This is a genomic window from Croceivirga sp. JEA036 (assembly GCF_011882165.1).
Taxonomy (GTDB): domain Bacteria; phylum Bacteroidota; class Bacteroidia; order Flavobacteriales; family Flavobacteriaceae; genus Croceivirga.
The window spans coordinates 749,729-865,071 of record NZ_JAATON010000001.1; the positions used below are offsets into that span (position 1 = coordinate 749,729).

Sequence of the window (115,343 nt, forward strand, 5' to 3'; positions counted from 1 at the left end):
TCCGTAATGTTACTGGGAACATCTAAAGTGCCTAGCAATTGCAATAGCGTGGTTTTACCAGCTCCAGAAGCACCAACAATAGAAACAATCTCTTGCTTTTGTATGTGCAAGTCAACTCCTTTTAAAACTTCTAAATCGCCGTATCTTTTCTTTAAATTATTTGCTTTGATCATCTAAAACAGAATTATTGTAAATGTAAGCATCTTGGTATTAACAAGACTATAAATGTTAAAGATGAAGGCATTTATAAGATTTATATATTTAATGTTTAGACTGATTTTATAATTAGTATTTTTGTTTAATAAAATTTTGTAATGGATAAACAAAATATTGAGAATACAGAAATTGCCATTTTAGCGAATGGATGTTTTTGGTGTACAGAAGCGGTTTTTCAGCGCTTAAAGGGAGTTAAGCATGTGGTATCGGGTTATACTGGGGGGCATATAAAAAATCCTCCATATAGAGAAGTTTGTACCGGTATAACAGGGCATGCAGAGGCTATAAAAGTTACTTTTAATCCAGATATAATAACCTATTCTGAACTGTTGGAAGTTTTTTTTGCTACGCATGACCCAACTACATTAAACCGACAAGGGAATGATGTAGGCACACAATATAGGAGTGAGATATTTTATACCAATATGGCACAAAAAGCCATTGCAGAAGCATTTATAAAGGAATTGGATGCTGCTAAAATATTCGAAAACCCCATTGTTACAGCTATATCACCAGAAGCTCCTTTTTATCTAGCAGAAGAAGACCACCACAATTATTACAATGAAAATGGAATGCAACCATATTGTAGGGTTATAATCGACCCAAAAATCAAAAAGCTATATTCGCACTTTGCGGAGCAATTAAAAGAAGAATATAAATAATATGGCACCATATCAGAATTTAGAAGAATATAACATTAGCGTTACCAATGAAGTTAAAGAGCGTTATGCTAAAATTATTGATGAAATAGGAGAGGACGTAGCTAGAGAAGGTTTAGTGAAAACTCCAGAACGTGCTGCTAAAGCAATGCTTTTTTTAACACAAGGTTATAAGCAAGATGCAGAAAAAATCTTGAAAGGGGCAATGTTTAAAGAGGATTATGATGACATGGTGATTATTAAAGACATAGAGTTATATTCTTTGTGTGAGCACCATATGCTGCCTTTTTTTGGAAAAGCCCACGTAGCTTATATACCAAATGGACACATTGTTGGATTAAGTAAAATACCACGCGTAGTAGATGTATTTGCCAGAAGATTACAAGTACAAGAACGACTTACACATGATATTTTAGAATGCTTGAATAATACGCTAAAACCAAAAGGCGTAGCGGTAGTTATAGAGGCTAGCCACATGTGTATGATGATGCGTGGCGTACAAAAACAAAATTCGGTGACCACCACTTCTGGATTTAGAGGACAATTTGAAAAAATTGAAACTAGAAACGAATTTTTAAAACTGATTAGTGCCGATTTGTCTTAAAGTTTTTGGCTTGATAATTGTTACTTTTTAAGTAAATTACAAACATGACAAAGAAGAAAGACAAAAAAATAAAATATCTTATTCTAGGACTCTTATTAGATTTAGTGGGGATGTCTTCCCTTTTATTTCCTGGCTTAGGAGATATGTTAGATTTGATATGGGCACCAGTTGCAGGTTGGTTAATGACCCGTATGTACCAAGGCAAAATGGGTAAAGCTGCAGGGGTGGTAACCTTTATAGAAGAGTTAGTTCCTGGTTTAGATGTAATACCCACCTTTACCATAATGTGGTTGTACACCTATGTATTTTCTGGTAAAAAAGTTGGTAAAATAATAGACGTTTAAAATTAAAAAAGGCCGCTTTTAGCGGCCTTTTTCTTTTTATTGGGTAATGTTGAATTGAAAATTCGCCTCAAATTCACTTTCTCCTCCAGAACCTTCAAAAGTACCATCGTTTGGCTTAATAGGTTCGTGCTTTAAGTATACCGTTAAACTCGCTGCTCCTGCAGTTAGTGTTTCTAAGGTAAATGCTAAACCTACAGGATTATTATTACCATCTACATCTGTTACCACAACTGAATTTAAAGAACCTGTGGTTTCAAAGATTAATTGGTGTTCTTCATCTTCTTCCATAATTTCTTCCGTAATGTCTTCTGGGTCTTCCTCAGATTCATTTAGTAATTCTATACTACCTACATAGGTAATACCACCGGCTAAGTCTGGTGCGCTCACCTCCGGAGCATTAGGCCCATCACCATCTAAATCAACATAGGTAAATTCTACAACATCACCCCCACCTTGTGGTGTTAGTATAATATTCATTGTAGTAATGGTTTCTTCTTCGTTGATAACCTCTGGCATATCTGCATCATCGTCATCAGAACAAGAAAATAGAACTGCAGTGGTTGCTAAGATTGATAAAAATTTAATTGCTTTCATAATAGTAGTTATTAATAATTGAGTTTTAATTGTAAAATAAAATTTCGTCCTAAGTCATCGGCAAAATAACGTTGCCTATTTAAGTAGTCTCTATAAGAAGTGTCAAGTACATTATTCACCATTAAAGAGGTAGTAAGCTGCGTTTTTTCACTTAAAGAAAATTGTATTTTGGTGCTAAAATTAAGTAGGTGGTATGCATTTGGAGCGTTGTTAATTTCAACTTCTACTTGTTGGTCTTCTCTTGGCGAATACACAAATAGATTTTCTGGAGTTTCGTTTTGTCTGAAGACATAATTGCTGCTTAGTGCTACCTCTAATTGATTTAATTTAGCATTTTTATAGGTGATGGAATTTGTAGTCCTTGCTGATGGAATATTAACTACAGGTCCATTTTGTTCTAAGTCTTTAGCCTTTACTATGGAGAACATGTGATTGGTCTTAAAATAATTAGACCAATTGGCATAGGCACTAACGTCCAAGCCCAATAAACGTAAATTAGTTTGTCTGTAAGACCAAACAGGGAAAGCGCCACGCGTAGTAAATTCTACACCAGATGGCTCTAGTAAAATAAAATCTTGAATGTAATTGTAGTAGGGTTCCAAAGCATATCCCCAAAAATTGTAGTCCCGTTCTTTAGCGATAGCTATCTTGTGCGAAGTTTCACTATTAATTCGCAAATCTCCTAATTCTATTCTAGAAGCAGAATGGTGCAAGCCTTCACTAAATAATTCAGATGGGTTAGGAGCGCGTTGCGCCATAGCGTAATTTACTTTAAAACTATCAAAATTAGAAGGAGAAAATTTAGCGCCTACGGTGGCAGAAATATTATGGAAATCAAAAGTAGGATTTGTCAATAATTGGTTTCCAAAATCTTCTACTACCCAATCACCAAATTCTTGGTCATAACCCAACTGTTCCCAACGTGTAGTGATATAAAATTTTTGAGCGTTTATATGAGAAAAGTCATAGCGTAAACCAGCGTCTAGCGTCCATTTTTCATTGACTTTATAGGTTAAGATATTATAAAATCCTGCATCGTACTTGTCATAGTCCGGGATAAGACGACGCACCTGCGTGCTAGGGTCTGGAAAGTTTTCTTGGTATCTGCCCATTAATCCTGTTTGCAGCTCAAACTTACCCCAATCTACCCACTCCATTTGTAAGCCAGTAGTATGTGTAGTCAATTCTAAATCTACAGAAGCTCTATTTGCATTTTCGCCTCGTCTTACATCAAATTCTTGGCGGTTATTTTGCTGAAAATCATACTGAAAGTTAAGTTTTCCTAGGTTTTTAAAGCGTCTATAGTATTCTAATTTAGATAGATGATGATTTACTTTTTGCTTAGGGTTATTGATGTCATGAGTAAAATCATTTATAACTAAAGGAACATCGTTATTGATAGCTAAAATTAAGTCCCCAACACTGCCAATATGAGATGCCCTAAGAATTCCAATCTCTGTATCAAAGTATGCGTACTTGGCGTTAAAACCTTGTTTATAACCGTGTCTGCCCATATTGATTGAAAATCCCGCTTCTTGTACACCTGTATTGCTTAGTATATAATTTGGTGCTTCTTGGTCTCCCAATTTTTTTAAGGAAGCATTGGCACTAATATGCCAATGATTATCAAAAACCTTGGTTAATTTGGTAGTTATATTACCCCCACGGCCATTAGATATACCATTTATTATGGTTTTACCATAAAGCGTATCTCTATTAAAAAAAGTATTCTGGTCCATAACAATTACACCTCCTAAGGCATCACCTCCGTATTGTAAAGCAGAAGCTCCTTTTATAACGCGTATATTGCCAATACTGTTGGGGTCTACGTTAGGAGCATGTTCATCTCCCCATTCCATATCTTGCATACGGACACCATCATTTAAAATAAGTACGCGGCTTCCGTTTAATCCGTGGATAGATGGTTTTACTATTGAAGCTCCAGTGTTTAATGTTGTTATTCCGCTTACGTTCTTTAAAATATCACCCAAATTACCGGCGCTGTTTTCATCCAATGTTGCGGCAGTAATAGAGGCTTCTTGGCTCGAATTGGTTTTATCGTGCACGGCATCACCAATTACTTTTACCTCTTTTAGCGCTTCAAAATGATGTTCTAAGCTAAAATTTTGGGTAGTATCTTCAGTAATTTCTAGTTCTTCAATACGTGTATTACAAGAAATATGAGACACTTCTACCTCAATTTTACCAGGACACAAATTTTGTAATTGGTAATATCCGTTTTCGTCCGTAACCGCATATTGATTTGTACCGACAACCACTACAGTAGCTCCTTCTAAAATGGAATTGTCATGAAAATCTTTTACAGTACCCTTTAAGGTAACGTTACACTGTTGACCTAAGCCAATGGTTGCTATTCCTAAAAGGAATACCAAGAACACAAGTGTTCTCATCTAAAATAATGTTGAATTAAAATTAAAGTAAATTCTGCCTAAACTAAGCTTTTAGGGGGTGGGCGAGAGGTATGCTTATAAAAGTAAAAACAACTAAATACTTTTGCCGGTTTAATTGACAAAGAAGTGAATGTAATTGAAACCGCCAACGTTTCAATTTCTAAAGAAGAAGGTACAAAGAAAACTTCCTGTTGGTCGCTTAAGGCAACCTCACATAACAAACAGTTTTCTATTTTCGTATCCTCATTATCGGTATGTGAAAACACATGAAAAGACGATACCTTAAAAGTAAATAAGGTAAACAACAGAACATAGGTGAAAATCTGTTTTGCTTTCATCGATTCACAAAACTAAGTTATTAATTAGATTTTTTGTTGTTAATAAACTCACAATTTAAGGAATCAAAAAACCTAGTCGCATTTTTTTAAGCATTCGTTTTTCAAAAGCCCAAAAAAAGCGAAATTGACCGAACAACCAGCCAATGGCTACTAAAAGAAGTTGATAAATAGGAAAAATTATTAAAATACGAACTGGCCAATACAACCATCCACTACTTGTTTCATAGTTCAATCCTATAAGGTTTACTAGTGGGGCAGCTAATCTAGCAGAAAGACTACCAGTAATTGCAAACACAATAAAAATGGCAATCATTTCCCATCTATATTGTGTGATCCATTTGTTTTTTAACTTTTCAAAGCACCACAAAAAGAATTTTAGGAGTACTGTACAGAGGATTATAGTTACAATTAAGGTGATAGGCCATTCCCATATTGTGTTATTAGTGTTTGTAAGATGTATAAACTTTCTAGCAAAGTAGTAAGCTGTGGCCAAGGTGAGTAGAAAACCTAATATTGGAAATACTAATTGCCAACTTTTAATAATATCCCAACGTTTTTTAATTCTTTCCATAACTATGTAAAGCCTGCAAAGGTAAACATTATATGCGTGGCACAAAGGGACCTAAACGTTGGTTATACTTGCGTTGAAAGAATATAAAATAGTTATAAAGTTTGTAGTTTACATCATACCCATAGTCTATGTTTGGGTCATAATTAATTTGAAGTTCGTATAGATTAGGATTGTAAACAGAAGGATTCATCACTCTTTGATTCCAATTTATCACATAAATCTGATTTCTATTTTCTAAAAAGCTTTGCGAGTAATACCCTTCTGGTCTCGCGATACTATTAAGCCAAGTATAGAAACCTGGCTCTATGATAATGATTTCGTACTCAGATTCTTCGTCAGATATAGCTACTTCTTGTTCTTCTGTGGACTCCAAAATTTGTTTTTCTTCATTGGAGATTACCATCTGTTCTTTGGTGGCTCCACAACTAAATAGGATTAAAGAAAGGAATACTAAAACACTCTTTTTCATAATTATAAGATACAAAAAAAGTCGCTTGAAATTTTCAAACGACTTGTTAATCTATCTATTTTGATAATTTATTTTCCAAATAAACCGCCTAAAAGACCGCCAATTCCTCCTTTTTTCTGATTACCACCTCCAAGAACCATTCCTGCAAGGTCATCAATAATACTACCATCGCCATCAGAATCCAAGAAAGACTCTATTAGAGACTGTTGTTGATTAGCAGCAGCATTGCCACCCATTAAGCCTCCTAATAATCCATTAAGACCTTCTGGAGAGCTAATATTTTGTTGGCGTTGTTGTTTACCTAAGTAGCCCATTAAAATTGGAGCAGCTATTTTTAGAATTTGCCCAACAGAACCGCTATCCATTCCTGTTTTGCTACTTAAAGCATTTTCTACTTGAGACTGTTTACCACCTAATACGTGACCTAAGATACCTGCGCCATCATCCATTACAGATTGGTCTACACCACCACCAAATAAACCGGTAAGGTTTTCTAAGATACCGCCATCATGTTTAGCGTTTAAGGCATTCATCAATCCTTGTGCGCCTTCAGGACTAGCCGTGTTTTTTTTCATGGCACCCATTAAAAGTGGCATAGCCATAGACAATACTTCTGCAGTTTTATTGGAGGATTGTCCTGTTTGGCCTGCAACTCCACTTACCAATTGTTGCCCAATTGGGCTATTGATTAAATCTAATAATCCTGACATTATAATTTTAATTAGTGTTTAATAATATGTTGTAATTTACAAAAACCAGACCAAAATTTTAACTAAGCTTTAAAAGAATCGATGATTTTATCTGCCAATTCTAAGGCAATACGTTCTTGAGCCTCTAAAGTAGATGCTCCCAAATGTGGAGATAAAGAAATGCTACTATGCATTAAAATGCGTATTTCTGGTGTTGGTTCCGACTCAAAAACATCTAATCCGGCAAATGCTACTGTTCCATTCTCTAAAGCATCTACAAGAGCCACCTCATCCAATGTACCACCCCTTGATACATTTATAATACCAACTCCTTTTTTTACTAAGCCTAGCTCCCTTTTACCAATAATATATTCTTGGCTTTTAGGAACATGTATACTGATGTAATCAGACGTTTGTAAGAGCTCTTCTAAGGTAATTCCATCCAAATCAAAGGTTAATCGTTGACCATCATAAAAAGATAATTCTATTGATTTTTCTTTAATCTTTCTATCGTAAAAGGCAACGCGCATACCCAAGCCTAATGCCTTTTTTGCCACTGCCGTCCCTGTATGTCCTAGACCAATAATTCCTAAGGTTTTGCCTTTTAATTCCGAGCCTTTGGCGTAGTCTTTTTTTAATGCCAAAAATCTTGAATCTCCTTCTAAAGGCATATTTCTGTTAGCATCGTACAAAAAACGGGCTCCAGAAAGCAAATGAGCAAATACCAACTCGGCAACTGCGTTGGCAGAAGCTTTCGGCGTATTGATCACCTTAATTCCTTTACTTTCTGCAAATGCAACATCAACTTTATCTAGACCTACACCCAATCTGCCAATAAGCTTTAAATTAGGGCATTTTTGTAAAACCTCCTTACTTAATTCGGTATTGCTACGCACTAAAATTCCTTCTACCTTGTGCTCATTAATGTAATTTACGATTTGCTCAGGAGCTACATGAACCACATTAACGGTAAAACCAGCAGCTTCTAATTTTTCTTTGCCTTTTTGTGCAAGACCGTCATTTGCTAAAAGTATCATAGTACCTATTACGCTTTTCGTTCCAATTCGCTCATAATATCTACCAAAACCCCTACACTTTCTAGTGGTAATGCATTGTACATAGAGGCACGGTAACCACCTACAGAACGGTGCCCGTTTAAGCCACTAATTCCCGCATCTTTACACATGGTATCAAAAGTTTCCTTTAAAGTATCATCCGTTAAATTAAAGGTAGCATTCATTATAGAACGGTCTTCTTTATTTGCAATACCGTGGAATAGTGGGTTTAAATCTATTTCTGAGTAAATTAGATTAGCTTTTTTCTCATTTACTTCTTCAATAGCGGCTATACCGCCTAAATCTTTAAGCCATTGCAAGGTGAGCATAGATACATATACTGCAAAAACAGGTGGTGTATTAAACATACTATCTTTTGCTATATGTACTTGATAGTTAAGCATGGATGGAATTTTACGCGAAACTTTACCTAGAATTTCGTCTTTAATCACCACTAAAGTAGTGCCCGCTGGACCCATATTTTTTTGTGCTCCCGCATAAATCAAATCGAACTTAGAAAAATCTAGTTGTCTGGAAAAAATATCAGAACTCATATCACAAACCAGTGGAACGTTCACCTCAGGGAAATCTTTTATTTGAGTTCCATAAATAGTATTATTGGAGGTGACATGTAAAAAATCTAAGTCCCCAGGAACAGTGTAGTTTTTTGGGATGTGATTAAAATTCTGTTCTTGGCTACTGGCTACCTCAACTACTTCCCCAAACAATCTAGCTTCTTTAATGGACTTTAAGCTCCATGTACCTGTATTTATGTAGCCTGCTTTGGTTTCTAAAAGATTGTACGCAACGTGCAGAAACTGCATACTTGCACCACCTTGTAAAAATAAGGCGGAATACCCTTTGTCTTGTAAGCCTAAAAGTTCCAAAGCTAACGCCCTAGCATTTTCTATAATGGATACAAACTCTTTACTTCTATGAGATATTTCTATAAGTGAAAGGCCTATGCCGTCTAGCTCAATTACAGCTTCTGAGGCTTTTTGCATTACCTGCTGTGGTAAAATACAAGGACCAGCACTAAAATTGTGTTTTTTCATTGCGATGGATTTAATGGATAAAGGTCTTAATTTTTTGTGGATTGCTCAATCTATTTTTAGAGTGATACTAAAAAAGATACAGTATCTACACCATCAGCATAATCACTCAATGCCGGCTTTTGTGTTTGCCCAAAGTCTATTGTGTTTTCATACCCCGATTTTGCTACCACACATTGAAGTTGTTCTTCATCTGCCTTTAACTTTTCTTGCAGTTCTAGTTTGTTGTCATAATACTCATAAAACAAACAACCTATAGGGGAGGCATAACCTTTTTCTTCTTTCAATAAAATAAAGTTATTGTCTAAGATGTTGTAATTAGACATTAAATAGACTGCCTTGTTATAATCGTAATTATTTGCGTATTTGTGATTATTTATGATAGCTGCGTGAGCAAATATACCCTTGAAAAAGTGGTCAAAATTGTAATCCCTTGGAATAAAAATTTTAGAAACGCTTCTGCACCCTAGCCCGAAATACCAGAAAATATCATTCCCTAACAATGCCAAATCTTCCGCAGTTTCTGTTCCATCAATTATAGCTACAGAATTTCTGTTTTTTCTAATGATACTCGGAAATTTGCTAAAATAGTAATCAAAATAACGCCCAGTATTGTTACTGCCTGTAGCAATAACAGCATCAAAATCTTGTAATTTCTTATCCGTAAACTCAATTTTATCAACTAAAACTGAATCTATTTCTTGCAAATAGCTGGCTACCAGAGGTAATAAAATTTTATCATTGCTAGAAAGCTTCACTAAAACCCTGTGGCCAGACAACAAAACGCTTAAAAAATCATGAAAGCCAACTAAAGGGATGTTACCTGCCATGATAATGGCTATTTTTTTAGAAGGTTTGCTACCTATCTCTGGATATGTACTTAACCATTGAGTAAGTTTTTCTTCTGTAAGTTCTGCCCCCCAAGCCTTTAAGCTTCTTAAGCAGTTTTCTTGCGTAAACCAACCGTTATGAGCCTCTGCATTAAGTAATGCATCTGCTATTTTTTGGTCCCAATCTGTGTATTCTGATTCGGTTTTATTACAAAAATCGGTAAATAAGTTACCTAGTTTAACAAAAGCTTTTAAATGCGGTATATGTTCTGCCATTATATTTGTAGACTAAATTAGTAGGAATTACCTTTGTGCAAAAGTACGGATTGAAAAAGCAAAAATAATGGCAATAATCATAACAGACGAATGTATTAATTGTGGGGCATGCGAACCAGAATGTCCTAACACAGCAATATATGAAGGTGCAGATGAGTGGAGATATAGTGATGGTACATCCTTGTCTGGTGATGTAGTTTTACCAGACGGCAAAGCAGTCAATGCAGACGAAGTACAAGAACCTATAAGCGACGAAATCTATTACATTGCGCCTGATAAATGTACCGAATGTATGGGATTCCATGAAGAACCTCAATGCGCTGCAGTTTGCCCAGTAGACTGTTGTGTACCAGATGAGGATAGAGAGGAATCTGAAGAAGAATTGTTGGCTAAACAGGCTTTTATGCACCCAGAAGGATAACCTTTTACAGGAACTTATATGAAAATGAAAAGCGGACTTTTATAAGTCCGCTTTTTTGTTTGGTGTAAATTATTTTCACTTAAAACTTAAAACTTAAAACTTAAAACTTAAAACTTAAAACTTACGCCACCATTTATTGTTGTACCGTTAAAACCAAACTGGTTCACCTCCCAAGGGTATCTAAATCTGCCACCTAAGTCGGTAACCACATCCCCATTAGTTTCAATCTCATCAGGGTATATATTCAGAAGATTGTTGGCTGCTACATAAAGATGTATTTTGTCATTGATATCAAAACCAAGGTTAAGGTCTGTAATTACTTTACCAGCAAACGTTTGGTCATTTTCTGGATTTGTTGCGTGTTGCCATGTTACTTCACCAAAATAGGTATTATTTAAACCAAATTGCCATTTTTCTAGTTCGTAATTAAGCCCAAGAAGAATTTTAGAACGTGGTCTAGCAGAGATAATTCTAGACTGTTCTTTTCTATTAAATATATCATACCCACTATTGGCCAGTAGTGTAGGAGTAGCTATATCGTCTACAATTTCAGTTTTATTAAAATTTGCGGACAGGGTTATATCTAATGCGCCATTTCCTAAACCTATATTTGAATAGTTAGAAACAAAATCAACACCATTTGTCTCTGTGTTTACTGCGTTTACAAAAAATTTAAGACTGGTAATATCATTGGCTTCTAGTATTTCTTCCACTGGATTGGTAGTGGTGTTATCCCCATCAAAACCAATTTCTCCTGTAAACAAAACACGGTCATCTACTTTTACATTGTAATAGTCCAAAGAAAAGAATAGATTGGGAATAGGCTTAAAAGTAATACCGGCAGAAATATTCTTAGAAGTTTCTGCTGTTAATTGTGGTACACCTAATCCGTCTCTAATAATTGGGTCTACATTATTAAAAGTACCTTGGTTAGAAATGGTTCTACCAGATACTAAGGTTTGTACGTTGCTTAAGTAAATTTGATGCAAAGAAGGTGCCCTGAATCCTGTGCTATAAGAGGCTCGAATAGCCCCTTTTTCTTCTGGTAGCAAATAACGGGCACTAATCTTCCAAGAGGTATTATCACCAAAATCGCTAAAATCTTCATAACGGATAGCGCCTCCTATTAAAAATTGTTCTGTGATGTCCCATTCTAAATCGCCATATACACCGTAATTGTCTCTGGTGGCTTCTACAGCATTACTGGGTTGTAAACCTGGAAAGGATTGCACTCCATTACCTACGTAAGATTCTGGCTGTCCAGCTTCTGCTGTAAAACGCTCTCTTCTTGCTTCACCACCAAAGCTGAGGCTTATTTGACCAAAACTTCTAGAAAAATCTAGGTTGGCTAATATGTTATCAAAAGTGTAAGCACCAACATCAAAAGATGTAGGGCTATTGGCTCCTAAATCTGGATTTATACTATTATTTACTTCATAGTCCACAGCGTTTCTTCCTTGGGTACCAGAAATATCCATATCAAAACCTAATACTATTGAACGTATACCAACGGTAAAATTGTTATCTCTAATATCGGTTTCAAAAGTGGGTTGGAAACCATTATAAGCTGTTCCTTCTGAATGCAATAAATTAAATGGGTCTTGAACCCAGTAGGGAGTTCTGTACAAGGCAAAACTTTTACCCACGCGGTATGCTAAACCGCCAAAGGTGTAAAATTCTCCTTTTTTGTTTTTTAAAGGGACACTTGCATTATAATTTAGATTTAGGTTTTTGGATTCTGGTTGCCCTACCGTCATTCCTAAATCGGGATTTTCTTGTAACCAAGGTCCCCAAGTAGGATCGTCCGCAGTCACTCCAAATAATAAATCTTCTCCAGGCTCGCCAGCTCTATTGGTAAGTTCTTGTTGGTAATAAGCAGCTGTTACATTTAAATAACCACCATCTTCTCCAAGTTTTAAACCAGAATTAAAATCTACTCCAAAGTTAAAACCGTCGCCTTCTGTGGTAATTCCTGTTTTGGCGTTCACAGATGTGTATTCTACATCTTTTTTTAAAATCATATTTATAACACCAGCTATAGCATCTGAACCATATTGCGCAGAAGCTCCGTCTCGTAACACTTCAACACGTTCAATGGCTGCCGCAGGTACGCTTTTTAAATCTACACCTACTTCTCCCTTTCCAGGAGTATCGTTAATGTAGACAAGTGCACTTTGGTTTTTACGTTTACCGTTTACCAACACTAAGGTTCTACTAGGACCAAGACCCCTTAAATCTGCTGGGTCAAAATGGGCTGTAGCATCAGAAATAGTCTGGTTGGTAGAGTTGAAAGAAGGAATTTTGTAGGTTAACATTTTATCTACTGTAGGTTGTCCAGTACTGGCAAGTTCTGCTACTCCTATATTATCAATTGGTACTGCTGAATTTAGAACTGTTCTTGGTTTAGACCTGTTACCAATCATCACAACTTCATTCAAAGAAATTCCTTCTTCTAATTGTACATTTAAAACAGCAGTTGTAATTGTTTTTTCAATCGTATTAAATCCTATATAACTGAAAATTAAAACCGCTCCTGTATTCGCATTTATACTATAATTGCCATCAAAATCAGAAGTTGTTCCCGAATTTGTGCCTTTAATAACAACGTTTACACCAGCTAAGGGCAAGCCATTCATGTCTGTAATTCTACCTTTAACTTGATTTTGCTGGCGAATTTGCTTTATGGATTTTAGTAAGGTGGTCTTTATTTTGCTCGATTTTTTTGCGCGCAAACTTTCATCATTATAAACCACATAATAGTTAGCGCCTAAATAATCAATATTTACGGATGTCTCTAGTTCTAATTTAACTAAGGTATTTTCCAATTTATTAATCTGATATCTAGAAGGGTCTAATTTTTTGTTCGAAATTTCAGACGGATTGTAATTAAAAAATACTTGATGTTTTTCTCCTATGATTTTTAAGAAAGAGGAAAGAGCAATGGTTTCTGTAACGGATACAGGAACGTTGTCTTTTGCCATTGCATTTAGGCAAATAAGAAAAGTTAGAATTGCGGTGATTCTGCTACGGTTGATTGGTGTTCTCATGGCAGCTAGGATTTAGTTAATGCTTTTTCATTTGAATGGTAATATCATTTTCTTCTTTATGGATTAAAGTATTGGTCGCTTTGGCAATTGCATTTAGGCAAATATCCAGATTGGTTACAGGTATACCCCCAGACATTAACTGATTAGGAGCTTCCCCATCCTTAAATTCTATGGTAATATTATAAATATCTTCTATTTGAGTAGCTACAATATATAGTGGAGTTTCATTAAATTCTAAGGAGCCACTTTTCCATGCGGATACCTTAGCTATTTCTTCTATTCGTTTATGCTTAAGTACTTGATCATCTGTATCAGAATAAGAAATATAATCTCCTGGAATCATTTTTTTGGTGACACCGTTTTTAAGCTTTAAGTGAATGTTGCCTTCATCTAAGGATACATCAGTTTTATTTCTTCTCGTATTTACATTAAAACGAGTACCATAAACTTCAATTGTTAAATCATTCGTGGTTACAAAAAATTTAGCTTTGGTGGTTGGCTTTTTTTCTACATCAAAATAGGCTTCACCGTTTAATGTGATGTTCCTAGGATTGTTTTTTGGGAATTGAATACTAGAATTGGAGTTTAAATGAACCTTAGTGCCATCTGTTAAGGTAACTTTTAAAGTTTCTCCAACACCGGTCTTATATTCGTTAGGAATATCATTTTGAAACTTAAAGAAAAGCACAGCAACAAGAGCTATAGAGGCTGCAATACCAGTTATAATGCCCCATTTACTTTTTGACGATATGGGTTTACGTTCAGAAGGATTCTCTAAATTTAGATTTAGTTTCTCCCATGCATTATTCAGTTGTTTTTCTGGTACTACTTTCGACTTAAAATGGATGCCTAAAACACAATCTTTTGCTAAACGAATAGTAGCAATTTGGTCTGGATGCTGTTTAATATATTGGTTCCAAAAATCAATATCGTTTTGGTTTTTACCTTCTGCCCAGTTTGTAAAAGAGGTATCCTCTAGCAAATTATCCACAGTTATGTCTCTACGTTGAATCATCTACAAAGCCAGCTTTAAAATTATAGAGTTTAATAAATTCAAAATATACCCTAAATATTTAAGGTATTTCTATTTTTTTCTAAGGTTTCAGTTTAATAACCAAATAGTTGGTTAAAATCAATAAGAAAAGGCCACCTTATAAAGGTAGCCTTTAATGAATAACTCAAAAATAATTAAAGAAAATCAGTGTTAGAATTTATAATTCACTGATAAATTGAACAATGTCCCCAATTGACTAAAATGGTAACCATCATAAGTCATCTGAGAATATCTTTGGTTAAATGTGATTAAGTTAGACTGTGCTTTAACTTGTGCAGGATCTGACAATAATGCTTCACCGGCAGCATTGTCTGCTTTAAAGCTCCATTCTGGTAATACATTTAATAGGTTATTAATATTCAAAGCCAAGGTTAACTTGTCTGTTGCATTATAGTTAAAGCCTAAATCTGTAACAACCTTAGGAGTGAACTCTGTTCTAATGTTAGTATCCATACCTTGTTGTTTAAAGGTAGTTTTACCAAAATACGTGTTGTTTAAAGAGATGCCTAACTTATTTAATTGGTAATTAGCTCCTAAAATCCACTTGGTTTCTGGTCTAGAAGTAAAGAATAATGCTTCTTGCGTTGCATCTACTACAGATTGCCCAGCCTGTTCTACAAGGGTAGGATTTTTAACAGCTCCATCTCTTTCGTTCTGAAATGTGTAATTACCAGAAAGATTAAAACTTAAATCGCCTTCTCCTAAAGCAATGTTTTTATAGCCTAATACTACATCTATACCAGATGTTCTTGTGTCTAAAGCATTTGCAAAGAAACTAACATCAGAAAGGTTATTGTCTGCTAATACTTGGTCTAACGCTGTATTACCAGCCGCAGTAGGGCCAATCTCATTACTCAATATAATTCTATCTTTTACCGCAATGTTATAGTAATCTACTGTATAGCTAAAGTTGCTTCCTACTTTACCGCCTAATCCAACAGTAAAGTTGTTAGATGTTTCTGCGTCTAATTGAGGTATTCCTAATAATTGTGCCTGTGAAGAAACATTGTTTACTAAACCACCAACTTGGATACCTTGACCAGGAATAAAGCTATACTGCGCCTTCTGAGTGTAAATCTGGTGTAGGGTAGGAGCTCTAAATCCGGAAGAAATAGACCCTCTCAGGGTTAAAGCATCGCTAAATTTATAACGTGAGCTAAACTTATAAACAAACGCACCACCAAAATCGGAATAGTTTTCTGCTCTAACCGTACCACTCAATAAAAAGGCATCTGTAACATCGTAATCTAAGCTGAAATAACCACCGATATTGTAACGGTTAAATTTTCCTGAATTTTGAGGCGTATTTCCTGCAAAAGAATCGGCTCCACCACCATCATAAGAAGCTAGTCCACCTTCAATAACTTCAAAAGTTTCTGTTCTAAACTCGGCTCCAAAACCAATACTTACTTTATCTGATAATAATCTAGATATGTCAATATTACCTACATTATGAGAAAAGCGTGTGCCTCCTGGGTCAAAGGATCTTGGTGAATTTTCTCTGTATAGTAAAGAACCTTCTGTAACTTCACCATCGTCAACAGAACCGTTGCCATTAGCGTCTATCCAAGTAGAAGGGGAGTAAACAAAGTTTCTATTATGGGAGTTGTTTACTTTATAGGTTTGTAAGTTGCCACCAGTGGTGAAACTCAAGTCTACATTCCAATCATTGATATTAGAACGTAAGCCAACAGTACCATTATAATCACTTAATAGCCCCTCAAAAGTGGGTAGGTAGCCATCATAACCTCCTGCGGTATTTGGATTATTTCCAGGAAAAAAATCTGCTAAGTAAGGGATTGCTGAACCACCTCTCCAGTTTGGAATACTAGGGGTGGCAAATAAATCTGCTTGTTGTCTCCAATAAGGTGTTCTATAGTTAGCAAAGCTATTTACATTTTTATAAACATATGCGGCATTGGCATATAATTCTGTATTGTTGGCAATATCATAACCAAAGTTAACTGAGAATTTGGCAGCAGCCGTTTCTGGCGAACCGTTAATATTTCCTGCATCTGGTCTTCTACTTAAAAACTCTTCTACAAAGCTAAGACCATTTGCATTTCCAGAATTTATGGCATTAAATTTTGCTGCGTAATCATCGGATGATTGATAATCATTAAATATTTGCTGAACTTGTGCGTCACTTAGACCTGTAATATCTTGTCCACCTAAGGTGTTATCATTATTTACATAGCTATAAGGAGAATCAGGACTTACGAAAACAAAGTCTCCAAATTCACCCTCTGCATCTACAGTGCCTGGACGGTTGGCTAGATTTACTTTGGATAAATCTATAGTGTAATTAATAAAACCTTTATCATCACCAATTGTGGTTCCGTTATTGACCGCAATTCCGTACATTTCTCCGTCACCTTCAGACGTTATACCTCCACGTAAGGTTGCCGAACCAGTTTCTGGGCTATCTTTTAGAATAATATTCATAACCCCAGCAATTGCATCAGAACCATATTGAGCGGAAGCCCCATCCCTTAAAATTTCTACTCTTTTAATAGCGTCTGTTGGTATGGCAGAGATATCTGCACCAGTTTCACCCCGACCAGGAGATGTTTGGGTGTATAAAAGTGCGCTTAAATTTTTACGCTTTCCATTTATAAGAATTAAAGTTCTACTAGGTCCCATATTTCTTATTTCGTATGGATCCAGTAGAGAAGTTGCGTCATTAACAGGTGTTTGTACCGTGTTAAAAGATGGTATTTTATACTGCAAAGCCTTATCAAATGTGATTTGCCCGGTAGATGTTAATTCTGCTGCGGGTAAAACATCTACAGGTAAAGGGGTGTCAGTATTACTTCTTGGGGCTGTTCTAGAACCAACTACAATGAACTCGTCTAGTTGCACTCCTTCAGAAAGGCTAACATTTACAGTAGATTTGCCACCTACTTTTGCTTCTGTTGTGCTAAAGCCAATAAAACTAAAGACTAGGGTAGCGTCACTAGGAACTGTAATTTGATAATTACCATCAAAATCTGTGGTTGTTCCATTAGTGGTGCCTTTCTCTACAATGTTTACTCCAGCTAGTGGAAGGCCGTCTGCATCTGTAACTTTACCATTAACCACACTCTGGTACGCTGTGGCTGTTACATTAAGTTTGTTAGTGTTGTCACTTTCATTGTTGTGGGTGTTAAGTGCACTTGCATTAACATTGGTAGCTACAACCATCGCTGCGGCAAGTCCCCAATACGTCAATTTAGGTTTCTTCATAATTCATAAAATGAGTTAGTATTCTCAATGCTACTTGTGATTAAACCCCAATTAATAATCTCATATGAGTTATTGAGAAAATAACCAGAGAAATAAAAGGTGGATAAACTAAGGCATTTGCATCTAAAGAGATGGTATTCTGAAAATATACCCTATGAATTATGGAATTTATTTAAAGATTGATAGAATTTTGTCATTTTCTATCAGATTTCTCAATTTAGAAAAGGCTTTTTGTAGTGTGTTAGAAACGCTTTGAGTGCTTATTTCCATAACCTCTGCTATTTCGCTTATTTTAAGGTTGTTGTAAAACTTTAAATAGACTACTTCTTTTTGCCTTTCTGGCAACTTATTTAACATTAATGCAAGGTCTGTTGATTTTACTGAAGAAAAAGTTTGGAAATCTTCTAATTCGTCCGAATTAAAACAAAAACTACTACAGTTTTCAAGGTTTGTGATTTTTTTTAAATGTCCTCTTTTTTGCTCTAAACGTTTTAAAAGCATTCGCCTAAAAGAAACTAGTAAATAAGATTTTATATGCTTTACAGGAGATAAACTGTTTGATTTATTGTAGAGATAAATAAAAAAATCTTGTAATACTTCCTCGGTAAGCTCTTTATCATTACAAAATTTAACCCCATAGAAATAAAGGGGACTATAGAATTCCCTGAATAAAGATTGGAAAGCCTCTTTGCTTCCTTTTCTAAATTCTGACCATAAAATTTGATCAATCATTTCCATTTTAACAGTGTTCTATAGACTAATGTAGCTAATTAATGTTTTTTTAACAAAAAAGCATAGTTAAAATCATATCCTCGAACAGTTCAATTGTGAATTTGTAAATTTTTATGGTTGATAATTGGTATTGTACATTTGTGCTGGTATTAAATTTTTAAAATGAACAACCAAGAAGAAGAGGAGTATAGTGGTATTTGGATGAAGGTAGGATGCTTTTTATCTTCTCTAGCCTTAATTGGAATTCTTGTTTTAATAGGGTTAGGGGTGTATTTATTAATTTCTGGGGCTTAAAATCTTAAACTTCGGACTATATTTGCAGCCTTAATTTTTAGCACAAGAGCCTAAACCGAATAGAAGTATATGAAAGCAGGTATTGTAGGATTGCCTAATGTAGGTAAATCCACCCTTTTTAATTGTTTGTCTAATGCAAAAGCACAAAGTGCCAACTTTCCTTTTTGCACCATAGAACCTAATATTGGAGTGGTAAACGTACCGGATCCAAGATTAGAAAAATTAGAATCGTTAGTGAATCCGGAGCGAGTTATCCCTGCAACTGTGGAGATTGTAGATATTGCAGGTTTGGTTAAAGGAGCGAGTAAAGGAGAAGGTTTAGGAAATCAATTTTTAGGAAATATTAGAGAAACAGATGCTATTTTACACGTTTTACGCTGTTTTGATAATGATAATGTGGTGCATGTAGATGGTTCTGTAGACCCCATTAGAGATAAGGAGACTATAGACATGGAGCTGCAGTTAAAAGATTTAGAAAGCATTGATAAAAAGCTAGAAAAAGTAAATAGAACCGCTAGGACTGGCAACAAAGATGCTCAAAAAGAAGCTACGGTATTAACGGCAATTAAAAATGGCTTGGAAGCGGGTAAATCTGTGAGAGCCATAGAAGTGGAAGAGGAAGATAGGTTAGAGTTTGTTAAACCATTGCAATTGATAACAGATAAGCCTGTGATGTATGTTTGTAATGTGGATGAAGCTGCCGCTACAGAAGGTAACGATTATGTAGAAAAGGTAAAAGAAGCAGTAAAAGATGAAAATGCGGAAGTTATTTTCCTAGCTGTTGGTACAGAAGCGGATATAAATGAGCTTGAATCTTATGAGGAGCGACAAATGTTTTTAGAAGATTTAGGTTTGTCAGAACCGGGTTCTGCAAAGCTTATTCGCGGCGCATACCAATTACTAGATTTAGAAACCTATTTTACTGCTGGTGAAAAGGAAGTGCGTGCATGGACTATACCTGTTGGAGCTACTGCACCACAAGCTGCGGGAGTTATCCATACCGATTTTGAAAAAGGATTTATTCGTGCAGAAGTAATTGCTTATAATGATTATGTTACTTACGGTAGCGAAGCTAAAGTAAAGGAAGCTGGGAAAATGCGTGTAGAAGGTAAGGAATACATCGTAAAAGACGGGGACGTAATGCATTTTAGATTTAATGTGTAGAATAAGTATTCCGGATAATTTAAAAAAAAAGCCCAATTCTCTGGGCTTTTTTTTTGATTCCTACTACATTGTTACTAAAGCATAATAAGCTCTAAATCAAATATCAACAAAAAACCTGCTGTAATTGTTGATTATTTTATGCATGCATCATTTTGATTTTTCAATCATAATTATATATTCGTTGGGATAATCCCTCAAAGCATGTCGCAAACACAGTATACCGAAGATAATATACGTTCGTTAGATTGGAAGGAACATATTCGTATGCGTCCAGGAATGTATATTGGTAAGCTTGGCGACGGTTCTTCTGCAGATGATGGTATATATATACTTTTAAAAGAGGTTTTAGATAACAGTATTGATGAATTTGTCATGGGTACTGGTAAAACCATCGAAATAAATATCAAAGAAAATACTGTTAAAGTAAGGGATTACGGTAGGGGTATACCTCTAGGTAAGGTAGTAGATGTAGTGTCTAAAATGAATACTGGAGGTAAATATGACACCCGTGCTTTTAAAAAATCGGTAGGTTTAAATGGTGTTGGTACAAAGGCTGTTAACGCACTTTCTACATTTTTCAAGGTGGAGTCTGTTAGAGATGGCCAGGCTAAATCCGCTGAATTTTCTATTGGTAATTTGGTGAATGAAGATTTGGTAGAAACGTCTAAGCGAAAAGGTACGATGGTCACTTTTACACCAGACGAAACCATTTTTAAGAATTATAAATATAGGAATGAGTATGTAGAGCGCATGCTCAAAAATTACGTATACCTAAACCCTGGTTTAACTATTGTTTTTAATGGAGAAAAGTTTGTCTCAGAGAACGGCTTAAAAGATTTATTAGAAGACAATAACAATCAGGAAGATTTTTTATATCCAATTATTCATTTAAAAGGGGATGATATTGAAATTGCGTTAACACATAGTAAAACGCAGTATAGCGAGTCTTACCATTCTTTTGTTAATGGGCAGCACACCACACAAGGAGGTACGCACCAAGCGGCTTTTAGAGAAGCTATTGTAAAAACCATTCGTGATCATTACGGTAAAAATTACGATGCGTCAGATGTGCGCAAGTCTATCATCTCTGCCATTTCTATTAAGGTAATGGAGCCTGTTTTTGAGAGTCAGACAAAAACAAAATTAGGCTCTACGGATATGGGTGGTAATTTACCAACGGTACGTACTTATATTAATGATTTTGTAGGAAAGTATTTAGATAATTACCTGCACAAAAACGCTGACGTTCGCGAAATTTTGCAACGTAAGATAATGCAGGCAGAAAAAGAAAGAAAAGAGCTTTCTGGTATTCGTAAGTTGGCTAGGGAACGGGCTAAGAAAGCAAGCTTACACAATAAAAAACTTAGAGATTGCCGCGTGCATCTGGGTGATATGAAAAACGACAGACGTTTAGATACCACTCTTTTTATTACAGAGGGAGATTCTGCATCTGGATCTATAACTAAATCTAGAGATGTAAATACCCAGGCTGTATTTAGTCTAAGGGGTAAACCTTTAAATTCTTATGGAATGTCTAAGAAGATTGTTTATGAGAATGAAGAATTTAATCTTTTGCAGGCAGCCTTAAATATAGAAGATTCTTTAGAGGATTTAAGATATAATAACATTGTTATTGCTACTGATGCCGATGTGGATGGTATGCACATTCGTCTGCTGTTAATTACGTTCTTTTTGCAATTTTTTCCAGAACTTATAAGGGAAAATCACCTCTACATATTGCAAACACCACTATTTAGGGTGCGCAATAAAAAGGAAACGATTTATTGCTACAGTGACGAAGAAAAAGTAAAAGCAATCCAAAAACTAACAGGTAAGCCAGAAATTACTCGATTTAAAGGTTTGGGTGAAATTTCGCCAGATGAGTTTCAACATTTTATTGGTGATGATATTCGGTTAGAGCCAGTGATGTTAGATAAGGCTATGTCTATAGAAGCTTTGCTGCAGTTTTATATGGGAAAAAACACACCTGACAGACAAAAATTCATCATAAATAACCTTAAAGTAGAGTTAGACCTAATAGAAGATAACTAATTAATAACCAAACCGCCACACTAATCTTTAATGGAAGAGAATGAAGAATTAAACGATTCTTTGCAGAATACAGAAGATACTAAAGGAGAATCGCTTACCCGGGTAACGGGAATGTACAAAGATTGGTTTTTGGATTACGCTTCTTATGTAATCCTAGAGAGAGCAGTACCTGCTATTGAAGATGGTTTTAAGCCAGTACAACGCAGAATTATGCACTCTTTAAAAGAGTTAGATGATGGTAGGTATAACAAGGTAGCCAATGTAGTAGGGCATACCATGCAGTACCATCCACACGGAGATGCTAGTATTGCCGATGCTATGGTGCAAATTGGCCAGAAAGATTTGTTGATAGATACCCAAGGAAACTGGGGTAATATTTTAACTGGTGATGGTGCTGCTGCATCCAGATATATAGAGGCCCGTTTATCTAAATTTGCATTAGATGTAGTTTATAGTCCAAAGATTACAGAGTGGCAACTTTCTTATGATGGTCGTAAAAAGGAGCCAATCAATCTTCCGGTAAAATTTCCATTATTATTAGCTCAAGGTGCAGAGGGTATTGCGGTGGGTTTATCTACTAAAATTTTGCCGCACAACTTTGTAGAACTAATAGATGCTTCTATAAAACATTTAAGGGGTAAGAGTTTTAAATTGTTTCCAGACTTTCCTACAGCGGGTATCATTGATGTAACCAATTACAATGATGGTCTTCGTGGCGGAAAAATAAGGGTTAGGGCAAAAATTGAAAGCTTAGATAAGAATACGCTGGTTATTAAAGAAATTCCCTACGGTTCCAATACATCTTCCTTAATTGATAGTATTTTAAAAGCTAATGATAAGGGAAAGATAAAAATTAAAAAAATTGAAGATAACACCGCTGCTGAAGTTGAGATTTTAGTGCACTTACCAAGTGGTTTATCTCCAGATAAAACCATAGATGCATTATACGCTTTTACCGCTTGCGAATCTTCCATTTCTCCTTTAGCATGTATTATAGAGGATAACAAACCTGTTTTTATGGGTGTAACGGAAATGCTTAAGCGGAGTACCGATAATACGGTAGAAATGCTTAAACAAGAGTTGGAAATTCAGCTTAATGAGTTAGAAGAATCTTGGCATTTCGCATCTCTAGAGCGCATTTTCATAGAAAATCGAATTTATAGAGAGATAGAAGAAGAGGAAACTTGGGAAGGTGTTATTGCTGCTATTGATAAAGGTCTTAAACCACATACCACGCATTTACGTAGAGCGGTAACAGAAGAAGATATTGTAAGACTTACGGAAATAAGGATAAAACGTATTTCTAAGTTTGATTTAGACAAGGCGAAACAGCATCTAGATAGTCTAGAAGAGCGCATAGCAGAAACCAAGCATCATTTAGAACATCTGATAGATTTTGCAATTGATTACTTTAAAAACCTAAAAGCTAAATATGGAGAAGGTCGTGAAAGACTGTCCGAAATTAGGGTTTTTGATGATATTGAAGCTACCAAAGTTGTAATAAGAAACACAAAACTTTACGTAAATAGAGAAGAAGGCTTTATTGGTACTTCTTTAAAACGAGATGAATATGTTACCGACTGTAGTGATATAGATGACATCATTGTCTTTACCCAAAAAGGAGGGATGATGGTCACGAAAGTGGATAGTAAAACTTTTATTGATAAAGGGATTATCCATGTTGCGGTCTTTAAGAAAAAAGACAAGCGCACTACATATAATATGATTTACAAGGATGGTAAAGGCGGACCCAGTTATATTAAAAGATTTAATGTAACTAGTATGACTAGAGATAGGATGTACGATTTAACCAATGGTAAGGCTAGTAGTGATGTTACCTATTTTAGCGCTAACCCTAACGGCGAGGCAGAAGTTGTAACCATACACCTAAGACAATCTGGAAGTATTAAAAAACTGAAATGGGATATTGATTTTGCAGATATTTTAATTAAGGGTAGAGCCTCTAAAGGTAACATTGTTACCAAGTTTCCAGTAAAAAGAATTGAACTTAAAGAAAAAGGAGTTTCTACTTTAAAGCCAAGAAAAATTTGGTTTGATGATGTGGTAAGGCGTTTAAATACGGAAGAACGAGGAGAGCTACTTGGTGCTTTTAAAGGTGAAGATTTGCTTCTGGTAGCGAATCAAAAAGGATTTATTAAAACCATCACACCAGATTTAAATACTCGTTTTGATGAGGATATGATTCTCTTAGAAAAATGGATTCCAGAAAAACCTATTTCCGCTATCTACTATGATGGTGAAAAAGAAAGGTACTACTTAAAGCGTTTTTTAATAGAAAATACAGGAAAAGAGGAACTTATTATTTCTGACCATCCAGATTCACAATTAGAAATACTTTTGACGGATTGGAGGCCAATGGTAGAATTAGAATTCTATAAACCAAGAGGGAAAGAAGCTAAACCTAATGAGGTGGTAAATGTGGAGGATTTTATCGCTATCAAAGGAATAAAAGCACAAGGAAATCAACTGACTACATTTAAACTTAAAAATATCAATGCTTTAGAACCACTTCTTTACGAGCAAGAAGCCATTGAAGAAGAAATTGATATCAACGAAGAAGATGGGATTGATTTAGATGATGATGAAATAACAAATGGTAATCAGGATTCTGACCAAACCTCATTGTTTTAATGTAAATTTCAATTTATCTTAGAACCGTTTTAACTAACGCTAATCTTAAATATTTTATATGGACTTAACAAATCCGTTAGTCTACGGAGTGCCTGTTTTTATTGCTTTTATTTTAGTTGAGCTTACCTATAGTAAGACTCATGGAGATGACCATTTGTATGATTGGAAAGATTTAGCCGCGAGTGGTTTTATGGGGGTTGGTTCTGCTGTTTTAGGACCTTTATTTAAAATCATATTCATGGTAGTGTTGTTCAACGCTACATTTGAGTTTTTTAATCCTTTAGACGCAAACGGGGTAAGGCATCATTTGTTAGGCTATGAGTCTTTCGGCTATGCATGGTACGTATGGCTATTTTGTATGCTTGCTGATGATTTTACGTATTACTGGTTTCATAGAGCCAATCATGAAATACGAATTTTGTGGGCTGCACATATAGTGCACCATTCATCTGATAATTTTAACTTAGGAACTGCTATTAGAAACGGTTGGTTTACAATTCTTTACAAACCTCTTTTTTATATGTGGATGCCTGCCATAGGTTTTCCGCCAGAAATGGTAATTGTTTGCTTAGGAATAGAAGCATTATGGCAATTTCAACTGCACTCACAATACATACCAAAGCTGGGTTTTTTAGAAATGTTTTTAAACACGCATACCATGCATCAAGTGCATCATGCACAGAATGTGGAATATTTAGATAAAAATCATGGTGGGTTTTTAAACATATTCGACCGCATATTTGGAACCTGGAAAGAATATGATGAAGAAATAGAGGTAAAGTACGGGGTTATACATGCACCTAACTCATACAATCCTATAGTTATATTGACGCATGAGTTTAAAGATATTTGGAATGATGTAAAAAAGGTGGACAAAATATCACATAAACTAATGTACATATTTGGCCCACCAGGATGGAGTCATGATGGAAGTACCATGACCGTAAAACAACAACAGGCCCAGTTTAAGGAGCATAAAAAAAACTCCACCGTGGCCTTTCAAAGACCTAATTAATCTTCAAAATGCTGTTGTTCTTCAACAGCATTTGTTTTTTTATTCTTTTTCATTCGCATATCAAAAAACTCAACCATTAAGGAGAATGCAATAGCGAAGTATAAGTAGCCTTTAGGAATTACACCAACTTCTTGGTCAAATACAACTAAATGAGATAGGTGTGCTGCTTCAGCAATTAGCATAAAGCCAATTAGAATTAAGAATGACAATCCTAGCACTTGTATAGAAGGATGTCTGCTTACAAACTCTCCCACAGGGTTTGCAAAAAGCATCATAATTAATACAGATGCTATTACGGCAATTATCATTAAAATTAAGGCGTCATTTGGATTAGGAGATAAGCCATTTGTCATTCCTATCGCTGTTAAAATAGAATCAAAAGAAAAGACAATATTTATAATGGTAATTTGTACGATAGCGTTGGATAGCGTAGAAGAGCGACCTTTTTTAACTTCGCGCTCATCATGACCTTTATCTTCTATTTTTTCGTGAATTTCCTTGGTGCTTTTGTATAGCAAGAATAACCCGCCAGCAAATAAAATTAATGCTTGCCAGCTTATTCCACCGTGAATCCATTCGTGTTTTAGAACCCAGAACGGTTTTTTTAAAGAAGTAAGCCAAGAAATGCCAAACAGTAAAACTACTCTAAGAACCATTGCAAGAACTAAACCTATGTTAGTTGCTTTTTTACGGTCTTTTTTCTCGAGTTTGTCTGCGGCAATAGAAATAAAAATGATGTTGTCTATCCCAAGAACTATTTCTAAAAAGGTTAGCGTTAATAATGCAAACCAAGCATCGGGACTAGAAAAAATGTCGAACATAGTTAGTGTTTTTTAATTGCGGTTCCACGTAATTTATTTGTTTCGCCAACGGCGCTAAATTCAAATGTATAAGAACTGTCCGTAGTAGACAAGATTTTTATGTGGATGGCTTTTTCTTCTTCTCTGTTTTTTGGGTTTAAATTTTTAAGGACATATTCACAATCATTAATCCAACGAACGGAAGAACTATCTATCTTACCGTTAAAACGGTCAATTTCTAAATTGCCTTTTCTGGTAAATGTGGTGCTTGCACTATCCTTGTCTACAATCATTGTAAAGCTATATGTTCCGTCCTTATGAGCTTTGCAGTCACGTTCTATAGGCTCCATACAGGATAGCAGGGTAATCAAGAATAGTATGTAGGCTAAGCAATATTTCATAATGTAAATTTTAGCTCAAAAATACATCATTTTCTAGGGAGATATGTGTCAAAAGTACCATCGGTATAAAGCACCATTATTTGCTTAATTTCTTTTGTAGTATTTGTAGGGCTAATGGGCAGTTGGTTTTGTGTGTTTTCAGATTCTTGAAATTCACAGCCGCTCAAGTTATTTTGTTTATCCAAAGTAGCACTTGGGAATTCTCCTTTTCCATTTAAGAACCAATACAGATTTACTTCTGGATAGGTATTTATAAGCTTAAGTATAAAATCCAAGCTAGGTTTATTTCGACCGGATAGGAGGTGAGAAATACTAGAGCGTGGCACCCCTAGCTGATCCGCAAAGGCGGTGGAGTTTTGTTTATAGTATTCCATAATCTGTTTTAAACGGTCTATCATAGTGTTTACAAATGTAAATTATATCAATAGTGCAACAAATATCCGTTAAAAAATATTGCACAAAAAAACTGTATTATAGCTTTAATTAAAGTGTAATAATATATTGATATATAATTATATAGTGCTATATTTATAGAGCTTATTTACAATTGTAAAATTCACTATAAGATTAATCCTTTACTATTAATTGTGTCAAATAGATTTAATTCAGCGGTTTTTGTTTTATTTCGACCCATTTTATGGTATTTTATCGCATTTTCTTACATAATGTTTAAAAAAAGTACGGTTTTATTATGTTATATTTCTTAATTCATTAATTTTACTGCAAAATTTATCAAAAATGAGCAAAGTAAAACTTGACGAAATAGACCATCAGATTCTAGATATGTTGATTGACAACACTAGAACTCCGTTTACAGATATAGCTAAAAAATTATTGATTTCTGCTGGTACTGTTCACGTTAGGGTTAAAAAAATGGAAGAAGCCGGGATTATAAAAGGGTCTTCTTTAACCTTAGATTACGTAAAACTTGGGTATTCCTTTATTGCCTATGTAGGTATCTTTTTAGAGAAAACGCATCAAACCAAATTCGTTTTAGAGCGTCTTTCTCAAATCCCATATGTTACCGTAGCACATATTACAACCGGTAAGTTTAATATCTTTTGTAAGATTAGAGCTAGAGATACAACACATGCTAAAAATATCATTTTTAAGATTGATGATATAGATGGTATTAGCAGAACAGAAACCATGATTTCTTTAGAAGAAAGCATTAACGATAAAAAACGTTTAATGCACACTATTTTTAACGAACTATAATTGGTTTTATTTGAAAGCAAGTGAATTGTCTGTTTCTGAATATCCAGAATTTTACAGGCCTTATGTAGAAGTTTTAGGAGATTTGGAATTATCTAGTGCGCTAGAAGATTCCAAATCTTCTTTTTTAGAATTATTGCAATCTATTAATCCTGAGCAATTACAATATGCTTACGCAGAAGGTAAATGGACAGTAGCAGAAGCTATTATCCATATTATCGATACAGAACGTATATTTCAATACCGAGTATTGCGTTTAGCAAGAAATGATAAAACCGAACTTCCTGGCTTTGACCAAAATGTTTTTGTTCCTACTTGCAATGCACAAAACAGAAGTTTAGAAAGTATAATAGTCGAATACAAAGCAGTAAGGGAGTCGACCCTCAGCTTGTTTTATTCTCTAGATGCTCAAGCATTAGAGCGGTCATCCACTGTAAGTGGTGGTACTGTTTCTGCAAGGGCAATCCTATACATGATTGCCGGTCATCAATTACACCATGTAACTATTTTAAAAGACCGTTACGGTATTTAAGTTAAGCGGCATCAGACTTGTCAAAATCTGGCAAATCTGCTGTTGAATCCTCTTCCGAATTCATTTCACTTTCTATGGTTTCAGCAAAGTTGGTAATGAAGTTAGATAAGCTTTTACTTATTTTAACCAAGTAAATAGTATCCTCTGTTTTTACTTCTACTGCCTCTACAATTTCACCGCTCGGTTTCTGAAATATATAAATATCATCATCTCCGTAACCGTGAGGGTATCTGTCAATTAATTTTGCTGCTACTTCGTGGCTTAACTTTTTGTAATCTACAATTTTACGTTGCATAACTTTAGGGGTTTAAGTTGATACTCCTAAACTAGGAAATTCTTAAGTTGAATATTCCAAAGAGTTGCCAAGCAAGTAAAAATTGTTGGTGTAACTAGGGAAGTTTGTAGTAAGCAAATGCTTCCACTATAAGATGGTCAGGAATTTTAACATCTACAACCGCAGAACCAATCTCATTTAATAGTACAAAATTGATTTCTCCGTGAGAGTTTTTCTTATCGTGAATCAAATATTCCTTTATTTTTGGTATATCTTCATCGTTAATAACTACAAAAGGATAGTATTTTAACATGGTTTGCTTTATTTCGTCTAAATCGACTCTGCTTAATCCCGTAATTTTATGTGCTAAAAATGCTTCCATCACCATGCCAATAGCTATAGCTTCACCGTGCAATAAAGTTTCTTTTTCTTCACTATCTAAATAAAAAGATTCTATAGCATGACCTAAAGTGTGGCCAAAGTTTAATTTTTTTCTAATCCCATGTTCTTTTGGGTCTTCTGTAACAATATCACTTTTAATAACAACAGAACGGGCTATGCTTTCAGCATCTTTAGAAAGTCCTTCACTTCTTAAATCTTTCCAGTATTGTCGGTCTACAATTAGTCCATGTTTAAGCATTTCTGCAAAACCGCTTATCATTTGCCTATCCTCTAAGGTTTCTAAAAATTCTGGGAAAATTAGAACCATTTTGGGTTGCTGTATTACCCCAACCTGGTTTTTAAGAGTTCCTAAATCCACACCATTTTTACCACCCACAGAAGCATCTACCATTGCTAAAAGTGTAGTGGGAATGTTAATAAAATCTATGCCACGTTTAAAAGTACAGGCCACAAAGCCACCTAAATCAGATACCACGCCACCGCCAACATTTATGAGTAAGCTTTTACGGTCGCCCCCAAGTTCTGACAGTTGCTCCCACACATAAAGACAGGTGTGTATGTGTTTGTGTTCTTCTCCTGGAGTTATGCAGATTACCTCATCTATTTTATGGTCAAATAGTGTTTCAAATTTTGGTAAACAAAGTTTTTCTGTATTCTTATCTACTAAAACGAAGATTTTAGAATAGCCTTTTTGAACTATACATTGATTTAAGGCCTCTTTTGCAATTTGATTAAAATGAACTTCGTGAGCTTCCGTAACTACTGACTGCATATTTTTTAAATATTACTCAAAGAAAGAAATATTTTTGAAGATATATTTCTATAATACCTGCTTATATTCGCACCTTTATTATATTCTTAATTATGAAGCGAATTTTTGAGGATACTTCAATAGCGTTTCGCCTAAAGAGCGACTCGGAATTAGAACGTGCATTCTTTCTATTTAAATTAATTGCGAATCAGCCATTGGTGCGTATTGGTACGGCGGTCACTAATTTTGCACTCAATGCCAAATTGCCAGTAGAAGGATTGATACGTGCTACTGTGTTTGACCATTTTTGTGGAGGAGTTAACGAGGAAGATTGTATGTCTACCATAGATAGTATGTATGAGGCTGGAGTCTATTCTATTTTGGACTACTCGGTTGAAGGCAAAACGGTAGAGAATCAGTTAGATAGTGCTTTTGAAAAAATATTAAGGGTTTTAGACTTTGTAAAAGAGAAAGAGGCCATCCCTTATGCTGTATTTAAACCTACCGCATTTGCTCGTTTTGGATTGTTACAAAAGGTTAATGAGGGAATTGCTTTAACTGAAGAGGAAGCGGCAGAATGGCAACGCGTGGTAAATCGTTATGATAAAGTGTGTAAAAAAGCATACGATTTAGATGTGATGCTTTTAATTGACGCTGAAGAAAGCTGGATACAACAAGCCGCTGATCAATTGGCGTGGGAAATGATGGTAAAATACAATACAGAAAAGCCTGTTGTATTTAATACAGCTCAAATGTATCGTTGGGACCGTTTAGAGTATCTAAAACGTTTACATGCAGAAGCTAAAGCGTTTGGTGTTAAAGTAGGGATAAAAGCAGTACGAGGGGCTTATATGGAAAAAGAAAATGACCGTGCGGAAGAAAAAGGATATAAATCGCCCATCTGTAGTTCTAAACAGGCGACGGATGTAAATTTTGATGCGGCAATAGATTTTATGTCAGAAAATTTAGAAGTGTTTACCATTTTTGCTGGGACGCATAACGAAGAAAGTACCTACCGATTACTAGACATCATGAAAACAAAACAATTGGAGAACAATGACCAGCGAATTTGGTTTGGCCAGTTGTATGGTATGAGCGATAATATAAGCTATAATCTAGCGAATAATGGTTATAATGCTGCCAAATATTTGCCTTATGGCCCGGTTAAAGATGTGATGCCTTATCTTATACGAAGAGCAGAAGAAAATACTTCTGTAGCCGGGCAAACTTCTAGAGAATTAGAATTATTACGAAAAGAAAAGACTAGGCGTAATTTGTAAGATTGTTATGGTGTAAATACAGAAACTGAAACTTTTTCAGGGCAATTGGTAGCTTTTATCAGTTGCCCTTTATTGTTTTCTATAATGTAAAAACTACACGGTTTACTTTTGGTATCGCTTTTAGAGAATAATACATTTCCCTCGCCAAAATAAGAATAGAATATTACAGAATCTTTATCTTTTTCTATTTGGCTTTGCAATTCTGGGCTGAGTTCCATCGGTTTTGTTCTTAATTCCTTAAGTACCCTGCAGTTTGGTAAATAGCAAAACTCTAAACTTTTATCACCCGATTTTTTCTTTAAAATAAATACAAAAAAAAGCAATCCGATGGAAAGTCCTACCAAGTACCATCCTAAGCGTTTAATAAATCCGGTCATTTATTTTAAAAAATCAAAAAATTAATATCGTTGTAAGAAAGTCCAAACCAATCGCCTACGCTTTTATTGGTCAAGATGCCATGATACATGTACAAACCATTACGTAAACCTCTATCAAAACGTAAGGAATGCTCTAATCCACCATCCTCGCCAATTTTTAATAGATAGGGTGTAAATATATTACTGATAGATATACTAGCTGTTCTGGGGTATCTAGAAGGTATATTGGGCACGCCATAATGCACTACACCAAATTTTTCCACTGTTGGTTTATCGTGATTAGTAATTTCTGTGGTTTCAAAGCAGCCCCCCATATCTATACTAACATCAATTATAACAGCTCCTTTTTTCATGTGTTCCACCATGGTAGAGGTAACTAATACTGGAGAGCGGTCTTTGCCTCTAACGGCACCAATGGCAACATCGCAACGTTTTAATGCTTTTAATAGGTTTTTCGGCTGTATAGTAGAGGTGTAAATCGTCTGGTGCAAGTTGGTTTGTATGTTACGCAACTTGGTAATGCTATTATCAAAAACCTTAATATTAGCTCCTAAGCCTAGTGCAGAACGAGCAGCAAATTCACCAACCGTTCCTGCTCCAATAATAACCACTTCCACGGGAGATACACCACTTATATTCCCAAACATAAGTCCATTGCCATCACTAGTAGCAGCCATTAATTCTGCAGCAATTAACACAGAAGAAGTGCCAGCGATTTCACTTAACGAACGGACTGCCGGGTATTTACCATCTTCATCTCTAATATATTCAAATGCAATGGCCGTGATGCGCTTTTTGGCAAGTGCTTCAAAATATTTTTTGGTTTGTGTCTTAATCTGTAAAGCAGAAATAATGATGGCTTGCGGATTCATTAACTCTATTTCCGCTATACTGGGTGGTTCTACTTTTAGAAGAATAGGGCAGGAGAACACTTTTTTCTGGTCGTTGGTTACTTCTGCTCCGGCATTAGTATAATCTGCATCTGAATAATTAGCGCCTTCACCAGCACCAGATTCTATGAGGACACGGTGACCGTTTGCTGTAATAGCATTTACAGCATCTGGAGTAAGGCAGATACGTTTTTCTTGGTATTGATTTTCCTTAGGTAGACCTATGAATAACTCTCCTTTTTGTTTTAATAACTCTAGCGTTTCTTCTTGTGGTAAAAGCTGTTGCTTGCTAAAAGGAAAAGCAGGTTGGTCCATAAATAGTATTCTGTTAGCTTAGTGTTTTACTAAAGAAACAAATTTACATTTTTTTTAAGAGGGCAGCTTTTTGCTCCTCTAACTTTTCCCATTCTTTACGCAAGGCCTTTTTTTCTTCCAAAAACTTTAACTCCTCATCCATAGCCTTAAGGTCAATGCCGTGTACGTATTTGTCATATAGTTTTAAACGTATTAAATAAACGAATGGAATTATTATAACACAAATAGGTAGTATCCATAATAAATTATCAGTATCTATAACAGCTTCACCTTCCGAGGATGATATATATAATTCAAATAATTGAAAGGAATACATTATAATTGGAATTAGAATAATATGATACCACCAATGCTTACAGGTGAAAAACCAAATAATAAGAAGGTAAAATGGTACTAATTTTGTCAATAGATACCACATCAGAGTAGATAATTGAACAAATCCATTTGGCGATAATGTAAACCATAATAATTTCAATGTCTTACCTTCTTCGCTAGGAAAATATTCATAAGATTTGAAAATAAACGGTGAGAGTGCAATCAAGAAGGCTAAAAATGTTTCTAAAATCAATTTGTTTTTAGTTTTTATCTTAACTGAGTTATTGTTCATCGTTATGTTCTTTACTGAATTGATTAAACGAAAAAAGGATGATAAAATTATCATCCTTTAAAATTTGTTTGTCCAATAAATTACCTTGGTCCAATTTTTCCAATCGTACCTTTTTTAATGTTGGTATTTTGCTCAGTCAATATCGTAGTAGACAAAGAAGATGCTACTAGCGTTACTACTGCCAAAAGACCAAAAATTAGTTTTTTAGTGTTCATCGTACTAAATTTTTGGTTAATAAATGATTTGAATAATCCCCTACAATTTAAGAAAATATTTCATTAACAATGCATTTCGTCGACAAAAAATGACAGTTTAACTGAAAATTTAACCGTTAATCGAGGGAACTAATTACTAGTGAAGATAGAAAAAGTCTTATTTATCAAAGTTAGTATTCGACAGTCCGCACTGATTCTTCGACGAACTGCAAATACACATCTCTTTTTATTTCTGGGAGTAGATTTTCAATTTTTTCTGGCCACTCAATAAATACATGCACGCCAGAATCTAAATATTCTTCTAGGCCTAAATCTAGGGCTTCTTCCTCATGATTGAGTCTATAAAAATCAAAATGATAGGCTACTAATTCACCTTGCTTGTTGTGGTATTCGTTTACAATACCAAAGGTTGGACTATTACCTGCGTCTATGGCACCTAATAACTGAACCATTTCCTTAATAGTAGTAGTTTTTCCAGTTCCCATTTCCCCATGGAAACAAATTATTCTTTCTGGTATGTGGGTTAAAAGTTGTTGGGCAATATTTTTTACTTCAGTTTTATTAAAACGTATTTGCTTCATTTTATTTGGGTTCTAATACAACAAATGGAATAATCATTTCTTCTAAAGAAATACCGCCATGTTGGTAGGTATTTCTGTAATAGCTAACATAGTGGTTGTAGTTATTAGGGTAAGCAAAAAACATATCGTTCTTCGCAAAAATATAAGAGCTACTCACATTAATATTGGGTAAATGCACTTGTGCAGGTTCTTTTGCAGCTAAAACTTCTTTGTCATTAAAAGTTAGACTCTTTCCAGTTTTGTAGCGCAAATTTAAGCTTGTGTCTCTATCACCAATAACTTTGCTAGGTTGCTTCACATTTATAGTACCATGGTCTGTGGTTATAATAAGTTTTAGTCCTAGTTGTTGTGCTTGCTGTATCATCTCTAATAAAGGGCTGTTTTTAAACCAACTTAAGGTAAGAGAGCGGTACGCTTTGTCATTACCGGCAAGTTCACGTATCACCTCCATTTCTGTTTTAGCGTGAGAAAGCATGTCTACAAAGTTGTAGACTACTACGGTAAGGTCGTTCTCTTTTTGGGATTTAAAGTCTTTTGCGAGTTGCTTTCCTTGTTTTAGGCTGCTGATTTTGTGGTATTCCCATTGCAATTGCAGTCCTAACCTTTTTAATTGTGCACCTAGAAAATCGGCCTCATGTAAATTTTTACCTCCATCATCCGTATCGTTTTTCCACCATTCTGGATGTCGTTTTTCCATCGCCAAAGGTGTAAGTCCAGAGAAGATTGCATTTCTGGCGTATTGGGTGGCCGTTGGTAGAATGGAAAAATAGGGGGTTTCTGATTTCTTTTTGTAAAAAGGATGTAGGGTTTCTTCAAAAGCCAACCACTGATCGTATCTTAAATTATCTACAACCACCATTAAGGTCTTTTGTCCTTTAAGTTCTGGGGTTACTAATTTCTTAAAAAGCGTGTGACTCAAAACGGGGCCATCTTCATCAAACCAATTACGATAATTTTTATCTACGAATTTGCTAAACTGATTGTTGGCTTCTATTTTTTGGGATTCTAAAATTTCAGCCATGCTCGTATCTTCTATTTCTTCTAGCTGTAATTCCCAATATATTAACCGCTTGTACATTTCTGCCCATTCATCACAACAATTCACCATAGAAAGGTCCATAGCAATTTTTCTGAACTCCTGCTGGTAATTTGCAGTAGTACGTTCAGAAACCAGTCTAGATAAATCTAAATTCTTTTTTAAAGAAAGTAGAATTTGATTTGGATTTACTGGCTTAATAAGGTAATCGGCTATTTTACTGCCAATAGCCTCTTCCATAATATACTCTTCCTCACTTTTAGTTATCATCACCACAGGTAAGTTAGAGTCTATTTGTTTTAACTCAGCCAACGTTTCTAAGCCGCTAATTCCAGGCATGTTTTCATCTAAAAAAACAATATCAAATTGTTGTTCGCGGATGGCTTCAAGAGCCTCTTGTCCACTAGGGGCGGTAGCCACCTGGTAATTTTTCTTTTCTAAAAATAAAATATGAGGTTTAAGTAGGTCTATTTCATCATCTACCCATAAAATGGAAATTTTTCTCATTTATAGCGCCTTAAGTGTCTAATTAATACAAATTGTTTCGTTTTTGGTGTTTGGCAAGGCTAGATTGCAAAGAAATAAAGATTTATAAATACAGTGCCTTATCTTTGCAATTTAAAAATAAAAACCTTGGCACAGACCAACAAGCTTAAGATATTCAATGACCCTATTTATGGGTTTATCAGCACCCCAAACGAACTCATTTTTAATTTAATTGCACACCCTTACTTTCAGCGACTACGCCGTATTAGTCAGATGGGGTTATCTTATTTAGTGTATCCCGGAGCCCACCACACCCGGTTTCATCATGCGTTAGGTTGCATGCATTTAATGCGTAAAGCAGTAGAAATATTACGTTTTAAACAAGTGCCTATTACGGAAGAAGAAGAAAATGGTCTCTTATGTGCCATATTATTGCATGATATAGGTCATGGACCTTTTAGCCATGCCTTAGAACATCATTTGGTTTTAGGATTGCATCATGAAGAGTTGTCTTTAAAATTGATGGAACAGTTAAATGATGAATTTGAGGGTGCGCTAGATATGGCTATTACTATATTTAAAAAGCAGCATCCAAAGAAATTTTTAAATCAACTCGTATCCAGTCAGCTAGATATGGATCGTTTGGATTATTTGCGAAGGGATAGTTTCTATACCGGAGTAACAGAAGGTAATATTAGTTCTGAACGTTTAATCACGATGCTCAACGTTAAGCAAAATGAATTAGTCGTAGAAGAAAAGGGTTTGTACTCCGTAGAGAAATTTTTAATGGCTAGGCGATTTATGTATTGGCAAGCCTATTTGCATAAAACGAGTTTAGTAGCAGAACAGCTATTGGTAAGAGTGATACAACGGGGTAGAGAACTGTATAATAAAGGAGTTGAACTACATGCTTCACCCGTATTAATGTATTTTATGGAACGAAAATCTACTACTGATATGGACGCTACAGCTCTAGAGTATTTTTCTAGATTGGATGATGTAGATGTACTTTCTGCATTAAAGTCGTGGCAGTTTCATCCCGATTTTGTGTTGTCAGAATTGTCAAAAATCATTCTAAATCGGAATTTGTTAAAGATTAAGTTGAAGAAAAAGCCTCTGAATGAAGAAAAGTTTCAACAAAAAAGGGAAGAATACAAAAAGAGTTTTGGTTTAAATGATACAGAAGTAGATTATTTAGTTTTCAAAGGGGAAATTAGCAATCAGGCCTATGACGCTGATGATCAGAACATCATGATTTTAGCTAAAAATGGTAAGCTTATTGATGTTGCAAGAGCATCAGACCATCTAAATTTAAAAGCCCTGTCTGAGCGTGTGGTAAAATATTATGCCTGTTACCCCAAAGCAAGCGTTTAACAAATTTTCTTACTTTTGCGCCAATGAAATTTACAGCTACTCAAATTGCCGGGATATTAGATGGTGAGGTTCATGGAAATCCGGAAATAGCCGTTCATAAACTTTCTAAAATAGAAGAAGGGGAGATTGGCTCGTTAACGTTTTTGGCTAATCCTAAGTATACACACTTTATCTACACTACCAAAGCTTCAATTACCATAGTAAATAAGGATTTTGAGCCAGAACAGGCTATAGATACCACTCTTATTAAGGTAGAAGATGCATACACTAGCTTTTCTAAATTACTTGAATATTACAATCAGGTAAAAAATAATAAGGTAGGTGTAGAGCAACCATCTTTTATAGCTGAAAGCGCCACCTTTGGAGAACAATTGTATGTTGGTGCCTTTGCTTACATTGGAGAGAATGTAAGGCTAGGATCTAATGTAAAGATTTACCCTAATGCCTTTATTGGTGATAATGTTGTTATTGGAGACAACACAAGCATATTTGCCGGTGCTAAAATTCAGTCAGACTGCTTTGTTGGCAACAATTGCGTGGTACATAGTGGGGCTATTATTGGAGCAGATGGTTTTGGATTTACACCTAATGAAAAAGGAGAATATAATAAGGTGCCACAAACGGGAAATGTAATTTTAGAAGATAATGTAGATGTAGGGGCTGGTACTACAATTGATAGAGCCACTTTAGGGTCTACCATACTTAGAAAAGGAGTAAAACTAGACAATCAGATACAGATAGCACATAATGTAGAGATTGGTGAACATACCGCTATTGCTGCGCAAACAGGTATTGCCGGATCTACTAAAATTGGTAAACATTGTCTAATTGGTGGGCAGGTGGGTATAGTTGGGCATATTACTATAGGTGACCGCGTTAAGATACAAGCACAATCTGGTATCGGGCGTAATGTTAAAGATGATGAAGTTTTACAAGGTTCTCCAGCATTAAACTACGGAGATTATAATAAATCTTACGTTCATTTTAAGAACTTACCTAAAATAGTCAATAAAATTTCTGAATTAGAAAAGAAAAGCTGACCATGGAAGTCATAAAAACAAATCAAAAAACAATAGCAAAATCTATAACCCTAACAGGCGTTGGGTTGCATACAGGCCAAGATGTGACTATGACCTTTTTACCAGCGGAACCAAATCATGGTTATGCGTTTAAGAGGGTGGACTTAGAGGGTGAACCAATAATTGAAGCTGACGCTAGTTATGTGGTTAATACTCAAAGAGGCACCAATCTGGAAAAGAGAGGGGTAATGATACAGACTTCTGAACACGTTTTAGCGGCGCTAGTTGGTTTAGGTATAGATAATGTATTAATAGAGTTAAATGCACCAGAGCCACCTATTATGGATGGTTCTTCTAAATATTTTGTAGAAGCCATAGAAAAGGCAGGTATTGTAGCACAAGAAGCAGAGAGAGAAGAGTATGTAGTTAAAAATGTGATTAGCTATCGCGATGAAAATACGGGCAGTGAAATCACGATAATACCTTCTGATACCTACCAAATAACCACTATGGTCGATTTTGGCACTAAGGTATTAGGTACACAAAATGCTACTTTGGAGCGCATGTCAGATTTTAAGGATGAAATTTCTTACGCGCGTACTTTTAGTTTTTTACATGAGTTAGAGGCACTTTTAGAGCATGGACTTATTAAAGGGGGCGATTTAAACAATGCCATTGTTTATGTAGATAAGGAAATTTCTGAAGCTACCATGAAAAAGCTTGAAAAGGCTTTTAATAAAGAAAAGCTTTCTGTAAAACCTAATGGTATTTTAGATAATCTTACGTTACATCAACCAAATGAAGCTGCAAGACATAAATTACTAGATGTAATTGGCGATTTGGCTTTAATTGGGACGCCTATAAGAGGTAAGGTCATAGCCAATAAGCCTGGGCATTTTGTGAATACCCAATTTGCAAAAAAACTTCAAAAAATAATCAAGCAAGAACGTAGGAATAACGTTCCAGATGTGGATTTACATGCTAAACCCGTTAAGGATGTAAATCAAATTATGGAAATGCTGCCTCATAGACCACCATTTTTATTGGTAGATAAAATATTGGAGCTTTCTGACAAGCATGTGATTGGTGTTAAAAACGTTACCATGAACGAACCTTTTTTTGTTGGTCATTTTCCTGGAGCACCTGTTATGCCTGGTGTTCTACAGGTAGAGGCTATGGCGCAAACAGGGGGTATCTTGGTTTTAAGTACTGTTCCTGACCCAGAAAATTACTTGACCTTTTTTATGAAGATAGACAAGGTGAAGTTTAAACAACAAGTGCTACCGGGAGATACATTGATTTTTAAGTGCGACTTAATATCGCCTATACGCAGAGGAATTTGTCATATGCAAGCGTATGCATACGCTAACGGTCGTTTGGTATCAGAAGCGGAACTAATGGCACAGATTGTAAAAACTAAAGGAAACTAAGAAATGAATCAGCCATTAGCATATGTTCATCCTGGGGCAAAAATTGCCAAAAATGTGGTTATAGAACCTTTTACCACCATACATAACAATGTTACTATTGGAGAGGGCTCTTGGATAGGTTCTAATGTAACCATTATGGAAGGCGCCAGAATTGGTAAAAATTGTAATATTTTCCCTGGCTCGGTTATATCTGCAATGCCACAAGACTTAAAATATCAAGGTGAAGAAACTACGGTTATTATTGGAGACAATACAACCATTAGAGAGTGTGTTACCATAAATAAAGGTACGAGTGACCGCATGAAAACGGTCATTGGAAATAATTGTCTTATCATGGCGTATAGCCATGTGGCTCATGATTGTTTTGTTGGTAATGGTTGTATTTTTAGTAACAATTCCACTTTAGCAGGTCATGTAACTATTGGAGATAATGTTGTTTTGGCAGGTATGGTGGCAGTACATCAGTTTGTATCTGTAGGGCAGCATGCTTTTGTAACGGGTGGTTCTTTGGTGCGTAAAGACGTACCTCCTTTTGTAAAAGCGGCTCGTGAACCTCTATCTTATGTAGGTATAAACTCTATCGGACTACGAAGAAGAGGGTTCGATGCGGCGAAGATTAGAGAAATTCAGAATATTTATAGATTTCTATATCAAAAAAATTATAACAACTCGCAAGCTGCAGAAATTATAGAAGCAGAGATGGAGGCTACTCCAGAGCGAGATGAAATACTTCAATTTATTCGTGATTCCCAGCGAGGAATTATGAAAGGTTATTTTAGCAATAATTAATTTACTATGGCAAGTACATCAGACATTAGAAAAGGATTATGTATCCGTTACAACAATGATATTTATAAAATTATAGAGTTTTTACATGTAAAACCAGGTAAAGGTCCAGCGTTTGTAAGAACTAAATTAAAAAGCGTTACTTCTGGTAAGGTTATAGACAATACATTTTCTTCTGGTCATAAAATAGAAGATGTTAGGGTAGAAACGCGTTCCTATCAATTTTTATACCCAGAAGGGGATACGTTCCATTTTATGAATACGGATGATTACAATCAGATTGCACTGCAAAAAGATAATTTAGATACACCAGAACTTTTGAAGGAAGGAGAAGTGGTGACTATTATTTTTAATGCAGAGGATCAAATGCCCTTATCTGTAGATATGCCTGCTAGTGTAATTTTAGAAGTAACACACACAGAACCAGGGGTGAAAGGGAATACAGCAACTAATGCTACTAAGCCCGCAACTGTAGAAACAGGAGCGCGTATAAATGTGCCATTGTTTATTAATGAGGGTGATAAGATTAAGGTAGATACAGAAAAGGGTGCGTATATGGAACGTGCTAAATAATAAGCATGAAGTTTCCTAAACCGTATCAATTGCAAGAAATTGCTGCTTTAATCGGAACCGAATTTGTTGGTGCTCCAGAATTCCAGGTTTTAGGTATGAACGAAATTCATGTAGTAGAACCTGGAGACATTGTTTTTGTAGATCATCCTAAGTATTATGATAAAGCCTTAGAGTCTAAGGCCACTACGATTCTTATAAACAAAAAGGTAGATTGTCCGCCAGGTAAAGCCTTGTTACTTTCTGATGATCCGTTTAGAGATTTTAACAAACTTACCAATCACTTTAATCCTTTTGTGGCAGCAAAAGCTGTTATTTCTGACTCTGCAGTAATTGGAGAAGGTACGGTAATACAACCCAATGCTTTTATCGGCAATAATGTAGTAATAGGAAAGAATAGCGTTATTCACGCTAACGTTACTATTTATGACGGTAGTATTATTGGTGATCATGTTACAATCCATTCTGGTACCGTTTTAGGAGCCGATGCTTTTTATTATAAAAATAGACCTGAGGGCTTTGATAAATTAATATCAGGAGGTAGGGTTATTATAGAGAATAATGTAGATATCGGTGCAGGATGTACTATTGATAGAGGAGTTACTGGAGATACTACAATTAAAGAGGGCACTAAGCTAGACAATCAAATACAAATAGGACATGATACCGTCATTGGCAAAAAGTGCCTTATTGCTTCTCAATGTGGTATTGCCGGCTGTGTAGTGGTAGAAGACGAAGTAACAATCTGGGGGCAAGTTGGGATTATTAGTGGTATTACTATAGGTAAAAAATCAGTAATTCTTGCCCAAGCAGGGATATCTAAATCTTTAGAAGGTGGTAAAACGTACTTTGGAAGTCCTGCAGAAGAGGCGCGGGAACGTCTAAAACAATTGGCACACGTAAAGCAAATTCCCAGAATAATTGAAAAATTAAACAACATTTAAAAAGCTAGGTTTTAATATTCTTAGTGAATAGCATATTTTTGTTCAACTTACAAACAAGATACTATGAGCGTTTTAGTCAACAAAGACTCAAAAATAATTGTACAGGGCTTCACAGGAAGTGAAGGAACTTTTCATGCAGAGCAAATGATTGAATACGGAACCAACATTGTTGGTGGTGTTACTCCAGGTAAAGGAGGTCAAGAACATTTGGGAAAACCTGTTTTTAATACTGTATCAGAAGCAGTAGAAAAAGTTGGTACAGATACTACAATTATTTTTGTACCGCCAGCATTTGCTGCTGATGCTATTATGGAAGCTGCTGATGCAGGTATAAAAGTAATTATAACTATTACAGAAGGAATACCTGTAGCAGATATGGTTAAAGCTAATAATTACATCAAAAATAAAGGATGTAGATTAGTTGGTCCTAACTGTCCAGGGGTAATAACTCCAGAAGAAGCAAAAGTTGGTATTATGCCAGGTTTTGTATTTAAAAAAGGAGGCGTAGGTATTGTTTCTAAGTCTGGAACGTTAACATATGAAGCTTCTGACCAAGTGGTGCGTCAAGGATTGGGTATCTCAACAGCTATTGGTATTGGGGGCGACCCAATTATTGGGACTACTACTAAAGAAGCTTTAGAATTATTGGTGAATGACCCAGAAACTACTTGTGTTGTGATGATAGGCGAAATTGGTGGTCAGTTAGAAGCTGAAGCTGCTAGATGGTATAAAGAAAGTGGCAGTGATAAACCCGTAGTTGGCTTTATTGCTGGTGAAACAGCTCCTGCAGGTAGAACCATGGGGCATGCCGGTGCTATAGTTGGCGGTAGCGATGATACTGCTCAAGCTAAAAAGCGCATTATGAGTGAATGTGGAATCCATGTGGTAGACAGTCCTGCAGAGATTGGAGTAAAAGTTAAAGAAGTTGTAAGTTAATTGCTCAACAACAGTTATATAAGTACTTTAAAGCCGTTAGGAGTAACCTAACGGCTTTTTTTATATCAATCATTACATCACTATTATGAAAAAAACGTTCTTCTTCGGAATGCTAGTTCTTCTATTGGTATTTCAATCTTGCAAAAAAAAAATTGATAAACAGGGGTTTGCGGAAGTTCAGCAAACAGATATTAATGGGTTTACGTACACTACTGTTAGTAATGACCCTACAGGAACTCGTATCTATAAACTAGAAAATGGTCTTACGGTTTACTTAAGCAAAAATACTGCTGAACCAAAAATACAAACCTTTGTACCAGTAAGGGCCGGTTCTGTATATGACCCAAAAGATAATACAGGTCTAGCTCATTACTTAGAGCATATGATGTTTAAAGGAACTTCTAAATTTGGTACGTCGGATTGGGAAACTGAGAAAATACTTTTAGATTCTATTTCTAACTTATACGAATTGCACAAAGCAGAAAGTGATGAAGAAAAGAAAAAGGAAATTTATAAGCAAATAGACCAAGTCTCTTACGAAGCTTCTACCGTGTCTATAGCGAATGAGTATGATAAAATGGTAGCCTCTTACGGAGCGCAAGGAACCAATGCATGGACATGGCATGAAGAAACAGTCTATACCAACAAAATTCCCTCTAATGCACTAGAAAAATGGTTAACCTTAGAAAGCGAGCGTTTTGGCGAGTTAGTTCTTAGAATTTTTCATACCGAATTAGAGGCTGTTTATGAGGAGTTTAATCGTAGTCAGGATAATGATTTTAGAAGAGCTAGCTATGCTATGAACGATGCACTTTTCCCGAAGCACCCTTATGGCCAACAGACTACTATTGGTACCTCGGAGCATTTAAAAAACCCTTCTATGGTTGCTATTCGGAATTATTATAACACCTATTACGTACCCAACAACATGGCCGTGATTTTGGTGGGCGATTTGGATTTTGAAAAAACCATACAAATGGTTAATGGGACTTTTGGTAAAATGGAATATAAAGAAGTATCTCATCCAGAAAGACCAACGGAAGACCCATTAACCACTGTTGTAGAGCGCGAAGTTTTTGGACCAGAAACCGAACGTTTAAACATAGCATTTAGAACTCCTGCTATGGGTACAGAGGATGAAATTAAAATTAAGATAATAGATATGATTTTGAGCAATTCTACCGCGGGTTTAATCGATTTAAATTTAAATAAAGCTCAAAAAGTACAACAATCTGGTAGTTATACGCAATTTTTGAATGATTATGGAATGCATGTGTTTTATGGTAGTCCAAAGTCTGGTCAAACTTTAGAAGAAGTTAAGGATTTACTATTAGGCCAGATAGAAGAGGTTAAAAAAGGAAATTTTGATGATTGGCTGACAGATGCAGTGGTGAACGATTTAAAATTGCAGAAAATGAAAAACTATGAAGACGCTTCTAATGTAGCTTATGATTTGGTAGAATCTTTTGTTCATTTTCAAGATTGGAAGGATAGGGTTGCACTTTTAGATAAAATGAAAAAGGTATCTAAAGAAGAACTCGTTGCTTTTGCTAATGAATTTTATAAAGACAATTATGTAGTGGTTTATAAAAGACAAGGTGAACCTTCTAACGTAGTTAAGGTAGAAAATCCAGGTATTACTCCTGTTGAATTAAATCGTGATAAAAAGTCAGATTTCTTTGTACAATTAGATAGTGTACAAATGCCAAAATTAGAGCCAGTTTTCATCGATTATGAAAAAGCAATAACCAATAGTGAAGTAAACAACGTGCCGCTTTCGTATGTCGCCAATGAAAGGAACGATTTAATGGAACTGAATCTCATTTTTGATATGGGTAGTGAACATAATAAACAATTACCTATCGCACTTAACTATTTAGAATATTTAGGAACAGACCAAATGTCTGCAGAAGATATTAGTAAGGAATTTTATAAACTTGGCGTAGATTATGGCGTACGCACAAGTGGTGAGCAAACGGTAATCTATTTAAGCGGCCTAAGAGAAAATTTAAGTGAAGGCTTACGACTTTTAGAAGATTTATGGGCTAATGCAGTACCCAACCAAGAAGCATATGATAAATATGTTTTAAAAATTGCTAAAAGTAGAGAAGAAACCAAGGCCAATAAAGGGGCAATTCTTTGGAATGGCTTATTTAGTTATGGTCAATACGGAGAGAATTCCCCAACCAGAGATATCTATACCATAAATGAGTTAAAGCAAATGCAACCTCAGACATTAGTAGACCTTATAAAAGGCTTAAAAGAATACAAGCATCGGTTCTTTTATTATGGCAGAGATATAGAGGAAGCTAAAACGGCCATTGCTGCATACCATAAGATTACGGATTTAAAACCCTATCCTGCTAAAAAAGAGTATAGTAAACAAGACACAGGAGATAATGTTTTCTTTACCAATTATGATATGGTCCAGGCAGAAATGGTGTTCTTAGGAAAAGGAAACACTTTTGATGCCAACCAGATGGCAAAGGCACAAGTGTTTAATTCATATTTTGGTTCTGGATTATCCTCTATTGTTTTTCAAGAAATAAGAGAATCTCAATCCCTTGCATACGCTGCTTTTTCTGCGCACAGTTTAGCGTCTAAAAAAGGTGAACCCAACTATACTTACGCATACATTGGTACTCAGGCAAATAAATTAAACCAGGCAGTAGATGCTATGTTAGATTTAATGACAGAAATGCCAGAAGTGCAAGCCAATTTTGACGCTGCTAAAGAAGCCACTTTAAATAAAATGGCTGCAGAAAGAGTATTAGATAAAGATATTTTTTGGAATTATGAGTCTTTAAAGAAGCGTGGTATTAGAGAAAATAACGCAAAAGCTATTTATGACGAAGTAGCACAAATGGAACTTAATGATTTAGCAACTTTCTTTACAGACAACATTGCAGAAACAGATTATACTTTACTTGTTGTTGGGAATAAGAACGACTTGGATGTTAAAGCATTAGAAAAACTAGGTAAAGTAAAAGAATTGGATGTAGATTATCTGTTTAATTATGAAACACCTCCACCAATAAAAGATTAAGAACTTATTTAAAGGCCCTGTTTTTCAACAGGGTTTTTAATTTGATATATTTGCCCTCCAACTATTAAACAATTAAGATGAAATTACTTCAAGATAAAAATGTAATTATTACTGGTGCCAGTAGAGGCATTGGTAAGGGTATTGCAGAAGTTTTTGCTAAGCATGGAGCTAATGTTGCCTTTACGTATAGTTCTAGCGAAGCCCCAGCTTTGGAACTAGAAAAAGAATTAACCGCTTTAGGGGTTAAAGCAAAAGCTTATAAGAGTAATGCGGCAGATTTTACTGAGGCAGAAAAGCTAGTAGCAGATGTATTAGCAGATTTTGGAGGTATAGATGTTCTGATTAACAATGCGGGTATTACCAAAGACAACTTGTTAATGCGTATGGGAGAAGATGATTTTGACAAGGTGATAGAAGTAAACCTTAAATCTGTTTTTAACATGACAAAAGCGGTACAACGTACTTTTTTAAAACAGCGTAAAGGTTCTATCATTAACATGAGTAGCGTTGTTGGGGTAAAAGGAAATGCAGGCCAAACCAACTATGCGGCTTCTAAAGCAGGAATGATTGGTTTTACTAAATCTGTGGCGTTAGAATTAGGTTCTAGAAACATACGTTGTAATGCCATTGCTCCAGGTTTTATAGAAACCGAAATGACGGATAAGTTAGATGAAAAAACGGTGCAAGGATGGAGAGATGGTATTCCTTTAAAAAGAGGAGGGGCTCCAGAAGATGTAGCTAATGCTTGTTTGTTTTTTGCTTCGGACTTATCTGCATATGTTACTGGGCAAGTGTTGAACGTAGACGGTGGTATGCTAACCTAATTTTTTTTTAATGAATAATTATACCGTGTTGCTTTTAATTTCAGCCATTTTAGTGGCTTTTGCAATTTCGGTATTTCAATATTACTATAAAACAAAGCGGTCTAAAGTAAATATCTTGTTGGCCGCTTTGCGTTTTATATCTCTTCTCATTCTGTTGGTATTGTTAGTTAACCCCAAGTACAGCAAAAGAACAACAAGCATAGAAAAAGTAAATTTACTGGTACTCACAGATAATAGCGGTTCCATTGTAAAATTGTCAGGAGCTAATGATGTTTTGCTAGGCACCCAATTTATTTCTAAAGATTCAAAACTATCCGAACGTTTTTCTACACATCAATTTACCATTGCTGATGGATTAGATATTAGGGATAGTTTAGCTTTTACGGCGACCCAAACCAATTTACAAGAAGGATTAAAAGAGCTTCACCAAGCCTATACAGGTACACAAAGTGCCGTTGTTTTATTTACCGATGGAAATCAAAATGTTGGTAGCGATTACCAATTTGAAACCTTTTCGGACAATTTTAAAATATTTCCTGTGGTAGTAGGGGATACAACAACCTATACAGATGTAAGAATTGCAAATATCAATAGCAATAAATTTGCTTTTCTAGGTAATAAATTTCCGGTTGAAACAACAATAGTATATTCTGGGAGCTCAACCATTAATACTACAGCAAGTATATCTGTAAATGGCAGCAAAGTGTATCAAGAACGCATCACTCTAAATAGTCAGCAGAACACAAAAAAACTTTCTACACTTATTGAAGCAAAATCTGTAGGAATTAAACCTATTACCATTTCCGTTGCAGCTCTGGAGAATGAAAAAAACACCGTAAATAATCATAAAACTTCCTATGTAGAAGTCATAGATGAACGGACTAAAATAGGAATTGTATCCAATTATAAACACCCAGATATTGGAGCTCTCACAAAATCAATATCCAGTAATGAACAAAGAGATGTACAATTGCTAGGTGCTACTCCCACTGCAGAGGAATTAGAAGATATGAGTCTTTTGGTTCTTTTTAATCCTACAAGAACCCAGTTGCCAGTAATTAACCAAATTAAGAATAGAGGTCTGAGCAGTTTTTTTATTTTGGGACCCAAAACGGATTGGAGTTTTATTAATGAACTAGAATTGGGGTTTACTAAGGAAGATTTAAATCAAACAGAAGAACTGTTACCAGTTAAAAATGCAGGTTTTTCTCTTTTTGATAGTGCAGCATTTACTTTAGAAGATTATCCGCCACTTGCTGGTAATCTTGGAGAGGTAGAAATCACAAAAGAATATGATTTAATTAGCACGCAAAGTATCCGTGGAGTGAATTTAAACGAACCGTTGTTTTTTGTAATGAAAGAACCACAGAAAACTGCAGTTTTAATGGGGAATGATCTATGGAAATGGCGAATGCAAAGCTTTAGAAACACTCAAAACTTTGACAATTTTGACCAGTTTATAGGGAAGCTTATATTTTATCTGGCAAATGATAAAGCAAAAGGTAGATTGCAACTTACATATGATAATACCTATGCAAATGCCGCTACTGCAAAGCTATATGCTACATTTTATGATAATAGTTTTAGATTAACAACAACTAAGAATCTTACCATTAAAGTTTCAGGAAAAGATGTTGATTTTGAACAATTTTTGCCAATGATTGTCTCTAATGGACAATTTGAGGTAGATTTGAGTCATTTGCCTCAGGGCGAATTTGTTTTTACTGTTACAGAACAAGAGGAACGCATTTCTAAAAGTGGAATGTTCAGGATTTTAGATTTCGATTTAGAAGGGCAACTACTTTCTGCGGATTATAAAAAATTAGAACAATTGGCATCGAATACCAAGGGAAAGCTTTTTTATCCCAATCAATTGCAAGAACTTAAGCAGCTATTACTTACAGAAAACCAATTTACGCCTATACAAAAAAGCCATAAAAATATGGTACCTTTAATAGATTTTCAATGGCTATTAGGCCTCTTAGCTCTTAGTTTAGCTGTAGAGTGGTTTATTAGAAAATATCACGGATTACTATAAATTAAACTATATACCATGGACAGATTACCTAAGATTGGGATACCAGTCGTTGTTGGAATAATTATTCTATTTATTCTAATTTCTAAAGCAGCAATAACCATAGATTCCGGACATGCCGGTGTTTTATACACATTAGGGAGTGGGGTAGACCCAAACAAACCTCCATTAGGTGAAGGTCTACATTTTGTAGCTCCTTGGAATTCTGTTATTGAGTACGAGGTAAGGCAGCAAGAGGAACCAGAAACTATGTCTGTGCTTTCTTCTAATGGTCTAGATATTAAACTAGACGCATCAGTTTTATATCAACCAGAGTATGAAAATTTGGGAAGATTACACAAAGAAAAAGGTCAAGATTACTTAGTTAGAGTACTAAAGCCTGCCGTAAGAAGTGCGGCGCGTAGTGTAGTAGGCAGGTACACGCCAGAACAGTTGTATTCTAGTAAAAGAGATGCCATTCAGAATGAGATTTTTGAAGAGACAAAAAGCATTGTTCAATCTCAATTTATTCAACTCAATAGCATCTTAATTAGAGATGTAACCTTGCCACCAACAATAAAAGAGGCTATTGAGCGCAAACTAAAGCAAGAACAAGAGTCATTAGAATACGAATTTAGATTGGTAACAGCTCAAAAAGAAGCAGAAAAAGTACGTATAGAAGCGCAGGGTAAAGCAGACGCCAATAAAATTTTAAGTGCTTCTTTAACAGATAAAATTCTACAGGACAAAGGAATAGAAGCTACGTTAGAATTGGCCAAAAGTCCAAATTCTAAAGTAGTTGTGGTAGGTTCTGGAGATGATGGATTACCATTAATTTTAGGAAATAACTAAAATTTTCTTTTTTGTAAAAGATTTTCGTTTTACTTTTGAACCATTATGAAAAGAAACCATGTACATCATCATACTTTTACAATCGCTCAAGCGAGGTAACTGTATTTTGTGTATATCAAAATAATAAAGACCCGTTTGAGCATTCAAACGGGTTTTTTTATGTCTATAACTGAAAAAGAAAAGTAAAACAAGCGTAAAGCGAAACACGTAAACTTAAAATGAAACTAAGAATTGCTATTCAAAAAAGCGGCCGTTTAAATGAAGATTCTCTAGATATCTTAAAGAATTGCGGCGTATCCATAGATAATGGTAAAGACCAATTAAAGGCCTCTGCCCGTAATTTTCCTATGGAAGTTTTTTACCTACGGAACGGAGATATTCCACAGTACCTTAAAGATGGTGTGGTAGATATTGCAATTATTGGTGAAAATGTACTATTTGAAAAAGGAGAAGGTATTACTATTGCAGAAAAACTCGGTTTTTCTAAATGCAAGGTAAGTATGGCCATTCCTAAAGGGAAACAGTACACTTCGTTTAAAGATTTTGAAGGTAAACGTATTGCCACCTCATACCCAAACACCGTAAACAAATTTCTAGAACAAAATGGCGTAAAAGCAGATATTCATTTGATCAATGGTTCTGTAGAAATTGCACCAAATATTGGTCTTGCAGACGCTATTTGTGATATTGTTTCTAGTGGTAGCACCTTGTTCAAGAATAATCTTAAAGAAGTTGAAGTTTTGCTAAAGAGTGAAGCGGTTTTAGCGGTTTCCCCAAAGATTGATAACGAACGAAAGGTAATTCTGGATAAGTTATTATTCCGTATACAATCCGTTTTAAAAGCAAGGCAGAGCAAGTACGTTTTAATGAATGTGCCTAACGATAGTTTAGATACAATACTTACCATCTTACCAGGTATGCGTAGCCCTACGGTTTTGCCATTGGCGGAAGAAGGTTGGAGCTCTGTACACACAGTGATTAATAAAGATACTTTTTGGGAAGTTATAGACGAATTAAAACAGGCTGGGGCAGAAGGTATTTTGGTTTGTCCTATAGAAAAAATGGTGCTTTAAAATGAAAAGTTATACAAATCCGCCTAAAAGTGAATGGGCTACCATTTTAGCAAGACCTACACAATCTTATGAAGCTTTAGAGCCCGTTGTAAAAGAGGTTTTTGATGCCGTTCAAAAGCAAGGAGATGAAGCCTTAAAGGCGTACACTCAAAAATTTGATGGTGCCAATCTGGATAACTTATTGGTTTCTGAAGAAGAAATTAATGAAGGTATATCCATGGTCTCAACAGATTTGCAAGAGGCGATTAAAGTTGCTAAAGCTAATATTGAAGCGTTTCACCAAGCACAAAAAACAGAACGGGTAGCCGTTACTACCATGCCAGGTGTAGATTGTTGGCAAGAAAAAAGAGCCATACAAAAGGTAGGGTTGTATATTCCTGGTGGAACTGCACCTTTGTTTTCTACCATTTTAATGCTGGCCCTACCTGCAAAAATTGCAGGTTGCCAAGAAATTGTACTATGTAGCCCGCCTAATAAAGAAGGGAAATTGAATCCTGCTATTTTATTTACGGCTCAATTGTGCGGGGTTACCAAAATTGTAAAAGTTGGTGGTATACAGGCTATTGGCGCTTTGGCTTTTGGTACGGAAAGCGTACCTCAAGTATATAAAATATTTGGCCCAGGTAATCAATACGTAACCACTGCCAAACAAATGGCAACCAAATTTGGAGTAAGTATAGATATGCCGGCAGGTCCTAGCGAATTGTTAGTAGTGGCAGATGATACTGCGAATGCCGATTTTGTAGCTTCAGATTTATTGAGTCAGGCAGAACACGGGGTGGATAGTCAGGTGGTTTTGGTAACTACATCAGAAGCCTTTGCCTCTAAGGTTACTGTAGCATTGGAAAATCAATTGGCGGTTTTACCAAGAAAAGAAATTGCAGCGAAGGCAATCGATAATAGCAAGCTAATTATTGTAGATAATGATGAAACTGCGTTGGCTATAATCAACCAATACGCACCAGAACACTACATTGTTTGTGTAGAAAATGAAGATTTTTATGTAGAAAACACCTATAACGCGGGTTCTGTGTTTATAGGCAATTATACGCCAGAAAGTGCGGGAGATTATGCCTCTGGCACCAACCATACCTTACCAACAAACGGTTATGCTAAGCAGTATAGCGGGGTTAATCTTGACAGTTTTACCAAGAGCATGACGTTTCAACGTTTGAGTGAGGAAGGGATTAAAAAACTAGGAAAAAGTATAGAATTAATGGCAGAAGCAGAAGGGTTACAAGCCCATAAAAATGCGGTTACCTTGCGCCTTAAAGCCTTGGAGGAATAGGAATGAATACACTATTTAATTTGGACCTGTTGGTTCGTGAAAACGTTAAGGCGTTAAAACCGTATTCGTCTGCAAGAGACGAGTATGTTTCTTCTGGTGAACAGATGGTATTTTTAGATGCGAATGAAAATCCGTTTGAAAATGGTTTAAATCGATATCCAGATCCACACCAGCGTAATTTAAAACAACTAATTTCTGAGGTAAAACAAGTAGAGGCCAGTCAGATTTTAGTAGGTAATGGTAGCGATGAAGTACTCGATTTAATTTTTAGAGCGTTCTGTGAACCAGGGAAAGACAATATTATAACCTTGCCACCAACGTACGGTATGTACAAGGTGCTTTCTGGTATCAACAATATTGAGAATAGAGAAGTACTGCTAACAGATAAGTTTCAACCCAATGTGGACGAAATTTTGGCTGCTACAGATGAGAATACCAAATTGTTATTTCTGTGCACCCCTAACAATCCAACCGGGAATAGTTTTGATTTTGAAGCGATAGAACGCTTGCTGTTTGAGTTTCCTGGATTGGTTGTTGTAGACGAGGCCTACATCGATTTTGCAACAAATGGTAGTTGGAGTTTTCGTTTAAACGATTTCCCTAATCTCATTATAGCACAGACACTTTCCAAAGCTTTTGCTATGGCGGGTATTCGTCTGGGCTTGTGTTTTGCTTCGGAAGAAATCATAGCGGTTTTAAAGAAAATTAAACCGCCCTATAACGTTAATGAATTGACGCAACAGAAGGCATTTGAAGCTTTGGAGAATTACGAAACGGTAAAAGAACAGGTGCAAACCTTACTTAAAGAACGTAAGCGATTATCAGAAGCCATAGCTAAAATTCCGTACATCGAAACAATTTATGATAGCGATGCTAATTTCATTTTAATTAAAGTAGATGATGCCAATAAGCGATATAACCAATTGTTAGAAAAAGGAATCGTAATACGAAACCGAAGTACACAACCATTGTGCGAAAATACGCTTCGTCTAACCATTGGTACGATAGAAGAGAACGACAAACTAATTTCAACCCTTAAAGCCCTTTAAATGGCTAAAAAAGTATTATTTATAGACCGTGATGGCACCATCATCAAAGAAACAGTTGATGAGCAAATAGATGCCTTTGAAAAAATGATTTTCTATCCAAAAGCATTTACCTATTTGGGTAAAATAGCTAAAGAGTTAGACTATACCTTGGTCATGATTACCAATCAAGATGGTTTAGGTACCGAAGCGTTTCCTGAAGATACATTTTGGCCCGTGCACAACTTTATCATCACGGCATTTGAAAATGAGGGCGTACACTTTGATGCGGTTTATATTGATAGAACTTTTCCGCATGAAAATGCAGAAACCCGTAAACCAGGCACTGGAATGTTAACGGAATATTTTTCTACTGCGTACGACTTGGAAAATTCGTTTGTAATAGGCGATAGGCTAACCGATGTGGAACTGGCAAAAAATTTAGGTGCAAAGGGAATTTTTATCAACGATAACACCAATTTGGGTACAGGTGAAATTACAGTAGACCGTAAAGATTTGGATGACTACATTGCTTTGGAAAGCAATGATTGGCAAGCTATTTATGAGTTCTTAAAAGTACAAGACAGAGTTGCCGAAATAAAAAGAGAAACCAAGGAAACCAAAATTCATATTAAAGTAAATCTAGATGGTACTGGTAAAGCTAACATAGATACGGGTTTAAAGTTTTTTGACCATATGTTAGACCAAATTGCACGCCATGGTCAAATGGATTTAGATATTAAGGTAGACGGCGATTTGGAGGTAGATGAACACCATACCATTGAAGATACGGGTATAGCCCTAGGCGAAGTCTTCCACAAAGCACTAGGAAATAAGTTGGGCATAGAACGCTACGGATTTTGTTTGCCTATGGACGATTGTTTGGCTTCTGCAGCTATAGACTTTGGTGGTAGAAATTGGTTGGTTTGGGAAGCCGATTTTAAACGAGAAAAGGTAGGAGATATGCCAACAGAAATGTTTCATCATTTCTTTAAATCGTTTACAGATGGTGCAAAGGCCAATTTAAATATTAAGGCAGAAGGCACCAACGAGCACCACAAAATAGAGGCAATTTTCAAAGCATTGGCAAAGGCTATAAAAATGGCGGTAAAACAAGATAAAGAAAAAATGATTTTACCATCTACAAAAGGAATGTTATGAGTTTGGTAATTATAGATTATGGAGCTGGGAATATACAAAGCATCAAATTTGCCTTTCAACGTTTGGGGGTAAATGCCGTGCTAAGTAATGACCCAGAAGTTATCCGTAAGGCAAAAAAAGTTATTTTTCCTGGAGTAGGGGAAGCAAGTTCCGCTATGCGTAAGTTAAGAGAAAGTGGTTTAGACGCTGTAATTCCAACCCTAAAACAACCTGTTTTGGGTATCTGCTTGGGTATGCAGCTTATGTGTAATGCTTCGGAAGAAGGCAATACTAAGGGGTTAGGCATATTTGACGTGGATGTAATTAAGTTTGATTCAAATGTAAAAGTACCTCAGATTGGGTGGAATAAGATTGAAAATCTGCAGTCGCCCTTGTTTAAAAATTTGGAAAACGATTTTATATATCTGGTTCATAGTTTTTATGCTCCAAAGTGTGAGGAAACCATAGCTACCTGTACCTACGGATTAGAATATGCAGCAGCATTGTCAAAAGACAACTTTTACGGTGTGCAATTTCACCCAGAAAAGTCGGGCCAATATGGCGCTCAAATACTTAAAAACTTCCTGAGCCTCTAGTTATGATTGGTTACACCATTTCCAAGGATAAGAATTTATTGCAATTCGATAAAATTCATAAAGCGATAAAAACATCGTATTGGGGTGGATATAGAACCGAACAGCAAACTAAAACTACCATTGAAAACACGATTTGCTTTGGTGTTTACAATGATGCTATGGAACAGGTAGGCTTTGCAAGAGTATTAACGGACCAAGTTGTTTTTGCTTATGTTATGGACGTTATCATATTTGATGGATATCAAGGTAAAGGATTGGGCAAATGGCTAGTTGCCCATATTTTAGAAGATGATAGCCTAAAAAATGTACTAACTATTAGTCTTAAAACAAAAGATGCTCATAAACTGTATGAAAAATATGGTTTTAAATCAGTGGGCAATTCAGAATTATGGATGGCAATAGATAAGACAAAATTAGATTAGTTGTTTTAAGTACTTAAAACTATAAAAAATGAGAATAATCCCAGCAATAGATATTATAGACGGTAAATGTGTACGCTTGTCTAAGGGCGATTACGATACCAAAAAAATATATAACGAGAATCCGCTAGAAGTAGCTAAAGAGTTTCAAGATCACGGTATTCAATACCTGCACCTGGTAGATTTAGATGGTGCTAAGTCCAAGCATATTGTAAACCATAAGGTATTAGAACAAATTGCTACAAAAACCGATTTAAAAATAGATTTTGGAGGCGGATTAAAAACGGATGAAGATTTACGTATTGCCTTTGAAAGTGGTGCAAATCAAATTACAGGTGGTAGTATTGCGGTTAAAGACCCTGACACTTTTTTAGGGTGGATTAAACAACACGGTAGCGACAAAATTATTCTTGGTGCCGATGCCAATAATGAGAAAATTGCGGTCTCTGGGTGGCAAGAAGAATCGGACCAAGAATTAGTTCCCTTTATAAAAGCGTATCAAGCAAAAGGCATTTCTTATGTTATTTGCACAGATATTTCTAAAGATGGCATGTTGCAAGGGCCGGCATTTGATTTGTATCAGAAAATATTAAAACAAACAAAAACGGTAACCACGGAAATTACGGGTAGTGGTGTGCAGGATATTGAGCATCAAATAAAATTGATTGCCAGTGGTGGCATTTCTACTTTTGATGAGCTGCCAAAATTAAAAGAAATAGGCTGTGAAGGAGTTATTATTGGCAAAGCCATTTATGAAAATAGAATTAGTTTAAAACAATTGGAAGGATATATTTTATCTGAATAAAATTTTATCGTCACCCTGAACTTGTTTCAGGGTCACATAAAAAGCTAATGAAAACTAGTTATGTATATATAATGACAAATACGTACAGAACCACTTTTTATGTTGGAGTGACAAGTGATTTGAAAAAGAGAAACATAGAGCATAAATCCGGAATAGGTTCTAGTTTCACTAAAAAATATAATCTACATGATTTAATATATTTCGAAACTTTCACTGCAATTCAAGAAGCTATTGCGCGCGAAAAGCAACTAAAGAACTGGCATCGAGATTGGAAAATTAATTTGATAAAAGCGCATAACCCGAAAATGCGAACATTAACCATAAATTAAGAAGACTCCGAAACCAGTTCGGAGTGACGTAAAAAATTATGCTTACAAAAAGAATTATACCCTGTTTAGATATAAAAGAAGGAAGAACCGTAAAAGGTGTCAACTTTGTGGATTTACGTGATGCTGGTGACCCTGTAGAATTGGCACAGCGTTATGCGGATGAGGGTGCAGATGAACTTGTTTTTCTAGATATTTCTGCAACCGAACAAAAACGTAAAACCTTAGCCGAACTAGTTTACAATGTTGCCGAAAAATTAAATATTCCCTTTACTGTGGGGGGTGGAATTTCTTCCGTGGAAGATGTGGATATCTTACTTAAAAACGGCGCTGATAAAGTTTCTATCAATTCATCAGCGGTTAAAAATCCGGATTTAATCAATGAGTTGGTAGCCAAATTTGGTTCGCAATGTATTGTTGTGGCCATAGATGCCCGTAAAACCGATGATGGCTGGAAAGTTCATTTGGTAGGCGGTAAAGTACCTACAGAATTGGATTTGTTTGACTGGGCAAAAGAGGTAGAACAGCGTGGCGCTGGCGAAATTCTGTTTACCTCCATGGACCATGACGGTACTAAAAATGGCTTTGCAGATGCAGAATTGGCCAAACTCTCTAGTTTGGTAAACATTCCTATCATCGCCTCTGGTGGTGCCGGACAAGTGTCTCATTTTACAGATACCTTTAAAAACGGCAAGGCAGATGCTGCTTTAGCGGCTAGTGTATTTCACTTTAAAGAAATAGCTATCCCAGTTTTAAAACAACAGTTAGAAAAAGAAGGAATACCGGTACGGATTTGATGGTTCACATACTATCTAAATTCAAAAAGATTATATAAAATAAACAAGAGAATACAGCATAATGAAAATCGATTTTTCAAAAGATAAGAACGGTCTAGTACCCGCAATAATACAAGATGCACGCACTAAAAATGTGTTAATGCTAGGGTACATGAACCAAGAAGCATTTGATAAAACACAAGAAACAGGTAAGGTCACTTTTTTTAGTCGTTCTAAAAATAGATTATGGACCAAGGGAGAGGAAAGTGGCAACTTTTTGGAATTGGTTTCTATGAAGGTGGATTGTGATAACGACACCTTATTGGTACAAGTAAAACCAGTTGGCCCCACTTGTCATACGGGTACAGATACCTGTTGGAAAGAAGAAAACATGCCGAATTTTAGCTTTTTATCCGAGTTGGAAAGGGTAATTACTTCCCGTAAAGAAAATAAAGAAGATGAAAAAAGCTATGTAGCATCCCTCTTTAGAAAAGGTATTAATAAAATTGCTCAAAAAGTAGGGGAAGAAGCGGTAGAAACGGTAATTGAAGCAAAAGACGATAATGAGGAATTGTTCTTAAATGAGAGTGCTGATTTACTTTTTCATTATTTAATCTTATTGCAAGCTAAAGGATATACCTTGAAGGATATAGAAAAGGTATTGATAGAAAGGCATTAAAAAAAGCCCCAGGAATGGGGCTTTTTCTATACATCTAAAGTAGACCATGTAAATTGTAATGGCTTAGGTATTTTTCTTTCGTTATAAGTAAAAACAATATTGTTTTTAACAAATACTTTTGTAATAGGTATCGTTGTTTTGTTGGGTAAATTATTTCTGTGCATCCTCATCTATTTGCTTCTTATAGCGATTTTTACCCATATTGAATATGCCTATTTTAATCCCCAAACCTGCAGAGAATCCATTAATGCGGTCTAGCGCTTGTTGTTCTAATTCAATTTTACTGGAGAATCGGTATTTGCCTGTAGCTTCTAATTGTACATATCTATTAATGTTAAATAATAAACTTACACCAGGCTCGTAAACAAAAATAAAATCTGAAGTTTCAAAATCTTCATTATCAAAATCATTGTCATCGTTTTCAAAAGTGTCACCATCTACATAACCAATGCCTCCTCCGCCAATATATTGTGGAAATGATAGGCTAATTGTCCGTTTACCAAAAAGTATAGGTTCTAAATGTAATCCTACATAACCACCAATTAAATCTTCATTATCTATTGATAATTCTCCTGTTAAGTTCTGTTGAGAATAAAACCCGTACGTTGCTAAACCTATTTCTAATTTACGGTTAGCCACATACGCCAGTTTTAGACCAGCAAAAAAAGTATCCTTTCCATCAATTTCACCAATTGCCAAGGGAATGCCAAGATAAACACCATGAACTACATTGTTACGGTCGTTAAAGGTGATGTATTCGTCACTGTTTGTTTGTTGCGCGTGTAGTGATAACACACTAATAAAAAATATAAATAATACTGTCGTTTTTTGATTGAACATAATTCTAATTTTGATTGATATGCTTTAAAGACAACCTAAGTTTAAAAAGGTTGCATCTGTATTCTATTTTAATCGTTAATGGTTACAATTCCTTTTACACCAGAAATAGTGATGGTACCTTGTTTTTTATTACCATAAGTAGCTTCTATTTTTCTAAGTTTTTTACCCTTGTCAAGTATTTTAGAAACTACATTTTCATAGCTTTTAGGCAGTCTAACTACCCCTTGTTCTAAAGTAGCTAAAAACCGATGTGAAAAATTGGTTGTTTTAATGGCTATATCTGAGGATTCTTGAGTTAAGGTAATAGTGGCATTAGGACTATTTACTTTCCCAATCACAAAATCTACAATTTTTAACTCGGTATCAATGTCGGTTTGCAATTGCTCTATTCTAATGGAAGAGAATTTGAGACTCCCAAAAAGATGCGTTACTTCTTCTAAATGTATTTCGTCTTTATTGGAGTATAGCTCAAGGGTCTCCGTAGCATTTAATTGTATTTCACTACCCTCTGTAGTTAATTGCAGTTTTTTGGCGTCATCCATGTTTAATTCGCCATTTTTTAATGCTATTCTAGCGCTTATTATGCTTTTTGCTCTTATTTTTCCGAATTTCAACTGAATATTTGCTTTATTAATGGTTTCTCCAAGCCATAAATCACCATGTTCCAGATTGATCTCTAATTCGCCCTTCCAATCTTCTATCAGAATATCTCCAAATTTGTTTTTAACATTCAATTTAGCCTCTTTGGGTACATACACTTCATAATCTATTTGTACTCTACTACGGTCGGTATCAATAGGGTTTGTTTTATTAAAGAAATCGGCAAACCATCCCGTATTTCTATTCGTAATTAGGGAAGTAATGGAGACAAAACTTTGATTTGAACGTATTTCTGGTCTTACGCGGTTTAGAAGGTCTTTTGCGTTATCTTCTTTTTTATGATTTACTTTTACTGTAATATTCACTTTAACCTTAGACTGTTCCCAACCCGTAATTTTTACATTACCGTATTTGTTTTCTACATGCAATTCTCCATTGGCATCTAGCTTAAATTCCTCGTGAATGGTTTTCGTAAGTGACTCTTGTGCCATTAAGCTACCCCCAAAAAGCAATAGGAGCAATACTAGATAAGTTTTATAAAGTGTACCCATAATCTTGCTCAATATTTTTTGTTTCATTAAGTCTTTCTAAAAGCTTTTCAATAAGCTCAATACGTTTTTTGTAGTTGGCAACAATGGCTTCTAAAACCTGTTCATTATCTAAATTTATTGCCATTTCTTTTTTGAGTGCAAGGTATTCCGTATCTAATTCGTCCATAAAAGACAAAAATTCATTTTTATCTTTTATACTTAGTCCAGGATTATTTTTTACCAACGCTACTTGGTAATTCACTAAGCTTTTGTAATGCATGTCTATCTCTAGCAGTTCTTTTGAAACCAGCTGTTCTTCAGTATTTACACTTGATTTAAATTGAGTGAAAAACAATGTAATAGCCATTATTACAACCAAACTTGCTGCAAATTTTAAAAGTAGTTTCCTTTGATAAAGTGGAACAACTTTAGGCTTATCATCATTTAAGGCAGAATTAATATGTAGCCACATTTTATCTTTATTCGCTTTTTCAGTATTAAAAGCTGCCGCATTCTTACGTATATATTTTTCAAAATCATCCATTATAATTCACTTACAATTTGCAATAACTTCTTTTTAGCTCTGTGGTATTGGGATTTAGAAGTGCTTTCTGTTATTTCTAAAATTGTCGCAATTTCCAGATGGTCGTATCCTTCTATCAAATAGAGATTAATAACCTGCTTATAGCCATCTGGTAATAACGCAATGCCACGTCTTATTTTAGTAATATCCAATACATCTGGTACCATAGCCTCTGTTGGTTGGGTTAGATGAAATTCATGCTCATCCATAGGGACTAAGTCTACCTTTTTTACTTTAAGATGATTAATACTTTTATTAATTACTATTCTTTTTAACCAAGCTCCAAAACTGCTTTGGTATTTAAAGGAGTGTAATTGTTTAAAAGCATCTATAAAGCTATCTTGTACTATATCTTCTGCATCTTCCTTATTTTCTAAAATCCTAAAACTTACATTAAACATGGCGTCTACATAGCAACTATAGAGTTCGTATTGAGAACTACTATGGCCTGCTTTGCTCTGTTCTACTAATGACTTATGCGTAAAACGAATGTCCGTTTTCAATGGTTTTGGTTGATACTTTCTGCTCTAAAGACAAAGGAACTAACTAAGGGTTGCACCTAAAGTAAAAAAAGTGTAAAGTTTTTTATAGTGAAGCGAAGTTATCCCACTTTTTTTAGTGTGAAATGCAACCTTGTCTTTTAAGAATTGTCTATTGGTGGTATACATTTTCATTCAATCATCAAAAAACAAATTAAAAAATGAATTCAAAAAAAATACCATGGATTGTGGTTGTATTAATACTCCAATCATTTTGGGGTTTAGGACAAACTCATTATACAATTAGCGGAATCATAAAAGATAAAAGTAATGGAGAGACGCTATATGGAGCTTCTGTTTTTCTGGAGGGTACAACCATTGGTGCTACTACCAATGCATATGGTTTTTATTCTATTTCCGCCCCAGAAGGCGACTACAATTTAAACGCTTCTTATATAGGTTTTACTGATATTACTGTAAAATTGAGCTTACAAACAGACATAAAAAAAGATATAGAACTTGACGAACTATCTACCGAATTGAACGAGGTAATTGTAACTGCAGAAGAACCAGAGAAAGCACTACTTCGAAAACCAGAAATGAGCGTGTTAAAGATGAATATAAACACCGTTAAAAAAATGCCTGTGGTGTTAGGAGAGGTAGATATATTAAAATCATTACAAATGCTACCAGGGGTTACGAACAACGGAGAAGGAACTGGGGGTTTTCATGTAAGAGGCGGTGCTCAGGACCAAAATTTAGTATTGTTAGACGAGGCTATCATCTACAATACCTCTCATATGTTTGGTTTTTTTTCGGTTTTTAACGCAGACGCTATTAAAGATTTAAAACTCTACAAAGGCGGAATACCGGCTCGCTTTGGAGGTAGAGTTTCTTCTGTTTTAGATATCAGACAAAAAGACGGGAACAGTAAAAAATTTGCACTTACGGGTGGTATTGGAGCAATTTCTAGTAGGGTAACAGCAGAAGGACCCATGTTTAATAATAAAGGTTCTTTTTTGGTTGCTGGCAGACGCTCTTATCTAGATCTTTTTCTTAAAGCAGCAGGCGAAGAGAATTCCGTAATGTTTTATGATTTAAACCTTAAAACCAATTACAGTATAAATCCAAACAATAGAATTTACCTGAGTGGTTATTTTGGAAGAGATGCTTTTAAAATTGGACAAAGCTTTGCCAGTAGTTATGGTAATGCTTCTGGTAATCTTAGGTGGAACCATATTTTTAATGATAAATTATTCTCTAATCTCTCTGCAATTGTTAGTAGATATGATTATGATTTAGATTTGGATTTTGAAGAGTTTGAGTGGATGTCCTCCATAAACAACTACCATCTTAAGTATGATTTTAAATATTACTTAAAGGATAGTTTTACAATGGGTTTTGGGGCCAGCAGTCTGCTCTATATGTTTGACCCTGGTCAAATAAATCCAACATCAAATACATCTTCCATCAACCCCTTTGCTTTAGATAGGAAAAGAGCTTTGGAAAGTGCTATCTATTTAAATGCAGAGCATAAGTTAAGCAATAGATTAACTGCTGAATATGGACTGCGTTTTAGTGGGTTTTCTAGATTAGGAGGGCAACCAATTTCAACATATCAAAATAACCAACCAGTAGTTTATAATCCAGATTTAGAAATCTATGAGAGGGGAGAAGTAATTGACGAAACTGCTTATAAAAAGAGCGATGTAATAACTTCTTTTCGCAATTTAGAGCCTAGAGCATCTTTAGCGTATTTAATAAATGATAATAGTTCTGTAAAGGCAGGATTTTCTAGAACAGCCCAGTATATTCATCTTTTGTCCAATACTTCTTCTGTAACGCCTTTGGATGTTTGGACTCCAAGCGGCCCTTTTATAAAGCCTCAAATGTCCAATCAATATGCCCTGGGTTACTTTTATGATTTTGAGGATAAAACCTATTCTTTAGAGGTAGAAGGTTATTTTAAAACAGTAGCAAATAGGATAGATTATATAGATGGTTCTGACCTTATAGGCCAGAATACCATAGAAACCGAAATATTGAATGGAGAAATGCGTGCCTATGGACTAGAATTCTTACTGCGTAAAAATACAGGGAATTTTACGGGTTGGATAGCTTATACCTTGTCAAAATCTGAACAACGTACCCTAGGTGATACAGCTGGCGGACCTGGAATCGCCAATGGTAGTTGGTATCCTACTTTTTTTGATAGAACCCATGATATATCCATTTCCGGAGCGTACCGTTTAAACGATAGTTGGAGTTTTGGAACTAACCTCGTTTTTCAGACTGGTAGACCAGTGACTTACCCTAATGGGCAGTATAGTTACGAGGGAGTGTCCATTGCAAGTTATTCAAGTAGAAATTCTGACCGTCTACCCGCGTATCACCGTTTGGATGCATCCATAACTTACACGCCCAAAAAATCTTTAAATAAGCGATTTAGGGGAGAATGGGTTTTAAGCATTTACAACCTCTATCACCGTAAAAATGCGGCCAGTATTTCATTTGGGCAAAACTTTGAGACCGGTGCCAATGAAGCCACAAGAACCGCCATTTTTGGCATATTACCTTCTATCACTTATAATTTTAAATTTTAATCATGAAATCATTCTTAAAACAATTAGCTATCCTAATACTAATAGTTTTTACTTCTTGTGAAGACATTGTAGATATAGAGGTGCAAGAAGGACCAACAAGACTTGTAATAGAAGCTTCTTTAGATTGGGAAAAAGGAACAGAAGGTAATTATCAAACTATAAAACTATCTACCTCTACACCTTATTTTGATACAAGTTTTCAGCCTGCAATAGGAGCTACAGTTAGCGTTCTAAATGTAAATAGCGGAACAGAAGTTTTATTTGTAGACCAAAACGATGGAAACTATTCTACAACTGATTTTGAGCCGATAATTGGCGATACTTATGTATTAACCATAAGCTATAAAAACGAAGTATTTACCGCTACAGAGAAAATGACTCCCGTTCCAGAAATTAAGGAAATTTTTCAGTCAAGGGATGATGGTTTTAATGATGAGGATTTAGAAGTTCATCTAGTTTTTACAGACCCTGAAGCAGAAGAGAATTACTACCTATTCAAATTTTTAAAAGAGGGAGAATTATTTCCTGTTTTTGAAGATGCTAAGGACGAATTTATAAATGGGAATGAGATTGATTGGTGGTATGAGATAGAAGAAGATGAGATGGATGGTTTAACGCCTTTTGAGCCGGGTGATACCGTTTACATTAGCATGCATGGTGTATCTAAAAGCTATTATGAATACATGAAAATTTTAATTGAACAAATGGGTGGCGCTGGCTTATTCTCTTCAACACCAGTTGCTTTAAAAGGCAATTGTATTAACCAAACCCAACCAGATAATTACCCGTTTGGTTATTTTAGGCTTACAGAGGTAAACAAGGTTACTTACACATTTATAGCAGATTAAAATGTGATTGATGTGGTAGCATTGGGTTCCTAGGGCTTAATGCTACCTTTTATTCCTACCACCATACTACAAATAACTTAAATAATTCGCCCTCTTTGGTACGCACCCAAACCATAGGTGCATATTGATTAAGGTGTTTTAAATTGATGTCTAATAATGTGTTGTAATGGTTGTTCCACAATACTTGATTATGTACTGGTAACGGCCATTCCCTTTTGGTAGGAATATAAAATTGATACGTTTTAAATGCAATACTGCTGAATTGCTCAAAGCGCACCCAATAACCTGCATGGCAAGCTGTATTTAGTGGTCTTATTGCTAACTTTTCTTCCTTAAATCGCGAAAATAATTGCGCTTTAAAACAAGATTGTTGTTTCACCTTTAAAGGATCAATGCCTAAACTTTCCCATTTTTGTTTAAGACTTGGATGCTGTAGGAGTGGAAATTGTTTTTCCTTAAGCTTATCCAATTTGGTATAAAACATATCCCGTTTGTTTGGACCCATGAGTCGGTGAATTGGCTCCGAAATATCAGGATTTATGATATAGAATTTGTACGCCAATTCTACATGCAGATAGCTGTTGCTACTGATATCCTTCAATATAAAATCTAACTCCCCCAAACGCACTTTTCCCTCATCTATTAAAATATTAGATGCAATTACTTGATAGTTTTTAACTAGTGTAATTAGGTGCTTAAACACGTATTCCATTTGGTGCCCTAAACGCAGTTTTTCTGGAATGTCAACATTTTTTATGACACCCATGTCAATTGAAGGAAATTCAAATTGTTCCAATCCAAATTGTTTATGAGTCCATAAGGGCTTGGTATTGTAAAATGCTTGTATCAATTCTTTCATCCTTAAACAAACTTACGGAAAGCGTTAAGTTTTTATAAAAAATAACGACAACTGAGCATTATACAGTAAATTTAAGGTATGGCTATGAAAACAAGAAAAGGATTCCTTTTTACCACGTACAGTGCGCCAGACCAGAGTCCGTTTGAAAAATTGTTTGATATTTTTCAAGAGCTAATCACACATACTTCCGGTGATTTTGATGAGGCAATAGATTGGTTGCGTCAGTTAGATGAAGAATACCAATTAACAACCCCAGACTATACTATAGACGATTTTATAGAAGACCTTAAAAAGAAAGGGTATATCCGTGAAGAGTTTGAACAAGGTGATGGAACGGCAGGTGAAGGTGAGGAAGGACAAGATGGTGAAGGCGGTGGCACCATAAATATCACGGCTAAATTAGAACGGATGCTACGCCAACGTGCGTTGGACCAAATCTTTGGTAAAATTAAACGTAGTGGCTCTGGCAATCATAAGACCGGAAAATTAGGGAAAGGAGATGAACACTCGGGCGATTTTAGAGAATACCGCTACGGAGATGGTCTAGAGCATATTTCCATGACAGAGAGTTTACGCAATGCCCAAATAAACCATGGCATAGGTAACTTTATGTTAGACGAGAATGATTTGGTGGTAGAGGATACAGAGCATAAAGCACAAATGAGTACCGTGCTTATGATTGATATTAGTCACTCCATGATTTTGTATGGAGAAGACCGGATAACTCCTGCTAAAAAAGTGGCTATGGCGTTGGCAGAATTAATCACCACTAGATACCCAAAGGACACTTTGGATATTCTGGTATTTGGGAACGATGCCTGGCCAATTCCCATCAAGGATTTACCTTATTTAAAGGTAGGGCCATACCATACTAATACAGTGGCTGGTCTGCAATTGGCTATGGATATGTTACGTAGAAAGCGTAATACCAATAAACAGATATTTATGATAACAGATGGCAAACCAAGTTGTTTGCGCTTGCCTAACGGTGATTACTACAAAAACAGCGTTGGTCTGGACGAGTATATAGTGGAGAAATGCTACAATATGGCCGCACAAGCAAGAAAATTACATATACCCATTACTACCTTTATGATTGCGCAAGACCCTTATTTAATGCAGTTTGTACGGGAGTTTACCGCAGCAAATAAAGGAAAAGCATTTTATACAGGTCTCAAAGGTCTTGGAGAAATGATTTTTGAAGACTACGAAAACAACAGGAGAAAGAGAATTAAATAAAAATCTCACATCTTGTGAGCTATAAAACCCTAAAGCCTTAGGGTGATAAAAAAATATATATGAAGATAGAGAACATTCAAACTTTAGGAGCTTTAAAAAAAGCTGGTTATGTCACAAAATCGGTTAAAGACGAATTAAGGGATAACCTAATTGTTAAAATCAAAAACAAAGAAACTGTTTTTGAAGGCATTTGGGGATACGAAGATTCTGTAATTCCAGAGCTAGAGCGCGCCATTTTATCCAAGCATAACATTAATTTGTTAGGTTTAAGAGGGCAAGCAAAAACACGTTTAGCCAGGCAAATGCTTAACCTATTAGACGATTATATTCCGTATGTAAAGGGTTCAGAAATCCATGACGACCCATTTAATCCTATATCCCGATTTGCAAAAGAACTAATTGCAGAAAAAGGGGATCACACGCCTATTTCTTGGTTACCTAAAGAAGACCGTTTTTACGAAAAATTGGCAACGCCAGATGTAACTGTAGCTGATTTAATAGGAGATGTTGATCCTATAAAAGCAGCAAATCTAAAACTGAGTTATGCAGACGACCGAGTAATCCACTTTGGAATGATACCGCGTGCGAACCGTTGTATTTTTGTGATTAACGAATTACCAGATTTGCAGGCAAGAATACAAGTTTCTTTGTTTAATATTTTACAAGAAGGCGATATTCAAATACGTGGTTTTAAATTACGATTACCATTAGATATTCAATTTGTATTTACTGCTAATCCAGAAGATTATACTAATAGAGGTAGTATTGTAACTCCGCTTAAAGATAGGATTGGTTCTCAAATTCTGACACATTATCCAGAAGAATTAGAAATCGCTAAAAAAATCACACAACAAGAAGTAAGTGCGCTACTTTCTGAAAATAAGGAAATTTATGTGCCAGAATTAGCGAAAGATGTATTGGAACAGATAAGCTTTGAAGCGCGAGATAGTGAATATGTAGATGCCAAAAGTGGTGTAAGTGCTCGTATGAGTATTACTGCTTATGAAAACTTGTTGAGCACCGCTAAAAGAAGAATGCTAATTAATGGTGATTCAGAAACACAAGTGCGATTGGCCGATTTTATGGGTATTATTCCCGCTATTACAGGAAAAATAGAATTGGTTTATGAGGGTGAACAAGAAGGCGCCGCCTTTGTAGCCGAAACGTTAATAGAAGAGGCTATAAAATCCATTTTTCCAAAATATTTTCCAGAAATTAGTAAACTAGAACGTAAAGGAGAGCCTACTGCTTATGATGATATTATTAGTTGGTTTTTTGATCAAGACGGATTTGAACTTATAGATGGCGATAGCGATAAAGAATATCAGCAAAAATTAAACGCAATTGCTCCCTTAAACGATTTGGCACGGGAGTATGGAGATGAAATTCCTGCACAAGATCAATATTTTTTAAAGGAATTGTTACTATGGGGATTAGTAGCTTATAAAAAGTTAAGTAAACAACGTATTAATAAAGGTTTGCAATTCAATGACTTGTATGGAAACTATATTAATGGATTGTAAAAGGTAATCCTAACAATAAGAATGTTGTAAAAGCCCTATCTTTCTGAAAGGGCTTTTTTTAGTTACTTTGTTTTAATACATCCTTAAATATGGCCAAGAAAAAGAGAATTACACAAAGATATTCCCGTTCTAAATCTAAATTAGGGAAAGCACCTGGTCATATTTCCTACGTAGGTTTAAGAGATAAAGAACCATCGCATCTGCAATTAATAACATATAATGAACACAATTTTAAACAGTCAGAAATAGCTCACAAACAATTACCGGTTAAAAATGAATTAGAAACGACATTACTCAATATTGTAGGTATTTCTGATGAAGAAGCTATTAATAACATAGGCTCACATTACAAATTAAATAATTTGCTCTTAGAGGATGTCATGGATACCCTTCAACGTCCAAAAATAGATGAGTATGATGAACATTTATTTGGCGTATTTAAAATGCTATATCTAGATGGTGAAAAACAGATTAAAATAGAACATGTAAGTCTTATATTATTAGATAAGCAAGTTCTAATTTTTCAAGAAACCGATGAAGACGTATTTGGTGGAGTAAGGGAGCGTATCATTAACAAATACGGGCGTATACGGAGTAGGGGAGCAGACTACTTATTTTTTGCACTACTAGATGCCATTGTGGATAATTATTATGTGGTGTTAGATGATATTAGGGAGAATTTAGAATCGCTAGAAGAAGAAGTTTATGAAAATCCCACCAAAGAATCTGCAAAAAAAATACAGACACTCAAAAAAGAAATTCTTCGTATCCGTAAATGGGTATTTCCTGTAAAAGAGATTGTCAATAGAATGCTAGCAACAGAAAGTTCCTTAATTGATAAGGATACTAAAATATTTTTGAGAGATACCTCTGACCACTGTACAGAGATTAATGAAGATATCGTTCTTTATCGTGAAATGGTTACCAGCCTAATGGAAATGTACATGACCAATATGAGTAACAAGATGAATGAGGTAATGAAAGTGCTTACGGTTATTGCTTCCATTTTTATTCCGTTGACTTTTATTGCTGGTATTTATGGCATGAATTTTACTAATATGCCAGAACTCAATTCGCCCTATGGCTATCCCTTAGTATGGTTGTCCTTTATAATTATTGGGCTGGGACTGTTAATATTCTTTAAAAAGAAAGACTGGCTTTAACATTTCTTATGTTAACACTTTCCTTATTGGGTTAAAGCCCGTTAAATAGCTTGACAAATTTTAGGTTGCACATATCTTATAAGTGTTGATTTACTGAAAAACACATTAGTATATAGATGTTAAGTAAGTAATTTATTGTTGAACCTAAAAAACTATGTTATGAATTATTTGAATTTAAATGAAGAAAAAGTGTTACCAGTAGTACAAGAATTGAATACGCTATTGGCAGACTATCAATTGTACTATCAAAAACTAAGAAATTTTCACTGGAATATTGTAGGAAGAAATTTCTTTGATTTACACGAAAAATTTGAGGACTTATATAACGATGCTCGTATTAAGATTGATGAAATTGCAGAACGTATTTTAACCTTGAGATACCACCCAATGAGCAATCTATCTAGTTATTTGGAAAATTCTAATGTAAGTGAAACTAAGGAAATTGTAGATGACCAACATATGGTATCTGCCTTATTAGAAACTCATGGCATTTTAATTAAGCAAATGTACCGTGTAGTGAACGAAGCAGAGCAAATTGAAGATGAAGGTACTATAGATTTAATAGGTGCGTACATTAGAGAATTAGAAAAGAGTAGCTGGATGTTAGATGCTTGGTTAAAGACCACCGCCGATAGACAAAGACAAGCAGTGACAGCGTAAGAAATCGCATCACTAAAAAAATTGTTGAATACAAAAAGAAAAGAAAATGAAATTATTGAAGACATTAACTGCTACAACCATGATATTTGGACTAACCGTAGTAGGAGCACAGGAGATGAAAAGTGAAAAGGGACAAGAAGAGGTGAAAAATGAGACCACCTCTAAAACTCTAACGTTTTATGAAAATGGAGAAAAGATAAAAAATTCAGTAACCATTAATACAATGGTGGACGGTGAAGTTAAGACAGACCCAAAAGATGAGGGAATGGTAAATGGAGACCGCATCTTTACTCCAGTAACTGTGGTGAAGACCATTAAAATTGACAGGGATGCTGATAACGATATTGATGAAGTCATTAAATTCAGCTACAAGACCGAAGAAAAAACTGATTTTGCGCTAGTAAGTAGTGGTGAGGAATTGATGGTAGCCGTGGAAGACGGTGAAAACTTGAAAATTTTAGAAAATCAGGATTTGAAAATGAAAGAGGATATGCAAACAAATACTACTTACGTTTATACCGATAATAAAGGTGAAAAAGTAGAATTTGTAGTAGAAAAAGAAACGAATAAAAACATGAGTAAATAATAATTTATTCAGCAAACCATATAGAAAGAGGGCTTATTAATAGCCCTCTTTTTTATTTGTAAATATCAGAAGATAAATACCGGTCACCACGGTCACAAACTATAGATACAATAGTCCCACTTTCTAAATTAGCCGCTATTTGAGCAGCAACAACAGCAGCACCCCCACTACTCATACCAGCAAAAATACCTTCTTCATGAGCCAACCTTTTAGTCATTGCAATGGCCTCTTCTTCGGATACATATAAAATGTCATCTACTTTATCACTGTTATAAATACTTGGTACATATTCTGGTGACCATTTTCGGATTCCTGGAATGCGCGCTCCTTCTTTTGGTTGCACTCCAACTATTCTAATATTTGGGTTTTGTTCTTTTAAATAGGTAGAAGTGCCTGTAATGGTACCAGTTGTACCCATACTAGAAATAAAGTGGGTGACAGCTCCTTCCGTGTCTCTCCATATTTCTGGCCCGGTAGTTTTGTAATGGGCTTTCCAATTGTCTTCATTGCCAAATTGGTCTAACATTTTAAAACCATCATTGGCAACTTTTTCCAAAACATAATCTCTAGCGCCCTCAATACCTATTTCTGCTGGAGTTAAGGTTACTTTTGCTCCGTAAGCCTCCATAGTTTTTACACGTTCAATGGTAGAATTTTCGGGCATTACAAGTTCAATAGTTAATCCAAATAAACCCGCTACCATAGCCAAGCCTATGCCCGTATTGCCACTGGTTGCTTCTATAAGCTTTGTATCCTTGTCAAAGTCACCACGGTCTAAACCGCTTTTTATCATATTGTATGCTGGTCTATCCTTTACGCTCCCACCAGGGTTTTGCCCTTCTAACTTAAAGTAAAGCTTTACGTTAGGATTGGTATTTATCGCACTAGAAAGTACTAAAGGCGTATTTCCAATAAGCGCTAATAAAGAATTAGACATGAGAATTTGTTGTTTTTATTTTAATTTCTGGAGTGTGGAAAACTGTGGAATTAGCTGGTACAGATTGCGTAACCCAGGCATTACCGCCAATAATAGTATTTTCTCCAACCACGGTTTCACCACCTAAAATAGTGGCATTTGCGTAAATGGTTACGTTATTTTCTATAGTAGGATGTCTTTTTATCTTTTGTAAATTCTTAGCAACATACAAGCCTCCTAAGGTAACCCCTTGGTAAATCTTTACATTGTTTTTTATCACCGCAGTCTCACCAATTACAACACCTGTACCATGGTCTATGTGGAAAGATTCTCCTATTTGAGCGCCTGGATTAATATCTACGCCTGTTTGTCTATGGGCGTACTCCGTCATTAAACGTGGAACCAAAGGAAAACCCTCTGCATATAATTCGTGAGAAAGCCTATAAATTGCAATGGCGTAAAAACCAGGATATGCCATATATACTTCTTCTATAGAAAGTGAGGCAGGGTCACAATTTAATGTGGCTTCTGCATCTTTATTTAACATTTCTAAAATAAAAGGTAGTTTCGCTACGTACCGGTCCCAAATTTTGCTACATGGTTTGTCTGCCTCCCAACAAGCTAAATCAACCAAAACTTCAAACTGATTTTCTAATTGCTCTAAATTCTTATCTAAAGGCGTATTTGCGTCAAATAACGTTAAAAAAAGGGTGTTGGTAAATTCCTCCGTCGCACTTTTAAGCCTAAAATCCAGATGAGTATGTTTTTTATGCTTTTTTAATTGGGTTATAATTGTTTGCTTGTCCATATACTTAGTGGTTGCTAAGAAACACCTAAATTATATAATAATGCGTAAGCACCCCACTATAATTTGGTTAACTTTAGCATTAAAACCATTGGTTTAATCGAAATTCTATGTCGAAAATTACAAAAGAGACCCTGAACTTTTTAAAGGATTTAGCAAAGAATAACAATAGAGAGTGGTTTGCAGAAAATAAAGCCACCTTTAAAGAACATGAGATTGTTATAAAAGAATTCTACCAATCGGTATTAGATAATTTAAATAAACATGACCAAATAGAAAAATTAAAACTATTTCGCATTTACAGAGACGTACGCTTTTCTAAAGACAAAACACCTTATAAAGCTCATTTTGCAGGGTCCTTTACCCGTGCAGGGGCTGCATTACGTGGTGGTTACTATTTACGGATTAAACCTGGAGAATCTTTTATTGCAGCTGGATTTTTTGGTCCAGAGAAAGAAGATTTACTTCGGATACGGAAAGAATGGGAGCAAGATGCTTCTGAATTAAGGGAAATACTTAATACTACTGCATTTAAAAATATTTGGGGAAACTTAGAAGGTGAAGAATTAAAAACCGCTCCAAAAGGTTTTGACAAAGAACACCCAGCTATAGAATTTATCCGCAAAAAACAATACCTCTTTACCCGTTCTTTCACAGATAAAGAGGTGCTATCTTCTTCATTTACTAAAACTATAGACGAGTCTTACTTAGCTATTCGTCCATTCTTTAATTTAATGAGCGATATTCTTACCACAAATTTGAATGGTGAAAGTTTACTTTAATTACACTGCAATCGCAGTATCAAAAAGTTGTACTTGGTCTTGTAACCGCGCTATGACCATATTCATCATTCGCTTATTTAAAGCAGATGAGTTTTGAATATAATCTTCATACTCTTCTAAGGTAAATTGACCAATAATAATACCTTTTAAAGAGTTTCTGAATTTAATGTCCTTTTGTACCACTTTTTCGATATAATCTAACCGTTTTGGTACGGAAAGCTCGTAAAACGTATTCTTGTGTTTTTTAATGTAATTTTTAAAAACTGCTATTAGCAATAGATTTTGAAGTTTAATAACTGGACGTAGCGTTTTGTTTTGGAACCGCTCGTCATTACTCATATTCTCATGAATATGGGCTGCTTTTATCTCTGGCCTAGCCTTTAAGAGAAAAATAGACCTGTCCTCCATAATAAAAATCGTTTCTTTAAAATTACGAGTAACGATTGGTATAATGACCATGAAATAACATAGTTTTCAACCAAACTATAAACAATTACAGTAGTTTAAAGGGAACATAACTATTTAATTACACCCAGCTGTCTATTAGACTTTCTTTTTAAGAATACCCAATTATTACAACCTTATATTTGGCAGCTAGTTAATGTCTAATTTATCTATTTGGCATATTCCTAAAAATTAGAAACCAATATCCAAGGGCTTTGGGACATCCATATTTCTTATATAATTTTGCAACCTAAAATTATCCCACATGCGCTTTCATACTAGAAAATGGGTAAAACCAGAAGATTTAAACGCAAACGGCACATTATTCGCAGGTAAGGTACTTACTTGGTTAGATGAGCAAGCGGTTATCTATGGTATTATTCAGTTAGAAAACAAAAGAGTAGTAACCAAATACATGTCAGAAATCAATTTCATGAGTACGGCCACGCAAGGTGACATTGTAGAAATTGGTATTGAAGTAAAGAAGTTTGGTCATTCTAGCCTTACCTTAAACTGCGAGGTTAGGAACAAAATGACTCATGAAACCATTGTTACTGTAGATAATGTTATTTTGGTCAACTTGAACGAAGCTGGTAAACCTGCTCCTCATGGTAAAACAAAGGTGGAGTATGTTACTGATCGTTTGGCTAAAAAAGAACAAGAAATGGAGAAGAAGCAGAATTAAGAATTCTGCTTCATTTCTTTGGCAATTGCTTGTACTTCATCCAAAACTCGTAATAGATTTTCACCCCACAACTGGGCAATTTGCTTTTTGGTATAACCTCTTTTTACTAATTCTAAGGTGACATTAAAAGTTTCAGAAGCGTCTGACCACCCTTCAATGCCACCACCGCCATCAAAATCAGAACTTATACCAACATGGTCTATTCCCATTTTTTTCACTAAATAGTCTATGTGGTCTACAAAATCAGATACATTCACAGCAGGGGGAACATCTGTACGTTTTGCCGCTTTCTCCTTTCCTAATGCCATTATATTTCTGTAATTTGAAAAGAAAGTAGTACGTTCTGTATCCGTCAAGTTTTTAAATTGTGAACGATCATACCATTTTAACCCTAAACTATCTGCGACTTCTGAGTATATTCCTTTCATATATTCCGCTAGCGCCTCGTGTTTTTCTGTATTTAGATAGGAGCTAAATGCCACGGTTTGTACTACCCCGCCATTCTGTTTCATTAGTTCTAACTGCTCATCATCTAAATTTCTACTATGGTTACACAGTGCCCTTGCGGAGGAATGAGAAGCTATTATTGGGGCTTTGGATAAGGCTATCATTTGTTTCATAGACTCCTTGGAAGGATGAGAAACATCTATCATTATACCAAGTCTATTCATCTCTTTTACAGCTTCTTTACCTAAGTCACTTAAACCATTATACAACCAAACATTATCTTCTTCTCCGGTATTACTATCACAGAATTGACTATGCCCGTTGTGTGATAACGAAATGTACCTTGCGCCAAGATTGTAATAGGTTTCAAATTCGCTTAAATCCTCGCCAATAGGGTAGGCATTTTCTACCCCAATCATCGCAACCTTTTTGCCTTCAGCTATTAAAGTTCTAACTTCTTCTGAGTTTGTTGCTAAACCAATTTTACTTGGTGCAAATTCTTCACACAGTTGATGTATTGCTTTAAATTTACTCATTGCGTTTTCCTTTGCCTTTGCGTAACCCTCTACGGTAAGTGTATCTTGCCCTGTATAAACAATAAACCATGCTACATCTAAACCACCCGCAGTCATTTTAGGTAAATCTACCTGCGTATCTAGTTTTTGAGTATAGTTAAGCGTATCGGTAAAGTTTTTTACATTGATGTCTGCATGGGTGTCTAGGGTAATTACCTCTTCATGGATTTTACGGGCTATAGCCTCAATGTCTTGTACGGTTTCTGCGGTATCTTTTTTAGGTGCTTCCTTGCAAGAAAACACAAATCCTAAAAGGATTATGGAAAGTATTGGTCTCATATGTATTTGGTGTTATTACCTACAAGAAACGCATTTTGACAACAAAAAACCAATACTAGGTAACAATTAGTTGGTTTTAGCACATGAAATAAGCAGTTTTAATCTTATAAAAACCAGATTGTTAGCGCATTTAAGAATTATGCCTTTCAGTTTTAAATTTTAACCAATTGAAAACCAAGGAATTATTAAACTACATCGCAAAAATTGAGAATGGTTTAGACCAGTTTTCTTACGAGGAGTTAAATTCCGATGAAGCAAAAGCTTTAAAAGCATCTTTTGCATCATTTAAAAATGGTTTTGAAACCAAGGTTTTTGGTGAAGAAATTGTGGTAGAAACCCAACATGTAGCTTTACAAGAGCCTGCGGAGCACAAAAAAGATTTAAGAGTAGTAGCTAATGTTAGCCATGAAATTAGAACGCCCTTAAATAGCATAATTGGGTTCTTGGATTTGTTAAAAGAAACCGGACTAGATACACGTCAGTTAGATTTGGTTAGGGCAATGGATGTAGCATCTAATAGCTTATTAAACCTAATTAACGAGCTATTAGAATATTCTAAAATAGCTTCTGGTAATGAACGCATAGAGCAAGTAAGTTTTAATCCAAAAAATTTGGTAAGCGAGCTTTCTTTCCTAGGGAAAACCTTAATTGCTCAAAATGACAAGGTGTCTTTTAATCTAATATATGATGAAAATATTCCTGAAAAGGTAATAGGAGACCCCGCTAAACTATCGCAAGTACTATTGAATTTATTGGGTAATGCTATCAAATTTGTAGAACGTGGTAGTATAGATTTGGTCGTGAATTTAAAAGAAACTCGGTCAAAAAGAGTGTATGTAGAGTTTTTAGTTAAGGATACCGGTATTGGCATTGCCAGTGATCAAATAGAATACATTTTTGAAAGCTATCGCCAAGCTACCACATACAACCATAACGGATATCAAGGTTGTGGACTTGGATTAAGTATTGTTAAAGAATTAGTGAGTGCCATGAACGGCTGTATTGCCGTTTCTAGCGTTTTGGGCAAGGGTACTACGTTTGAGATAATTATGCCCTTTGAGAAGGTAATGGAGCAAGAAGATACAATTGTTGATAAGGAAGAAACAAAAAATCCGATGGGCATAGCAGGCACCAATATACTTGTTGTTGAAGACGATTTTCTGTCACAAAAATTAATGGAAACTCGTTTAAACAAGTGGAAATGTAATTCATTCTTTGCACAAAATAGTACAGAATGTTTTGCGCAACTTAAACAAAACAAGGTAGACATCATTTTGATGGATAATAGGTTGCCCGGTGAATCTGGCCTTACAATTGCACAAAAATTAAAGGAAAATCCATCTTTTAAAAATATACCAATCCTTTTACTTTCTGCAGATATTTTAAAATCCTATAACGAAGAAATAAAAGAATACGGCATAGCAGATTTTATCTTAAAACCTTGTAAATCAGAAATATTATTAGAAAAAATCAAAACCCATATTATACAGAATACCCCAAATCACAAAAACTTGACGCAAAAAGAAGAAAAAGATACCCTTGACTATTCTAAAGTTGACCTTAATGCGTTACTACATGAGTGTATGGGCAAAACCGAGATCATGGAAGACCTGATTTTTATGCTCAAAAACAATGTGGTAGAATTTATTGGTAAAATGAAGGTACATATGACGGAGTCTAATTTTGAGGGCCTAAAATTTGTGGCTCACAAAATAAAATCGTCATTAAAAATGGTAGATGCAAAGGATTTATTAGCCGTTGTTAAAGCCATGGAAGACCAGCTTGCTAACCAAAAAGACCTATCGGTATTAAGGCAATTACACCAAGAATTTATTACAGAGTATCAAAAAACAGAACCGGTAATAGACAGGGAGTTAAACAGATTGAAGAACGAAGAGGAATAAATGGATACTAAAAAATTATTACTGGCAGAGGATGATATTATGCTGGCATCCTTGCTAAAATTTAGACTAGAAAGAGAAGGGTATCATGTTACCCTTTGTGCTGATGGCAAAATGGTTAAAGAGAAATTAGAATCTGAAATACCAGATTTAATTGTTTCTGATATAATGATGCCCTATTTCTCTGGAATAGAGCTCACAGACTTTTTAAGAAATAGCCTAAATAGTACTGTGCCCATTATTTTAATTTCTGCGGCATCTAATGATGAAAATGTGGTTAGTGCTTTTGAGATGGGGGCGAACGACTTTATCTCTAAACCCGTAAGCCCATCAGAGTTATTGGTACGCGTAAAAAGAGAATTAATAAGAAATAAAACTGCGTAATGTAAAGAGATAACATTTAAATCCTATTGCCTTATCGAAATCCCCCAAATACATACAAGCCTACTATGGGACCTTACCGTCCTATTTACTACTATAGGAGCCTTATACTTCTTGTTCATCTTCTACTACAGAAGTAAGATGACCTCTAATACCAAGAAAATTAATGCCAAGCGAGCTGAGCTTGCACCTATCATCAGTAATTTTTTATTTCATGCCGCAGACGACCCAAAAGAGGCGCAAAAAGAATATGTGCAGTTAAAAATTGAAATAAGAGACTATTTAAAAGACAAGCAATTTAGAGAGGTAATTTCTGCTGTGCTTTTTGATTTGCAAAAAGACGTAGCAGGAGACACTAAAGACCGTTTGTTTCAGTTGTTTAAAGAGCTTGATTTACATCAAGATGCCTATAAAAAGTTAAACAGTTGGCGTTGGGAAACTATAGCTAAAGGCATAGTGCAACTTTCTAAAATGGAAGTGAAAGATTCGTATCAGCTAATAAGAAAATTTATTAACGATAGAAGAAGTGTTATCCGTAAACAAGCAGAAATGGCTACGGTAAGCCTAAGAAATGACGGCATCAACTATCTTTTAGATACCACTCGATTTTCTTTAAGTGAATGGCAGCAACTCAAATTGATGGAGACGCTTAGTAATAAAGAAGATTACACACCTCCACAATTTAAATCTTGGTTAATTTCTTCTAATAAAGATGTCGTTCTCTTCGCCTTACGTCTTATAAAACATTACAACCAAATTGGTGCAGAGGAGGCTATTACACAATTGGTAAGGCATAAGAATAACGATGTTAAAACGGCTGCCATACAGTGCTTGGTAGATTTTAATTTCACTAATGCTGTGCCAGTTATGAAACGAGTTTTCTGGAAAAGTAATAACCCTACAAAAATAAATATCCTTAATGCCATTGGGTTAATGGGAAAAGAAGACGATTTATTCTTTTTGCATGATGTTGTAGTTCAAGAAAAAAACTTTCTAGTACAAAGTAAAGCTCAAGCAGCCATGAATGCAATCTCTCCTGGAACCGTTTTACCTACCAAAGATTTATTAGAAATAGAGCAAGAAGAGGAGTCAAAAACCATTGTTGTAGAAGAGCAACCAGAAATAGCAGTACATCAACCTATAGAAAATTCGGATTTATTAGAAATAGAAGTAGTTTATGAAGAGGTGTTAGATGTGATGCAAAGAGAAATAGAGTTCTCAGAAATAGAGGTGTTTGATGTTATTGAAGAAACTGCTACCGTAGGTACTTTTTATCAAAATAACATAGCCAACAAACCAGAGGAAATTACTTTAGAGGTATTTAATACCTATACAACAGAGCAAAAAATAAATGCCTATTTAGATTTTTCCATACTTCAAAAAGATGCCGTAATAGAAGCGTATGAGTTGGAAAATTTAGCGAAAGACAATAAGTTCTTAGAATTTATTGCCGAGCATGAAGATATTTCTGAATTACGTTACAAGGCATTCAGAATTTTACAGCAACAGCAACCTCTAGAAAATCATCTAAATGGCCGTAAAGATACTAACCCAGTACCAAAAGAAGTACAAGTTAAAGCTAGTATTTTCTATCCACTCTTTGAGTATGCTTCTGATATTGAAGCTAAATTAATTTTGTTAGACCAAGCAGGTAAAATTGGGACAGATAAAGATATAGCATTCTTAAAAAGTCTTAGTAATCATACCAACCCTCAAATAAAGGCACAAGCACTCCTTTCTATTGACCGTCTTTTACAAAAAGACGAGGTAGAAGAAGATATTGAAAATGGAATTTCTATGACCATTGTAAAAGATAATGGTGATTTGGAAGAGTTGCCGTCTGATGCTTCTGGGAATACTACTACAGAGTCAAAGGAACGCATGCCGTTAGAACTGCTTTTTTGGAACGAAAATAAAGAGAAAGAATCCACAGAAGAAGATTCCGAAGACATCCTTTTCGATTTTGAGTTAGACCCTGAGTTTTTTAGCAACTCCAGTAGTGAAAGTAAATTAGTTAGTTAGCCATGAACAGTAGCCTTTTAGAAATATTGCTACAGTACATGAACATGATATTCCTCACGTTCTCCTTAGTACTGTTTAGCATGTTTACTATCATGGGCTATTTATCCGCTAAAAACTCCTTACACTACAAGAAAAAAAATAGTTTTAATGACCTCTCCAAGGTCATGGCATCTCCCTTGGCACCTTCTATTACCATAATTGCTCCCGCGTATAATGAGGGGATGACCATTGTGGAAAATGTACGTTCCTTACTTTCTTTAAAGTATGTAAACTATGAGGTCATGGTGGTTAACGATGGCAGTAAGGATGATACATTACAAAAACTTATAGATGCTTTTCATTTAGAAAAGATAGAAAAACAAATAGACCCTAATTGGAAAAGTAAACCCATACGTGGGGTGTACAAATCCATACAAAAATCGTTCGCTAAACTTACGGTTATAGACAAAGAAAACGGAGGAAAATCAGACGCACTTAACACGGGTATGTCCTTGTCAGAAAACCGCTATGTTGGGTGTATAGATGTGGATTGTTTATTATTGCCAGATGCATTATTACATGTAGTAAAGTCTTTCTCTCAGCGTAGTAAAAAGAAGGTTATTGCTGTTGGTGGTGTCATTAGAATTGCGAACTCTTGTCAAATTTCTGGTGGTACATTAGAGCAAATTAATTTGCCCACCAACTGGTTGGCTAAGTTTCAATTGTTAGAATATACACGTTCCTTTCTTATTGGTCGTATGGCTTGGGGGCGTATAGATAGTCTTTTAATTATTTCTGGGGCGTTTGGTTTTTTTGATAGAGAAGTAGCTTTAGCCGCTGGCGGATATGATACTAATACGGTAGGGGAAGACATGGAAATAGTATTTAGGATGAGGCGCTATATGCATGATAATAAAGTGCCTTATACCATTGAGTATATTCCAGACCCTTTGTGTTGGACAGAAGTTCCAGAAAGTTTAGAAGTATTGGTTAAGCAAAGAGACCGATGGTCAAGAGGAAATCTAGAAACGTTAAAAAAACATAAAGACATGTTTTTTAATCCTAAATATGGGTTATTGGGTATGTTAAGTTATCCATATTGGTTTTTTTATGAGTGGCTTTCTCCAATACTTGAATTTTTAGGTTTCTTTTCTGTTATCATATTCTATTTTTTGGGCATTTTAAATGTTAAGTTCTTTATTGCCATTACCATGGCTATTTATACGTATAGCATCATGTTTTCTTTTTATGCTATTCTTTGGGAAGTATACTCATACAATCAATACAACAAGCCAAAAGACATACTCACGTTAATGTTTTGCGCTATTATTGAGCCCATTGCTTTTCATCCTATCGTAGTATGGTCTGCCATTAAAGGTAATTACAAAAAGCTTTTTAATATACAATCTGGTTGGGGGGCAATGACTCGTAAAGGATTTAGTAAACCTGCTGTGTAATGGATGTTAAGGCCAAAATAAAAAAGATTCGCACGCTTAAGCACTTTACCCGCTTATTTATAGGGTACGCTTTTACCTTAGTAATTCTTTCCATATACCAACAAGTATTTTTATACCGTACAGGGGTGTTAGACACGGTCTTTAATAACGCTCTGTACACCTTAGTTTTGAATCATTTTGGTTTTGCTGCCTTAGTATCTTTTGTACTACTATTTATCTACCGCTTTTTTGAAAGTATGCGGCCAGGGCTGGGGTTTAAAATCGCTACCATTGTATTTAGTCTTTTAGTCTTTTTAGAAACTGTACTGGTTATTTACTTTCTAAAAACTCATAGCCTGTTAAATTATATGGCCTTAGATCAAGGTTTTAGTCTTACTTTATCTGTTGGCAATCTCTTACGGTTTTTTGTTTTGCTTATTATTTTAATAGCAAGTTACGTTCTAAGCTATAGGGTAGCTAACGCCTTAAATCCTTTAATAGGTTACTTGTATCCGTTTACATTTATTCTTTTTATCTTATTTGTTGGCTCTATATTTTTAGATAAAAATGTTTTTAATGAAAATAAAACGCAATACCTCTTCGCTAATAAATTAAACGAACTTTTAGATTTTAATACGTATGAGGGTCAAGCGGAGTATCCCTTACTACAATCCACAAAGCGTATTAACTCCTTAAATCCGTATTTAAAAGAAACCGCTAAAGCCCCCAACGTGGTGCTAGTTGTTATAGAAGGTTTAAGCACGGAATTTACACACAAAAACGCAAGCTTTGGAGGGTTTACGCCTTATTTGAATAAATTAAGAGAAAAATCTCTTTATTGGACTAATTTTTTGAGTACTACCACAGAGCCTGCTGCTAGTATAGCACAACTTACAGGTTCATTGCCCAATGGCACTAATGGTTTGGGTCGGGACCCATATAACGTTAATAGAAATACGTTATTCAGTATTTTAAAAAAGCAAAACTACCGCACCTATTTCTATTACGGAGGTAATACCACTACCAATGGACTACAAAATTACCTTAAGCAAGAAAAAGTAGATGTGGTTTTAGATAAGAGCAGATTTGGACCCAACTACAAATTACAACTAGAAGATGGTGCAGGCGTAAGTAAGGGATATCCTGATGGGGAATTGTATAGAAAGTGGGCAAGTACCTACCAAACGCCCAACACTTCTAAATTAGAAGTTATTTTAAATTTAAGTAGTGGTAGGCCTTTTATCATTCCAGAACAAGAAAACTATTTAAAAAAGATTCGTGTTTTAAAATCCAAAGGTCAGTTTGATAAAAAAGAAAAACGTTTTATCAACAGTAATTCTGATTATTTTGCAGCAATGTCTTATGTGGACCAAAAGTTAAAAGACTTTTTTAGTTTGATGGCAACTACAGAGGGACATCAAAATACCATTTATATTGTCACAGGAACATCTAATGCTTACATACCAAGTGAAAATGTTCTAGAAAAATATCATGTGCCGCTATTTATAACAGGACCATTAGTAAAGAAAGCTATGGAGTTTGATGCATTGGCTAGCCATAATGATGTTACACCCACACTACTTGGATTTTTAGAACATCAAAAACATGTCAATCTACCTGAACAAACGGCCTGGATGGGAAGCGATTTACTTTCTTCAAATAAAGAAATAGGTCTTCATCGTTTTCAAAGTACCACGGTAGAATACATAAAAAATGGGAAAGTCTACGCCAATGGGGATGTTTATCATCTTAAAAAACATCTTTCCTTAGTAAAAGATAACTCCAACGCCTTAGAGATAAAGCAGCATTTTAAACACTACCTCGCGGTAAATAAGTATGTAACTCAAAAAGACAAGTTATTGCCAGAAACTATAACTATTTACCCTGCAGATAAAAATGTTTTTAGCAAAGAAGACATGTTATATGTCAATAGCATATTTCAAGGGGTCAATTATGATAAAGCCTATGAAAGTGCTAAAGAACTAGCTCACAATGGCAATAGAAAAGGAGCATTATTAATGTGTAATTATATATTACATAAAGTTCCAAACCATGTAGATGCCATAATATTAAAGGCAAGGATATATAGCTGGAACGAGCGATTTAGTGAAAGTATTGAGCTGTTAGAGCAAGTAATTGACCTTCATCCACAATACCAAGATGGTTACGCCGCTTTATTGGATACCTATTTCTGGTCTGGTAATCATGATAGAGCAAAAGTAATTGCAGACAAGCTAGAAGAGAATAAAATTGAAAGTCCAGAGTTAATGGATAAGGTAATGCGTTGTATTAACCAATTAAAAAGCCTTACCCAAAATTCAGAAACTCCTAAAGCTACAAGCGCATGAGACAGAAGTTAAAATTTCTTTGCACTTCCATTTTGTTTTGTCTGTGTTTAGGGATGTTTGGACAACAAATAAAAGATGCAGACCAATATTTTAATATAGCCAGAGATTTGGCGTTTAACGACGAAAAAGAAGCCGCAAGAGATAGCTTGTTTAACTTATTACGGGTTTATCCAAATTATATAGATGCTGCTGTGTTGTTGGCTAAATTAGATAGCTGGGATGGCGATTATACCAAAGCTAGAGGCCAGCTTAACAAGATAACCTCTAAGGAACGCAACCATAGAGAAGCCTGGATGGCAGCTATACGCAATGAGCGCTACGCAGAGAATTTTCAAACAGCATTAGGACTTACCCAAAAAGCAATACATTATTTGGGAGAAGATGCTGAATTAGAAGACATAAGACAAGATTTAATTACCACACTAACTACAACACCAGAAATTAAAGAGCAACTAAAAAAGGAAAAAAGGCTAGATGAGCGTAAGCATACCATTGCAGTTTTTACAGGTGCTGAAACCTTTGATCAAATATACGACCCAATTTACAGAGGAGAAGTAAATTACCAACACCGCTCTAAAATAGGTGTTGTGATACCCCAAGTGCATTTTAGTCAACGTTTAGATACCGTTGGTGCCCAGTATGGCTTAGAATATTATCCAATCATATCCACAAAATGGCATGGATATGCCGGCTACTTTTATTCTAAGGCTGCCATTTATCCCAAGCAAACTGCAGGAGTAGAACTTTATAGGGAATTTTCTAAAGGGAAAGAAGCTTCTTTAGGAGGCCGTTATATACAATTTGCTAATGGTGGCACTGCGTTTATAGGTACAGGCTCTTTTGGGATATATAAGGGTAATAATTACCTTTCTGCTAGGCCCTATGTAGCGCTTAAATATAATGGAGGTATCGGCGTTTCTGGTACACTTTTAGGAAGGTGTTATTTTAGGGATGGTGATAATTTCTTGGGAGCACGCTTAACCTATGGGTTCGATTCGCAATTAAATCAGTTTATTGCTAATGACAGACTTCTGTCAGAAACGTTACTCTATTTAGAAAGTCAGCGTTTAGACCTAGAATATCAATTTAGCAATAAAAAGGGCTCTAATTTGTATACAATATATGCTGGTGTACGTAGACAAGAATTGGCTTTTGATTCTGGAAGTTTTTTCTGGAGCGTTAACGCAGGATTTCGTTATCAAATACGCTTTAAATAGGGTAGTGGAGTAATGCTTGGTAGGGATTGCCTTCTAGGCCTAATATCTGTGCAAATGCGGGTTCTGTTTTTACTCCTTTCTGTTTTAACTCAATCACTTTTTTCCTAAAATCATCGCCCTTAGTTACTAACAATTGGTGCTCTATTATCATATGCCTGTACCCGTTTTGTAATTGACTAGGTAGGGGTTGTGCAAATACTTCTATTAAAAAATGATTCCCAAAAAATTGAATTATAGTTGTAGGAACACCGTCTTGCAGGTAGTGTTTTGTTTTAAATCCTATTGAGCCCCCATATCGTTCTTTCATTGTTTTAAGTAATGCTTGGGCATCATAGCATTCACAACACACGTCTAAATCGCTTCCCGATACAGCAATGCCTATAGGTATAGTACCAGCCAAAACTGGTTTATAGGGAGCTAAAACCTCAAATAATTTTAATTGGGTTAACTCTAAATAAGCCTGCCGTTGCAAACTATCGCCTTGTTTTAAATAGGTAATAGTACTAAAATCTATCATAAGTTTTAATCTTACTCATGCAGAGTGTCATTTCTATGTTGTTTAATTAAAACTGAGGAATAAAAATCTATAGTTCTTATTCAGTTTAATATTCCTTTAACTAAAGTTTCACAACAAGAATAATTTACTTCACCACAAAATATTGTTGTATACCCAGCTTTAGAATAAGTTAGCATCATAATCAAAGCACCCAAATTTATTAAACTTAATCCTTTACCATTATGTTATACGATACCTACGGAGAAGAGTACTTAGCATTCTTGCAAGAGTTGAATGAAATTTTGAGTTTAAACGAATTAGTTGAATTGGACTATTTATAGTCATCATCAAAAAACACAAAACCATGGAGAAAAATAATCAAGAAAACAGCGCTTACACAAACTTCATTCAGAATTTAAACGATATTTTAAATCACTTTGAAATCAAGTCATTGAATTGTTCTTAATTTTTATATAGTGTGATAAAAAAAGGGAATCTAGTAGTTAGATTCCCTTTTTTTATTTTAACCTAAATAGGTTTTTAAGATTTTACTCTTAGAGCTGTGTCGCAATTTTCTAATGGCCTTTTCTCTAATCTGTCTTACACGTTCACGGGTTAAGTCAAACGTAGAACCAATTTCTTCCAAAGTCATACTAGGGTTTTCCCCAATACCATAATACAAACGAACAACATCTGCCTCTCTGGGACTTAGGGTATCTAATGCGCGGTTAATTTCAGTATTTAAACTTTCGTGCATTAAAGTTTTGTCCGGTTTAGGAGACTCGCCAGAATTCATAACATCATATAAATTAGATGTTTCTCCTTCTTTTAAAGGAGCATCCATAGAAACATGTCTGCCTGTATTCTTAAGAGACTGTTTAACTTCTGAAACCGTCATATCTAGTTCCTTCGCAATTTCTTCTGGAGAAGGCGGACGCTCATGGGCTTGTTCTAAATAAGAGAACGTCTTTTTAATTTTATTAATGCTACCTATCTTGTTTAAAGGCAAGCGAACCACTCTAGACTGTTCTGCAAGAGCTTGTAAAATGGATTGCCTAATCCACCAAACAGCATAAGAGATGAATTTAAAGCCACGAGTTTCATCAAAACGCTTTGCTGCTTTAACTAGTCCTACATTACCCTCATTTATCAAATCTGGAAGTTTAAGGCCTTGGTTTTGATATTGTTTAGCTACAGAGACCACAAAACGTAAATTAGCATTGGTCAACTTTTCTAGTGCCACTTGGTCACCGGCTCTAATACGTTGGGCTAAATCTACTTCTTCTTGGGCAGTTATCAAATCAATCTTGCTAATGTCTTGTAGGTATTTATCTAAGGATTTGGACTCACGGTTAGTTACCTGCTTAATGATTTTTAATTGCCTCATTCTCTTTGTTCTGTTTTAAGTGTATAAGCTCTCATTATAATGCATAACTCGCTAATTTCCAAATAGGTTTTGATAATGTTTTCTAAAAGTTATAAGCAACTCGCTTTCACATACATACTAGAACAGTTATATTTTTTTAGGTTAAAGCAAGATAATTTCTTTTTTAAGGCCTTAAAATCTCCTAATTTTGTAGGGTTTTTTAAAAAACGGCCTAAACCAAGACAATTTTGGAAGTACAGAAGAAAGTTGCTAAAAAAAGTTTATATGATTATCAGCTAGCAGACCTTAAAAAAATTTTTAAGGAGCTAGAAGAAATGCCAGAAGGGAGCAACATGCTTTACCAATTACCAACAGGAGGTGGTAAAACGGTGGTGTTCTCAGAAATTGCCCGTAGGTATATAGAACAGACTGGCAAAAAAGTGGTAGTGCTTACCCATAGAATAGAATTGAGCGGACAAACCTCTAAAATGCTTAAAGGTTTTGGGGTGACTAATAAAGTTATTAATAGCGAAGTAAAGGAATTAGACGACCAAGAAAACTACAACTGTTTTGTAGCCATGGTAGAAACCTTGAATAATCGCTTACAAGAAGAAAAAATAACGTTAGAAAACGTAGGTTTAGTCATTATAGATGAGGCTCATTATAATAGTTTTAGAAAACTATTTAAGTTTTTTGAAAAAGCTAACATTCTCGGTGTAACGGCAACGCCGTTAAGTTCTAATATTAAATTACCGATGAAGGACAACTACAAGAAACTAATTGTAGGGAAGTCTATAAAGTCATTAATACAAGATGGTTTTTTAGCTAAAGCCAAGCTGTACAATTATGATGTAAGCCTTAGAACTTTAAAATTGGGAATGAATGGAGATTATACCGTTAAATCTTCAGAAGAGTTTTACGGTAACCACTCCATGTTAGGTAAGCTTTTAGCGGCTTATGAAGAAATAGCTAAAGGAACCAAAACACTTATTTTTAATAACGGAATCAACACATCTTACTACGTATATGAGACTTTTAAAAAGGCAGGGTACAACGTTCGCCATTTAGACAACAGAAATACTAGCGCTGAGCGAAAAGAAATATTAGACTGGTTCCACACTACCCCTGATGCAATCTTAACCTCTGTAAGTATCTTAACCACCGGTTTTGATGAGCCTTCCGTAGAGTCTATCATCTTAAACCGAGCCACACGCTCCCTTACGCTTTATTTTCAGATGATTGGTAGAGGGTCTCGTAAATTAAAAAATAAGGATACGTTTAACGTAATTGATTTGGGGAATAATATTGCTCGTTTTGGTCCTTGGGATGAACCAGTAGATTGGCAAGAAATTTTTCATTTTCCAGACTTTTACTTGGAGAATATTAAGAATGATGAAGATATTGAGCGCGACTTTGTATATCAAATGCCAGACGAGCTGCGCGAGAAATTCAAGAATTCTGAGAACATTAAATTTGATATTAAGGCGGAATATAAAAAGGTTTTTGCCGAAGGATTAAAATCAAAATTAGTGCTAGAACGTAGCATTGAACAGCACGCAGAAATTTGTGTGGAAAATAGCGAAGATGTTTTTGATGCTCGAATTTTGGCTAAGGAGTTGAAAGATGAAATTGCTTATCGCGTACGTCAATATTCATACTGCATCATGAACAATACCAAGAATTATAAAGAGTGGTTAGAAGAAGACTATGAACGTAAATTACGTTCTAGTATTTCTAAGAAATTTGCGCAACGTATGTAATGGAAAAAATATTGATTGTAGGATATGTTTGGCCAGAACCCAATACCACAGCGGCTGGCGAGCGTATGCTACAACTATTGGAGTTGTTTTTAAGCCACAATTTTGAAGTACATTTTGCCACCTCCGCTGTCAAAACCGAATACTCCACCAACTTAGAAGCACTTGGTGTGCATTGCCAAGCAATTACATTAAATAGTGATACATTTGATAGTTATTTACAGCGGTTAAATCCTGATGTAGTTGTTTTTGACCGATTTATGTTGGAAGAACAATTTGGTTGGCGTGTACGGGAACAGTGCCCAAATGCCTTACGGATTTTAAATACGGAAGATTTACATTCGTTGCGTGAAGCACGGCAAATAGCACATAAAAAGAAGCATCCATTTAAATTACAAGATTGGTACACCCATCCAAAAACGCAACGAGAAATTGGTAGTATCTACCGCTGCGATTTAACCCTACTTGTCTCAGATTACGAAATGCAGCTTTTACAGCAAGAAATAGGCATACAACCAGACTATCTTCTACAGTTACCCTTTTTAATACGTCCACAAACACAAGTAACACCTACGTTTGAAACACGCAAGGATGTAGTGACTTTTGGTAATGGCAAACATGGACCCAACGTAGATAGCATCACCTACTTAAAAGAGGAAATTTGGCCTTTGTTACGCCAAAAATTGCCTAAGAACACAAAATTACACGTGTACGGAGCCTATTTACCGCAACGAGTGCAAGAATGGCATAATCCAAAAGAAGGTTTTTTAGTACATGGTTGGGTAAAAGATTTAAAAGACAAAGTACAACAGGCACGTTTAGTGGTAGCACCTTTGCGGTTTGGAGCAGGAATTAAGGGTAAATTAAGTCTAGCTATGGAATGTGGTGCGCCGAGTATCACAACCAAAATTGGCGTAGAAGGAATGGGGGACCCTAAAAATTGGCCTGGAAGTATTGGAAATACAACCCAAGAATTTGTTGATGAAGTGATACGCTTTTATCAAGATGAAAAGCTCTGGCAAGAAGCGCAAGAAAAAGGATTCCAGTTTTTAAAAAATCATTTTGATAAAGCTAAACAATCACAGAAATTTTTAAACACCTACCATAATATTCAAGAGAATATCGTCTCGCATCGTGCTAAAAATATAATAGGTAATCTTTTGCATTCCAATAGCTTGAATGCAACAAAATATATGGGAAAGTGGATTACGGAAAAAAATAAAGGAAACCGTTAGAATTTTCTACTTTCTTTACTGGAGACACAGTTTAAATCCTAGTTTATATAATTGTTCTTTGAATGCATCTAAAAATTAGAGGCAAAAGCACGGTAACGTAAACCCGCTACAAACACTACACCACCTATGGCATTACCCAGTAGGGCTAGACCTTGAAAACCCAGGTAATCGCTTATAGAAACCTTGTGCGTAAAAATAAGTCCTGCAAAGACCTCAATATTTCCCACAATACTATGGTGAAAACCAGCAAAACCTACTGTAAAGGTTATTAAATAGATAATAACAATTCTGCTAATAGTATCTCTAGAAGAACTTAAAAGCCAAGATAATACGGCCATAAGCCACCCCGCAAAAATAGCACTACCTAAGGTCAATAGCGGTCCCGATTTAGAAACGTGATGTGCAATTTCTTCTATGCTTTCTATGGTTATAATCTCTAAAGATAGCCCTATATGGCCACCCAGAAAGGCAAAAATATACCCACCTAATAAATTACCTAGAATAACAATGCCCCATAATTGTAATAGTTCTTTTACGGAACGTCTTTTGTGTAAAACAGGAAGGGTTAGCAACGAAGTTTGTTCGGTAAATAATATAGATTTCCCAAGAACTACAATTATAAATCCTACAGGATAGGCAAACGCCAAAAGAGGAAACAGAAGGTCTTTTGAGACCTTAGCTTTTAATAAATGGTGTAAAATGGCTAGGAGTAAAAAACTAAACCCGATTTCTAATCCGGCGATTAAGGCACTGATAAAAACATTGGTCTTTTTATTTTTATAGGTTTCCAGCCCTTCGCAAAGTTGGTCTACCAAGATAGCTTCTTCGGTTTTTACCTGCTCTTGGTTCGCATTTTCATGCACCTCCTCAATTTTTTTATCCAGTTCTTCTTTTTCTGCCATAGCTTCGCAAATTACTAGATTTAAATATCTTGGATTAACTGAATTGGTATTTTTACGTGCTTTTACCCATGCTGTTTAGTATAATTTATGCAGTTTTAAGAGCTTGGTTTATGAACAAAACAATTTCTCCATCACCACAAACGCTATACCACCCTTTCTATAGGTTTTATTGGTTCTTTGCAGACAAAAACGCTCGTAGTACTTAGCCTTTTCAACACGTGCATTGCACCAAATACGAGAAACGGAACCATTAGAGTACCTCTTAAATACTTCGGTTAACAATTGGGTGCCGTATCCTTTTCCTTGGGCTTCGGTTAGTGTGGCGAACTTTCTAAATTGCAGCCCCTCTTGGGTTTGGAACAAAGAAATAATGCTGGTTAAGTGTTCTCCTACAAATAACCCCAAATGCGAACCTTCTGCATCTTTTTCTAGTTTTATAAATTCTATGGACTGGTTGGGCCACATTACGCTATGCCTTATTGGCCATGTTTTGGTGTAATGGATAGGTTTAATATGAATTTCAGTTTTCACGGGGTTAAAGATACTGGCTTTTTGCTATTTTTTTATTTCCATACTAGGGAAATTTTGTATATTGTTTCCTGATTTTAGAAATATTAATTATTATTTCCAATAATAGGAAAAAATGGCAGAGCAGTATTACATAATTATGGCAGATGTTATCGATAGCCGCTCCATTACTAAAGATAAAGGTTTTATGGAGGCGTTTAAATCGCTCATAAAACAGGCCAATTCTACTTTTTCGGATGCTATTTTATCGCCCTTGACCATAACGCTAGGAGACGAGTTTCAAGGAGTGGTGGCTAATAAAAATACATTATTTGTCCTTCTATTTTATTTAGACGAACAATTGTTGGCATTGGGCTATCCTTTTAAATTACGCTATGCACTGGTCTATGGTGAAATAGAAACACCTATAAACCCTAAAATAGCCCATGAGATGTATGGTAGTGGTTTAACGCAGGCCAGAGAAGGTTTAGAATCGCTCAAAGACATGGAGCCTCATTATTATGTGCAATTGCAATCGTATACAGACCTACAACTACAACTGAGCTTATATTTGTACCAGAGTATAAAAACAGGGTGGAAAGGCAGTGAATCTAAAATTATTTCCGCATTTTTAACCCATAAGGATTATAAAAAATTACAAGAAATAGGATTGTACAAAACACGTTCTGGAGCTTGGAAAAAGTACAATTCTTTACAAATTGAGGCCTACGAAACCGTAAAAAAATTGATTTTAAATATCATAGCAAATGAGCGAACTTAAATTTCACATCTTATACTATGTAATTATAGAAGTCTTTTTGCTCATTATTTTCTATGCGGTATCTAAATGGTTAGACCCTAAGAACAGTAGAAAAAGTATAGGGCAAAAAAGTACCTCTTGGCTCAAAGGCTTTTTAGAGCGTGTATTTTTAACTTTTTTATTGCTAACTGGTTTTCAAGGTTCTGCCTTGATTCTTTTTGGTGCTATTAAATTAGGGACCCGTTTGGATAGTGATAAAGAGGCCAAAGTAAATAATGATTATTTTATAGTAGGGAATTTTATCTCTATTGCTGCTGCGGTATTGGCATTCCTACTTTTTAAACCTTTTATAAAAATTAATTTATAACAATGGATAATACACCCAATTGGCAAACGGCCATAGAATTTGAAGACATTACTTATAAAAAGTGCGATGGTGTAGCACGTATTGCCTTTAATAGACCTAATGTACGTAACGCATTTAGACCAAAAACCACGGCGGAATTGTATAAGGCATTTTATGATGCGCAAGAAGATACTTCCATTGGCGTAGTTTTACTCTCTGGCGAAGGACCATCTACCAAAGACGGTAAATATGCTTTCTGTAGCGGTGGCGACCAAAAGGCTAGGGGACTTAAAGGCTATGTTGGTGAAGATGGTTACCACAGGTTAAACATACTAGAGGTACAGCGCTTAATACGCTTTATGCCTAAAGTGGTTATAGCTGTTGTACCTGGTTGGGCCGTAGGCGGTGGCCACAGTCTGCACGTTGTGTGCGATATGACTTTAGCAAGTAAGGAACATGCTATTTTTAAGCAGACAGATGCAGATGTAACTAGCTTTGATGGCGGATATGGCTCTGCTTATTTGGCAAAAATGGTGGGCCAAAAGAAAGCGCGTGAAATTTTCTTTTTAGGTAGAAATTACTCGGCGCAAGAGGCCTACGAAATGGGAATGGTAAATGCAGTAATACCCCATGATGAATTAGAAGCAACGGCTTACCAATGGGCACAAGAAGTATTGGCTAAATCGCCTACATCTATAAAAATGTTAAAGTTTGCCATGAACTTAACGGATGATGGCATGGTTGGCCAGCAAGTATTTGCAGGAGAAGCTACACGTTTGGCTTATATGACAGATGAAGCCAAAGAAGGTAGAAATGCTTTCTTAGAAAAACGAAAGCCTAACTTTGGTGAAAATAAATGGATTCCTTAATCCTATAAAAAAAGGAAACCCGTTCCTTAATAAAGTTTGGAACGGGTTTTATTTAACTTTTTCTGATTGCCTTCTAATTCCTTTTCGGCCTTAGCTAATTGGTATTCTAGCTTTTCTTTTTTTACAGGTTCCAATTCTTCTGCCATTCTAAGCTTGTTCCTTAGTTTGGCAATACGCCTTTCATTAGAACGTACTTTTTTTTGAGCTTTTAAAAGCTTTTTCTCTGCTGTCTGATGTTTTTTTAGAGCTTTTTCCGCTTTTTTAGCTGCCTTTTGTTCAGATTTAATAGCTTTTTCACGCTCCTTTATTATCTTTTCAGATAGGTGTTCTGTTTCATCTTCCGAAACAGCAGGTGTAGTAGTGGTTTGAGCAGTAACACTCATAAAACCCATCAATCCCAAGGCCAGTAAACATAAAATCTTTTTCATTAGTTATAGTGTTATCATTAAACACTATATAAGACACGGAAGTAGTGTAAAGGTCACATAATGCTATTGAGGTAGGTTAAAATTGAAAAGAGCCTTGTCAAATGACTAAGGCCCTTTTACGAGAACACTATATGAAAATGAAAATTTTGTTTTTGCTAATTCAATACGATGTAAAAATAGTGCTGTAGTTCCTGTTTGCACAATTATTGTTGTGTACTGACCAAATCTTGTGGTGAAGTAAAAACTGAACATAAAAAAAGGACCTTGTTTGTCGACGAAGGCCCTTTTACGAGAACACTATATGAAAATGAAAATTTTTGTTTTTCTTTTTATTACGATGTAAATGTACAGCGCTACTTGTCCTTTGCATAACTATTGTTGTCAACTGTTTAAAACCTGTTGTCAATTGCTTGATATATGTATGAATTAAAGTATTGCGGTATTTTTAAAGTAAACGTTCTCTATATTTTACCGTATGCATAGCACATTTTTTAGTCTAATCTTTATCTAAAGATTAGACCTTATTAGGTAAACAATAAAAAATTGGATTGGGTAAAATAAAAAAGAGCCTTGTCTGTAGACAAAGCCCTTTTACGAGAACACTATATGAAAATGAAAAAATTTACTTCCTTGTTTATTACGATGTAAAAGTAGGAGTAGTCTCCCTACAAAAGAAACTATTGTTGTGTAGGGATGTTATACTGTGGTAATAACTATTAAACCTGTTATTTATTACTAGTTTATGGCCTTAACTAACGCTCCTATAAAGGTATTGGCGTCAAAATTAGGTGGTGATGATAGGCCTGTCCTTACTACTACTAAGTCTTTAGAGGGTATAATGTATACAAATTGACCTTCAAAGCCATCCATATAATAGGTGTCTTTTGGTACATCTGGCATGTCTCCTCCTGCGTTTAACCAAAATTGACCCCCATATAGACCGTCGCTATTTTCTGTTGGGGAGCTTACATAGTCTACCCATTCCGGAGAAAAGAGCTGTTGTCCGTTCCATTGGCCTTTATCTAAATACAATTGCCCAACTCTGGCCCAATCTCTGGTGGTTGCCCAACCATAAGAAGAAGCTACGTAGTTCCCTGCCAAATCTGCCTCTAATAAAAAACTATGGGCTCCAATTTTATCTAATAGTGCACTATACGGAAAGTCTAAATACTCTTGATGGGTTCTAAATTGTTGGCGCAGTATTCCTGAAAGCAAATTGGTAGTTCCAGAACTGTAATTCCATATTTCTTTAGGTTTTGCAATTGCCTTTTTTTCTTTCTGTGCCAAGGTCATGTCTGTATCTAAAAACAACATTTTAGTTACATCAGATATTTTGCTGTAATTTTCTTCCCATTCCAAACCACTTTGCATACGCAACAAATGATTTAAGGTGATGTTTTTTCGTTCATCTTCTTGCCATTCTGTAATAGGTGCAGGCCAATCCATCTCTAACTTCCCTTGATGCTCTAAGACGCCGTAAAGTGTAGCTAATATACTTTTAGTCATACTCCAACCTAAAACTGGAGTATTCACTGTAATATCACCAACATATTTTTCATGAAGTAAATGTCCCTTGTAAAGTATTAAAAGCGTCCGGGTTTTTTGGACATCTGGATTGGCAAAAGGCAAAGCTACGGCTCTTTGCAGCGCGTCATAATCTACAGTATTAAATACAGAATCTTTAGCTGGTAAATGTCCGTAGGGATAGGGGAGTGAATCGAACTTTTGAATTCTATTGGGAGATAGATATGGTTTTTCTTCATCATAATCTTCCGTAATTAAAACCGCGCCTAAACCTTTACGTGCAACCGCCTTTCTTGGCAACAATCCAAAAACTTTACTTACAGCTGTTTTTTGTTGAACGCTATATTCTGTGTCTGCCAATTCTACTAAAGGTGCTTGTAAATCTTTAGCAATTACATCTGCTGCATTTCTATGTGCAATTAATACACTAGAAGCGGTATATTTAGAGGTGTATCCAGAGATAATATTTAATTTGGGGTAGTTTACATACACCACAATAGCTATTATAATAAGCAATAGGAGTAATACACGTTTAAACCATTTCATACGAATTATGTTTTAGTTCTTAAAGATAAAGCTACTAGTAGTAAAAATTATTTTAAACCTTATTAAACTAAGTGTAAAGCGTAACTTTTCAATTTGAGTTTCTTTAAGAATGCTGTACATTTAGGCTTATGAAGATATTTAATCTTTTACTTATACTTGGTATAATTACGTCTTGTAGTTCAAATAAATTTATCCAAGAGAAACCCATTGTTTTTGATGAGCAACGGATTGAGCTAACTAAAGAATATTTAAAAGGTAGATATGAATTAAAACAAGAGACGATTACAATTATCCCACGTATGATTGTGGTACACTGGACCGCCATTGCTTCTTTAGAGGATTCTTTTGATGCTTTTAAAAGACCAACTCTACCTTCTTGGAGGCCAGATTTAACTACTATCAGCGGTCTTAATGTTTCTAGTCACTTTTTAGTGGATCAAGATGGTACTGTGTATCGGTTAATGCCAGAAAACCATATGGCACGGCATGTTATCGGTTTAAACCATTGTGCAATTGGTATAGAAAATGTTGGTGGTACCGAAAATACTCCTTTAACCCAAGCTCAGCTTAAAGCAAACATCAAATTAATAAAGTATTTAAAGAATAAATATGCTATAGATTATTTAATTGGTCATCACGAATATACTTTGTTTGAAGACCATCCGCTGTGGCTAGAGGTAAATGATGGGTATAGAACCACTAAAACGGACCCAGGACCAGAATTTATGGCAGAATTGAGAATGGCTACATTAAAATTGAATTTTAAACCTTTACCAAAATAGTTTATGAATATCACAAAAAAAATATTGGGAATTTTTGCTTTTACTATAGGTTCCTTTACCATACAAGCTCAAGATTTTACTAGTAGTCTCTATGGTTCTTATGATACGTATAAAGAAAAAAGCTTAGATAAACGCCGTATTAAATACCATCAAATTCAACCTCTCATCAATAAATTAACTAAGGATTCTGATTTCACGGTGCAGAAGGTTGGGGAATCTATTCAAGGGCGGGATTTACGATTAATAAGTATAGGTAAAGGTGATATTGATGTGTTCTTATGGTCCCAGATGCATGGAGATGAACCAACAGCTACCCAAGCTATCTTTGACATCTTTAATTTTTTACAAGGCGATGCCTACAAAGCGGAAAAGAAAGCGATATTATCCAAACTAAAGCTTCATTTTTTACCCATGCTTAACCCAGATGGCGCAGAAGTGTTTACAAGAAGAAATGCGTTGGGTATAGATATTAACAGAGATGCCTTACGTTTACAATCTCCAGAAGGGCGCGTCCTTAAAAGAATAAGGGATAGTTTAGATGCAGATTTTGGGTTTAATTTACACGACCAAAGTCGTTATTACAACGCAGAACGTACAGAAAAGCCAGCAACTATTTCTTATTTAGCTACGGCTTATAACTATGAAAAAGATATTAATGAAGTGCGTGCCAATGCCATGAAGGTGATTGTGTATATGAATAATATTGTACAACAATATGCTCCTGGACAAGTGGGGCGCTATAGTGATGATTTTGAACCACGTGCTTTTGGAGACAATATTGCAAAATGGGGTACTAGTCTTATTTTGATTGAATCTGGAGGGTATCCTAAAGACCAAGAAAAGCAAGAAATACGTAAGCTTAATTATGTTTCTATCCTTTCTGCATTGCATACTATTGCGGACGGAAGCTACCAAGAAATTTCTATAGAAGAATACGAAAAAATTCCTAAAAACGACCGAAATTTATTCGACCTAAAATTAGAAAATGTAACGTACGAATTAAATGGGGAGGATTATATTTTGGACTTAGGAATTTTACGTAATGAGGTGGACGATGCATACCATAATAAATTTCATTATAGAAGCTTAATAGCAGACCAAGGGGATTTATCTACTTTTTATGGTTATGAAACCTTTGATGCCACAGGGTATAAGATAGTAGCGCCAAAAACATCTCAAAACGTTGTAATGCCGCAAGGAAATGAAATACACGTTTTAAATACTTTAGAATTATTGAAGACCGGGCAAGCTTATGTTAGAGCAGAGCGTATACCAATAGAATTAACATATAGCAACTCACCATTTAATGTAGTTCCTAAAAACTTCACCCTTAAAAATTTTGGTGTGTCACCTGGATTAAACCCTACGTTTTTCTTAGAAAAAGATGGTAAATTACAATATGCAGTTATTAATGGTTTTCTAATCGATTTAAACAAACCGTTATCGCAACAACAAATAGGTAACGGGATTATTATTCGTTAAGATTAATATTTAAAACTTAAAAATTAAAAAAGGAGAGCCCTGCTCTCCTTTTTCTTAGTTCAATGGTGTAACCAAAAATTTTCTAAATTCTACAGGGCCGTGGTCTCCTTGTATCATAAAAGCTCCAGGCTCACCTTCTTTGCTGTCTAATGCACCGCCTGTTATGCCTGGTATAGTTTGGTCTGTAATTATACGCTTTCCATTTGCTACAATAGTAACGCGGTTCCCAATTAAAGTAATCTCGTATTTCTGCCATTCTCCAGCAGGTAGTGCTGCATTTTCATTAGGTTCTAAAAACCCGTAGATGCCGCCAAAATAAATATCCATAGGCGTATAACCATAATTATCTTCAATTTGTACTTCATAACGTCCTCTTAGGTAGATACCACTATTACTGCCTTTCGGATACTTAAATTCAATCTCGGCCTTAAAATCTCTAAATTTTTGGTCGCTAATAAGGTTAGCGCCACTTTTTGGATTTACAAGAATTCCATCATTCACTTGCCACTGATTTTCTTCTCGGTCTGCATGCCAGCCTTCCAAGTTTTTTCCGTTGAATAGAGCAATTGGTTTTTCTTCTACATATAAGGCCTTATGCGGCTGTTTTGGTGCACGGATACCAGTAAAAGGAATACTACTGCCGTCCGTATATGTTATGGTTCCTGTTAATGTATTGTTATTCAATCGTCCTACAAGCTTCATATCTTCCCCTTCAGGTTCCCATTGCCTAGGAATGATAAAAGAGAAATTATTATCCTTAATAGTAATTTCAGCTACAGGTCTTGCACTACCAAAAGCAAATACAAACCTACCAACATGAGTAGCATGCCCAGAATGTCTAATTTCTAGCCAAGATGGTGCTTTTTTACCCTGAAAGTCTATTTCTAAATCCCAACGACCCTCAAAATCGCTTTTTTGTGCATTTATTAAAAGATTACAAAGCAAGAATGATAAGCATATTAGTTGTTTTTTCATGTGTCAGTTTTGTATAGTTTTTAGTGTGATGAAGGTAATGGATTTCAGCTTTAAAACATAATATCCATTTTGTGACACCCTATTTTTTTTTAAATGAAGGCATAAAAAAAGGGAGGCTTATATCCTCCCTTAAATCTCAATCAAAAATTAAGACTTTTAACTTTCAGAATCTAAAAGTGCAAAGAATTTATCCAAATCTGGAATAATTACAATACGTGTTCTTCTGTTTTTAGCCATGCTGTCTTTATCTGTATTTTCTACCAATGGTTGGTATTCGCTTCTACCAGCAGCAATCAATTGCGTTGGGTCCACATTGTATTTTTCTTGTAGCGTACGTACTACAGAAGTAGCGCGCTTAACACTTAAATCCCAGTTGTCTTCTACCACTGCTGTATTAATTGATCTAGAATCTGTATGTCCTTCTACCATCACTTCCATACTAGGCTCAGAGTTAATTACTTCTGCAAGTTTACCCAATACTGTATTAGCCTTATCATTAATACGGTAGCTACCTGTTCTAAACAAAAGGTTGTCAGAGATATTAATCATAACAACAGTTTTGTCTACAAACACATCAATGTCATCACTATCATCAGAGATAGAGTTTTTTAAATTGTAAGAGATAGCCAAATTTACAGAATCTTCCATAGTCTTAGCTTGAGCCAATTTAGCAGGGTCTACTTTAGCCAAAGTAGCTTCCATTTTAGCCTTATTGGTGTTACTCATTACAGTGTTTCCTTTAATTTGGAACTGACTATCATTAACTTCTTTTAAAGAATTGATTTTAGCATTATACTCAGCTACACGAGCTTCTATTTTGGAAAGTTTAGAGGCTAATTCCTCTTTTTCTACCTGAGTCTTGGTCAGTTGACTTTGGGTTTGTGCTAAATTTTCTTCTAAGGCTACATACTTCTTTTTAGAAACACAGCCTGTAAGCACAACAGTTGCCACAAGACCGGTAAATAATACTTTTTTCATTTTGAAAATTTTAAGTGTTCATAAATCTTTCACTTAATACTTACGCAACAAATCTCCTTTTGGATTATATAAAAAAATCCGCCTTTGAATAGACGGACTTTTTTATCTGAAATTCAGTATGTTAAACTTTTAAATTATTCACAACCACCAGTAAAGTCATTAGCACTAAACTTGGTTTGCACTGCTCCCTGTTTGGTACCATCTATAACGCGGATTACCAAGTTACTCTCGCCACTACCATCTCTTTTTGGGGTACAATACTCAAATAAATAAAAGCTATTTGCTTGTTCTGATACTCTTGCAGAGATTTGGTTAAATGTAGTTTCTAGTTCGGCAGCATTGGCCGCAACTACACTAGAGGTCTTACCAATACTTTCTAACACTTGAGTATCTATTTCTGCACCTAAACCAATGGTAAAGAATGAAATATTTCTGTTAGCATCTTCTACAACTTTGATGGCGTCTGCCTCTTTATATCTAGAAGCTTGGTCTGTTCCATCGGTAAATAAAACCACAGATGCAGCGCTAATATTATCGTCAGAAGAAGTCGATTTTACCAATTCTTCAGCTTTCTTAGTTGTTTTAAGTACTGCTCCATACAAATCTGTAGAGGGGTCATTGCTAATATCTTCTGTAATGCCATCTATTGCTGTTGTTAATTCTGTAGCAGAAGAGGTTAAATCGTTTAATAAATGTAATTCATCTTCTCCATCAAACCAATAAATTGCCATTTTAAAAGATTCTGATTGTGTTGCTGGCATTACATTATTCACAAAACTAGTAGCTGCATTCTTTAACTCTGCCAAACTACCTTGTAAAACCGAGTTACTTAGGTCTAATACTAGTAAGGTGTTATTGCTGAATACCTGACTATTGGGAGAAATACGAGCAAAAGACTCACTAGAAGAAATGGTTTTAAAGCAATCATCATTTCTTCCTTGTTCATAAATAGTAAACTTATCTGCAGTTAAGCCTGCCACAGGATTACCATCACTATCGCTAACTTTAAATAGAATTGAAACTTTCCCTGGTAGGGTAGTGTATTCATCTTGTATGGAGAGAATTAAATCGCTTTCGCCAAAATTTAAACAATCGTCTGGTTCTTTACCTTTACCTAGCTCTCCATTACCTTCATTTAATTGAAAGTTGACATCATCATCAGCATTTCCACAGGAGAAAATTAAAGACAGTACCAATAGGCACAACACACTCTTTGTGTAGTTTATCATTTTCATAATTTTTAGGTTCCAAATGTACAACGCAATAATCGTGCAGAAATTTTTGTGTCCTTCTAATTGATATGCCTAAATAAAAGTTAAAATATAGAAGGTATGGGTTAAAAATAGTAGTACTACATCATAAATTGATAACTTACCTTTGAGAAAAATACAACTGAATTATGCCTAGTTATCAAATAAATGTCAATGGAGCTTCAAAAACTGTAGAGGTTACCGCAGACACTCCAGTGCTATGGGTTTTAAGAGACCACCTAGATTTAGTAGGAACCAAATTTGGTTGTGGTATTGGTCAATGTGGTGCATGTACTATACACGTAGATGGCACCCCAATGCGTAGTTGCAGCCTTACTTTAGAACAAATTGATGGTAAAAATATTACTACTATAGAAGGGCTGTCCGAGCATGGAGAACATCCAGTGCAGCAAGCCTGGAAAAAAATAGACGTACCACAATGCGGTTATTGCCAAGCAGGACAGATGATGACAGCAGCGGCATTTTTAGAAAATAATGCCAACCCTACAGAAGAAGATATTAAAAATGCTATGCATGGAAATATTTGTAGATGCGGTAGTTATAACAGAATTTACAGAGCTGTAGAAGAGGCAGCAAAGCATATGGGATAATCCTTAATATAAGCATCAAAACAAATGAAGACATTAAAAAATACGTTTAGTAGAAGGTCCTTTATGAGAACCTCTGGCCTTGCTGGTGGAGGTATGCTTATAGGATTTAACCTTTTTCAGGCTTGCAAAGCTAAAACAGAACAAACCTTTATACCTCCTAAAGATTTATCGCAATTAAATTATCAGGATTTTAATGCCTATATAAAGATTGCAGAAGATGGTACGGTAACTATTTTTTCTCCCAATCCAGAAATAGGGCAAGGCGTTAAAACTGCTATGCCTATGCTTATTGCAGAAGAATTGGATGTGGCATGGGAAAATGTCTATGTTCAACAAGCCAAATTAGATACTAAAAATTTTACCAGACAGGTAGCTGGTGGGAGCCAATCTATAAGACAGGGTTGGGAGCCTTTACGGCAAACCGGCGCAACAGCTAGACAGATGCTGGTCAATGCTGCCGCAAAGCAATGGAATGTAGCACCAGCGGATTGTACTGTTAAAGCAGGAGTTATTACCAACACAAAAACAAATGAAACTCTAGGCTACGGGGAGGTTGTAAATGAGGCCGCAAAATTAGAAGTACCAGAAAATGTTACGCTAAAAGACCCAAAAGATTTTACCATAATTGGTACGGACGCACAAAATGTAGATATTGATAAGATTACGACTGGTAAACCACTATTTGGTATTGATTATAAAACAGAAGGTATGGTTTATGCTGCTGTGGTACGCCCGCCTGCTTTTGGTCAAAGTCTTTCTTCTTTTGACGCGGAAGCAGCCAAACAAATGGATGGCGTTTTAGATGTAATCACTATTGGTGAAGGCGCCCGTAAATTAATTGACGCTATGCCTAACATCGAGGCTATTTTAGCTAAGACAGATAAAGTGGTAGTCATTGCAAAAAGTACTTGGCAAGCAATGAAGGCCAAAAAGGCAATAGAGGCACAATGGCAAAACACGTCTGAACTAGAAAGTACTGCGTTACATAATGAAAAATTAACCGCCCTTTTAGATGGTAAAGATTTTACTACGATGAGAGAGGACGGTGATGTAGAAAAGGCCTTTGCAACTGCGGACCAAATTTTGGAACGCACGTACGAATCTCCTTTTTTACCTCATAACTGTTTAGAGCCCATGAACTTTTTTGCTCATGTTACAGATGAGAAAGTACATTTGGTAGGTCCTATACAAACCCCGCAATGGAAAGCAGGTGCTGTAGCGGCTATGCTAGACAGAAAACCAGAAGAAATTGAATTGGAAATGACCCGTATGGGTGGTGGTTTTGGTAGAAGGCTTTATGGTGATTTTGTGCTTGAAGCTGCAGAGATAGCCAATAGCATTAGAAAACCAGTAAAAGTAGTCTATTCTAGAGAGGACGACATGAATGACGGCATCTACCGGATGGCTACCAAATATCGTATAAAAGCTGGGATTAAAGATGGTGAATTAGTAGCTTACCATTTAAAAGAAGTTGCGGTTAACGCTAATATGTACGGTTTGATACCCAATTTTTTCCCCGCAGGCGCCGTAGCAAATTATAAGGTAGATGTTGCCGCTTTAAAAAGTAATATTACCACGGGAGCATGGCGTGCACCATATACCAATTTTTTGGCGTTTGCAGAACAAAGTTTCTTTGATGAATTGGCAGAGACCATCAATGTAGATAAAATACAAATGCGTTTAGATTTACTTAAAAAGGTAGATGCAGACGCTGATGAGCGCATAGAATATAACCCAGACCGTATGGCCAAAGTAATTAAGACAGCTGTAGAAAAATCTGGATGGGGTAAACAACCCAAAGATACCTATCAAGGCTTTGTAAATTACTATTGCCATAATACACATGTTGCGGAGGTGGCAGATGTAGTCTTGGAAAATGGCAATCCTGTGGTTAAAAAAGTAACCGTTGTTGTGGATTGTGGTATTGTAGTTAATCCGTTAGGAGCTCTAAACCAAATAGAAGGTGGTGTTGTAGATGGGGTTGGCCATGCCATGTACGGAGACTTTACCTTTACAGAGGGGATGCCAAGTGCTAAGAACTTTGACCGATACCGTTTGATACGTATGAAAGAAGCTCCTAAAGTGGAGACGTATTTTATAGAAAATGATTTTGCTCCTACTGGCTTAGGAGAACCAACTTTACCACCTGCAGGTGCGGCTGTAGCCAATGCTATTAAAGCAGCAACAGGCAACAGACTTTACCAACAACCATTCACAAAATTTCCAGAATTATTAAAACCCCAAAAACAAGAAATTTTAGGATAAAGCATAACTTATGACCATATTATTATTCGGGGTTACCAAAGATATTGTTGGTAGCCCTTCTCTTTCTATACCTACCACTAACATCACGGGTAAACCCATCCCAAAGACCGTAAAAGAGCTAAAGGAATTTTTGTTTAAAAGATATCCGGCTATGAAAAATTTATCTTCTCTGGCAATTGCAGTAAATAATAATTACGCAAAAGATGAGGAAAGTATTAATTCTTATGACGAAATTGCATTAATACCACCCGTAAGTGGAGGATAGCCTATGGAGCAATATACTGCAGCAACAACTTTTTTGGATTACAATTCGCCCGAAATACAAGGGCTGATAGCTGAATTTAAGTCTGATTCATTATCGCTAAAAGAAAAAGCCATCGGTGTTTACACTAAAATAAGGGATGGTTATCGCTATAATGCTTATAATATCACCTTAAATAAAGATAAATTCAAAGCCAGCTATCTCGCTAAACAAAAAGAAGGGCACTGTGTAGATAAAGCTATTTTACTTACCGCAGCACTACGTGGTTTAAACATACCTGCACGTATTCGGTTGGCCAAAGTAACCAACCACATTGCTGTAGAAAGGCTTACAAACCGCTTTGGCACTAATATTTTAACCCCACACGGGATGGTAGAGGTATATTTAGACGGGTGGTGGATTAAGGCAACACCAGCCTTTAATAAAGAGTTATGTATTTTATGTAAAGTGGCTCCTTTAGAATTTGATGGTAAGACTGATTCTATGTTCCAAGAATATAATACGGACGGCCAACAGTTCATGGAATATCTAGAAGATTATGGCAGTTTTGAAGATGTTCCTGTAGATTTTATGATGAAGAACCTGCTAGAGCATTACCCAGGAGTTTTTGACCCTAAGAACGGTAATGTGGATTACAAGTTTTAAATTTGATGTATGTTGATAGACAATCATAATAGAGTTCTTAATTATTTAAGATTGGCGGTTACAGACCGATGCAATCTTAGATGCAATTATTGCATGCCTAGTGAGGGTATCAATTTTGTAAAAAATGACCAATTATTGTCTATAGCCGAATTAAAACGTGTTGCTTCCTTAAGTGTGGCGCAGGGCATTGATAAAATTAGAATAACTGGGGGAGAGCCCTTTGTGCGGAAAGATGTGATGGAATTAATGCGTTACATGAGTGCATTAGATGGGCTTAATGACATTTCTATCACAACAAATGCCACTTTAATTGGTCCACATATTGATGAATTAAAAGCATTAGGTATCAAAAATATCAATGTAAGTTTGGATGCTATAGACAAAGCAACTTTTGAACGCATTACCAGGAGACCCCATTATGATACGGTTCAAGAAAACCTAATACGTTTAATTACAGAAGGCTTTAATGTACGTATCAATTTTATTGTATTGGAGGGTCAAAACGAACAAGATATCCTGTCTATTTTAGAGGTTATGCGCCACTATCCTGTAAGTGTTCGTTTTTTAGAAGAAATGCCATTTAATGGAGGGAGTAAACAATTTGAGCATATAAAATGGAACTATAAAGCCATTTTTGAGCACATAAAGGAACGATATCCTGATATTAAGAAATTAGTTTCGCCAATTACATCTACATCTATCAACTATCAAATAAATGGTCACCAAAGTACTTTTGGCATTATACCATCTTTCAGTAGAACCTTTTGTGGTAGCTGTAACCGACTACGTATTACCGCTACAGGAGACATCATAACTTGTTTGTACGGCAAGCCTAAAGCTAATCTGCGAGATTTGTTAAGGCAATCTAGTGATGATGAAGTGGTAAAGAAATTACTACAACAAACGGTAAGCAACCGCGCCAAAACAGGATTCGAAGCACAGCAAGAACATCAAGCAGTTTTTGATAGTTCTATGACTTCAATTGGTGGTTAAAATAGTAAATATGAATCAGGCAACAAAAATATACGGATTGGTACTTTCTGGTGGTAAAAGTACCCGTATGGGTAAGGATAAAGGCTTATTGCAGTATCATGACGTTCCTCAACGGGAATACCTTTATCAATTATTATCTGCATACTGTGATGCAGTTTATTATAGTGTTAGACCTAATCAAGATGAAAGGATTCCAAAGGAGAGAATTATAATTGATTTAAATGAGTATAAAGGTCCTTTAAATGGCATTTTAAGTGCTCATAAAGAACATCCCAATGTGGCATGGTTGGTGCTTGCGTGCGATTTACCTTTATTAAACCATGCAGTTTTAGCGCAATTGGTACAGGAAAGAGATAGAACTAAAACTGCAACGGCTATGGCAACCCAAGAAAGTAAATTGCCAGAACCACTAATTGCGATTTGGGAGCCAAAAGGACTTATAGATGCTAAAGCCTATATGGACAAGGCGCAGAGCTCTTGCCCTCGTAAATTCTTAATTAATGCGGATACCAAACTAATATATCCAGAACAGGACGAGTGGCTTTACAATGCCAATACTTTAGAAGAATATCAGTTTGCTAAACAAAAATTGGGATAAATGCCCCACAACCGCTACATAAGACAAACTACTTTAAAGGAATTTGGCCCAGAATCCCAAGCCAGGTTAAAAGCGGCTAAAATTTTAGTGGTGGGTTTAGGTGGTTTAGGTGTACCAGCTTTGCAATATTTAAATGCAATGGGGGTAGGTACCTTGGGTTTAGTAGAAGGCGATTGTATTGACATCCATAATTTACAGCGTCAAGTTTTATATGCAGAAAATGAAGTTGGTAAATCCAAGATAAGTATCGCTCTTAAAAAATTACAAGCACAAAATTCAGAGACGCAATTACAATCTCATCCTACGTATTTAACCACTGCGAATGCATTAGAAATTATAAAATCCTATGATTTGGTGCTAGATGCCTCTGATAATTTTGCTACAAGATACCTAATAAACGATGCATGTGTTATTCTTAATAAGCCTTTCATTTATGGTGCTTTACACGGATTTGAAGGTCAGGTAAGCGTATTCAATTACAACAACGGACCTACTTACCGTTGTTTGTTTCCAACTATGCCATCCCCTGAGGAAGTGCCCAATTGTGATGAGAATGGTGTATTGGGAATTATTCCTGGGATAATAGGTAGTTTCCAGGCCTTAGAAGCGGTAAAAGTAATGACTGGAATAGGAGAAGTGTTAGCTGGTAAGCTACTAGTTTATAATGGACTAACGCAACACACCAGGAAAATTGGTTTACATAAAGTAGTACGAGCAGAACCAATAACCGAACTACAAGATAGTTATGAGTTAAGTCAATGCAGTACCATACCAGAAATAGCAGCTAAAGCGTTTGCGGTACTTTATAACTCGGCTCAAATTATAGACGTAAGAGAAGGCCATGAATATGAGCAAAAACACTTAATACCAAGTGTCCATATTCCATTAGTGGAATTAAAGGTAAACTTGGGCAAGTTAGACTTTACCAAACCTATCTATTTTATTTGCCAAAGTGGAAAGCGTAGTTTGCGAGCTGCAGCTATTGCACTAGAATACTACCCCAAAAGCGTTATTTTTTCCGTAGAAGGAGGAATGCAAAAACTACTGCAGTATGATGTGGCAACAACCTGATTTTATCGCCTTATGTATTGGTTTCTTTTTTATTGCGTTACTTTATTCTAGCGTAGGCTTTGGTGGTGGTAGTAGTTATTTAGCGCTACTTACTTTAGTAGTAACTAGTTTTTTTGCAATAAGAAGTATCGCTTTGCTTTGCAATTTAACAGTAGTCACTAGCAGTTGTTGGTTGTACTACAAAAAAGGTCATTTTCATCTTAAAAAATTTCTACCTTTCGTAGTTACCAGTATTCCATTTGCCTTTTTGGGAGCAAGCTTTAGGTTAAAAGAAGTTGTATTCTTTGGTATTTTAGGTATCGCACTGATAAGCTCTGCTGTGGCGCTAGCCTATCAAACGCTTAAAAAAGAAGCCAAATTTGAGCCAAAAACTTATCCTATATCTTTTTTATATTTTATGGGAGCAGGTATCGGATTGCTATCGGGTTTGGTAGGTATAGGCGGTGGTATTTTTCTAGCTCCTGTTTTAAATCAGCTAAAGTGGAATAAACCTATAATTATAGCAGCGTTAGCCAGTTTCTTTATTTGGGTTAATTCTGTCGCTGGTTTAATAGGTTTAGTTAATGCTGGAACTTTAAAAATATTATGGCCAGAAATAATGCTTTTGCTTTTTTCGGTTTTTTTGGGTGGCCAATTGGGGGTCCGTATTAGCTTAGGTAAATTTACAGCCAAAGCCATTCGTTTACTCACTGCATTATTAGTATTACTTGTTGGTTTACGCGTCTTTTTAATCAATGGCCTTAACTTAAATCTGTTTTCATGATTTCATTTAAAGAAGCATATCAACTGGTATTGGAGCATAACATGTCCTTACATACACATCATGTTTCTATTACCAAAGCACACCAAAATGTGTTAGCTGAAGCTGTTTATGCAGACCGAGATTTTCCACCTTTCCATAGGGCTACCAAAGACGGTATCGCAATCGCTTATAAAGCATACCAAGCAGGTCAACGTTCTTTTGTCATAGAAGGTGTAGCTGCGGCTGGGAATCCACAACAAGAATTAAACCAACCAGAAGGTTGTTTAGAAGTTATGACAGGAGCCATGGTCCCTACAAACACGGATACCATTGTCATGTATGAACATCTAGAAATTAAGGATTCTATAGCAACCATCGTAAAACCTGTTCGGGAAGGGCAAAATATTCATAAACAAGGGAGTGATGAACCTAAAGGTAGTTTGGTTTTACAAAAAGGAACCATTATTACTCCAGCAGAAATTGGAGTTTTAGCTTCTGTTGGTAAGTACAAAGTTTTAGTGTACCAAAAACCAAAAGTTGCAGTAATTTCTACGGGTAACGAATTGGTAGATGTACATGAAACGCCACAACCGCATCAAATTAGAAAAAGTAACAGCTATAGCATAGTTGCCGCCTTAGACCAGATGGGAATTATGGCTACGCAATATCACGTGGTAGATGAAGCTTTGAGTGTAAAAGAATCTTTAGCACAAATATTAGAAAATTATGATGTGCTTTTGTTGAGCGGAGGTGTATCAAAAGGAAAATATGATTATATACCAGGAGCGCTAGAATCATTAGGTGTTACCAAACTTTTTCATAAGGTAAAGCAACGCCCAGGAAAACCTTTTTGGTTCGGAACGTCTAACAAGCATAAGGCTACCGTATTTGCTTTCCCCGGTAATCCTGCTTCCACATTCGCAAACTTTCATGTTTACTTTGTGCCTTGGTACCATAAAAGCTTAGGTATACCTACAACATTTTTCTGGGTACAACTTGCAGAAGCCATAGAAAATGATTTACCTCTGACCCGATTTGTACGTACAAGGGTCAGCCTAAATCAACATCAACTACAAGCACATTTTATTACTGAAAATGGTTCTGGAGACTTAACGAGTTTAACCAAGGCTAACGGATTTGTAATGCTAGAACCAGAAACCACATATTCCAATGAAGAATTAGTACCTTTTATACCTACAAAGCCTATTTTATAGATGACACACGAATTTAAAGCGATAGTCAACGCTTACATAAAAGCAAAGCAACAAGGTATATCTTGTGTTTTAGCAACTGTAGTAGCCCTAGAAGGGTCTTCTTACAGAAGGCCTGGGGTCCGTATGTTGCTACAGGCCGATGGAAAAAGGGTTGGTGCAGTGAGTGGTGGCTGCGTAGAAAAAGAAATAGAGGTACAAGCTCAAAGCGTTTTTAAAACGGGAACTGCCAAAGTGATTACCTACGATGGTAGATATAGATTGGGTTGTGAGGGTATTTTGTACGTACTATTAGAGCCGTTTCATCCTACGGAAGCATTTTTAGATGCTTTTGAGCGGGTTTTAAACAATAGAAAGGAATTTATAGCGAAAAGCTATTTTGAGCCTACTCACGGCGAGAATAGTAGTTTTGGCACTGAGGTATTGCTGTTTAACACGGCTTATTCCCTTGCAGAGAAAAAACTACCATTAGAAAGCTCTGAATATTTTGAGCAAAATTATCCGCCTTGCTTTCAATTGGTTGTAATAGGTGGCGAGCATGATGCGGTGAATCTTTGCCAATACGCAAACCTAACAGGTTGGGAAGTTACTGTAGTAGTAGACCCGAGAGAAGATAAACAGCTGAGTGATTTTCCAGGGGCTACCCATTATATTGCTGCCGATGGCGCGCATCTAAGTTTGGCTGTAGACCAAAATACTGCCATAGTATTAATGACGCATAGCTACACTAAAGATTTGGCCTATTTGCTTGCTCTTTTAGAAACAAATCCTGCTTATTTGGGATTATTAGGCCCTACAAAACGACGCAACAACCTGCTTAATGATGTTCTGGAGCGTGTTCCTGATGTAAACCCAAGCTTTCTAGAGCTCATTAAAGGTCCAGCGGGTCTAGATATCGGTTCGGAAACACCACAAGAAATCTGTATTGCAGTAATGGCAGAAATTTTAAGTGTTATTAGAAATAGAGACGCACAACCCCTTGCTAATAAAGCGGGTAGCATTCACGTATAGCGACATGAAATATTCCGATTTAGGTGTTGTGGTTTTAGCAGCTGGAAAAGGGAGCCGTATGGGTGCCATAAAACAGCTATTGCCTTGGAAAAATGGCAATTTACTCACACATTGTTTGGAAGTTGTGGGTAAACTTACCAACGCTGTTGTAGTAGTTTTAGGAGCTTATGCTAGTGAAATCCAAACTTCTATACATCAGTTAGAGCATTACGATGTAGTAGAAAACGATGATTGGGCTACAGGTATGGGGTCTTCTATAGCTGCTGGAGTAAAAGAGCTAACTAAAAAGAGGTCAATAGAAAAAATACTAATCGTTTTAGTAGACCAACCCTTAATAAGTTATACTTACCTAGAACAGCTAGTATCTAAACATGAAGACAAAAAGTCTATTGTAGTAAGCAATTACAAGGGCACGCCAGGTGTTCCTGCTGTATTTGGCAAGGCCTATTTTAAAGATTTACGAGATTTAAATGGTAAAAAGGGAGCTAAAAATCTACTGCTGCAATACAAAAACCAATTGGAATATTTGCCAGAAAATAAATTCACGATTGACTTAGATACCCCAGAAATGTACCAACATTACTATAACTTATTTGGACGCTAACTATTTGGGCATAAAACGGCTATGGTCAGACGGTTCAAAATATTTTGCTGCTAAAGGAGTCTTAGTTAGCTGTGCCGCCGCTACTGCATTTTGATTGGGTTGATAAGAACTAGCGAAAGTAAACTTACCCTTTTTGGCCGTTCACTGTTTTGGAGCAGCTCCTACTGCCACTTTGAAAACAAAACGTTCTTTACATAAGATGCAATGATAATTCTTAGAGCCAGTAGGGTAGTAGTAAAGGCATAATCAATTGAATAACCATCAAATGAAATGGTTCCTAAAATTTACATCTCTAATAAGAATAGGGAAGCTAAAATTCCTCTTCCTGACCAAATAAGCATATATAAAAATTTGCACCCTAAATGGTATTAGAGCGTTGGTTAATTTCTGGGTAAAGCCAATTTTACTTCACCTTACTTTTATTTTTCTTTGGATGCTCTAACTCTTGAAAAATACCACAAGAAATCTGTTTGCGTACCAGTGAACTTTTCTTGTTCTTGGCCTTAGCAGCAATTTGTGCGTTTAAATACTTCATATCCCCATAACGTATTTATTTGCTGTCCATTGTACACTTTTAAAAGTTTACTTTGGTTTGGCGTATCAATTGTTTTTCCATGTGTTCTAGTAAATGCATCCAATTCATTTTAGCTATTAGTATGGCTGTTGGCAAATTGTCTTCCTCTAAAGCCCTAATAATACCTTCATTTTGGTTGTCGGTTGTTTCAAACATTTCAGCATCGGTCAATAACATACGCTCATAAAACAGTATTCTAGCTTGCAAATCAGTTATAAGCTGTTTTAAAATTTGGTTACTGCAGCCCTTAATTAACAACTGATGGAACTGCATTCTACGTTGTATACGAACCCCATTGGTATGGCTTTGTTGCAACAACACTTGTTCCTCTTTAAGTTTCTGAATAAGCTTTGCCGTATATACCGATTGTTCCATAGCCATCAACTCTAAATCTGCCATGGCACTGTATAAATCCCTTATTTCTTGTAAGCTCAGCTTTGGAACAATGAATCCTCTATTGGGTATAGACGCTAAAATCCGTGCTTGCTCTAATTGACTTAATGCCTCCCGGACGGGAGTAACGCTGACTCCTAGACTACGCGCAGTTTTAGCTAAATTTATTGTTTGCCCTACCTGCAAATCCCCTTGTAAAATGAGTTTTAGTAAATGTCTTTTTACTTTATTCCGAATCATACTCCATTTAAATATCGTATACGATTAAAATTAAGCATTCTTTTTAAGGAATAATCACTTTAAATTGCAGTATAAAAAGTTAGCTTTGATGATTCCTTCAGCAGTACCCTATGGAACAGAACAATACTACTAAAAACAGCACTATCTTAATTGTTTTGGCTTTTTTTGCCATTTATGTTATCTGGGGTTCTACATACTTATTAAATAAAATTGCTGTGGCGGAGTTACCGCCCTTTATGCTAGCAAGTATGCGCTTTGTTACGGCCGGATTACTCATTTTTGGCATAGCCAAACTCATGGGGATTTCTTTAAAAATTAGCATAAAACAATTACGCAATACTGTAATTGCTGGCTTTCTATTTCTAAGTTTTGGTAATGGTGTTGTGGTGTGGGCCTTACGTTTTGTAGATAGTGGCTTTGCGGCACTTATAATATCTGTGCAACCACTGGTAATCCTGTTATTGATGTGGTTATTACAAGGCAAAAAAATACAACCCATGTCTATCATCGGTGTTGTATTAGGAATGATTGGTATATACCTTTTGGTAGGGCAGAAAGAAATTGTACAGGGAGAAAATGCTTTGCTAGGTATTGCTATGATATTTGCTTGTTTAGTGGCATGGGCGTATTGCAGTCTTTTTGTAGGTAAAGCAGATTTACCTAAAAATTACTTTGTAAATACGGGTTACCAAATGTTTAATGGCGGAATTATTCTAGCCTTGATGAGTCTTTCTTTTGGTGAAGAATGGTCTAGCCCATTGGTTTGGACCACCAAAACCCAAATTTGTATGTTGTTGCTAGTCCTTTTTGGTAGTATTGTGGCCTTTACCTCGTTCAATTATTTATTAAAGACGGTTTCGCCAGAAAAAGTTTCTACATCTACTTATATCAATCCTATCGTAGCGCTTTTCTTAGGATGGTTCTTTTTGGACGAAAACGTAACCACACGTTCCCTAGTAGCTGCTATAGTTTTACTTACGGGTGTTTACTTTATAAATAGTAAAAAGAAAATGGTATTATTTGCACGTTTTAGAAGAAAACAAGGAACGGTAGAACCATAGTAAACCATAACTTAAATTAGGGTTAAACGTATTGCTTTAATAACTGACATTAATTAATTTAACGTCAAATATTTAACTTATGAATCGCCTTGGTCTGTACCTACCATTTATCTGCCTACTACTCAACGCTTGCGGTCCTGCCAAATTATCTGAGACCGAATGGCATAATTTAAAGCTATTGCCAGAAACACTAACGGAAAATAGCTTGGTTTTTACGGCCAATAGTGCCAACCCCATGGCCAGTATGGGAATACAATCTATTGCAAATGCGGGACTTTTACCTTTGGGTAGCACTGCTACACGTATAAACCTTAATACCAATATGTATTTTTTAAGGTTAAATAAAGATTCGGTTACTGCGGCATTACCGTATTATGGGGAGCGTCAATTTGGAAATACGTATAATAGCACTGACTTAGGTATTGAATTCAATACAAAACCAGAGAATTTTACCATCACACTAAACGCAAAGAAAAAGGCACAGCAAATACAATTTGATGTACGTACGAAAGAAGGTGAACAGTTAAGAGTTTTTGGGATGGTTTTCGGAAAGAGGCAAGCTTCGTTTCAAATCAACAGTAATTACAGAAATACCATTGGGTATCAAGGCAATTATACTTTAAAAGAAAAACCAGAACGCCCATAAAGCATTCTGGTTCTCATAGCTATGGCATTTGTAGCATTGCCATTTCTTCTGGTTTAAAAATTCTAGATTTAGTTACAAATCGGAGTCCCAGCGGTATTTCTAAAGAAAAACTAGACCCTCTTCCTGTGACAACATCTAGGGTTAATTGGGTGTGTTTCCAATATTCAAATTGGCCTTTACTCATGTAAAACTCGCAATTGCCAACTTCACCTAGTAAAATGTCGGTTTCGTTCAGCATCAATTCACCTTTAGGAAAACACATGGGGGATGAGCCATCGCAGCACCCACCGCTTTGGTGAAACATTAATTCTCCATGGGTTTCTCTTAGCGAATCAATTACCTTTAAAGCACTGTCTGTTACAAGTACACGCGCTATCATTTTAAAAGAATCCTAAGGCATTTTTGTCATGAGAAACTAACATATTTTTAGTTTGTCTGTAGTGGTCCAGCATCATTTTATGCGTTTCTCTACCAATTCCAGATTTTTTATAACCTCCAAAAGGAGCATGGGCAGGGTAGAGGTGGTAGCAATTTACCCACACACGGCCTGCTTGTACTTGTCTAGAAATTTGGTATGCTTGGTGAGTATCTCTAGTCCATACCCCCGCACCTAAACCATATAAGGTGTCGTTAGCAATTTCTAAGGCTTCCGCTTCATCTTTAAACGTAGTAACACAGGCAACGGGCCCAAAAATCTCTTCTTGAAAAACACGCATTTTATTATTTCCTTTTAAAAGTGTTGGTTGTATGTAATATCCGCCTTCTAAACCTTCGTTATAAGCAGCGGCACCACCCGTTAATACCTCGCAACCTTCATCTTTCCCAATATCTATGTAGTTTAGAATTTTCTCGTATTGATCATTACTGGCCTGCGCTCCCATCATTGTTGTTGGGTCTAGCGGATGCCCTAATTTAATCGCCTTTACCCTTTCAACTACACGAGCTATAAACTGGTCATAAATACTTTCTTGAACCAAGATTCTAGACGGGCAAGTACACACTTCGCCCTGATTTAACGCAAACATAGCAGCTCCTTCTAAACACTTATCAAAAAAAGCATCATCTGCATCCATGATGCTTTCAAAGAAAATATTGGGCGATTTACCCCCTAATTCTAAGGTTACTGGTATGATGTTTTTAGAAGCATACTGCATAATTAGTTGCCCCGTAGTGGTTTCTCCTGTAAATGCAATTTTATTAATGCGTGGATTAGAAGCTAAAGGTTTGCCCGCTTCAATACCAAAACCATTTACAACATTAAGCACTCCAGCAGGTAAAATACCATCAATCAATTCCATTAAAATCATAATCCCTACTGGTGTTTGTTCTGCTGGTTTAAGAACCACACAATTACCTGCCGCAAGGGCAGGAGCCACCTTCCAAGCCGCCATTAATAGTGGAAAATTCCAAGGAATTATCTGCCCAACAACGCCCAGTGGCTCTTTAACATTCATAGAAATTGTAGTGGCATCCAATTCGCTCATAGTACCTTCTTCGGCACGGATTACGCCAGCAAAATACCTAAAATGGTCAACGGCTAACGGTAAATCTGCCGCAAGCGTTTCTCTTACCGCTTTACCGTTATCCCAGGTCTCTGCGCGTGCTAGTGCTTCTAAATTTTGCTCTATAACATCG

General features: G+C 35.7%; 114 protein-coding genes (2 of these 114 running past the window's edge). 68 read left to right on the forward strand and 46 right to left on the reverse strand.

What is annotated here, in order from left to right:
• A protein-coding gene (locus tag HCO57_RS02935; protein ID WP_167987770.1) for an ABC transporter ATP-binding protein crosses the window boundary here: on the reverse strand, positions 1-173 show its 5' portion. Its footprint begins 487 nt before the window's first position; only the first 173 of its 660 coding nucleotides appear in the window; its start codon is at positions 171-173; its stop codon lies off the left edge, out of view.
• Positions 174-314: 141 nt separating this feature from the next.
• On the opposite strand from HCO57_RS02935, the gene msrA reads away from it, so the two are divergent.
• Genes msrA through HCO57_RS02950 form a run of 3 tightly spaced genes read left to right on the forward strand, consistent with a single transcriptional unit; the run spans position 315 to position 1,823 of the window.
• Entirely contained in the window at positions 315-878 is a 564-nt protein-coding gene (gene msrA / locus HCO57_RS02940; protein ID WP_167987771.1) for a peptide-methionine (S)-S-oxide reductase MsrA, read from the forward strand.
• A 1-nt stretch (position 879) separates the two neighbouring features.
• On the forward strand, positions 880-1,479 hold the full coding sequence (gene folE, locus HCO57_RS02945) for a GTP cyclohydrolase I FolE (RefSeq protein ID WP_136949989.1): 600 nt from the start codon (positions 880-882) through the stop codon (positions 1,477-1,479).
• Positions 1,480-1,523: 44 nt separating this feature from the next.
• Positions 1,524-1,823, forward strand: a complete 300-nt coding sequence (locus tag HCO57_RS02950) for a hypothetical protein (RefSeq protein WP_167987772.1) — start codon at positions 1,524-1,526, stop codon at positions 1,821-1,823.
• 36 nt (positions 1,824-1,859) lie between these two features.
• On the opposite strand, the gene HCO57_RS02955 is transcribed toward HCO57_RS02950, so the two are convergent.
• The 8 genes from HCO57_RS02955 to HCO57_RS02990 form a co-directional block, all read right to left on the reverse strand.
• Positions 1,860-2,417, reverse strand: a complete 558-nt coding sequence (locus HCO57_RS02955) for a type 1 periplasmic binding fold superfamily protein (protein WP_167987773.1) — start codon at positions 2,415-2,417, stop codon at positions 1,860-1,862.
• Positions 2,418-2,428: 11 nt separating this feature from the next.
• On the reverse strand, positions 2,429-4,828 hold the full coding sequence (locus HCO57_RS02960; RefSeq protein ID WP_167987774.1) for a TonB-dependent receptor: 2,400 nt from the start codon (positions 4,826-4,828) through the stop codon (positions 2,429-2,431).
• A 393-nt stretch (positions 4,829-5,221) separates the two neighbouring features.
• Complete coding sequence (locus tag HCO57_RS02965; protein WP_167987775.1) at positions 5,222-5,737, reverse strand: DUF6787 family protein; 516 nt, start codon at positions 5,735-5,737, stop codon at positions 5,222-5,224.
• Between the two features lie 28 nt (positions 5,738-5,765).
• Positions 5,766-6,206, reverse strand: coding sequence for a DUF6146 family protein (locus HCO57_RS02970; RefSeq protein WP_167987776.1), 441 nt, complete (start codon positions 6,204-6,206; stop codon positions 5,766-5,768).
• 68 nt (positions 6,207-6,274) lie between these two features.
• A complete protein-coding gene (locus tag HCO57_RS02975; RefSeq protein ID WP_167987777.1) occupies positions 6,275-6,916 on the reverse strand; it encodes a DUF937 domain-containing protein in 642 nt (213 codons plus the stop codon).
• Between the two features lie 62 nt (positions 6,917-6,978).
• Positions 6,979-7,932, reverse strand: coding sequence for a D-2-hydroxyacid dehydrogenase (locus HCO57_RS02980; protein WP_167987778.1), 954 nt, complete (start codon positions 7,930-7,932; stop codon positions 6,979-6,981).
• 8 nt (positions 7,933-7,940) lie between these two features.
• A complete protein-coding gene (gene serC, locus HCO57_RS02985; RefSeq protein ID WP_167987779.1) occupies positions 7,941-9,005 on the reverse strand; it encodes a 3-phosphoserine/phosphohydroxythreonine transaminase in 1,065 nt (354 codons plus the stop codon).
• Between the two features lie 56 nt (positions 9,006-9,061).
• Positions 9,062-10,108, reverse strand: coding sequence for an acyl-CoA reductase (locus tag HCO57_RS02990; protein WP_167987780.1), 1,047 nt, complete (start codon positions 10,106-10,108; stop codon positions 9,062-9,064).
• A gap of 67 nt (positions 10,109-10,175) precedes the next feature.
• On the opposite strand from HCO57_RS02990, the gene HCO57_RS02995 reads away from it, so the two are divergent.
• A complete protein-coding gene (locus HCO57_RS02995; protein ID WP_136949978.1) occupies positions 10,176-10,529 on the forward strand; it encodes a 4Fe-4S dicluster domain-containing protein in 354 nt (117 codons plus the stop codon).
• Positions 10,530-10,636: 107 nt separating this feature from the next.
• Here HCO57_RS02995 and HCO57_RS03000 read toward each other — a convergent pair whose 3' ends face one another.
• The 4 genes from HCO57_RS03000 to HCO57_RS03015 form a co-directional block, all read right to left on the reverse strand.
• Positions 10,637-13,576, reverse strand: coding sequence for a TonB-dependent receptor (locus HCO57_RS03000; RefSeq protein ID WP_245167526.1), 2,940 nt, complete (start codon positions 13,574-13,576; stop codon positions 10,637-10,639).
• Between the two features lie 16 nt (positions 13,577-13,592).
• Positions 13,593-14,591, reverse strand: a complete 999-nt coding sequence (locus HCO57_RS03005) for a FecR family protein (RefSeq protein ID WP_167987781.1) — start codon at positions 14,589-14,591, stop codon at positions 13,593-13,595.
• A gap of 189 nt (positions 14,592-14,780) precedes the next feature.
• Positions 14,781-17,855 (reverse strand): TonB-dependent receptor, encoded by a 3,075-nt coding sequence (locus HCO57_RS03010; RefSeq protein ID WP_209065966.1) that lies wholly within the window; start codon positions 17,853-17,855, stop codon positions 14,781-14,783.
• A gap of 168 nt (positions 17,856-18,023) precedes the next feature.
• Positions 18,024-18,593 carry an RNA polymerase sigma factor gene (locus HCO57_RS03015; protein ID WP_136949975.1) on the reverse strand — a complete coding sequence of 190 codons (570 nt, stop codon included), beginning with the start codon at positions 18,591-18,593 and terminating at the stop codon, positions 18,024-18,026.
• A gap of 156 nt (positions 18,594-18,749) precedes the next feature.
• On the opposite strand from HCO57_RS03015, the gene HCO57_RS16710 reads away from it, so the two are divergent.
• From HCO57_RS16710 to HCO57_RS03035, 5 genes are all read left to right on the forward strand, one after another.
• The gene (locus HCO57_RS16710) at positions 18,750-18,881 is read left to right on the forward strand and encodes a hypothetical protein (RefSeq protein ID WP_255578208.1); all 132 of its coding nucleotides are present in this window, start codon (positions 18,750-18,752) and stop codon (positions 18,879-18,881) included.
• 69 nt (positions 18,882-18,950) lie between these two features.
• Entirely contained in the window at positions 18,951-20,045 is a 1,095-nt protein-coding gene (gene ychF / locus HCO57_RS03020; RefSeq protein WP_136949974.1) for a redox-regulated ATPase YchF, read from the forward strand.
• 201 nt (positions 20,046-20,246) lie between these two features.
• Entirely contained in the window at positions 20,247-22,097 is a 1,851-nt protein-coding gene (locus tag HCO57_RS03025) for a DNA topoisomerase IV subunit B (RefSeq protein ID WP_136949973.1), read from the forward strand.
• Positions 22,098-22,127: 30 nt separating this feature from the next.
• Entirely contained in the window at positions 22,128-24,749 is a 2,622-nt protein-coding gene (locus tag HCO57_RS03030) for a DNA gyrase/topoisomerase IV subunit A (RefSeq protein ID WP_167987782.1), read from the forward strand.
• A gap of 58 nt (positions 24,750-24,807) precedes the next feature.
• Positions 24,808-25,764, forward strand: a complete 957-nt coding sequence (locus HCO57_RS03035; protein ID WP_167987783.1) for a sterol desaturase family protein — start codon at positions 24,808-24,810, stop codon at positions 25,762-25,764.
• On the opposite strand, the gene HCO57_RS03040 is transcribed toward HCO57_RS03035, so the two are convergent.
• From HCO57_RS03040 to HCO57_RS03050, 3 genes are read right to left on the reverse strand one after another with little or no spacing between them, the layout of a single operon-like run.
• The gene (locus HCO57_RS03040) at positions 25,761-26,585 is read right to left on the reverse strand and encodes a TerC family protein (protein ID WP_167987784.1); all 825 of its coding nucleotides are present in this window, start codon (positions 26,583-26,585) and stop codon (positions 25,761-25,763) included. The genes HCO57_RS03035 and HCO57_RS03040 overlap by 4 nt on opposite strands.
• A 2-nt stretch (positions 26,586-26,587) precedes the next feature.
• On the reverse strand, positions 26,588-26,965 hold the full coding sequence (locus HCO57_RS03045) for a DNA topoisomerase IV (RefSeq protein WP_167987785.1): 378 nt from the start codon (positions 26,963-26,965) through the stop codon (positions 26,588-26,590).
• Positions 26,966-26,991: 26 nt separating this feature from the next.
• Positions 26,992-27,339 (reverse strand): helix-turn-helix domain-containing protein, encoded by a 348-nt coding sequence (locus HCO57_RS03050; RefSeq protein ID WP_245167527.1) that lies wholly within the window; start codon positions 27,337-27,339, stop codon positions 26,992-26,994.
• A 364-nt stretch (positions 27,340-27,703) separates the two neighbouring features.
• On the opposite strand from HCO57_RS03050, the gene HCO57_RS03055 reads away from it, so the two are divergent.
• Both HCO57_RS03055 and HCO57_RS03060 read left to right on the forward strand, forming a co-directional pair.
• Complete coding sequence (locus HCO57_RS03055; RefSeq protein WP_010517091.1) at positions 27,704-28,183, forward strand: Lrp/AsnC family transcriptional regulator; 480 nt, start codon at positions 27,704-27,706, stop codon at positions 28,181-28,183.
• Between the two features lie 10 nt (positions 28,184-28,193).
• Positions 28,194-28,712 (forward strand): DinB family protein, encoded by a 519-nt coding sequence (locus tag HCO57_RS03060; protein ID WP_167987787.1) that lies wholly within the window; start codon positions 28,194-28,196, stop codon positions 28,710-28,712.
• Position 28,713: 1 nt separating this feature from the next.
• On the opposite strand, the gene HCO57_RS03065 is transcribed toward HCO57_RS03060, so the two are convergent.
• Complete coding sequence (locus tag HCO57_RS03065; RefSeq protein ID WP_167987788.1) at positions 28,714-29,007, reverse strand: hypothetical protein; 294 nt, start codon at positions 29,005-29,007, stop codon at positions 28,714-28,716.
• A gap of 94 nt (positions 29,008-29,101) precedes the next feature.
• Positions 29,102-30,160, reverse strand: a complete 1,059-nt coding sequence (gene aroB, locus HCO57_RS03070) for a 3-dehydroquinate synthase (RefSeq protein ID WP_167987789.1) — start codon at positions 30,158-30,160, stop codon at positions 29,102-29,104.
• 92 nt (positions 30,161-30,252) lie between these two features.
• Here aroB and HCO57_RS03075 point away from each other — a divergent pair, with 92 nt between their 5' ends.
• On the forward strand, positions 30,253-31,419 hold the full coding sequence (locus HCO57_RS03075) for a proline dehydrogenase family protein (RefSeq protein WP_167987790.1): 1,167 nt from the start codon (positions 30,253-30,255) through the stop codon (positions 31,417-31,419).
• A 5-nt stretch (positions 31,420-31,424) separates the two neighbouring features.
• On the opposite strand, the gene HCO57_RS03080 is transcribed toward HCO57_RS03075, so the two are convergent.
• The 6 genes from HCO57_RS03080 to HCO57_RS03100 all read right to left on the reverse strand — a co-directional run bounded on the left by HCO57_RS03080 (position 31,425) and on the right by HCO57_RS03100 (position 35,947).
• Entirely contained in the window at positions 31,425-31,796 is a 372-nt protein-coding gene (locus tag HCO57_RS03080; RefSeq protein WP_167987791.1) for a DUF4258 domain-containing protein, read from the reverse strand.
• 5 nt (positions 31,797-31,801) lie between these two features.
• On the reverse strand, positions 31,802-33,001 hold the full coding sequence (locus HCO57_RS03085) for an alanine dehydrogenase (RefSeq protein ID WP_167987792.1): 1,200 nt from the start codon (positions 32,999-33,001) through the stop codon (positions 31,802-31,804).
• Between the two features lie 43 nt (positions 33,002-33,044).
• Positions 33,045-33,608, reverse strand: coding sequence for a hypothetical protein (locus HCO57_RS03090; RefSeq protein WP_167987793.1), 564 nt, complete (start codon positions 33,606-33,608; stop codon positions 33,045-33,047).
• A gap of 80 nt (positions 33,609-33,688) precedes the next feature.
• Positions 33,689-33,823 carry a hypothetical protein gene (locus tag HCO57_RS16715; RefSeq protein WP_262887803.1) on the reverse strand — a complete coding sequence of 45 codons (135 nt, stop codon included), beginning with the start codon at positions 33,821-33,823 and terminating at the stop codon, positions 33,689-33,691.
• A 170-nt stretch (positions 33,824-33,993) separates the two neighbouring features.
• Positions 33,994-34,404: a tRNA (adenosine(37)-N6)-threonylcarbamoyltransferase complex ATPase subunit type 1 TsaE gene (tsaE, locus tag HCO57_RS03095; protein ID WP_167987794.1), complete on the reverse strand. Its 411-nt coding sequence runs from the start codon at positions 34,402-34,404 to the stop codon at positions 33,994-33,996.
• A gap of 1 nt (position 34,405) precedes the next feature.
• Positions 34,406-35,947 carry a bifunctional response regulator/alkaline phosphatase family protein gene (locus tag HCO57_RS03100; protein ID WP_136949959.1) on the reverse strand — a complete coding sequence of 514 codons (1,542 nt, stop codon included), beginning with the start codon at positions 35,945-35,947 and terminating at the stop codon, positions 34,406-34,408.
• A gap of 126 nt (positions 35,948-36,073) precedes the next feature.
• Here HCO57_RS03100 and HCO57_RS03105 point away from each other — a divergent pair, with 126 nt between their 5' ends.
• From HCO57_RS03105 to hisIE, 21 genes are all read left to right on the forward strand, one after another.
• Complete coding sequence (locus tag HCO57_RS03105) at positions 36,074-37,300, forward strand: HD domain-containing protein (protein ID WP_167987795.1); 1,227 nt, start codon at positions 36,074-36,076, stop codon at positions 37,298-37,300.
• A gap of 23 nt (positions 37,301-37,323) precedes the next feature.
• Positions 37,324-38,340 (forward strand): UDP-3-O-(3-hydroxymyristoyl)glucosamine N-acyltransferase, encoded by a 1,017-nt coding sequence (lpxD, locus tag HCO57_RS03110; protein ID WP_167987796.1) that lies wholly within the window; start codon positions 37,324-37,326, stop codon positions 38,338-38,340.
• 2 nt (positions 38,341-38,342) lie between these two features.
• Positions 38,343-39,749 carry a bifunctional UDP-3-O-[3-hydroxymyristoyl] N-acetylglucosamine deacetylase/3-hydroxyacyl-ACP dehydratase gene (locus HCO57_RS03115; protein WP_167987797.1) on the forward strand — a complete coding sequence of 469 codons (1,407 nt, stop codon included), beginning with the start codon at positions 38,343-38,345 and terminating at the stop codon, positions 39,747-39,749.
• Between the two features lie 3 nt (positions 39,750-39,752).
• Positions 39,753-40,538 (forward strand): acyl-ACP--UDP-N-acetylglucosamine O-acyltransferase, encoded by a 786-nt coding sequence (gene lpxA / locus HCO57_RS03120; RefSeq protein WP_136949955.1) that lies wholly within the window; start codon positions 39,753-39,755, stop codon positions 40,536-40,538.
• A gap of 6 nt (positions 40,539-40,544) precedes the next feature.
• A complete protein-coding gene (gene efp, locus HCO57_RS03125) occupies positions 40,545-41,108 on the forward strand; it encodes an elongation factor P (RefSeq protein ID WP_136949954.1) in 564 nt (187 codons plus the stop codon).
• Between the two features lie 5 nt (positions 41,109-41,113).
• Positions 41,114-42,049 (forward strand): UDP-3-O-(3-hydroxymyristoyl)glucosamine N-acyltransferase, encoded by a 936-nt coding sequence (locus HCO57_RS03130; protein ID WP_167987798.1) that lies wholly within the window; start codon positions 41,114-41,116, stop codon positions 42,047-42,049.
• Between the two features lie 63 nt (positions 42,050-42,112).
• Entirely contained in the window at positions 42,113-42,985 is an 873-nt protein-coding gene (gene sucD, locus HCO57_RS03135; protein WP_167987799.1) for a succinate--CoA ligase subunit alpha, read from the forward strand.
• Between the two features lie 85 nt (positions 42,986-43,070).
• Positions 43,071-46,031 (forward strand): M16 family metallopeptidase, encoded by a 2,961-nt coding sequence (locus tag HCO57_RS03140; RefSeq protein ID WP_167987800.1) that lies wholly within the window; start codon positions 43,071-43,073, stop codon positions 46,029-46,031.
• Between the two features lie 77 nt (positions 46,032-46,108).
• Positions 46,109-46,855: a 3-oxoacyl-[acyl-carrier-protein] reductase gene (gene fabG, locus HCO57_RS03145; protein WP_167987801.1), complete on the forward strand. Its 747-nt coding sequence runs from the start codon at positions 46,109-46,111 to the stop codon at positions 46,853-46,855.
• Positions 46,856-46,865: 10 nt separating this feature from the next.
• The gene (locus tag HCO57_RS03150; RefSeq protein ID WP_167987802.1) at positions 46,866-48,893 is read left to right on the forward strand and encodes a vWA domain-containing protein; all 2,028 of its coding nucleotides are present in this window, start codon (positions 46,866-46,868) and stop codon (positions 48,891-48,893) included.
• A gap of 15 nt (positions 48,894-48,908) precedes the next feature.
• Positions 48,909-49,721: a prohibitin family protein gene (locus HCO57_RS03155; protein WP_136949948.1), complete on the forward strand. Its 813-nt coding sequence runs from the start codon at positions 48,909-48,911 to the stop codon at positions 49,719-49,721.
• 218 nt (positions 49,722-49,939) lie between these two features.
• Entirely contained in the window at positions 49,940-50,794 is an 855-nt protein-coding gene (hisG, locus tag HCO57_RS03160) for an ATP phosphoribosyltransferase (RefSeq protein WP_167987803.1), read from the forward strand.
• 1 nt (position 50,795) lies between these two features.
• Complete coding sequence (gene hisD / locus HCO57_RS03165; protein ID WP_167987804.1) at positions 50,796-52,082, forward strand: histidinol dehydrogenase; 1,287 nt, start codon at positions 50,796-50,798, stop codon at positions 52,080-52,082.
• A 2-nt stretch (positions 52,083-52,084) separates the two neighbouring features.
• Positions 52,085-53,131 (forward strand): histidinol-phosphate transaminase, encoded by a 1,047-nt coding sequence (gene hisC / locus HCO57_RS03170; RefSeq protein WP_167987805.1) that lies wholly within the window; start codon positions 52,085-52,087, stop codon positions 53,129-53,131.
• Positions 53,132-54,268: a bifunctional histidinol-phosphatase/imidazoleglycerol-phosphate dehydratase HisB gene (hisB, locus tag HCO57_RS03175; protein WP_167987806.1), complete on the forward strand. Its 1,137-nt coding sequence runs from the start codon at positions 53,132-53,134 to the stop codon at positions 54,266-54,268.
• On the forward strand, positions 54,265-54,843 hold the full coding sequence (hisH, locus tag HCO57_RS03180; protein WP_167987807.1) for an imidazole glycerol phosphate synthase subunit HisH: 579 nt from the start codon (positions 54,265-54,267) through the stop codon (positions 54,841-54,843). The genes hisB and hisH overlap by 4 nt, the downstream gene beginning before the upstream one ends.
• Positions 54,844-54,845: 2 nt before the next feature.
• On the forward strand, positions 54,846-55,265 hold the full coding sequence (locus HCO57_RS03185; protein WP_167987808.1) for a GNAT family N-acetyltransferase: 420 nt from the start codon (positions 54,846-54,848) through the stop codon (positions 55,263-55,265).
• 28 nt (positions 55,266-55,293) lie between these two features.
• Complete coding sequence (locus HCO57_RS03190; protein WP_167987809.1) at positions 55,294-56,067, forward strand: HisA/HisF-related TIM barrel protein; 774 nt, start codon at positions 55,294-55,296, stop codon at positions 56,065-56,067.
• 47 nt (positions 56,068-56,114) lie between these two features.
• Positions 56,115-56,396 carry a GIY-YIG nuclease family protein gene (locus HCO57_RS03195; RefSeq protein ID WP_167987810.1) on the forward strand — a complete coding sequence of 94 codons (282 nt, stop codon included), beginning with the start codon at positions 56,115-56,117 and terminating at the stop codon, positions 56,394-56,396.
• 38 nt (positions 56,397-56,434) lie between these two features.
• Positions 56,435-57,190: an imidazole glycerol phosphate synthase subunit HisF gene (gene hisF, locus HCO57_RS03200; protein ID WP_167987811.1), complete on the forward strand. Its 756-nt coding sequence runs from the start codon at positions 56,435-56,437 to the stop codon at positions 57,188-57,190.
• A 61-nt stretch (positions 57,191-57,251) separates the two neighbouring features.
• Positions 57,252-57,848: a bifunctional phosphoribosyl-AMP cyclohydrolase/phosphoribosyl-ATP diphosphatase HisIE gene (hisIE, locus tag HCO57_RS03205; RefSeq protein ID WP_167987812.1), complete on the forward strand. Its 597-nt coding sequence runs from the start codon at positions 57,252-57,254 to the stop codon at positions 57,846-57,848.
• Between the two features lie 150 nt (positions 57,849-57,998).
• Here hisIE and HCO57_RS03210 read toward each other — a convergent pair whose 3' ends face one another.
• From HCO57_RS03210 to HCO57_RS03225, 4 genes are all read right to left on the reverse strand, one after another.
• Positions 57,999-58,688, reverse strand: a complete 690-nt coding sequence (locus tag HCO57_RS03210; RefSeq protein WP_167987813.1) for a hypothetical protein — start codon at positions 58,686-58,688, stop codon at positions 57,999-58,001.
• Between the two features lie 68 nt (positions 58,689-58,756).
• Entirely contained in the window at positions 58,757-59,866 is a 1,110-nt protein-coding gene (locus HCO57_RS03215; protein WP_167987814.1) for a hypothetical protein, read from the reverse strand.
• Positions 59,823-60,362 carry a hypothetical protein gene (locus HCO57_RS03220; RefSeq protein ID WP_167987815.1) on the reverse strand — a complete coding sequence of 180 codons (540 nt, stop codon included), beginning with the start codon at positions 60,360-60,362 and terminating at the stop codon, positions 59,823-59,825. Before HCO57_RS03220 ends, HCO57_RS03215 begins: the two co-directional genes overlap by 44 nt.
• Positions 60,362-60,904, reverse strand: coding sequence for an RNA polymerase sigma factor (locus HCO57_RS03225; protein ID WP_245167528.1), 543 nt, complete (start codon positions 60,902-60,904; stop codon positions 60,362-60,364). Before HCO57_RS03225 ends, HCO57_RS03220 begins: the two co-directional genes overlap by 1 nt.
• A 197-nt stretch (positions 60,905-61,101) precedes the next feature.
• Between HCO57_RS03225 and HCO57_RS03230 the strand changes: the two genes are divergently transcribed.
• Complete coding sequence (locus HCO57_RS03230; RefSeq protein WP_167987816.1) at positions 61,102-63,483, forward strand: TonB-dependent receptor; 2,382 nt, start codon at positions 61,102-61,104, stop codon at positions 63,481-63,483.
• A gap of 2 nt (positions 63,484-63,485) precedes the next feature.
• Positions 63,486-64,331: a DUF4249 domain-containing protein gene (locus HCO57_RS03235; RefSeq protein WP_167987817.1), complete on the forward strand. Its 846-nt coding sequence runs from the start codon at positions 63,486-63,488 to the stop codon at positions 64,329-64,331.
• 55 nt (positions 64,332-64,386) lie between these two features.
• On the opposite strand, the gene HCO57_RS03240 is transcribed toward HCO57_RS03235, so the two are convergent.
• Entirely contained in the window at positions 64,387-65,190 is an 804-nt protein-coding gene (locus tag HCO57_RS03240; protein ID WP_167987818.1) for a DUF1853 family protein, read from the reverse strand.
• A gap of 78 nt (positions 65,191-65,268) precedes the next feature.
• On the opposite strand from HCO57_RS03240, the gene HCO57_RS03245 reads away from it, so the two are divergent.
• The 5 genes from HCO57_RS03245 to HCO57_RS03265 all read left to right on the forward strand — a co-directional run bounded on the left by HCO57_RS03245 (position 65,269) and on the right by HCO57_RS03265 (position 70,361).
• Positions 65,269-66,429 (forward strand): vWA domain-containing protein, encoded by a 1,161-nt coding sequence (locus HCO57_RS03245; protein WP_136949932.1) that lies wholly within the window; start codon positions 65,269-65,271, stop codon positions 66,427-66,429.
• Positions 66,430-66,488: 59 nt separating this feature from the next.
• Positions 66,489-67,952, forward strand: coding sequence for a magnesium chelatase (locus HCO57_RS03250; protein ID WP_167987819.1), 1,464 nt, complete (start codon positions 66,489-66,491; stop codon positions 67,950-67,952).
• A gap of 89 nt (positions 67,953-68,041) precedes the next feature.
• Complete coding sequence (gene corA, locus HCO57_RS03255) at positions 68,042-69,115, forward strand: magnesium/cobalt transporter CorA (RefSeq protein WP_167987820.1); 1,074 nt, start codon at positions 68,042-68,044, stop codon at positions 69,113-69,115.
• Between the two features lie 159 nt (positions 69,116-69,274).
• A complete protein-coding gene (locus HCO57_RS03260; protein WP_167987821.1) occupies positions 69,275-69,775 on the forward strand; it encodes a Dps family protein in 501 nt (166 codons plus the stop codon).
• Positions 69,776-69,821: 46 nt separating this feature from the next.
• A complete protein-coding gene (locus tag HCO57_RS03265; protein ID WP_167987822.1) occupies positions 69,822-70,361 on the forward strand; it encodes a hypothetical protein in 540 nt (179 codons plus the stop codon).
• Between the two features lie 52 nt (positions 70,362-70,413).
• Here HCO57_RS03265 and cysM read toward each other — a convergent pair whose 3' ends face one another.
• Positions 70,414-71,298, reverse strand: coding sequence for a cysteine synthase CysM (gene cysM / locus HCO57_RS03270; protein WP_167987823.1), 885 nt, complete (start codon positions 71,296-71,298; stop codon positions 70,414-70,416).
• Positions 71,291-72,085, reverse strand: coding sequence for a serine O-acetyltransferase EpsC (gene epsC / locus HCO57_RS03275; RefSeq protein ID WP_136949926.1), 795 nt, complete (start codon positions 72,083-72,085; stop codon positions 71,291-71,293). Before epsC ends, cysM begins: the two co-directional genes overlap by 8 nt.
• Positions 72,086-72,192: 107 nt before the next feature.
• Here epsC and HCO57_RS03280 point away from each other — a divergent pair, with 107 nt between their 5' ends.
• Complete coding sequence (locus HCO57_RS03280; protein WP_167987824.1) at positions 72,193-72,864, forward strand: DUF2461 domain-containing protein; 672 nt, start codon at positions 72,193-72,195, stop codon at positions 72,862-72,864.
• Here HCO57_RS03280 and HCO57_RS03285 read toward each other — a convergent pair whose 3' ends face one another.
• Positions 72,865-73,272, reverse strand: coding sequence for a glyoxalase (locus HCO57_RS03285; protein WP_136950131.1), 408 nt, complete (start codon positions 73,270-73,272; stop codon positions 72,865-72,867).
• Between the two features lie 301 nt (positions 73,273-73,573).
• On the opposite strand from HCO57_RS03285, the gene HCO57_RS03290 reads away from it, so the two are divergent.
• Positions 73,574-73,993 (forward strand): acyl-CoA thioesterase, encoded by a 420-nt coding sequence (locus tag HCO57_RS03290; protein ID WP_136949924.1) that lies wholly within the window; start codon positions 73,574-73,576, stop codon positions 73,991-73,993.
• On the opposite strand, the gene HCO57_RS03295 is transcribed toward HCO57_RS03290, so the two are convergent.
• Positions 73,990-75,294: a dipeptidase gene (locus tag HCO57_RS03295; protein ID WP_167987825.1), complete on the reverse strand. Its 1,305-nt coding sequence runs from the start codon at positions 75,292-75,294 to the stop codon at positions 73,990-73,992. The genes HCO57_RS03290 and HCO57_RS03295 overlap by 4 nt on opposite strands.
• Positions 75,295-75,461: 167 nt before the next feature.
• Here HCO57_RS03295 and HCO57_RS03300 point away from each other — a divergent pair, with 167 nt between their 5' ends.
• From HCO57_RS03300 to HCO57_RS03325, 6 genes are all read left to right on the forward strand, one after another.
• On the forward strand, positions 75,462-77,198 hold the full coding sequence (locus HCO57_RS03300) for a sensor histidine kinase (RefSeq protein ID WP_167987826.1): 1,737 nt from the start codon (positions 75,462-75,464) through the stop codon (positions 77,196-77,198).
• Positions 77,199-77,579, forward strand: coding sequence for a response regulator transcription factor (locus tag HCO57_RS03305; protein WP_136949921.1), 381 nt, complete (start codon positions 77,199-77,201; stop codon positions 77,577-77,579).
• A gap of 138 nt (positions 77,580-77,717) precedes the next feature.
• The gene (locus HCO57_RS03310; RefSeq protein WP_167987827.1) at positions 77,718-79,598 is read left to right on the forward strand and encodes a HEAT repeat domain-containing protein; all 1,881 of its coding nucleotides are present in this window, start codon (positions 77,718-77,720) and stop codon (positions 79,596-79,598) included.
• Between the two features lie 2 nt (positions 79,599-79,600).
• Entirely contained in the window at positions 79,601-81,034 is a 1,434-nt protein-coding gene (locus HCO57_RS03315) for a glycosyltransferase family 2 protein (RefSeq protein ID WP_136949919.1), read from the forward strand.
• The gene (locus HCO57_RS03320; RefSeq protein ID WP_167987828.1) at positions 81,034-83,361 is read left to right on the forward strand and encodes an alkaline phosphatase family protein; all 2,328 of its coding nucleotides are present in this window, start codon (positions 81,034-81,036) and stop codon (positions 83,359-83,361) included. Before HCO57_RS03315 ends, HCO57_RS03320 begins: the two co-directional genes overlap by 1 nt.
• Positions 83,358-84,578, forward strand: a complete 1,221-nt coding sequence (locus tag HCO57_RS03325; protein WP_167987829.1) for a YaiO family outer membrane beta-barrel protein — start codon at positions 83,358-83,360, stop codon at positions 84,576-84,578. The genes HCO57_RS03320 and HCO57_RS03325 overlap by 4 nt, the downstream gene beginning before the upstream one ends.
• On the opposite strand, the gene HCO57_RS03330 is transcribed toward HCO57_RS03325, so the two are convergent.
• Positions 84,571-85,095, reverse strand: a complete 525-nt coding sequence (locus HCO57_RS03330; RefSeq protein WP_167987830.1) for a DUF4269 domain-containing protein — start codon at positions 85,093-85,095, stop codon at positions 84,571-84,573. The two genes, HCO57_RS03325 and HCO57_RS03330, sit on opposite strands and share 8 nt — an antisense overlap.
• A gap of 502 nt (positions 85,096-85,597) precedes the next feature.
• Positions 85,598-86,461 (reverse strand): RNA polymerase sigma factor RpoD/SigA, encoded by an 864-nt coding sequence (locus HCO57_RS03335; RefSeq protein WP_136949915.1) that lies wholly within the window; start codon positions 86,459-86,461, stop codon positions 85,598-85,600.
• Positions 86,462-86,688: 227 nt separating this feature from the next.
• Here HCO57_RS03335 and HCO57_RS03340 point away from each other — a divergent pair, with 227 nt between their 5' ends.
• Together HCO57_RS03340 and HCO57_RS03345 are read left to right on the forward strand one after the other, a co-directional pair.
• Positions 86,689-88,200 (forward strand): DEAD/DEAH box helicase, encoded by a 1,512-nt coding sequence (locus HCO57_RS03340; RefSeq protein ID WP_136949914.1) that lies wholly within the window; start codon positions 86,689-86,691, stop codon positions 88,198-88,200.
• A complete protein-coding gene (locus tag HCO57_RS03345) occupies positions 88,200-89,432 on the forward strand; it encodes a glycosyltransferase (protein WP_167987831.1) in 1,233 nt (410 codons plus the stop codon). Before HCO57_RS03340 ends, HCO57_RS03345 begins: the two co-directional genes overlap by 1 nt.
• Positions 89,433-89,500: 68 nt before the next feature.
• Here HCO57_RS03345 and HCO57_RS03350 read toward each other — a convergent pair whose 3' ends face one another.
• Together HCO57_RS03350 and HCO57_RS03355 are read right to left on the reverse strand one after the other, a co-directional pair.
• Positions 89,501-90,334 (reverse strand): formate/nitrite transporter family protein, encoded by an 834-nt coding sequence (locus tag HCO57_RS03350; protein WP_167987832.1) that lies wholly within the window; start codon positions 90,332-90,334, stop codon positions 89,501-89,503.
• A gap of 108 nt (positions 90,335-90,442) precedes the next feature.
• Positions 90,443-90,865: a GNAT family N-acetyltransferase gene (locus HCO57_RS03355; RefSeq protein ID WP_317171104.1), complete on the reverse strand. Its 423-nt coding sequence runs from the start codon at positions 90,863-90,865 to the stop codon at positions 90,443-90,445.
• Between the two features lie 112 nt (positions 90,866-90,977).
• Here HCO57_RS03355 and HCO57_RS03360 point away from each other — a divergent pair, with 112 nt between their 5' ends.
• From HCO57_RS03360 to HCO57_RS03370, 3 genes are read left to right on the forward strand one after another with little or no spacing between them, the layout of a single operon-like run.
• The gene (locus HCO57_RS03360; protein ID WP_167987833.1) at positions 90,978-91,622 is read left to right on the forward strand and encodes a SatD family protein; all 645 of its coding nucleotides are present in this window, start codon (positions 90,978-90,980) and stop codon (positions 91,620-91,622) included.
• A complete protein-coding gene (locus HCO57_RS03365; RefSeq protein ID WP_010518855.1) occupies positions 91,609-91,968 on the forward strand; it encodes a hypothetical protein in 360 nt (119 codons plus the stop codon). Before HCO57_RS03360 ends, HCO57_RS03365 begins: the two co-directional genes overlap by 14 nt.
• A 2-nt stretch (positions 91,969-91,970) precedes the next feature.
• Positions 91,971-92,816, forward strand: coding sequence for a 1,4-dihydroxy-2-naphthoyl-CoA synthase (locus tag HCO57_RS03370; protein ID WP_167987834.1), 846 nt, complete (start codon positions 91,971-91,973; stop codon positions 92,814-92,816).
• A 26-nt stretch (positions 92,817-92,842) separates the two neighbouring features.
• Here the strand turns inward: HCO57_RS03370 and HCO57_RS03375 are convergent, their stop codons facing one another.
• Complete coding sequence (locus HCO57_RS03375; RefSeq protein ID WP_167987835.1) at positions 92,843-93,244, reverse strand: hypothetical protein; 402 nt, start codon at positions 93,242-93,244, stop codon at positions 92,843-92,845.
• A gap of 735 nt (positions 93,245-93,979) precedes the next feature.
• Positions 93,980-95,314 (reverse strand): serine hydrolase domain-containing protein, encoded by a 1,335-nt coding sequence (locus tag HCO57_RS03380; protein ID WP_167987836.1) that lies wholly within the window; start codon positions 95,312-95,314, stop codon positions 93,980-93,982.
• Between the two features lie 128 nt (positions 95,315-95,442).
• Here HCO57_RS03380 and HCO57_RS03385 point away from each other — a divergent pair, with 128 nt between their 5' ends.
• Both HCO57_RS03385 and HCO57_RS03390 read left to right on the forward strand, forming a co-directional pair.
• A complete protein-coding gene (locus HCO57_RS03385) occupies positions 95,443-96,096 on the forward strand; it encodes an N-acetylmuramoyl-L-alanine amidase (protein ID WP_167987837.1) in 654 nt (217 codons plus the stop codon).
• A 3-nt stretch (positions 96,097-96,099) separates the two neighbouring features.
• Positions 96,100-97,578, forward strand: a complete 1,479-nt coding sequence (locus HCO57_RS03390; RefSeq protein WP_167987838.1) for a M14 family zinc carboxypeptidase — start codon at positions 96,100-96,102, stop codon at positions 97,576-97,578.
• A gap of 54 nt (positions 97,579-97,632) precedes the next feature.
• Here HCO57_RS03390 and HCO57_RS03395 read toward each other — a convergent pair whose 3' ends face one another.
• The 3 genes from HCO57_RS03395 to HCO57_RS03405 all read right to left on the reverse strand — a co-directional run bounded on the left by HCO57_RS03395 (position 97,633) and on the right by HCO57_RS03405 (position 100,760).
• Positions 97,633-98,553, reverse strand: a complete 921-nt coding sequence (locus HCO57_RS03395) for a DUF1080 domain-containing protein (protein WP_167987839.1) — start codon at positions 98,551-98,553, stop codon at positions 97,633-97,635.
• Positions 98,554-98,709: 156 nt separating this feature from the next.
• Positions 98,710-99,531: a flagellar motor protein MotB gene (locus tag HCO57_RS03400; protein WP_167987840.1), complete on the reverse strand. Its 822-nt coding sequence runs from the start codon at positions 99,529-99,531 to the stop codon at positions 98,710-98,712.
• Positions 99,532-99,665: 134 nt separating this feature from the next.
• A complete protein-coding gene (locus HCO57_RS03405; RefSeq protein ID WP_410492668.1) occupies positions 99,666-100,760 on the reverse strand; it encodes a vWA domain-containing protein in 1,095 nt (364 codons plus the stop codon).
• Positions 100,761-100,930: 170 nt separating this feature from the next.
• Here HCO57_RS03405 and HCO57_RS03410 point away from each other — a divergent pair, with 170 nt between their 5' ends.
• Genes HCO57_RS03410 through HCO57_RS03460 form a run of 11 tightly spaced genes read left to right on the forward strand, consistent with a single transcriptional unit; the run spans position 100,931 to position 110,794 of the window.
• Positions 100,931-101,392, forward strand: coding sequence for a (2Fe-2S)-binding protein (locus tag HCO57_RS03410; RefSeq protein WP_167987842.1), 462 nt, complete (start codon positions 100,931-100,933; stop codon positions 101,390-101,392).
• 24 nt (positions 101,393-101,416) lie between these two features.
• The gene (locus HCO57_RS03415; protein WP_167987843.1) at positions 101,417-103,657 is read left to right on the forward strand and encodes a xanthine dehydrogenase family protein molybdopterin-binding subunit; all 2,241 of its coding nucleotides are present in this window, start codon (positions 101,417-101,419) and stop codon (positions 103,655-103,657) included.
• A 10-nt stretch (positions 103,658-103,667) separates the two neighbouring features.
• Complete coding sequence (locus HCO57_RS03420; RefSeq protein WP_167987844.1) at positions 103,668-103,922, forward strand: MoaD/ThiS family protein; 255 nt, start codon at positions 103,668-103,670, stop codon at positions 103,920-103,922.
• A 3-nt stretch (positions 103,923-103,925) separates the two neighbouring features.
• On the forward strand, positions 103,926-104,564 hold the full coding sequence (locus HCO57_RS03425) for a transglutaminase-like domain-containing protein (protein ID WP_136949899.1): 639 nt from the start codon (positions 103,926-103,928) through the stop codon (positions 104,562-104,564).
• A 9-nt stretch (positions 104,565-104,573) separates the two neighbouring features.
• Positions 104,574-105,557 carry a GTP 3',8-cyclase MoaA gene (moaA, locus tag HCO57_RS03430; protein WP_167987845.1) on the forward strand — a complete coding sequence of 328 codons (984 nt, stop codon included), beginning with the start codon at positions 104,574-104,576 and terminating at the stop codon, positions 105,555-105,557.
• Positions 105,558-105,567: 10 nt separating this feature from the next.
• On the forward strand, positions 105,568-106,155 hold the full coding sequence (locus tag HCO57_RS03435; RefSeq protein ID WP_167987846.1) for a molybdenum cofactor guanylyltransferase: 588 nt from the start codon (positions 105,568-105,570) through the stop codon (positions 106,153-106,155).
• Positions 106,156-107,226 (forward strand): HesA/MoeB/ThiF family protein, encoded by a 1,071-nt coding sequence (locus tag HCO57_RS03440; RefSeq protein ID WP_167987847.1) that lies wholly within the window; start codon positions 106,156-106,158, stop codon positions 107,224-107,226.
• The gene (locus HCO57_RS03445; RefSeq protein WP_167987848.1) at positions 107,207-107,989 is read left to right on the forward strand and encodes a sulfite exporter TauE/SafE family protein; all 783 of its coding nucleotides are present in this window, start codon (positions 107,207-107,209) and stop codon (positions 107,987-107,989) included. Before HCO57_RS03440 ends, HCO57_RS03445 begins: the two co-directional genes overlap by 20 nt.
• Complete coding sequence (locus tag HCO57_RS03450; protein WP_167987849.1) at positions 107,986-109,182, forward strand: molybdopterin molybdotransferase MoeA; 1,197 nt, start codon at positions 107,986-107,988, stop codon at positions 109,180-109,182. Before HCO57_RS03445 ends, HCO57_RS03450 begins: the two co-directional genes overlap by 4 nt.
• Positions 109,183-110,190, forward strand: coding sequence for an XdhC family protein (locus HCO57_RS03455; RefSeq protein WP_167987850.1), 1,008 nt, complete (start codon positions 109,183-109,185; stop codon positions 110,188-110,190).
• Positions 110,191-110,194: 4 nt separating this feature from the next.
• A complete protein-coding gene (locus HCO57_RS03460) occupies positions 110,195-110,794 on the forward strand; it encodes an NTP transferase domain-containing protein (protein WP_167987851.1) in 600 nt (199 codons plus the stop codon).
• A gap of 403 nt (positions 110,795-111,197) precedes the next feature.
• On the opposite strand, the gene HCO57_RS16720 is transcribed toward HCO57_RS03460, so the two are convergent.
• Together HCO57_RS16720 and HCO57_RS03465 are read right to left on the reverse strand one after the other, a co-directional pair.
• Positions 111,198-111,329 carry a hypothetical protein gene (locus tag HCO57_RS16720; protein ID WP_255578204.1) on the reverse strand — a complete coding sequence of 44 codons (132 nt, stop codon included), beginning with the start codon at positions 111,327-111,329 and terminating at the stop codon, positions 111,198-111,200.
• Between the two features lie 39 nt (positions 111,330-111,368).
• Complete coding sequence (locus HCO57_RS03465) at positions 111,369-112,001, reverse strand: GntR family transcriptional regulator (RefSeq protein WP_167987852.1); 633 nt, start codon at positions 111,999-112,001, stop codon at positions 111,369-111,371.
• Between the two features lie 110 nt (positions 112,002-112,111).
• On the opposite strand from HCO57_RS03465, the gene HCO57_RS03470 reads away from it, so the two are divergent.
• Entirely contained in the window at positions 112,112-113,062 is a 951-nt protein-coding gene (locus HCO57_RS03470) for an EamA family transporter (protein WP_167987853.1), read from the forward strand.
• A gap of 79 nt (positions 113,063-113,141) precedes the next feature.
• A complete protein-coding gene (locus HCO57_RS03475; RefSeq protein WP_167987854.1) occupies positions 113,142-113,708 on the forward strand; it encodes a DUF4251 domain-containing protein in 567 nt (188 codons plus the stop codon).
• A 19-nt stretch (positions 113,709-113,727) separates the two neighbouring features.
• Here HCO57_RS03475 and HCO57_RS03480 read toward each other — a convergent pair whose 3' ends face one another.
• On the reverse strand, positions 113,728-114,087 hold the full coding sequence (locus HCO57_RS03480; protein WP_167987855.1) for a DUF779 domain-containing protein: 360 nt from the start codon (positions 114,085-114,087) through the stop codon (positions 113,728-113,730).
• 1 nt (position 114,088) lies between these two features.
• Positions 114,089-115,343: the 3' portion of an aldehyde dehydrogenase family protein gene (locus HCO57_RS03485; protein WP_167987856.1), read on the reverse strand. Its footprint extends 269 nt past the window's final position; 1,255 of the gene's 1,524 nt are visible here — the last part of the coding sequence; its start codon lies beyond the right edge, outside the window — the gene reads right to left on this strand; the stop codon is at positions 114,089-114,091.

Coding starts and splice junctions, on each gene's coding strand:
- msrA (WP_167987771.1), top strand. CDS start 315: ATGGATAAACAAAATATTGAGAATACAGAAATTGCCATTTTAGCGAAT.
- folE (WP_136949989.1), top strand. CDS start 880: ATGGCACCATATCAGAATTTAGAAGAATATAACATTAGCGTTACCAAT.
- HCO57_RS02950 (WP_167987772.1), top strand. CDS start 1,524: ATGACAAAGAAGAAAGACAAAAAAATAAAATATCTTATTCTAGGACTC.
- HCO57_RS02955 (WP_167987773.1), bottom strand. CDS start 2,417: ATGAAAGCAATTAAATTTTTATCAATCTTAGCAACCACTGCAGTTCTA.
- HCO57_RS02960 (WP_167987774.1), bottom strand. CDS start 4,828: ATGAGAACACTTGTGTTCTTGGTATTCCTTTTAGGAATAGCAACCATT.
- HCO57_RS02965 (WP_167987775.1), bottom strand. CDS start 5,737: ATGGAAAGAATTAAAAAACGTTGGGATATTATTAAAAGTTGGCAATTA.
- HCO57_RS02970 (WP_167987776.1), bottom strand. CDS start 6,206: ATGAAAAAGAGTGTTTTAGTATTCCTTTCTTTAATCCTATTTAGTTGT.
- HCO57_RS02975 (WP_167987777.1), bottom strand. CDS start 6,916: ATGTCAGGATTATTAGATTTAATCAATAGCCCAATTGGGCAACAATTG.
- HCO57_RS02980 (WP_167987778.1), bottom strand. CDS start 7,932: ATGATACTTTTAGCAAATGACGGTCTTGCACAAAAAGGCAAAGAAAAA.
- serC (WP_167987779.1), bottom strand. CDS start 9,005: ATGAAAAAACACAATTTTAGTGCTGGTCCTTGTATTTTACCACAGCAG.
- HCO57_RS02990 (WP_167987780.1), bottom strand. CDS start 10,108: ATGGCAGAACATATACCGCATTTAAAAGCTTTTGTTAAACTAGGTAAC.
- HCO57_RS02995 (WP_136949978.1), top strand. CDS start 10,176: ATGGCAATAATCATAACAGACGAATGTATTAATTGTGGGGCATGCGAA.
- HCO57_RS03000 (WP_245167526.1), bottom strand. CDS start 13,576: ATGAGAACACCAATCAACCGTAGCAGAATCACCGCAATTCTAACTTTT.
- HCO57_RS03005 (WP_167987781.1), bottom strand. CDS start 14,591: ATGATTCAACGTAGAGACATAACTGTGGATAATTTGCTAGAGGATACC.
- HCO57_RS03010 (WP_209065966.1), bottom strand. CDS start 17,855: ATGAAGAAACCTAAATTGACGTATTGGGGACTTGCCGCAGCGATGGTT.
- HCO57_RS03015 (WP_136949975.1), bottom strand. CDS start 18,593: ATGGAAATGATTGATCAAATTTTATGGTCAGAATTTAGAAAAGGAAGC.
- HCO57_RS16710 (WP_255578208.1), top strand. CDS start 18,750: ATGAACAACCAAGAAGAAGAGGAGTATAGTGGTATTTGGATGAAGGTA.
- ychF (WP_136949974.1), top strand. CDS start 18,951: ATGAAAGCAGGTATTGTAGGATTGCCTAATGTAGGTAAATCCACCCTT.
- HCO57_RS03025 (WP_136949973.1), top strand. CDS start 20,247: ATGTCGCAAACACAGTATACCGAAGATAATATACGTTCGTTAGATTGG.
- HCO57_RS03030 (WP_167987782.1), top strand. CDS start 22,128: ATGGAAGAGAATGAAGAATTAAACGATTCTTTGCAGAATACAGAAGAT.
- HCO57_RS03035 (WP_167987783.1), top strand. CDS start 24,808: ATGGACTTAACAAATCCGTTAGTCTACGGAGTGCCTGTTTTTATTGCT.
- HCO57_RS03040 (WP_167987784.1), bottom strand. CDS start 26,585: ATGTTCGACATTTTTTCTAGTCCCGATGCTTGGTTTGCATTATTAACG.
- HCO57_RS03045 (WP_167987785.1), bottom strand. CDS start 26,965: ATGAAATATTGCTTAGCCTACATACTATTCTTGATTACCCTGCTATCC.
- HCO57_RS03050 (WP_245167527.1), bottom strand. CDS start 27,339: ATGGAATACTATAAACAAAACTCCACCGCCTTTGCGGATCAGCTAGGG.
- HCO57_RS03055 (WP_010517091.1), top strand. CDS start 27,704: ATGAGCAAAGTAAAACTTGACGAAATAGACCATCAGATTCTAGATATG.
- HCO57_RS03065 (WP_167987788.1), bottom strand. CDS start 29,007: ATGCAACGTAAAATTGTAGATTACAAAAAGTTAAGCCACGAAGTAGCA.
- aroB (WP_167987789.1), bottom strand. CDS start 30,160: ATGCAGTCAGTAGTTACGGAAGCTCACGAAGTTCATTTTAATCAAATT.
- HCO57_RS03075 (WP_167987790.1), top strand. CDS start 30,253: ATGAAGCGAATTTTTGAGGATACTTCAATAGCGTTTCGCCTAAAGAGC.
- HCO57_RS03080 (WP_167987791.1), bottom strand. CDS start 31,796: ATGACCGGATTTATTAAACGCTTAGGATGGTACTTGGTAGGACTTTCC.
- HCO57_RS03085 (WP_167987792.1), bottom strand. CDS start 33,001: ATGGACCAACCTGCTTTTCCTTTTAGCAAGCAACAGCTTTTACCACAA.
- HCO57_RS03090 (WP_167987793.1), bottom strand. CDS start 33,608: ATGAACAATAACTCAGTTAAGATAAAAACTAAAAACAAATTGATTTTA.
- HCO57_RS16715 (WP_262887803.1), bottom strand. CDS start 33,823: ATGAACACTAAAAAACTAATTTTTGGTCTTTTGGCAGTAGTAACGCTA.
- tsaE (WP_167987794.1), bottom strand. CDS start 34,404: ATGAAGCAAATACGTTTTAATAAAACTGAAGTAAAAAATATTGCCCAA.
- HCO57_RS03100 (WP_136949959.1), bottom strand. CDS start 35,947: ATGAGAAAAATTTCCATTTTATGGGTAGATGATGAAATAGACCTACTT.
- lpxD (WP_167987796.1), top strand. CDS start 37,324: ATGAAATTTACAGCTACTCAAATTGCCGGGATATTAGATGGTGAGGTT.
- HCO57_RS03115 (WP_167987797.1), top strand. CDS start 38,343: ATGGAAGTCATAAAAACAAATCAAAAAACAATAGCAAAATCTATAACC.
- lpxA (WP_136949955.1), top strand. CDS start 39,753: ATGAATCAGCCATTAGCATATGTTCATCCTGGGGCAAAAATTGCCAAA.
- efp (WP_136949954.1), top strand. CDS start 40,545: ATGGCAAGTACATCAGACATTAGAAAAGGATTATGTATCCGTTACAAC.
- HCO57_RS03130 (WP_167987798.1), top strand. CDS start 41,114: ATGAAGTTTCCTAAACCGTATCAATTGCAAGAAATTGCTGCTTTAATC.
- sucD (WP_167987799.1), top strand. CDS start 42,113: ATGAGCGTTTTAGTCAACAAAGACTCAAAAATAATTGTACAGGGCTTC.
- HCO57_RS03140 (WP_167987800.1), top strand. CDS start 43,071: ATGAAAAAAACGTTCTTCTTCGGAATGCTAGTTCTTCTATTGGTATTT.
- fabG (WP_167987801.1), top strand. CDS start 46,109: ATGAAATTACTTCAAGATAAAAATGTAATTATTACTGGTGCCAGTAGA.
- HCO57_RS03150 (WP_167987802.1), top strand. CDS start 46,866: ATGAATAATTATACCGTGTTGCTTTTAATTTCAGCCATTTTAGTGGCT.
- HCO57_RS03155 (WP_136949948.1), top strand. CDS start 48,909: ATGGACAGATTACCTAAGATTGGGATACCAGTCGTTGTTGGAATAATT.
- hisG (WP_167987803.1), top strand. CDS start 49,940: ATGAAACTAAGAATTGCTATTCAAAAAAGCGGCCGTTTAAATGAAGAT.
- hisD (WP_167987804.1), top strand. CDS start 50,796: ATGAAAAGTTATACAAATCCGCCTAAAAGTGAATGGGCTACCATTTTA.
- hisC (WP_167987805.1), top strand. CDS start 52,085: ATGAATACACTATTTAATTTGGACCTGTTGGTTCGTGAAAACGTTAAG.
- hisB (WP_167987806.1), top strand. CDS start 53,132: ATGGCTAAAAAAGTATTATTTATAGACCGTGATGGCACCATCATCAAA.
- hisH (WP_167987807.1), top strand. CDS start 54,265: ATGAGTTTGGTAATTATAGATTATGGAGCTGGGAATATACAAAGCATC.
- HCO57_RS03185 (WP_167987808.1), top strand. CDS start 54,846: ATGATTGGTTACACCATTTCCAAGGATAAGAATTTATTGCAATTCGAT.
- HCO57_RS03190 (WP_167987809.1), top strand. CDS start 55,294: ATGAGAATAATCCCAGCAATAGATATTATAGACGGTAAATGTGTACGC.
- HCO57_RS03195 (WP_167987810.1), top strand. CDS start 56,115: ATGAAAACTAGTTATGTATATATAATGACAAATACGTACAGAACCACT.
- hisF (WP_167987811.1), top strand. CDS start 56,435: ATGCTTACAAAAAGAATTATACCCTGTTTAGATATAAAAGAAGGAAGA.
- hisIE (WP_167987812.1), top strand. CDS start 57,252: ATGAAAATCGATTTTTCAAAAGATAAGAACGGTCTAGTACCCGCAATA.
- HCO57_RS03210 (WP_167987813.1), bottom strand. CDS start 58,688: ATGTTCAATCAAAAAACGACAGTATTATTTATATTTTTTATTAGTGTG.
- HCO57_RS03215 (WP_167987814.1), bottom strand. CDS start 59,866: ATGAAACAAAAAATATTGAGCAAGATTATGGGTACACTTTATAAAACT.
- HCO57_RS03220 (WP_167987815.1), bottom strand. CDS start 60,362: ATGGATGATTTTGAAAAATATATACGTAAGAATGCGGCAGCTTTTAAT.
- HCO57_RS03230 (WP_167987816.1), top strand. CDS start 61,102: ATGAATTCAAAAAAAATACCATGGATTGTGGTTGTATTAATACTCCAA.
- HCO57_RS03235 (WP_167987817.1), top strand. CDS start 63,486: ATGAAATCATTCTTAAAACAATTAGCTATCCTAATACTAATAGTTTTT.
- HCO57_RS03240 (WP_167987818.1), bottom strand. CDS start 65,190: ATGAAAGAATTGATACAAGCATTTTACAATACCAAGCCCTTATGGACT.
- HCO57_RS03245 (WP_136949932.1), top strand. CDS start 65,269: ATGGCTATGAAAACAAGAAAAGGATTCCTTTTTACCACGTACAGTGCG.
- HCO57_RS03250 (WP_167987819.1), top strand. CDS start 66,489: ATGAAGATAGAGAACATTCAAACTTTAGGAGCTTTAAAAAAAGCTGGT.
- corA (WP_167987820.1), top strand. CDS start 68,042: ATGGCCAAGAAAAAGAGAATTACACAAAGATATTCCCGTTCTAAATCT.
- HCO57_RS03260 (WP_167987821.1), top strand. CDS start 69,275: ATGAATTATTTGAATTTAAATGAAGAAAAAGTGTTACCAGTAGTACAA.
- HCO57_RS03265 (WP_167987822.1), top strand. CDS start 69,822: ATGAAATTATTGAAGACATTAACTGCTACAACCATGATATTTGGACTA.
- cysM (WP_167987823.1), bottom strand. CDS start 71,298: ATGTCTAATTCTTTATTAGCGCTTATTGGAAATACGCCTTTAGTACTT.
- epsC (WP_136949926.1), bottom strand. CDS start 72,085: ATGGACAAGCAAACAATTATAACCCAATTAAAAAAGCATAAAAAACAT.
- HCO57_RS03280 (WP_167987824.1), top strand. CDS start 72,193: ATGTCGAAAATTACAAAAGAGACCCTGAACTTTTTAAAGGATTTAGCA.
- HCO57_RS03285 (WP_136950131.1), bottom strand. CDS start 73,272: ATGGAGGACAGGTCTATTTTTCTCTTAAAGGCTAGGCCAGAGATAAAA.
- HCO57_RS03290 (WP_136949924.1), top strand. CDS start 73,574: ATGCGCTTTCATACTAGAAAATGGGTAAAACCAGAAGATTTAAACGCA.
- HCO57_RS03295 (WP_167987825.1), bottom strand. CDS start 75,294: ATGAGACCAATACTTTCCATAATCCTTTTAGGATTTGTGTTTTCTTGC.
- HCO57_RS03305 (WP_136949921.1), top strand. CDS start 77,199: ATGGATACTAAAAAATTATTACTGGCAGAGGATGATATTATGCTGGCA.
- HCO57_RS03310 (WP_167987827.1), top strand. CDS start 77,718: ATGACCTCTAATACCAAGAAAATTAATGCCAAGCGAGCTGAGCTTGCA.
- HCO57_RS03315 (WP_136949919.1), top strand. CDS start 79,601: ATGAACAGTAGCCTTTTAGAAATATTGCTACAGTACATGAACATGATA.
- HCO57_RS03320 (WP_167987828.1), top strand. CDS start 81,034: ATGGATGTTAAGGCCAAAATAAAAAAGATTCGCACGCTTAAGCACTTT.
- HCO57_RS03325 (WP_167987829.1), top strand. CDS start 83,358: ATGAGACAGAAGTTAAAATTTCTTTGCACTTCCATTTTGTTTTGTCTG.
- HCO57_RS03330 (WP_167987830.1), bottom strand. CDS start 85,095: ATGATAGATTTTAGTACTATTACCTATTTAAAACAAGGCGATAGTTTG.
- HCO57_RS03335 (WP_136949915.1), bottom strand. CDS start 86,461: ATGAGGCAATTAAAAATCATTAAGCAGGTAACTAACCGTGAGTCCAAA.
- HCO57_RS03345 (WP_167987831.1), top strand. CDS start 88,200: ATGGAAAAAATATTGATTGTAGGATATGTTTGGCCAGAACCCAATACC.
- HCO57_RS03350 (WP_167987832.1), bottom strand. CDS start 90,334: ATGGCAGAAAAAGAAGAACTGGATAAAAAAATTGAGGAGGTGCATGAA.
- HCO57_RS03360 (WP_167987833.1), top strand. CDS start 90,978: ATGGCAGAGCAGTATTACATAATTATGGCAGATGTTATCGATAGCCGC.
- HCO57_RS03365 (WP_010518855.1), top strand. CDS start 91,609: ATGAGCGAACTTAAATTTCACATCTTATACTATGTAATTATAGAAGTC.
- HCO57_RS03370 (WP_167987834.1), top strand. CDS start 91,971: ATGGATAATACACCCAATTGGCAAACGGCCATAGAATTTGAAGACATT.
- HCO57_RS03375 (WP_167987835.1), bottom strand. CDS start 93,244: ATGAAAAAGATTTTATGTTTACTGGCCTTGGGATTGATGGGTTTTATG.
- HCO57_RS03380 (WP_167987836.1), bottom strand. CDS start 95,314: ATGAAATGGTTTAAACGTGTATTACTCCTATTGCTTATTATAATAGCT.
- HCO57_RS03385 (WP_167987837.1), top strand. CDS start 95,443: ATGAAGATATTTAATCTTTTACTTATACTTGGTATAATTACGTCTTGT.
- HCO57_RS03390 (WP_167987838.1), top strand. CDS start 96,100: ATGAATATCACAAAAAAAATATTGGGAATTTTTGCTTTTACTATAGGT.
- HCO57_RS03395 (WP_167987839.1), bottom strand. CDS start 98,553: ATGAAAAAACAACTAATATGCTTATCATTCTTGCTTTGTAATCTTTTA.
- HCO57_RS03400 (WP_167987840.1), bottom strand. CDS start 99,531: ATGAAAAAAGTATTATTTACCGGTCTTGTGGCAACTGTTGTGCTTACA.
- HCO57_RS03405 (WP_410492668.1), bottom strand. CDS start 100,760: ATGATAAACTACACAAAGAGTGTGTTGTGCCTATTGGTACTGTCTTTA.
- HCO57_RS03410 (WP_167987842.1), top strand. CDS start 100,931: ATGCCTAGTTATCAAATAAATGTCAATGGAGCTTCAAAAACTGTAGAG.
- HCO57_RS03415 (WP_167987843.1), top strand. CDS start 101,417: ATGAAGACATTAAAAAATACGTTTAGTAGAAGGTCCTTTATGAGAACC.
- HCO57_RS03420 (WP_167987844.1), top strand. CDS start 103,668: ATGACCATATTATTATTCGGGGTTACCAAAGATATTGTTGGTAGCCCT.
- HCO57_RS03425 (WP_136949899.1), top strand. CDS start 103,926: ATGGAGCAATATACTGCAGCAACAACTTTTTTGGATTACAATTCGCCC.
- moaA (WP_167987845.1), top strand. CDS start 104,574: ATGTTGATAGACAATCATAATAGAGTTCTTAATTATTTAAGATTGGCG.
- HCO57_RS03435 (WP_167987846.1), top strand. CDS start 105,568: ATGAATCAGGCAACAAAAATATACGGATTGGTACTTTCTGGTGGTAAA.
- HCO57_RS03440 (WP_167987847.1), top strand. CDS start 106,156: ATGCCCCACAACCGCTACATAAGACAAACTACTTTAAAGGAATTTGGC.
- HCO57_RS03445 (WP_167987848.1), top strand. CDS start 107,207: ATGATGTGGCAACAACCTGATTTTATCGCCTTATGTATTGGTTTCTTT.
- HCO57_RS03450 (WP_167987849.1), top strand. CDS start 107,986: ATGATTTCATTTAAAGAAGCATATCAACTGGTATTGGAGCATAACATG.
- HCO57_RS03455 (WP_167987850.1), top strand. CDS start 109,183: ATGACACACGAATTTAAAGCGATAGTCAACGCTTACATAAAAGCAAAG.
- HCO57_RS03460 (WP_167987851.1), top strand. CDS start 110,195: ATGAAATATTCCGATTTAGGTGTTGTGGTTTTAGCAGCTGGAAAAGGG.
- HCO57_RS16720 (WP_255578204.1), bottom strand. CDS start 111,329: ATGAAGTATTTAAACGCACAAATTGCTGCTAAGGCCAAGAACAAGAAA.
- HCO57_RS03465 (WP_167987852.1), bottom strand. CDS start 112,001: ATGATTCGGAATAAAGTAAAAAGACATTTACTAAAACTCATTTTACAA.
- HCO57_RS03470 (WP_167987853.1), top strand. CDS start 112,112: ATGGAACAGAACAATACTACTAAAAACAGCACTATCTTAATTGTTTTG.
- HCO57_RS03475 (WP_167987854.1), top strand. CDS start 113,142: ATGAATCGCCTTGGTCTGTACCTACCATTTATCTGCCTACTACTCAAC.
- HCO57_RS03480 (WP_167987855.1), bottom strand. CDS start 114,087: ATGATAGCGCGTGTACTTGTAACAGACAGTGCTTTAAAGGTAATTGAT.